Origin of the sequence: Cuniculiplasma divulgatum (assembly GCA_031200235.1) — an archaeon.
GTDB lineage: Archaea > Thermoplasmatota > Thermoplasmata > Thermoplasmatales > Thermoplasmataceae > UBA509.
Genome location: CP133595.1, coordinates 862,543 through 976,652, shown reverse-complemented (window position 1 = coordinate 976,652; position 114,110 = coordinate 862,543). Strand labels below are relative to the sequence as shown.

General features: G+C 46.2%; 131 protein-coding genes and 2 tRNA genes (2 of these 133 only partly in view). 49 read left to right on the top strand and 84 right to left on the bottom strand.

Translation table 11 applies throughout. From position 1 onward, the window contains the following. Both RE469_05265 and RE469_05260 read left to right on the top strand, forming a co-directional pair. Window positions 1–298, top strand: the 3' portion of a protein-coding gene (locus tag RE469_05265) for an SCP2 sterol-binding domain-containing protein (protein WMT45607.1). 38 nt of this gene lie to the left of the window's left edge; the window shows 298 of its 336 coding nt (coding positions 39–336); its start codon lies beyond the left edge, outside the window; the stop codon is at window positions 296–298. A gap of 4 nt (window positions 299–302) precedes the next feature. Then, window positions 303–2,297 (top strand): 3-hydroxyacyl-CoA dehydrogenase/enoyl-CoA hydratase family protein, encoded by a 1,995-nt coding sequence (locus RE469_05260; protein ID WMT45606.1) that lies wholly within the window; start codon window positions 303–305, stop codon window positions 2,295–2,297. Here RE469_05260 and RE469_05255 read toward each other — a convergent pair whose 3' ends face one another. The 3 genes from RE469_05255 to RE469_05245 are packed head-to-tail and all read right to left on the bottom strand — an operon-like array spanning window position 2,298 to window position 5,192. Next, window positions 2,298–3,533: a (Fe-S)-binding protein gene (locus tag RE469_05255; GenBank protein ID WMT45605.1), complete on the bottom strand. Its 1,236-nt coding sequence runs from the start codon at window positions 3,531–3,533 to the stop codon at window positions 2,298–2,300. It lies immediately after the preceding gene. Continuing rightward, entirely contained in the window at window positions 3,526–4,917 is a 1,392-nt protein-coding gene (locus RE469_05250; protein ID WMT45604.1) for an FAD-binding oxidoreductase, read from the bottom strand. Before RE469_05250 ends, RE469_05255 begins: the two co-directional genes overlap by 8 nt. Beyond that, window positions 4,896–5,192: a helix-turn-helix domain-containing protein gene (locus RE469_05245; protein ID WMT45603.1), complete on the bottom strand. Its 297-nt coding sequence runs from the start codon at window positions 5,190–5,192 to the stop codon at window positions 4,896–4,898. Before RE469_05245 ends, RE469_05250 begins: the two co-directional genes overlap by 22 nt. A 125-nt stretch (window positions 5,193–5,317) precedes the next feature. Between RE469_05245 and RE469_05240 the strand changes: the two genes are divergently transcribed. Beyond that, window positions 5,318–5,390, top strand: a tRNA-Thr gene (locus RE469_05240). A 415-nt stretch (window positions 5,391–5,805) separates the two neighbouring features. Here the strand turns inward: RE469_05240 and RE469_05235 are convergent. From RE469_05235 to RE469_05225, 3 genes are read right to left on the bottom strand one after another with little or no spacing between them, the layout of a single operon-like run. Continuing rightward, a complete protein-coding gene (locus RE469_05235; protein WMT45602.1) occupies window positions 5,806–7,056 on the bottom strand; it encodes an MFS transporter in 1,251 nt (416 codons plus the stop codon). 6 nt (window positions 7,057–7,062) lie between these two features. Then, complete coding sequence (locus tag RE469_05230; GenBank protein ID WMT45601.1) at window positions 7,063–7,833, bottom strand: helix-turn-helix domain-containing protein; 771 nt, start codon at window positions 7,831–7,833, stop codon at window positions 7,063–7,065. A gap of 1 nt (window position 7,834) precedes the next feature. Further along, a complete protein-coding gene (locus tag RE469_05225; protein WMT45600.1) occupies window positions 7,835–8,566 on the bottom strand; it encodes an MBL fold metallo-hydrolase in 732 nt (243 codons plus the stop codon). Between the two features lie 426 nt (window positions 8,567–8,992). Here RE469_05225 and RE469_05220 point away from each other — a divergent pair, with 426 nt between their 5' ends. The 3 genes from RE469_05220 (at window position 8,993) to RE469_05210 (ending at window position 9,814) form a co-directional block, all read left to right on the top strand. Continuing rightward, window positions 8,993–9,193 carry a hypothetical protein gene (locus RE469_05220; GenBank protein ID WMT45599.1) on the top strand — a complete coding sequence of 67 codons (201 nt, stop codon included), beginning with the start codon at window positions 8,993–8,995 and terminating at the stop codon, window positions 9,191–9,193. Window positions 9,194–9,259: 66 nt separating this feature from the next. Continuing rightward, entirely contained in the window at window positions 9,260–9,457 is a 198-nt protein-coding gene (locus tag RE469_05215; protein ID WMT45598.1) for a hypothetical protein, read from the top strand. Beyond that, a complete protein-coding gene (locus RE469_05210; protein WMT45597.1) occupies window positions 9,458–9,814 on the top strand; it encodes a PadR family transcriptional regulator in 357 nt (118 codons plus the stop codon). A gap of 480 nt (window positions 9,815–10,294) precedes the next feature. Here the strand turns inward: RE469_05210 and RE469_05205 are convergent, their stop codons facing one another. Then, entirely contained in the window at window positions 10,295–11,224 is a 930-nt protein-coding gene (locus RE469_05205; protein WMT45596.1) for an IS5 family transposase, read from the bottom strand. A 117-nt stretch (window positions 11,225–11,341) separates the two neighbouring features. Between RE469_05205 and dcm the strand changes: the two genes are divergently transcribed. The 4 genes from dcm to RE469_05185 all read left to right on the top strand — a co-directional run bounded on the left by dcm (window position 11,342) and on the right by RE469_05185 (window position 13,393). Continuing rightward, window positions 11,342–12,178 carry a DNA (cytosine-5-)-methyltransferase gene (gene dcm, locus RE469_05200; GenBank protein WMT45595.1) on the top strand — a complete coding sequence of 279 codons (837 nt, stop codon included), beginning with the start codon at window positions 11,342–11,344 and terminating at the stop codon, window positions 12,176–12,178. Further along, entirely contained in the window at window positions 12,172–12,537 is a 366-nt protein-coding gene (locus RE469_05195) for a hypothetical protein (GenBank protein WMT45594.1), read from the top strand. The genes dcm and RE469_05195 overlap by 7 nt, the downstream gene beginning before the upstream one ends. 65 nt (window positions 12,538–12,602) lie before the next feature. Then, a complete protein-coding gene (locus RE469_05190; GenBank protein WMT45593.1) occupies window positions 12,603–13,007 on the top strand; it encodes a hypothetical protein in 405 nt (134 codons plus the stop codon). Between the two features lie 83 nt (window positions 13,008–13,090). Beyond that, entirely contained in the window at window positions 13,091–13,393 is a 303-nt protein-coding gene (locus RE469_05185; GenBank protein ID WMT45592.1) for a hypothetical protein, read from the top strand. Between the two features lie 303 nt (window positions 13,394–13,696). Here RE469_05185 and istB (RE469_05180) read toward each other — a convergent pair whose 3' ends face one another. The 8 genes from istB (RE469_05180) to RE469_05145 form a co-directional block, all read right to left on the bottom strand. Next, window positions 13,697–14,446, bottom strand: a complete 750-nt coding sequence (gene istB, locus RE469_05180; protein WMT45591.1) for an IS21-like element helper ATPase IstB — start codon at window positions 14,444–14,446, stop codon at window positions 13,697–13,699. Further along, a complete protein-coding gene (locus tag RE469_05175) occupies window positions 14,443–15,018 on the bottom strand; it encodes an integrase core domain-containing protein (GenBank protein WMT45590.1) in 576 nt (191 codons plus the stop codon). The genes istB (RE469_05180) and RE469_05175 overlap by 4 nt, the downstream gene beginning before the upstream one ends. 22 nt (window positions 15,019–15,040) lie before the next feature. Next, window positions 15,041–15,574 (bottom strand): IS21 family transposase, encoded by a 534-nt coding sequence (gene istA / locus RE469_05170; GenBank protein WMT45589.1) that lies wholly within the window; start codon window positions 15,572–15,574, stop codon window positions 15,041–15,043. A 418-nt stretch (window positions 15,575–15,992) separates the two neighbouring features. Then, window positions 15,993–16,211, bottom strand: coding sequence for a hypothetical protein (locus RE469_05165; protein ID WMT45588.1), 219 nt, complete (start codon window positions 16,209–16,211; stop codon window positions 15,993–15,995). A gap of 57 nt (window positions 16,212–16,268) precedes the next feature. Further along, window positions 16,269–16,556 (bottom strand): hypothetical protein, encoded by a 288-nt coding sequence (locus RE469_05160; protein WMT45587.1) that lies wholly within the window; start codon window positions 16,554–16,556, stop codon window positions 16,269–16,271. Window positions 16,557–16,631: 75 nt separating this feature from the next. Beyond that, window positions 16,632–17,147 (bottom strand): DUF4382 domain-containing protein, encoded by a 516-nt coding sequence (locus RE469_05155; GenBank protein ID WMT45586.1) that lies wholly within the window; start codon window positions 17,145–17,147, stop codon window positions 16,632–16,634. A gap of 575 nt (window positions 17,148–17,722) precedes the next feature. Beyond that, on the bottom strand, window positions 17,723–18,985 hold the full coding sequence (locus RE469_05150) for an alkaline phosphatase family protein (protein WMT45585.1): 1,263 nt from the start codon (window positions 18,983–18,985) through the stop codon (window positions 17,723–17,725). A 101-nt stretch (window positions 18,986–19,086) separates the two neighbouring features. Next, window positions 19,087–20,526, bottom strand: a complete 1,440-nt coding sequence (locus RE469_05145; GenBank protein WMT45584.1) for an MFS transporter — start codon at window positions 20,524–20,526, stop codon at window positions 19,087–19,089. Window positions 20,527–20,706: 180 nt separating this feature from the next. Here RE469_05145 and aroF point away from each other — a divergent pair, with 180 nt between their 5' ends. Next, window positions 20,707–21,690, top strand: a complete 984-nt coding sequence (gene aroF / locus RE469_05140) for a 3-deoxy-7-phosphoheptulonate synthase (GenBank protein WMT45583.1) — start codon at window positions 20,707–20,709, stop codon at window positions 21,688–21,690. Window positions 21,691–21,694: 4 nt separating this feature from the next. Here aroF and RE469_05135 read toward each other — a convergent pair whose 3' ends face one another. Next, window positions 21,695–22,954: an MFS transporter gene (locus RE469_05135; protein ID WMT45582.1), complete on the bottom strand. Its 1,260-nt coding sequence runs from the start codon at window positions 22,952–22,954 to the stop codon at window positions 21,695–21,697. A 161-nt stretch (window positions 22,955–23,115) separates the two neighbouring features. Between RE469_05135 and RE469_05130 the strand changes: the two genes are divergently transcribed. Then, window positions 23,116–24,381 carry an MFS transporter gene (locus tag RE469_05130; GenBank protein ID WMT45581.1) on the top strand — a complete coding sequence of 422 codons (1,266 nt, stop codon included), beginning with the start codon at window positions 23,116–23,118 and terminating at the stop codon, window positions 24,379–24,381. A 2-nt stretch (window positions 24,382–24,383) separates the two neighbouring features. Here RE469_05130 and RE469_05125 read toward each other — a convergent pair whose 3' ends face one another. After that, on the bottom strand, window positions 24,384–24,815 hold the full coding sequence (locus tag RE469_05125) for a Tfx family DNA-binding protein (GenBank protein WMT45580.1): 432 nt from the start codon (window positions 24,813–24,815) through the stop codon (window positions 24,384–24,386). A 79-nt stretch (window positions 24,816–24,894) separates the two neighbouring features. Here RE469_05125 and RE469_05120 point away from each other — a divergent pair, with 79 nt between their 5' ends. Genes RE469_05120 through RE469_05110 form a run of 3 tightly spaced genes read left to right on the top strand, consistent with a single transcriptional unit; the run spans window position 24,895 to window position 27,347 of the window. Next, complete coding sequence (locus RE469_05120) at window positions 24,895–25,923, top strand: substrate-binding domain-containing protein (GenBank protein WMT45579.1); 1,029 nt, start codon at window positions 24,895–24,897, stop codon at window positions 25,921–25,923. A 30-nt stretch (window positions 25,924–25,953) separates the two neighbouring features. Next, window positions 25,954–26,751, top strand: a complete 798-nt coding sequence (locus RE469_05115) for an ABC transporter permease (GenBank protein WMT45578.1) — start codon at window positions 25,954–25,956, stop codon at window positions 26,749–26,751. Beyond that, window positions 26,748–27,347: an ATP-binding cassette domain-containing protein gene (locus RE469_05110; GenBank protein ID WMT45577.1), complete on the top strand. Its 600-nt coding sequence runs from the start codon at window positions 26,748–26,750 to the stop codon at window positions 27,345–27,347. Before RE469_05115 ends, RE469_05110 begins: the two co-directional genes overlap by 4 nt. On the opposite strand, the gene RE469_05105 is transcribed toward RE469_05110, so the two are convergent. Continuing rightward, window positions 27,333–27,773: an NUDIX domain-containing protein gene (locus RE469_05105; GenBank protein ID WMT45576.1), complete on the bottom strand. Its 441-nt coding sequence runs from the start codon at window positions 27,771–27,773 to the stop codon at window positions 27,333–27,335. The genes RE469_05110 and RE469_05105 overlap by 15 nt on opposite strands. A gap of 113 nt (window positions 27,774–27,886) precedes the next feature. Here RE469_05105 and RE469_05100 point away from each other — a divergent pair, with 113 nt between their 5' ends. The 3 genes from RE469_05100 to RE469_05090 are packed head-to-tail and all read left to right on the top strand — an operon-like array spanning window position 27,887 to window position 29,978. Further along, entirely contained in the window at window positions 27,887–28,471 is a 585-nt protein-coding gene (locus RE469_05100; GenBank protein WMT45575.1) for a chorismate mutase, read from the top strand. Continuing rightward, window positions 28,468–29,169, top strand: a complete 702-nt coding sequence (locus tag RE469_05095; GenBank protein ID WMT45574.1) for a hypothetical protein — start codon at window positions 28,468–28,470, stop codon at window positions 29,167–29,169. Before RE469_05100 ends, RE469_05095 begins: the two co-directional genes overlap by 4 nt. A gap of 32 nt (window positions 29,170–29,201) precedes the next feature. Continuing rightward, window positions 29,202–29,978, top strand: coding sequence for a winged helix-turn-helix transcriptional regulator (locus RE469_05090; GenBank protein WMT45573.1), 777 nt, complete (start codon window positions 29,202–29,204; stop codon window positions 29,976–29,978). Here the strand turns inward: RE469_05090 and RE469_05085 are convergent. Next, a complete protein-coding gene (locus RE469_05085) occupies window positions 29,969–30,463 on the bottom strand; it encodes a hypothetical protein (GenBank protein WMT45572.1) in 495 nt (164 codons plus the stop codon). The genes RE469_05090 and RE469_05085 overlap by 10 nt on opposite strands. After that, complete coding sequence (locus RE469_05080) at window positions 30,463–31,635, bottom strand: FAD/NAD(P)-binding oxidoreductase (GenBank protein ID WMT45571.1); 1,173 nt, start codon at window positions 31,633–31,635, stop codon at window positions 30,463–30,465. Before RE469_05080 ends, RE469_05085 begins: the two co-directional genes overlap by 1 nt. A gap of 229 nt (window positions 31,636–31,864) precedes the next feature. On the opposite strand from RE469_05080, the gene RE469_05075 reads away from it, so the two are divergent. The 3 genes from RE469_05075 (at window position 31,865) to RE469_05065 (ending at window position 35,085) form a co-directional block, all read left to right on the top strand. Beyond that, the gene (locus RE469_05075; protein WMT45570.1) at window positions 31,865–33,013 is read left to right on the top strand and encodes an MFS transporter; all 1,149 of its coding nucleotides are present in this window, start codon (window positions 31,865–31,867) and stop codon (window positions 33,011–33,013) included. A 69-nt stretch (window positions 33,014–33,082) separates the two neighbouring features. Continuing rightward, window positions 33,083–34,021, top strand: coding sequence for an NAD-dependent epimerase/dehydratase family protein (locus RE469_05070; GenBank protein ID WMT45569.1), 939 nt, complete (start codon window positions 33,083–33,085; stop codon window positions 34,019–34,021). Window positions 34,022–34,026: 5 nt separating this feature from the next. Beyond that, complete coding sequence (locus RE469_05065; GenBank protein WMT45568.1) at window positions 34,027–35,085, top strand: pyridoxal phosphate-dependent aminotransferase; 1,059 nt, start codon at window positions 34,027–34,029, stop codon at window positions 35,083–35,085. Here RE469_05065 and RE469_05060 read toward each other — a convergent pair. After that, a complete protein-coding gene (locus RE469_05060; GenBank protein ID WMT45567.1) occupies window positions 35,056–36,921 on the bottom strand; it encodes a S9 family peptidase in 1,866 nt (621 codons plus the stop codon). The two genes, RE469_05065 and RE469_05060, sit on opposite strands and share 30 nt — an antisense overlap. 121 nt (window positions 36,922–37,042) lie before the next feature. On the opposite strand from RE469_05060, the gene RE469_05055 reads away from it, so the two are divergent. Both RE469_05055 and RE469_05050 read left to right on the top strand, forming a co-directional pair. Then, on the top strand, window positions 37,043–37,678 hold the full coding sequence (locus RE469_05055; GenBank protein ID WMT45566.1) for a hypothetical protein: 636 nt from the start codon (window positions 37,043–37,045) through the stop codon (window positions 37,676–37,678). Between the two features lie 181 nt (window positions 37,679–37,859). Then, window positions 37,860–38,096: a hypothetical protein gene (locus RE469_05050; GenBank protein ID WMT45565.1), complete on the top strand. Its 237-nt coding sequence runs from the start codon at window positions 37,860–37,862 to the stop codon at window positions 38,094–38,096. On the opposite strand, the gene RE469_05045 is transcribed toward RE469_05050, so the two are convergent. From RE469_05045 to RE469_04985, 13 genes are all read right to left on the bottom strand, one after another. Next, a complete protein-coding gene (locus tag RE469_05045) occupies window positions 38,097–40,118 on the bottom strand; it encodes a V-type ATP synthase subunit I (protein WMT45564.1) in 2,022 nt (673 codons plus the stop codon). Between the two features lies 1 nt (window position 40,119). Beyond that, entirely contained in the window at window positions 40,120–40,443 is a 324-nt protein-coding gene (locus RE469_05040) for a hypothetical protein (protein ID WMT45563.1), read from the bottom strand. Then, a complete protein-coding gene (locus RE469_05035) occupies window positions 40,440–40,589 on the bottom strand; it encodes a hypothetical protein (GenBank protein WMT45562.1) in 150 nt (49 codons plus the stop codon). The genes RE469_05040 and RE469_05035 overlap by 4 nt, the downstream gene beginning before the upstream one ends. A 24-nt stretch (window positions 40,590–40,613) precedes the next feature. Next, window positions 40,614–41,252, bottom strand: coding sequence for a V-type ATP synthase subunit D (locus tag RE469_05030; protein WMT45561.1), 639 nt, complete (start codon window positions 41,250–41,252; stop codon window positions 40,614–40,616). Then, window positions 41,252–42,637 (bottom strand): V-type ATP synthase subunit B, encoded by a 1,386-nt coding sequence (locus tag RE469_05025; GenBank protein ID WMT45560.1) that lies wholly within the window; start codon window positions 42,635–42,637, stop codon window positions 41,252–41,254. The genes RE469_05030 and RE469_05025 overlap by 1 nt, the downstream gene beginning before the upstream one ends. Window positions 42,638–42,639: 2 nt before the next feature. After that, window positions 42,640–44,391, bottom strand: coding sequence for a V-type ATP synthase subunit A (locus RE469_05020; protein WMT45559.1), 1,752 nt, complete (start codon window positions 44,389–44,391; stop codon window positions 42,640–42,642). Window positions 44,392–44,394: 3 nt separating this feature from the next. After that, window positions 44,395–44,721, bottom strand: a complete 327-nt coding sequence (locus RE469_05015) for a V-type ATP synthase subunit F (protein WMT45558.1) — start codon at window positions 44,719–44,721, stop codon at window positions 44,395–44,397. Between the two features lie 9 nt (window positions 44,722–44,730). Further along, window positions 44,731–45,789, bottom strand: coding sequence for a V-type ATPase subunit (locus RE469_05010; GenBank protein WMT45557.1), 1,059 nt, complete (start codon window positions 45,787–45,789; stop codon window positions 44,731–44,733). Window positions 45,790–45,793: 4 nt separating this feature from the next. Further along, complete coding sequence (locus RE469_05005; GenBank protein WMT45556.1) at window positions 45,794–46,360, bottom strand: V-type ATP synthase subunit E family protein; 567 nt, start codon at window positions 46,358–46,360, stop codon at window positions 45,794–45,796. Window positions 46,361–46,369: 9 nt separating this feature from the next. Beyond that, window positions 46,370–46,600, bottom strand: a complete 231-nt coding sequence (locus tag RE469_05000; protein ID WMT45555.1) for an ATPase — start codon at window positions 46,598–46,600, stop codon at window positions 46,370–46,372. Between the two features lie 70 nt (window positions 46,601–46,670). Continuing rightward, the gene (locus RE469_04995) at window positions 46,671–47,216 is read right to left on the bottom strand and encodes a ZPR1 zinc finger domain-containing protein (GenBank protein WMT45554.1); all 546 of its coding nucleotides are present in this window, start codon (window positions 47,214–47,216) and stop codon (window positions 46,671–46,673) included. Continuing rightward, entirely contained in the window at window positions 47,206–48,258 is a 1,053-nt protein-coding gene (fni, locus tag RE469_04990) for a type 2 isopentenyl-diphosphate Delta-isomerase (protein ID WMT45553.1), read from the bottom strand. Before fni ends, RE469_04995 begins: the two co-directional genes overlap by 11 nt. Then, complete coding sequence (locus RE469_04985; protein WMT45552.1) at window positions 48,255–48,989, bottom strand: isopentenyl phosphate kinase; 735 nt, start codon at window positions 48,987–48,989, stop codon at window positions 48,255–48,257. The genes fni and RE469_04985 overlap by 4 nt, the downstream gene beginning before the upstream one ends. A gap of 272 nt (window positions 48,990–49,261) precedes the next feature. On the opposite strand from RE469_04985, the gene RE469_04980 reads away from it, so the two are divergent. The 11 genes from RE469_04980 to RE469_04930 all read left to right on the top strand — a co-directional run bounded on the left by RE469_04980 (window position 49,262) and on the right by RE469_04930 (window position 56,018). Further along, the gene (locus tag RE469_04980; GenBank protein WMT45551.1) at window positions 49,262–50,656 is read left to right on the top strand and encodes a CoA-binding protein; all 1,395 of its coding nucleotides are present in this window, start codon (window positions 49,262–49,264) and stop codon (window positions 50,654–50,656) included. Continuing rightward, entirely contained in the window at window positions 50,643–51,293 is a 651-nt protein-coding gene (locus RE469_04975) for an acetate--CoA ligase family protein (protein ID WMT45550.1), read from the top strand. Before RE469_04980 ends, RE469_04975 begins: the two co-directional genes overlap by 14 nt. A 117-nt stretch (window positions 51,294–51,410) precedes the next feature. Then, window positions 51,411–51,482 (top strand) — tRNA-Ala (locus tag RE469_04970). A gap of 80 nt (window positions 51,483–51,562) precedes the next feature. Further along, window positions 51,563–51,811: a hypothetical protein gene (locus RE469_04965; GenBank protein ID WMT45549.1), complete on the top strand. Its 249-nt coding sequence runs from the start codon at window positions 51,563–51,565 to the stop codon at window positions 51,809–51,811. After that, the gene (locus RE469_04960) at window positions 51,812–52,471 is read left to right on the top strand and encodes an arginase family protein (GenBank protein ID WMT45639.1); all 660 of its coding nucleotides are present in this window, start codon (window positions 51,812–51,814) and stop codon (window positions 52,469–52,471) included. A gap of 262 nt (window positions 52,472–52,733) precedes the next feature. Next, window positions 52,734–53,018: a hypothetical protein gene (locus tag RE469_04955; GenBank protein ID WMT45548.1), complete on the top strand. Its 285-nt coding sequence runs from the start codon at window positions 52,734–52,736 to the stop codon at window positions 53,016–53,018. Further along, the gene (locus tag RE469_04950) at window positions 52,993–53,433 is read left to right on the top strand and encodes a type II toxin-antitoxin system VapC family toxin (protein ID WMT45547.1); all 441 of its coding nucleotides are present in this window, start codon (window positions 52,993–52,995) and stop codon (window positions 53,431–53,433) included. The genes RE469_04955 and RE469_04950 overlap by 26 nt, the downstream gene beginning before the upstream one ends. Before the next feature lie 298 nt (window positions 53,434–53,731). Then, window positions 53,732–54,421 (top strand): hypothetical protein, encoded by a 690-nt coding sequence (locus tag RE469_04945; protein WMT45546.1) that lies wholly within the window; start codon window positions 53,732–53,734, stop codon window positions 54,419–54,421. Between the two features lie 20 nt (window positions 54,422–54,441). Continuing rightward, window positions 54,442–55,002: a hypothetical protein gene (locus tag RE469_04940; protein WMT45545.1), complete on the top strand. Its 561-nt coding sequence runs from the start codon at window positions 54,442–54,444 to the stop codon at window positions 55,000–55,002. A 57-nt stretch (window positions 55,003–55,059) separates the two neighbouring features. Beyond that, window positions 55,060–55,419: an SHOCT domain-containing protein gene (locus RE469_04935; GenBank protein WMT45544.1), complete on the top strand. Its 360-nt coding sequence runs from the start codon at window positions 55,060–55,062 to the stop codon at window positions 55,417–55,419. Window positions 55,420–55,427: 8 nt separating this feature from the next. Next, a complete protein-coding gene (locus tag RE469_04930) occupies window positions 55,428–56,018 on the top strand; it encodes a rusticyanin (protein ID WMT45543.1) in 591 nt (196 codons plus the stop codon). 313 nt (window positions 56,019–56,331) lie between these two features. Here the strand turns inward: RE469_04930 and RE469_04925 are convergent, their stop codons facing one another. The 4 genes from RE469_04925 to RE469_04910 all read right to left on the bottom strand — a co-directional run bounded on the left by RE469_04925 (window position 56,332) and on the right by RE469_04910 (window position 58,147). Further along, entirely contained in the window at window positions 56,332–56,724 is a 393-nt protein-coding gene (locus tag RE469_04925) for a DUF302 domain-containing protein (GenBank protein WMT45542.1), read from the bottom strand. Between the two features lie 4 nt (window positions 56,725–56,728). After that, window positions 56,729–56,905, bottom strand: a complete 177-nt coding sequence (locus tag RE469_04920) for an SHOCT domain-containing protein (protein ID WMT45541.1) — start codon at window positions 56,903–56,905, stop codon at window positions 56,729–56,731. A 154-nt stretch (window positions 56,906–57,059) separates the two neighbouring features. After that, complete coding sequence (locus RE469_04915; GenBank protein WMT45540.1) at window positions 57,060–57,473, bottom strand: hypothetical protein; 414 nt, start codon at window positions 57,471–57,473, stop codon at window positions 57,060–57,062. A gap of 137 nt (window positions 57,474–57,610) precedes the next feature. Continuing rightward, window positions 57,611–58,147 (bottom strand): TRASH domain-containing protein, encoded by a 537-nt coding sequence (locus RE469_04910; protein ID WMT45539.1) that lies wholly within the window; start codon window positions 58,145–58,147, stop codon window positions 57,611–57,613. Between the two features lie 75 nt (window positions 58,148–58,222). Here RE469_04910 and RE469_04905 point away from each other — a divergent pair, with 75 nt between their 5' ends. Together RE469_04905 and RE469_04900 are read left to right on the top strand one after the other, a co-directional pair. Beyond that, complete coding sequence (locus RE469_04905) at window positions 58,223–58,363, top strand: YHS domain-containing protein (protein WMT45538.1); 141 nt, start codon at window positions 58,223–58,225, stop codon at window positions 58,361–58,363. Window positions 58,364–58,374: 11 nt separating this feature from the next. Beyond that, the gene (locus tag RE469_04900) at window positions 58,375–60,483 is read left to right on the top strand and encodes a heavy metal translocating P-type ATPase (protein WMT45537.1); all 2,109 of its coding nucleotides are present in this window, start codon (window positions 58,375–58,377) and stop codon (window positions 60,481–60,483) included. Window positions 60,484–60,537: 54 nt separating this feature from the next. Here RE469_04900 and RE469_04895 read toward each other — a convergent pair whose 3' ends face one another. From RE469_04895 to RE469_04865, 7 genes are all read right to left on the bottom strand, one after another. Next, the gene (locus RE469_04895) at window positions 60,538–61,356 is read right to left on the bottom strand and encodes a DUF4396 domain-containing protein (GenBank protein ID WMT45536.1); all 819 of its coding nucleotides are present in this window, start codon (window positions 61,354–61,356) and stop codon (window positions 60,538–60,540) included. 278 nt (window positions 61,357–61,634) lie between these two features. Next, entirely contained in the window at window positions 61,635–62,042 is a 408-nt protein-coding gene (locus tag RE469_04890; protein ID WMT45535.1) for a PIN domain-containing protein, read from the bottom strand. Next, on the bottom strand, window positions 62,039–62,275 hold the full coding sequence (locus RE469_04885) for a hypothetical protein (GenBank protein ID WMT45534.1): 237 nt from the start codon (window positions 62,273–62,275) through the stop codon (window positions 62,039–62,041). The genes RE469_04890 and RE469_04885 overlap by 4 nt, the downstream gene beginning before the upstream one ends. Window positions 62,276–62,516: 241 nt before the next feature. Then, complete coding sequence (locus RE469_04880) at window positions 62,517–62,972, bottom strand: hypothetical protein (GenBank protein ID WMT45533.1); 456 nt, start codon at window positions 62,970–62,972, stop codon at window positions 62,517–62,519. Between the two features lie 78 nt (window positions 62,973–63,050). Beyond that, window positions 63,051–63,407, bottom strand: coding sequence for a hypothetical protein (locus RE469_04875; GenBank protein ID WMT45532.1), 357 nt, complete (start codon window positions 63,405–63,407; stop codon window positions 63,051–63,053). Window positions 63,408–63,495: 88 nt separating this feature from the next. Continuing rightward, a complete protein-coding gene (locus tag RE469_04870) occupies window positions 63,496–63,750 on the bottom strand; it encodes a type II toxin-antitoxin system RelE/ParE family toxin (protein ID WMT45531.1) in 255 nt (84 codons plus the stop codon). Then, window positions 63,747–63,917 (bottom strand): hypothetical protein, encoded by a 171-nt coding sequence (locus RE469_04865; GenBank protein WMT45530.1) that lies wholly within the window; start codon window positions 63,915–63,917, stop codon window positions 63,747–63,749. The genes RE469_04870 and RE469_04865 overlap by 4 nt, the downstream gene beginning before the upstream one ends. Window positions 63,918–64,778: 861 nt before the next feature. Here RE469_04865 and RE469_04860 point away from each other — a divergent pair. Then, entirely contained in the window at window positions 64,779–65,000 is a 222-nt protein-coding gene (locus tag RE469_04860; protein WMT45529.1) for a hypothetical protein, read from the top strand. Continuing rightward, the gene (locus RE469_04855) at window positions 65,000–65,254 is read left to right on the top strand and encodes a type II toxin-antitoxin system RelE/ParE family toxin (protein WMT45528.1); all 255 of its coding nucleotides are present in this window, start codon (window positions 65,000–65,002) and stop codon (window positions 65,252–65,254) included. Before RE469_04860 ends, RE469_04855 begins: the two co-directional genes overlap by 1 nt. A 177-nt stretch (window positions 65,255–65,431) precedes the next feature. On the opposite strand, the gene RE469_04850 is transcribed toward RE469_04855, so the two are convergent. Together RE469_04850 and RE469_04845 are read right to left on the bottom strand one after the other, a co-directional pair. Next, the gene (locus RE469_04850) at window positions 65,432–66,061 is read right to left on the bottom strand and encodes a transposase (GenBank protein WMT45527.1); all 630 of its coding nucleotides are present in this window, start codon (window positions 66,059–66,061) and stop codon (window positions 65,432–65,434) included. Between the two features lie 88 nt (window positions 66,062–66,149). Next, window positions 66,150–66,317 (bottom strand): hypothetical protein, encoded by a 168-nt coding sequence (locus RE469_04845; protein WMT45526.1) that lies wholly within the window; start codon window positions 66,315–66,317, stop codon window positions 66,150–66,152. A gap of 233 nt (window positions 66,318–66,550) precedes the next feature. Between RE469_04845 and RE469_04840 the strand changes: the two genes are divergently transcribed. Continuing rightward, on the top strand, window positions 66,551–68,425 hold the full coding sequence (locus tag RE469_04840) for a DUF2075 domain-containing protein (GenBank protein WMT45525.1): 1,875 nt from the start codon (window positions 66,551–66,553) through the stop codon (window positions 68,423–68,425). 103 nt (window positions 68,426–68,528) lie between these two features. On the opposite strand, the gene RE469_04835 is transcribed toward RE469_04840, so the two are convergent. Together RE469_04835 and RE469_04830 are read right to left on the bottom strand one after the other, a co-directional pair. Continuing rightward, window positions 68,529–68,936, bottom strand: coding sequence for a PIN domain-containing protein (locus RE469_04835; protein ID WMT45524.1), 408 nt, complete (start codon window positions 68,934–68,936; stop codon window positions 68,529–68,531). Beyond that, complete coding sequence (locus RE469_04830; protein ID WMT45523.1) at window positions 68,933–69,169, bottom strand: hypothetical protein; 237 nt, start codon at window positions 69,167–69,169, stop codon at window positions 68,933–68,935. Before RE469_04830 ends, RE469_04835 begins: the two co-directional genes overlap by 4 nt. 262 nt (window positions 69,170–69,431) lie before the next feature. On the opposite strand from RE469_04830, the gene RE469_04825 reads away from it, so the two are divergent. Next, entirely contained in the window at window positions 69,432–70,463 is a 1,032-nt protein-coding gene (locus RE469_04825) for a hypothetical protein (protein WMT45522.1), read from the top strand. A gap of 337 nt (window positions 70,464–70,800) precedes the next feature. Continuing rightward, complete coding sequence (locus tag RE469_04820; GenBank protein WMT45521.1) at window positions 70,801–71,199, top strand: hypothetical protein; 399 nt, start codon at window positions 70,801–70,803, stop codon at window positions 71,197–71,199. Window positions 71,200–71,555: 356 nt separating this feature from the next. Here RE469_04820 and RE469_04815 read toward each other — a convergent pair whose 3' ends face one another. The 6 genes from RE469_04815 to RE469_04790 all read right to left on the bottom strand — a co-directional run bounded on the left by RE469_04815 (window position 71,556) and on the right by RE469_04790 (window position 74,012). Further along, window positions 71,556–71,816, bottom strand: a complete 261-nt coding sequence (locus RE469_04815; protein WMT45520.1) for an antitoxin VapB family protein — start codon at window positions 71,814–71,816, stop codon at window positions 71,556–71,558. A 458-nt stretch (window positions 71,817–72,274) separates the two neighbouring features. Beyond that, on the bottom strand, window positions 72,275–72,646 hold the full coding sequence (locus tag RE469_04810) for a nuclear transport factor 2 family protein (protein ID WMT45519.1): 372 nt from the start codon (window positions 72,644–72,646) through the stop codon (window positions 72,275–72,277). Window positions 72,647–72,836: 190 nt separating this feature from the next. Beyond that, a complete protein-coding gene (locus RE469_04805; protein ID WMT45518.1) occupies window positions 72,837–73,091 on the bottom strand; it encodes a type II toxin-antitoxin system RelE/ParE family toxin in 255 nt (84 codons plus the stop codon). Then, the gene (locus tag RE469_04800; GenBank protein WMT45517.1) at window positions 73,088–73,306 is read right to left on the bottom strand and encodes a hypothetical protein; all 219 of its coding nucleotides are present in this window, start codon (window positions 73,304–73,306) and stop codon (window positions 73,088–73,090) included. Before RE469_04800 ends, RE469_04805 begins: the two co-directional genes overlap by 4 nt. Window positions 73,307–73,398: 92 nt before the next feature. Next, window positions 73,399–73,803, bottom strand: a complete 405-nt coding sequence (locus RE469_04795) for a type II toxin-antitoxin system VapC family toxin (GenBank protein WMT45516.1) — start codon at window positions 73,801–73,803, stop codon at window positions 73,399–73,401. Then, entirely contained in the window at window positions 73,800–74,012 is a 213-nt protein-coding gene (locus tag RE469_04790) for an antitoxin VapB family protein (protein WMT45515.1), read from the bottom strand. Before RE469_04790 ends, RE469_04795 begins: the two co-directional genes overlap by 4 nt. A gap of 422 nt (window positions 74,013–74,434) precedes the next feature. On the opposite strand from RE469_04790, the gene RE469_04785 reads away from it, so the two are divergent. Then, window positions 74,435–74,659, top strand: coding sequence for a hypothetical protein (locus tag RE469_04785; GenBank protein ID WMT45514.1), 225 nt, complete (start codon window positions 74,435–74,437; stop codon window positions 74,657–74,659). A gap of 539 nt (window positions 74,660–75,198) precedes the next feature. Here the strand turns inward: RE469_04785 and RE469_04780 are convergent. The 7 genes from RE469_04780 to istA (RE469_04750) all read right to left on the bottom strand — a co-directional run bounded on the left by RE469_04780 (window position 75,199) and on the right by istA (RE469_04750) (window position 80,217). Then, window positions 75,199–76,404 (bottom strand): IS110 family transposase, encoded by a 1,206-nt coding sequence (locus tag RE469_04780; protein WMT45513.1) that lies wholly within the window; start codon window positions 76,402–76,404, stop codon window positions 75,199–75,201. Window positions 76,405–76,581: 177 nt separating this feature from the next. Next, the gene (locus RE469_04775) at window positions 76,582–77,028 is read right to left on the bottom strand and encodes a hypothetical protein (GenBank protein ID WMT45512.1); all 447 of its coding nucleotides are present in this window, start codon (window positions 77,026–77,028) and stop codon (window positions 76,582–76,584) included. Between the two features lie 157 nt (window positions 77,029–77,185). Further along, the gene (locus tag RE469_04770) at window positions 77,186–77,569 is read right to left on the bottom strand and encodes a type II toxin-antitoxin system VapC family toxin (protein ID WMT45511.1); all 384 of its coding nucleotides are present in this window, start codon (window positions 77,567–77,569) and stop codon (window positions 77,186–77,188) included. Then, window positions 77,566–77,793 carry a CopG family transcriptional regulator gene (locus RE469_04765; protein ID WMT45510.1) on the bottom strand — a complete coding sequence of 76 codons (228 nt, stop codon included), beginning with the start codon at window positions 77,791–77,793 and terminating at the stop codon, window positions 77,566–77,568. The genes RE469_04770 and RE469_04765 overlap by 4 nt, the downstream gene beginning before the upstream one ends. A gap of 212 nt (window positions 77,794–78,005) precedes the next feature. After that, window positions 78,006–78,458, bottom strand: coding sequence for a hypothetical protein (locus RE469_04760; protein WMT45509.1), 453 nt, complete (start codon window positions 78,456–78,458; stop codon window positions 78,006–78,008). Next, entirely contained in the window at window positions 78,451–78,966 is a 516-nt protein-coding gene (gene istB / locus RE469_04755) for an IS21-like element helper ATPase IstB (protein WMT45638.1), read from the bottom strand. The genes RE469_04760 and istB (RE469_04755) overlap by 8 nt, the downstream gene beginning before the upstream one ends. A 78-nt stretch (window positions 78,967–79,044) precedes the next feature. After that, a complete protein-coding gene (gene istA, locus RE469_04750; GenBank protein ID WMT45508.1) occupies window positions 79,045–80,217 on the bottom strand; it encodes an IS21 family transposase in 1,173 nt (390 codons plus the stop codon). A gap of 727 nt (window positions 80,218–80,944) precedes the next feature. Here istA (RE469_04750) and RE469_04745 point away from each other — a divergent pair. Continuing rightward, on the top strand, window positions 80,945–83,974 hold the full coding sequence (locus RE469_04745) for a DUF3427 domain-containing protein (GenBank protein ID WMT45507.1): 3,030 nt from the start codon (window positions 80,945–80,947) through the stop codon (window positions 83,972–83,974). Window positions 83,975–84,040: 66 nt separating this feature from the next. Here the strand turns inward: RE469_04745 and RE469_04740 are convergent, their stop codons facing one another. The 5 genes from RE469_04740 to RE469_04720 form a co-directional block, all read right to left on the bottom strand. Continuing rightward, window positions 84,041–85,588, bottom strand: a complete 1,548-nt coding sequence (locus RE469_04740) for a hypothetical protein (GenBank protein ID WMT45506.1) — start codon at window positions 85,586–85,588, stop codon at window positions 84,041–84,043. Further along, on the bottom strand, window positions 85,585–87,135 hold the full coding sequence (locus RE469_04735) for a hypothetical protein (GenBank protein WMT45505.1): 1,551 nt from the start codon (window positions 87,133–87,135) through the stop codon (window positions 85,585–85,587). Before RE469_04735 ends, RE469_04740 begins: the two co-directional genes overlap by 4 nt. 135 nt (window positions 87,136–87,270) lie before the next feature. Then, window positions 87,271–88,278 carry a 4-hydroxythreonine-4-phosphate dehydrogenase PdxA gene (pdxA, locus tag RE469_04730; GenBank protein WMT45504.1) on the bottom strand — a complete coding sequence of 336 codons (1,008 nt, stop codon included), beginning with the start codon at window positions 88,276–88,278 and terminating at the stop codon, window positions 87,271–87,273. A gap of 75 nt (window positions 88,279–88,353) precedes the next feature. Next, complete coding sequence (locus tag RE469_04725; GenBank protein ID WMT45503.1) at window positions 88,354–89,547, bottom strand: MFS transporter; 1,194 nt, start codon at window positions 89,545–89,547, stop codon at window positions 88,354–88,356. Window positions 89,548–89,554: 7 nt separating this feature from the next. Then, window positions 89,555–90,217 carry a DUF3834 domain-containing protein gene (locus RE469_04720; GenBank protein ID WMT45502.1) on the bottom strand — a complete coding sequence of 221 codons (663 nt, stop codon included), beginning with the start codon at window positions 90,215–90,217 and terminating at the stop codon, window positions 89,555–89,557. 281 nt (window positions 90,218–90,498) lie between these two features. Here RE469_04720 and RE469_04715 point away from each other — a divergent pair, with 281 nt between their 5' ends. Both RE469_04715 and RE469_04710 read left to right on the top strand, forming a co-directional pair. Continuing rightward, window positions 90,499–91,395, top strand: coding sequence for a C2H2 type zinc finger domain-containing protein (locus RE469_04715; protein ID WMT45501.1), 897 nt, complete (start codon window positions 90,499–90,501; stop codon window positions 91,393–91,395). Beyond that, entirely contained in the window at window positions 91,376–91,669 is a 294-nt protein-coding gene (locus RE469_04710; protein WMT45500.1) for a TA0938 family protein, read from the top strand. The genes RE469_04715 and RE469_04710 overlap by 20 nt, the downstream gene beginning before the upstream one ends. A 19-nt stretch (window positions 91,670–91,688) precedes the next feature. On the opposite strand, the gene gcvT is transcribed toward RE469_04710, so the two are convergent. Genes gcvT through glyA form a run of 3 tightly spaced genes read right to left on the bottom strand, consistent with a single transcriptional unit; the run spans window position 91,689 to window position 94,692 of the window. After that, window positions 91,689–92,786, bottom strand: coding sequence for a glycine cleavage system aminomethyltransferase GcvT (gene gcvT / locus RE469_04705; protein ID WMT45499.1), 1,098 nt, complete (start codon window positions 92,784–92,786; stop codon window positions 91,689–91,691). An 8-nt stretch (window positions 92,787–92,794) separates the two neighbouring features. After that, entirely contained in the window at window positions 92,795–93,403 is a 609-nt protein-coding gene (gene pdxT, locus RE469_04700) for a pyridoxal 5'-phosphate synthase glutaminase subunit PdxT (protein WMT45498.1), read from the bottom strand. Window positions 93,404–93,408: 5 nt separating this feature from the next. After that, window positions 93,409–94,692, bottom strand: a complete 1,284-nt coding sequence (gene glyA / locus RE469_04695; GenBank protein WMT45497.1) for a serine hydroxymethyltransferase — start codon at window positions 94,690–94,692, stop codon at window positions 93,409–93,411. Window positions 94,693–94,811: 119 nt separating this feature from the next. On the opposite strand from glyA, the gene RE469_04690 reads away from it, so the two are divergent. After that, complete coding sequence (locus RE469_04690) at window positions 94,812–95,660, top strand: SDR family oxidoreductase (GenBank protein ID WMT45496.1); 849 nt, start codon at window positions 94,812–94,814, stop codon at window positions 95,658–95,660. Window positions 95,661–95,808: 148 nt separating this feature from the next. Here the strand turns inward: RE469_04690 and RE469_04685 are convergent, their stop codons facing one another. Then, window positions 95,809–97,101: an MFS transporter gene (locus RE469_04685; GenBank protein ID WMT45495.1), complete on the bottom strand. Its 1,293-nt coding sequence runs from the start codon at window positions 97,099–97,101 to the stop codon at window positions 95,809–95,811. A 182-nt stretch (window positions 97,102–97,283) separates the two neighbouring features. Between RE469_04685 and RE469_04680 the strand changes: the two genes are divergently transcribed. After that, complete coding sequence (locus RE469_04680) at window positions 97,284–98,504, top strand: CaiB/BaiF CoA-transferase family protein (protein ID WMT45494.1); 1,221 nt, start codon at window positions 97,284–97,286, stop codon at window positions 98,502–98,504. Window positions 98,505–98,521: 17 nt separating this feature from the next. On the opposite strand, the gene RE469_04675 is transcribed toward RE469_04680, so the two are convergent. From RE469_04675 to RE469_04665, 3 genes are read right to left on the bottom strand one after another with little or no spacing between them, the layout of a single operon-like run. Beyond that, window positions 98,522–98,809, bottom strand: a complete 288-nt coding sequence (locus RE469_04675) for a zinc ribbon domain-containing protein (GenBank protein ID WMT45493.1) — start codon at window positions 98,807–98,809, stop codon at window positions 98,522–98,524. Continuing rightward, window positions 98,806–99,951, bottom strand: coding sequence for a thiolase family protein (locus tag RE469_04670; protein WMT45492.1), 1,146 nt, complete (start codon window positions 99,949–99,951; stop codon window positions 98,806–98,808). The genes RE469_04675 and RE469_04670 overlap by 4 nt, the downstream gene beginning before the upstream one ends. A 38-nt stretch (window positions 99,952–99,989) precedes the next feature. Then, window positions 99,990–100,688, bottom strand: coding sequence for an SDR family oxidoreductase (locus RE469_04665; protein ID WMT45491.1), 699 nt, complete (start codon window positions 100,686–100,688; stop codon window positions 99,990–99,992). An 87-nt stretch (window positions 100,689–100,775) separates the two neighbouring features. Between RE469_04665 and RE469_04660 the strand changes: the two genes are divergently transcribed. Both RE469_04660 and RE469_04655 read left to right on the top strand, forming a co-directional pair. Beyond that, window positions 100,776–102,437, top strand: coding sequence for an NAD(P)-binding protein (locus tag RE469_04660; protein WMT45490.1), 1,662 nt, complete (start codon window positions 100,776–100,778; stop codon window positions 102,435–102,437). Between the two features lie 72 nt (window positions 102,438–102,509). Next, on the top strand, window positions 102,510–103,292 hold the full coding sequence (locus tag RE469_04655; GenBank protein WMT45489.1) for a hypothetical protein: 783 nt from the start codon (window positions 102,510–102,512) through the stop codon (window positions 103,290–103,292). Window positions 103,293–103,347: 55 nt separating this feature from the next. On the opposite strand, the gene RE469_04650 is transcribed toward RE469_04655, so the two are convergent. From RE469_04650 to pyrG, 10 genes are all read right to left on the bottom strand, one after another. After that, a complete protein-coding gene (locus RE469_04650) occupies window positions 103,348–104,085 on the bottom strand; it encodes an RNA 2'-phosphotransferase (GenBank protein WMT45488.1) in 738 nt (245 codons plus the stop codon). A 3-nt stretch (window positions 104,086–104,088) separates the two neighbouring features. Continuing rightward, window positions 104,089–104,940 (bottom strand): ribose-phosphate diphosphokinase, encoded by an 852-nt coding sequence (locus RE469_04645; GenBank protein WMT45487.1) that lies wholly within the window; start codon window positions 104,938–104,940, stop codon window positions 104,089–104,091. 64 nt (window positions 104,941–105,004) lie between these two features. Further along, window positions 105,005–106,390, bottom strand: coding sequence for an NAD(P)H-hydrate dehydratase (locus RE469_04640; protein ID WMT45486.1), 1,386 nt, complete (start codon window positions 106,388–106,390; stop codon window positions 105,005–105,007). Window positions 106,391–106,432: 42 nt separating this feature from the next. Beyond that, the gene (locus RE469_04635) at window positions 106,433–107,101 is read right to left on the bottom strand and encodes an N-glycosylase/DNA lyase (protein WMT45485.1); all 669 of its coding nucleotides are present in this window, start codon (window positions 107,099–107,101) and stop codon (window positions 106,433–106,435) included. A gap of 63 nt (window positions 107,102–107,164) precedes the next feature. Then, complete coding sequence (locus RE469_04630) at window positions 107,165–107,779, bottom strand: Fe-Mn family superoxide dismutase (GenBank protein WMT45484.1); 615 nt, start codon at window positions 107,777–107,779, stop codon at window positions 107,165–107,167. Between the two features lie 85 nt (window positions 107,780–107,864). Then, complete coding sequence (locus RE469_04625; GenBank protein ID WMT45483.1) at window positions 107,865–108,074, bottom strand: nucleotide-binding protein; 210 nt, start codon at window positions 108,072–108,074, stop codon at window positions 107,865–107,867. A 145-nt stretch (window positions 108,075–108,219) separates the two neighbouring features. Next, a complete protein-coding gene (locus RE469_04620; protein WMT45482.1) occupies window positions 108,220–108,999 on the bottom strand; it encodes an ATP/GTP-binding protein in 780 nt (259 codons plus the stop codon). Next, complete coding sequence (locus RE469_04615; GenBank protein WMT45481.1) at window positions 108,996–112,343, bottom strand: DNA polymerase II large subunit; 3,348 nt, start codon at window positions 112,341–112,343, stop codon at window positions 108,996–108,998. The genes RE469_04620 and RE469_04615 overlap by 4 nt, the downstream gene beginning before the upstream one ends. Continuing rightward, window positions 112,340–112,663 (bottom strand): SCP2 sterol-binding domain-containing protein, encoded by a 324-nt coding sequence (locus RE469_04610; GenBank protein ID WMT45480.1) that lies wholly within the window; start codon window positions 112,661–112,663, stop codon window positions 112,340–112,342. The genes RE469_04615 and RE469_04610 overlap by 4 nt, the downstream gene beginning before the upstream one ends. Next, window positions 112,660–114,110, bottom strand: the 3' portion of a protein-coding gene (gene pyrG, locus RE469_04605; GenBank protein WMT45479.1) for a CTP synthase (glutamine hydrolyzing). 160 nt of this gene lie beyond the right edge of the window; the window shows 1,451 of its 1,611 coding nt (coding positions 161–1,611); the start codon falls outside the window, past its right edge; it ends in the stop codon at window positions 112,660–112,662. The genes RE469_04610 and pyrG overlap by 4 nt, the downstream gene beginning before the upstream one ends.

Here is a 114,110-nt window from a genome sequence, read left to right as displayed (position 1 = left end):
GGCAGCCACTGAGGAGAGTTTCCGGAAGGATATTTCTGGGTTCAACAAATCATTCCAGTTCAAGCCGTCAGATGCAAAGCCGTACTATGTTGAGATATCAAACGGATCGGTATCACTGAAGGAAGGCGAACTGCAGGGGGCAAGTGCCACAATTTCCGCTTCAGACCAGGCACTCACGGATATTTTTACAGGAAAGCTTGACGCCATAAAGGCTTTCATGCAGGGCCAGCTCAAGGTCAGCGGTGATATTTTCAGCGCACAGAAACTCACAGGCATAGTGTCAAAGATAAGGAAGTGATGGAATGCAGATAAAGAGGGTCACCGTAATTGGAGCTGGCATAATGGGCCACGGAATTGCAGAAGTGGTTTCCATGGCCGGATTTCCAGTCATTCTGGAGGATGCATTCCCGGAAGCTCTCAAGAAGGCCGAGGCATCCCTGAAGGCCAGCCTGGAGAGGATGAAGAAATCAGGCAAGATAAGCGATGCGGCCTACTCTGAGATAATTGGACGCATAAGCTTTTCAGGCAAAATGGCTGAAGCTGTCAGGGATGCTGATCTCATCATTGAGGCAGTGCCGGAAATACCCGACCTGAAGGTTTCAGTCATAAAGGACATAACTGCAAACTGCAGGGCAGATGCCATAGTGGCATCCAATACGTCTAACATCAGGATATCCACACTTGCTGATCATGCAAAATCGCCGGAACGCGTCCTGGGTCTCCATTTCTTCAATCCGCCCGTGATCATGAAGCTGGTTGAGGTCATAAAATCTGACAGGACGGCACAGGATGTATTTGATGCAACCTACGAGTTCTCAAAGAAGATAGGGAAAACTCCCATAAAAGTCCTGAAGGACAGCCCCGGCTTTGTTGTTAACAGGATCAACGCACCGGAAAGCCTGCTCTTCTGCCTCCTCCTGGACAGGAACATGGCCAGGCCCGAAGAGGTAGACGCATTTGCAAGGTCCCAGGGGCTCCCCATGGGGCCATATGAACTTATGGACTATGTTGGCATTGACACAGTTGTCCACTCGCTGGAATACTATGCGGACACCCTTGACAGGGAATACGGGAAATGCACCTATTTCAACAGGTTCATGAAATCAGGGAAACTTGGGCTGAAATCCGGAAGCGGCTTCTACGTATGGGAAAACGGGCATGCAAAGATTCCTGAGGCAAAACCGGCAACTGTCCTTGACCTTATGGATATACTCTCCGTTGAGATCAACGAGGCCGTGAAGATAATCGAGGAGGGTGTTGCACAGCCGGCTGACATAGAAACAGGCGTGAAGCTTGGAATGAACAGGCCATTCGGGCCCATTTCTGTTGCAGAAGGACTCACCAATGCAGAGATAAAGAAGAAGCTCACCACCTTGAGCCAGAAATTTGACACAAAGATTTTCTATCCCGCAAAGTCCATTGAATCTGGAAAGCTCAGGGAGGTCATATCCGGAAAAACCAGGGGGGCCGAAGCTCCCAGGGCTGCAGAAACCCATGCTGCTGAACACGCCGAACAGTCCGGAGAACCCGTCAGACTGGAACGCAATGAAAAGACCAGGGTGGCCCACCTTATCCTGAACAACACAAAGAACAACCTCATCAACTCCGAAGTTCTTGCATCCCTTGAAAAACACCTCAAGAACCTGTGGAATGACCATGAGATAAACGTAATAATTGTCAGGGGAGAGGGCAACAACCTATCTGCCGGTGCTCAACTGACACAGTTCTTCAGCGGGCCTATGGATTTCTCTGAAAATTCAAGGGTAGGAGAGAGGGTGTTCAGGCTTCTGTCGGAAATCCCCAAGATCACCATAGCAGAGATGAAGGGATTCACTCTTGGCGGGGGATTTGAACTTTCAATATGGTGCGACATAAGGGTTGCAACGCCTGAGACCACAATAGGTTTCCCTGAAACAACTCTGGGCCTTGTTCCTGGATGGGGCGGAAGCCAGAGGCTAAGCAAACTGCTGGGAATGTCCAGGGCAGCGTACCTGATCCTGACCGGTGAGCGCTTTGACGGGAAGTACGCCCATGAGATCGGGCTTGTCTCCCGGGTCTTCGACAAGGATAAGCTTGCAGAAGAAACCGACCGCCTTGGTGAGGAACTGGCCTGGAAGATTGCGCCTGTTTCGGCCGCAATGGCCAAGAAACTAATCTACAAGGGAAGTGAGATGGGCGCAGATGACGGCCTTGAGATGGAATCCGTTGCCATGGGCCTTCTCTATGGCACAGATGATCTCAAGGAGGGCATTTCAGCTTTCCTGCAGAAGAGAAAGCCGGAATACAAGGGAAGGTAATTACCTGAAGCAGGCCTCTGAAAGGAGGTCTGCCATATCCCTTGTTTTTTTCCCCTTGGAAAGGTTTGCCAGGCATATGGGGCAGGCAGTTATGATTTCCGAAGCTCCTGTGGAAACCAGTTCCGAATACCTCTCATTTGATACTTTTTCCGACAGATCTGGGAATATGAGCTCATCCGGACCCCCACAGCAATTATTCCTCCTGCCGTTTCTGGGCGCCATGACTGTTTCGGCTGCCCTGCTTATGAGTGTTAGCGGAACCGTGTAGGAATCGGCCCTCAGGACAAAATGGCATGGTTCATGATACACAACCTTTCTGTCAATTTTTGATATGTCCAGTCCAGAAAGGAGATCCGCATAGAATATCACATCCAGATCGAAGCCTCCCACATATTCTGGATAGGTGTGCTTCAGCAGATCATATGTGTGCGGATCAACCGTTATGATCCTTCTGGCGCCTGATTCCTTGAGCATTCTGTATACCCTGTTTGCATATTCCCTGAATTCCTCAAGATACCCCAGATCATAGATGAATGTACCTGGATATGGCTCCCCGGGACCGAGATATGAAAAATGATTTCCTGCAGCCTGAAGCAGCCTGACAATGTTCCGCAGAGAATTATTCAGCTGTTTCTGAAATGATCTATCCCTCTGTGAGGTTGACACTCTTATGGCCGAAGGATGACCTGCAATGATTCCGGCCATCATCTTTGACAGGCGATGGCCGGCCATCTGCCTCACCCGGTTGAGTCCTCCTGTATAGGCCATTAACTGGTACATGTTGCCAGTGTACAGCAGATCAGGGGAATCCTGATCAAACTTCAGTCCCTCTGCCCAGTTGTCGGAAGATGCTGGCACTCCCAGGGGGTTCATATATTTCATTGTGGCTGCCACAATCATCCTTGCATAGGGATTCTGGTTCTCCTTGATCTGCCTCTCAACTATGAGGCTTCTTGCCAGGTGGCTCACAACTCCGGCATTCACGCCGGCAGGACATACCTGAAGGCATGCAAAGCAGTCCAGGCAGGAGTAGAAACTGTCAGAAATGTCCAGCTGCCCCGCCTTTCCCTCCCTCACAGCGTTCACAAGCTCATGGCCCATAATGACCCGTCCCCTTGCACCCTTCCACAGGTCATATCCTGATGCTGGCAAAGTTGGGCAGACACTTTCACAGAAGCCGCAGCTTATGCACTTACCAACCTCATCCTGAAGCTTGTCCAGAACGGATTCAGTCAAACATCTTCCCCCTGTTCATTATTCCCATGGGATCAAAGCTCCTTCGTATGGTTTTCATGATCTCCATCACGTATGGGTTGCCGCTGGAATCCAGTTCCATCCTGAGAAGTTCCTTTTTCTCCATCCCGATGCCGTGTTCAGCGGAAACACTTCCGCCGTATTTCAGGGCGATTTTTCCCAGATCCATCTGGAACCTGTCCACCTTCTTCATCTGCTCTACATTTCCGGTATCTGCGAATATATTCGCATGTATGTTGCCATCAGCAATGTGGCCGAATAAGGCTGCCCTGACTCCATCCTCCTTCAGCTTCTCCTCGCTCTCTTTCAGTGCCATTGGAAGACTTGATGCGGGCACAACTATATCCCCAATTACCACCCTTTCTGTGGGGGAAGACCTTTCACTGAGCAGGGATGCGTAGGCACCCTTTCTTGCCTCGTATATGCGAGCCATTTCTGCCGGATCTGTTGTAACAGTGATGTCTGTTGGAGAGAACTGCCTGAGCACGGCAACGGCTTCATCAAGCTGCCGCTGCAGGCTTTCCCGTGTTGATGATATATCAACTATGAGCATGTAGCGTGCAGATTCCGGGAAGTGCATTCCTCTGGCCTTTTCCAGGGAATTCATCGTGATCCTGTCCATGAATTCCGCTATTTCGGGAGTTATGCCTTTTTCCTTCATGGTGGAAATGGCCATCCCGACTTTCTCTATATCCTGATAATATGCCAGGATCCGGCCTTTCGTTTCAGGTATTGGCCAGATTTTCAGTATGGCCTTTGTTATGATCCCAAGGGTTCCCTCCGCGCCAACAAACATTGCAGTCAGATCATAGCCGGCGGTTCTTTTCAGCACCTTTCCTCCAAGGTTCACTACCTCTCCGTTTGGAAGCACAGCCTCCAGGCCAAGCACCCAGTTTCGGGTTGTACCGTATGTTGCGGCCCTCAGCCCTCCTGCATTGGTGGAAATGGAGCCGCCGACAGTGGCCGCCATGGAGCTGGCCGGATCCGGCGGGTAGAAGTGCCCTGTGTGAGACAGGTTTTCATTAAGTGTGTCCAGCCTTACTCCGGGCTCCACTATGGCATACCTGTCCTGAGGCTTCACCTCAATTATCCTGTCGAAACGGGACATGCTGATTACCACGAATCCATCCAGTGGCACGGACGAGCCTGTGAGTGAAGTACCGCCGCCCCTTACAACAACTGGAACTGAATATTTCTGGCACAGCTTCATTATCCTGCTTACCTGGTCGACCGTTTCCGGAACCACCACTGCCAGCGGTTCGCTGCCCTGAAAATACGATGCATCTGTTTCGTATGGAATTTTCTGCTCATGCTTCTGGATAAGCACGCTGCCCACGGATGATTTCAGCTCTTCCAGGAATGCCATAACTGTTCAGTGGATTGTTGTTCATTAATTGATTGGTTACTCCCGATACCACCAAGTTTGACACAATAAAATCTCCTTCTTGCATCATTCATGCAAATCTGCGTCTCAACAATGCCTGCATCCCTGAGAATCCTTATTGAGTAAAGTAGAGTGCGCTTGGGTAGGCCTGTTCTCTCCTTGAGGTCCTCAAACCTTGCAATTTTCATTGAAAGCAAGACGTTCAGCACCTTCTGTGCCGATCCCGATAAATGAAGGTCCAAAGCAGTGCAGTCCATTGGAATCAGATAATGACCTGATGAATAAAGTGTTTGTATTCAAGAATGATTCTCTATCATACAAATGAAACATTAACTTATTTCCATTGAAAGGTTTATCTTATACCAAATATTAGCCCTCTGGTGCCACTGTAGCTCAGTTGGTAGAGCAGCTGACTTGTAATCAGCAGGTCGGGGGATCGATACCCTCCAGTGGCTCTTGTCCTACTTTCCGAAGCCACATTAATTGAGAACGATCCAATTTGCAATGAAATTTATTGTATATTTTACTTAAAATTCAGCAAACCCTTAAAACGTTGCTGAAGCAGATAGTTGTGAACCCGGATCTGAGGGAGAGGGTCCAGAGGTAACTGACGAAGATTAAAAATTGCTGTGTTATTGCTTATTTTAGGTCACTAAAAATACTTCTTTAATTATTTTTTATGTTCATCCAAAAAACTTTGGCAGCGGTTCTAGAATTTCTTAAGCATTTGAGTACATTACCGGATCATAATCCTTTGAATACCGGCAAACGGCCTATCGTTGCTGATTTTCATTCTCTGAGATCTCCGTATCCAACGTGGGAAGAATTTTTCCTACCCGTTTCCACTTTAACTGCAATTTTGTTACTTAGCTATGGTACCGAGGACTTACGGTGATTAATCCTGCAGGCAATCATAACGATTCCACCTGAAACAGACATCAGTAGTGCGACACCGATAAACACAGATCTAATATTCAACGCGCTTGCCAATATTCCCACAAAGATAGCGCCGAATCCATAGCCGGAATCTCGCCAGAGCCTGTAAACACCAAGTCTTGCACCCCTTTCGGATGGTTTGACCTTATCATTCACGGCGGCGATGAGAACAGGATACAGAAACGCCATTCCGAGACCTGCAAGAAAACTCAGCAAGCCAATAATTACAATTCCATGAAAGAAGACGAAACCTACCATGGCAGTGGAATCAATCCAGAAGCCCGTAATTATAAGCACATTGCGGCCAATATGGTCCGAAAGCCTTCCAGTTATAATCTGGAGCAAACCCCATGTCATCTGATAAATTCCAACCAAAACAGCTGCAGTAAACAGGCTGAAATGAAGTGAAAGAAGGTATAATGGCATGAGCCCCCAGAATACAACATCCACAAATTTCTCAATGAGACCGGCCTGTGAATAAGAAAAGAGGAGCCTGTTTGACCATGATGTATCTGTAAACATCTTCATGAATGAAACCGAACTACCCGTTTGGTTTATCCCGAAATCTTCTGATCTGGCAAAGCCGACAGTTTCCCTTATTGTAAGTGCAGTGATTCCTATTGCCACAATTACAACCACTATTCCGAAGAGGAATGACGCTCCCCTTAACCCATATGACGCAGCCATATAGCCAGTAATGACTCCCGCAGTAGCCTGACCTATGTAACCAGCTGCCTCGTTCAGTCCAACAGTAAGGCCTCGGGATGTACTTCTGCTCAGATCCAGTCCGGCGGTTACTGTCATAGTCCATGCGAATGCCTGATTAACACCTACCCCGATATTGGCAAGTACAATCATATTCCAGCTTGTTGAGAAGTAGAATATGAAAGGGACTGGGATAGCCACCAGCCATCCTATAAGCAGCAGTTTCTTTCTTCCAATGTCATCTGATATTTTTCCTGATACGAGATTAAGTACACTCTTTGTGAAGCCAAAAGCCACCAGAAATGAGAGTATGTATAAATATGATGAGATATGATATATGTCCTTAGCCATTGCAGGGACGAGAACACGCTCTATCCCCAGAAACCACCCAATGAAAAGGGTCAGTAATAGGAGGATAATGTACTGTGTACCGTCATGTGTTAATCCTTCTGATTGAGCACCGTTTTTTGTGAGTGCCAAGATGAATCATCCTTTTGGGCATGCAGGCCTGGATCTGTCCCACATCATTTCGAAATGTTCTCTGGACTGCAAAACGCAATTACTGCATGGTTCCACTATTCCATAGATCTCATGGTCTTTCTCCATGGAAATCATAAACGAGGTCTCGTTGTCAAAAACATAGTACCTTGAGTTCAACCTGTCAGATATTCTTGAGAATGGTATGAGATCTTCTGGAATTTCTTTCAGGTCACCGGTGGAAAATATCATTTTCAACTGAACATCCGTCTTAGATTTGAAAATTTCATGCAATTTGCTGTCGACTGTTCTGATCCCCGGATCCATCACATAGATTGAACGCCGTGCTTTTTTTACCATGGTTTGGAGGTAATACCGTACCTTACTGGAACCAACTATGTTCCATGACATGTTGAGATCATCCGATTTGTTTACGTTCCTCCTGACAGATGCCAGGTAATTGGTTATATGACCCTCAATCTCATCGATCCTGGATCTGACCTCATCACACAGGACGCCAATAACAATGTCCGGTTCAGGGATTGAAAACAAGGATGGACTGCTTGATACCCTCTGTACCAGATTAAGTTGGTTCAATTTCTCTAAAACAGCGTATACTTTTGTGTAAGGAATCTCAGTTGTTTGGGCAAGCTCCCTTGCCGTCATCCCCCTGAGTGATAGAGTGAGAAATAACTCAGCCTCATAGTGTGTAAGCCCAAGATATTCGAGCTCAACCAATATTTTGGACCGTGCATCAGCATTATCTTCCTTGTCTGACACCTTAATTTCCCCTGATATTTATCTCCCTTATCTTTTCCTTTTCAGGTACGGGTTGCAGCTGTATTTCACCGAGTTTTTTTCTGAAATCACTATATGACTCCGTCTGAAGGAGAGGATTGCATAGCCGTTCATACCCAAGGGTTGAAGAGGCTTTTGGGCTCATTTCAGCACCGCAGGTGGAGCCCGAATAGTGTGCAGGCATTAATTCTACAAAGTCCGGCAGACGCAATATTTTTTCCGTTATGCTTTCGTATAATTCATACGAGGTGTCCATTCCAGAAATATCTGATCGTCCAACATCGCCAACAAATAGCGTGTCTCCTGTGAAGATTGTTGATGGAGTTTCAGGATTTCTCTTATCATCGTAATACACCAAGGATATGCTCTCCGGTGTGTGCCCTGGTGTGTGTAATACCATTATCCGTGCGTTTCCTATTTTCATGGTATTCCCTTCCTTCAGTGGGAGGAAACCAAATTTCACCTTTGCATCTTCAAACATATAGATGGGGGCACCTGTAGCTGTATGTAATTTCTTAGCACCCGATATATGGTCGGCGTGAATGTGGGTTTCTATTATACTGTCTATCTTCAGTGCCAGCGAACTAGCCATCTGAATGTATGTATCCACCTCGTATTTAGGATCGATTACAAACGCTTTTCCAGAACTGGGGCATCCAATAATGTACGAGGCACACGAGCGTTCCTCATTCAGGATCTGTCTTACAAGTGGCATAAAACATTATTATCCAAAGGATAATAAATTCTTCGACTAGCTTCAACTTTTTGAATGTAACTTTAATTCACAAAAGACCAGACTCATCAACGCATTTTATCCTTGATGTGCTATGGGCTCTTTTCACAGCATGGTATTTTTCATTCAGCCTGTTAAAAACTAGATTGAATGAATATAACTGGGGGAAAATTCTAAGACCGTTTTAAAGCAATATTCTCAGCAAGGTCAAGTGGAGGATTTGTGGAAGATCGATTTATATCTTACAATGACAAGGACTGCTATGGATTGCATTGAGTAGCGGATTTGTTTAAATCTATGTGTTATCTATTATCATTCCATGTAGGTTTATTGAAATTGTCAACGATATATCGACAGCAGTATATAGGAAACAATAATACTCTAATGAGGTAAAAACAAATGTATGGAATGAATAAAAACAGGTGTGGATGCGACAACGAATACATGGAATCCAGAATGGCCAGATGCGGCCAGATGTTTCGGAACCGTTCTGAAAAGGATGTGGCTGAAGATCTTGAGGACTACAAGGAACAGCTGGAGAATGAGATATCTTTGTTGGAGAGGAAACTGGCAAGGATCAAGTCGCACAAAAACGAGAATGTGGAGTAAACTTAACTCCACAAAAATTGAGAGTTAGTAGGGATGTTGAAATGTGCCGACTGTGGCGAACCTGTAATGCCAGGTAAGGAGTTTCCGTTTGAAATAGACGGAGTGGTAAGACTATACGGTTGTGAACTCTGTGCACTGCATCATGCAAAAGTTCTTGAGATAGAAAAAATAGAGAGACTGTATTCAACAATTGCTGCAAAGAGGGTAGAATTGGAGGAAATTGAAATCCAGAAAGAACTACTAAGAAAGGAGGTTGGAAAGTAAGTGGATAAAAATTGCGCCTGTCAATGTGGCCCATTCAGAGTAAGTCTTATCCCACCAGGAATACTCAAGCCTTTGATACTTAAAATTCTTGAAAATAAGCCAATGCATGGATATGAAATAATGAGTGAAATTTCCCTGCGCACACAAGGTTATTGGAGGCCCACCGCTGGTTCCATATATCCCGCCCTTGGCTCACTGGAAAAGGATGGATATGTGGAAAGGCGCGAAATAATGCAGGGAGAGCGGGCAAGACAGATGTATACTATTACGGATCTTGGAAGAGAGGCCATAAAAGATATGGCTCAGTTTTCCGAGAGCTGGAAGAACGGACTTAATAAGCTTATAGGATTATTATAATAGATACTAGTGAAGAGAAAATCACACGCAACGATATGCCTGTGTTTTATGAGAGTCCTTCTTTTTCATCCCTATTAATCGGCAGACGGGCGGTTTCAAATCCTTCCAGTGGCTCTTTTCCTACTTTCCGAAGCCACAGCCAGAAGAATAGCCATATATTTACTGATCATCTATTCGTATTTCTCAATGAATTATCTCAGACTATTTTAGTATGTCTGGCAATCAAGATTTCCCACACTTTCTTTTTATTGTCATCAATATTTTTGTCTATCATTGATTATGAAAAAAAATAGAATGTTGAAATATATATTTCTCAGAGATGAAGAGAAACCTAGGAAATGAACAAAGCCGTCAAGCCCGATTACATTGCACATGAAATTGCCGTAGATGTAAAACATCATAACATATTCGGGGAAAAGCGAGATGCCTCTTGGATTGTGCAACATATTTCTTCAGCGTGAACCAAGTGTGTTGCACAATTCAATAGGCATATGTCATCTCTCTTAGAACGTTGTAATACTGCACCTTCAGTGCAATCTCCTGAACTATGTAATCAGGCCTGTTGGCCTTGATTACCTCACCCATTGTCCTCTTGAGTCCTGAGAAATATATCTCCACATGCCATCTTTTTCCATAACCAACGGATTCCTTCCATTCCTTTTCTGAGGTCCTCCGGATCTGTCTGACTATTCTTGCCCTGGCAGGTGATCCCCTGCTCCTTGTGGATGCATTCTTCCTTGGGGGTATTATTGTATTCTCCCCGAATGTATTGTATATTGACTTTGAATCATAACCCTTGTCTGCAAATATCCTTCTGATCCTTTCTTTTACAGATTTCAGCAGTTCCTTTCCAGCCTTTGCATCATGCACATGTTCATCTGTGATGGCAAATGACATCACTGAAACTTCATTTATGGATATGACAGCATGAAGCTTTGACCATCCTCTCCTTGCTTTCTTCCATTTTGATCCAAGATAATCACCCCTGATGGTGATCTTGAAGCCTGTGGAATCTATTGCACAGTCCACAGGCTTTCCCTGAGAATTGGGAATTGAAGGCACAATCTTTCTTATTCTTCGGAATATGCTTGTGTAGGAGACAGCTGTTATTCCGGTGATCCTTGCAAATATCCTGGCAATTCCCTCCAGTGACCTGAAGGGAATGCTGTACATTGCCCTGAGTTTTGCAAGGAATGTTATGAATGCATTTGGTGTCCTGTAGGGATGGCCTCTCTTTCCTCTGTTGTTATCTGCAAGGAGATTCCTCCAGTTCATGAGAAATGATGGGTCCATTAGATCCTCAATTCTATTCACAAGAGATCTGTTGTACCTGTCATACCTTCTGTCCGAACCGATCCAATATCTTCTTTTGCTTCTATTGCCTTTAGCCGTGATTGGCTTTGGTGTCATACAAACCAATCACCCCCCTGTATTTCATTATACAGGGGAATTATGCAACACACTTGCGTGAACCAAAAAAAATTAATCAAACAATTTAAGCTAACTCTGTAAAATTAGGGAATGTGGATGGATGAGAAGGTATTCATAGATCTTTTTGCAGGATCCGGTGGATTGTCTGAAGGATTTTTGATGAACGGATTTACACCAGTTGCGCACATTGAGAAAAATAATGACTCTTCAAACACGCGGAAAACCAGAGCAGCGTTCCATTACCTTAAGGAAACTGGGGAAATTGAGTCGTATAATGAGTATTTAAGAGGGAAAATAAATTTTGATAAACTATTAAGCAAGGTCCCAAAGGAAATTCTTGATACCATTATTAATGCAGAAATTACAGAAGAATCATTGCCCTCCCTGTTTAAAAAAGTGGATGAAAATTTGGCTCTAGCTGGGCATAAGGAAGTTGATCTGATTGTTGGTGGGCCACCATGTCAGGCTTATTCACTGATTGGCAGAGCTAGGGATAAATATAGAATGAAAGATGATCCACGTAATTACTTGTACCGGCTCTATGCCAACTTTTTAATAAAATATAAACCAAAAGTGTTCATTTTCGAGAATGTAATGGGGTTGTTGTCCGCTGGGGAAGGAAAACTTTTTTTGGATGTACAAAATTATTTCAGGAAAGCTGGTTATGATTTGGATTACAAAGTCCTCAATGCCAGAGATTATGGGGTGCTACAAAACAGGAAAAGAGTTATACTGATTGGGTGGTCTATTGGTTCTCACCTTAAGTACCCTGCAATCAAGACAACAACCAGAGAATACGTGGTTAACGATCTTCTCATCGATTTGCCCCCGTTGAGTGCTGGAGAAAGTCCAGAAAATGTGGAGTATGCAACGGCACCAACTGAATCTCAACGTGGCCTTATAATACAGAATAATGATACAATTATGTGGTAAGAGAAGAGAATTACCCGTATCTGGTTGGAAAATACATAAAATGTGTAAGTGAAATCTCCACTTATAAGTCAAAAGGTAAGCTAGACTTAGAGCATAGGGATTGGCTTACACCATCAGAGATACTCTTGCTAAGGGATACCATAACTGAAGCAAAACAAAACAAGAGTTATATCCCTCCAAGGAATGGAGAAGTAAGAGGATATCTCGATTACATAACATCCGAGACAGCTAATGGAGTTTCAGAAGAATCCAGCTATATACCATTTTCAAGGATTGATAACTCCAACGCAGATTCTATCGCATCAAAGATTACCAGAATGATAGGGAAGAATCTGAATGATAAGTCTCTTCAGCCCTGAAATACAGCATTGATGAATTACTGGCAAATGTAACAGAGCATTCTCAGTACAAAAACTCGTTCATTATGCTCCAGAATTATCCCTCCAAGAAAAGTCTTGAATTTTCATTGATGGACGATGGTATATCTATTCCAGGAAATTTCAGGGCTCACGGAATCAGTTTTGATAAGGACTCTGACAGTCTCATAAAAGCCATTAATGGAGTATCTACAAAAGACAAAAATGGAGAAAGAGGATTCGGACTTCACTCGGTATTTCGGCTTCTGACAGAGGGCATGCATGGCGAAGGCATTCTAATCTCTGGAAGAGGTATCCTGAGCAAAAGATTTAATGAGAAGTCAGGAAACGATACGAAATTATTCGATTACGCCAGTGATAGTAATGAGGTTGCAGTATTCAAAGGGTGCTATGTTGCTTTTAATGTGAAAACCAACCTGTCTCCAGATTTGTACAGTTACCTTGAATATTGAGGAAATCGAGCAAATTTGTTGAAGAAAAAAGGCTAAACACTCAATAATAAAACATATATATGGTTAATGGCAATAGGTGTAATGTGAATCTAAAGGTTTGTCAGATTGTTGGGTCAGATCTTGCTACAAGAAATGGTTGCGACAATATGTTTAAATTAATAGAGCAAAGCCAAGACGCAAATATAACTTTAGACTTCAGTATGGTGTCTTCTATTAGCCGTTCGTTTGCCCATGAATATATTACGAAAAAGAAACTTTCATCAAAGACAGTCTCAGAGGTCAATGTTCCCGTCTTAGTTGAGAAGATGTTGAAATTTGTTGATAGCAAACAATATCAGAAAAAGCCTGTTGAGAACAACAACATTAAAACAGTAACAATATTATGAATCAGAATAGACAATCTCGATTCTAGCTTTTCTTTAATCGCATGATAAAAATAATTTCTTGGTTGAGGCAAGAAGACTTGGAACTGCTTGTCTTTTTCTTGCTTCAATGTTTCTGAAGACTTTCTCTGGAATGGATGTATTCCCATCCCCATTCACATTTTTCATAAATGCATTTAATCCTTAACTCAAGCTTTTTTACGTAATATGTCAAGATCAATCTTCAGATCCGACACCAGGTCCTTCGCCTTTTTGTAATCGCCAGTTTGAAATTGACCCCCCTTATATATAGCTTTCAATTCCTTTTCACTCCTTCCTCATTGTTGGCAGTGAGTTCTTCTTCCTGTCCTTCAGCCTGTATGATTCACCCTTTATGTTTATGACAGTGCAGTGGTGCAGTATCCTGTCCAGGACTGCAGAAGCCATCACTGAATCTCCAAGTATTTCGCCCCATTCGCTGAAAGATTTGTTGCTTGTGTAGATCGTGGATCTCTTCTCATACCTGGATGAAACAAACTGGAAGAACAGGTTGGATTCCTCCCCTGTCAGTGGCAGGTATCCGATCTCGTCCACTATCATGAGCCTGAACCTGGAATATGTCTTTATCCTGTATTCCAGTCTCTTCAGATCATAGTCTCTCTTAAGTGTCTGCACCAGTTTCATGGCTGACACATAGTATACCGGGATATCGGACATTATTGCCCTCATGCTCAAAGCTATTGAGAGGTGCGTTTTTCCCACGCCTGGTGGTCCCAGGAATACAACATTCTCTGTGTTGTGTATATACCGCATAGTCATGAGATCATCAATCACAGACCGGTCTATGGAAGGCTGGAATGAGAAATCGAAGTCATCCATGGTCTTCCTGAAGGGGAATCCTGACCAGTTGAGCATGTTCTCCGTCTTCTTTGAAAGCTTGTGCTTCAGCTCTTCAGATAAGAGGTGGTCCAGTATCTCCGCGACCGGTCTGTCATGGGATGTTTCAAGGTATGAATCAATGGTGGTCAGGCCAAGCCTTGAAAGGTATTCATGCACTCTTTCGTATGAATCCATCATGACACCTCCTCATATCTCTTCGGATCTCTTGTCTCGACGACCTGGGAATACACAGCTGAATTCTCCTCCCTTATTGCTTTTAGAAGGCCTTGGAAATGTTCCCTCTTTCTGGATATCCTCCCTGTTCCTGCCAGAATAGGATGATCAGCAACAACAGTGGAATCGATCTCTATTTTCACCAGTGCTGATTCCTCAATGATCCTGCACTCCCTTCCGGCATATCTCCAGGGGACGGAATACCTGTTCCCCCTGTATGAAACATAGCAGTCCCTTGAGACCTTCCTGATCTCCTCCTTCCTTGTCATATAGGGAGGCACACTCGATATTGGATTGAGTTCCTCATCCTTCAGCCTCTCTAAAGGTATCTCATGTGTTGTTCCATGTACCTGGGCATTGACCTTGTTCAGCCATTCCTGGCACTGGACATTTATGTCTGAGAGAGCATCAAAGGATCTGCCTGTCCAGAAGTTGTACCTGAGATACTTTATTGTGCTCTCGATCTTCCCCTTTGTCTCCGGTCTGTATGGATAGCATAAGCGGATTACGATGCCATAATATTCAGCGAAGTCCATGAACTTCTGATTGAATCTCGATTCAGAGGGCCTTTATCTTCCTGTCTGTGAACCCGCCAAAGAAGGAGAATGCGTTCAGATGCATTTTGATCACGTTTTCAGTGGATATGTCTGTTGTGAATTCCACATAACGCATTCTTGAATATCCCAGTATCATGGAGAAGGCGTAGAGTTTCCTCCTTTTCCCGTCAATCTCTATGTAACCTAACTCGCCGAAGTCAACCTGTGACTGTTTTCCCGGTTTAGTCTCATAGCGGTATACTGCCTGTATCCTGCGATCCTTTCTGAGGTCATGGCAGTATTCCTTCAGTATTGTGTATCCGCCATGGTATCCCATCTTTCTGATTTCCTCAAGTATCCGGACAGCTGAAAGGTTGTGTTCATCTATGAGTGCCCTGATTCTATCCCTGTATGGATCAAACTTTGATCCTCTTTTCCTGTTCTGCTTTCCCTTCGGCTCAGATCTGAGATGCTTTCTCATGCTGTTCCTTGATATGCCAAGTTCCCTTGATATTGCCTTTATGCTCATTCCCTTCTCCCTCATGTTGCGTATCATTCTCCACACCTCCAGACCGTACAATTGAGACCACTGTCCTGGCATGGACAGGGGTCAAAATTAAACCGGCGAGGGGGGTCAATTTTATTCCGGCGAAAATGCACAAAAATCAACCGGCGTTTACATCTGGCATTTAAGCGATGAAACCCTAGATTCCATTTCAAATGCCTCGCCTGGCTTCAGAATATCTGGCAATTTAGATGCTTTATCCCTATTAATATAAGAACCTGCGACTTTTGAGCCGTTTTCTTTACAATTTGCCATAACGAAAAAAAGTCCTCTTCACTAGGATTTTCGCCATAATCCTTCGGTTCTATTTCCATGCACACTATCGTAGTCTCATCCGTTTCGGATACTTCCACGAATGTATCTGCTACCTGTTCAAGCTTCCTCAGGTATTCTATCCTGAAACAGGAAATCAACTTGGAGAATGATACCAGAGCTTCAGATATACGTGGAGTTCCTGGGAGTTGAAAATGAAATGGAGAAAATACCTGCCTTTCTCTATGAATGAGTAGTTCAGGACAACACTTTGGAATCCAGATACCGCAAGATTTAGAACATTCTCATGCACAGTGCTCAGTTCTGACACATTCCCTCGGACCTGCCAGAGACCATCCTGGAATTTTGCTTCCACGCCGTTAAAGAAAAGTGATATATTTTTGTCTTTTCAGATTTAGCCGGAAGAAATAGGTTAAATGACACTTTTCCGTCCTGGAGGCTTATCCCAACAGGCGCCCTTAAGTTGAATCCCAACGTGAACCCAAGTCTGGCTTATGTTGTTGTTTATCAGTTCTGTTTCTAATCTGTTGTCATTAATTTTGATAAGATCCACAAGCTTACTCTGAAAGAAGTGATACAGATTTAAGCCCATTTTTTCTGTGCTTCCCGGATTATCTTCTGCAGGCGAGACCCTACCTGTTCCTCCTCTGTTATTTTTTTGAACCTCATTAACAGAGTCACCAATGCCCTGAGAGATCATCAGCATCGAGAAAATGGAATTTACAAATCAGTACTGCTTTGAGGTACGGCAAAAAAGAGAGATGAAAAATAAAAATCAGGCAGACTGAACCGTAAACCCCACATTGGGGGTGAAGATCTTCGCGTTTAAGTTCATATCCTGGTTCAGGTTGAAATCTATCATGATGTTTTGCGTGGAATGGGCACTGACTTTGAATGGGTGGTTGATGAACGCGAATGGTGCATTAAGCGTGAAATTCACTTCGATTCCAAGCATATCCACTGTGACGTTTGTTATGTAAAGCCTTATCATTGTATACGTGGCAGGATGCAATGATATATTTGCCAGAAGTGATGCATTAGTGGCTGCAAGATTGAGTATGTCAATGGTATGCGTTGAGACAGAGTAATTAACCCATCCACTGGTGTTGCTATGTATGCTTACGGCACTGAAAGTAATATACACACCACTTACTCCTGGCATTGGTGCGTCGGCAACTGATATTGCCACATGCCCGGTGTTCTGGGAGTTTTCGTAATATGTATACCCGAAATAGGCGCCGCCGGCTATGAGTATTATCAGTACAATAATTACTGCTCCAATTGTTTTCATTTAGTGAGTTTATAAATTTTCTTATTAATCGTTTATGGTACAGTTTGAATGGTCAAAATTCCAGAGGCAAGAGATTCCGGGCATAATGCAAAATGGGAGACATTCTTAGGTAATATGTTCATTTCTAACCCTGTAGGATGGCTACTCGACGACGTATTCTCAGTGTTGCAGCCAGGTCCCTGACCCTGATATTTGACTTATAGAAGACAAGAATGGATTATTCCCCCGCTGAACTTTTCTAGGGGCAACTTAACACCTTTTTTCAGTTCTCTTATCTTCCGAACGACTTACGTCCTCAATGGTACCTTTCATATCCTCCTTCTCCTGAAACCTGGCAGACCTTTTCCTGAGACTTTCCATTATATATTCAAATTTCTTAGGGCACATGTTTAAACCTACCAGCATAACAGCTTATGGCTATCAACTCTGTAAACCTATGGAATATTATTCCTGAACCAAATGCAGCATCCCTTATTTTCTTACCCAATCACCTGGAACGTCTCGCCATTCATTATTCTATTCTCCGTGGTCATTTTCCAATTGAAGTGGAAATACCATCGATCTGGGATCTAAGTTCAGAATTTCCTTGTAATGACCGGGACTATCATCTCCTCAAGGCTGAACCCTCCGTGCATTCCAATCATGTCAATGTTGGACCACTCAGGATCAAGAGTTGAGAGCCATGTGTCAATTATGCCGCTGTTCTGAGCAGGGATTATGGTGTAGTCAGAGAACATGTCCATATCAAGGCCCGTGGAAGATGTCCTCCCAAAGAAACCTTCCCGCATAAGTTGCCTGGAACTGACTGCGGTGTGGCCAGGATATTGCTTCTCAATATGTGCAAGAAAATCGCCATCCTTTGTTTCCCTCACCCTTATGAATGGCGCCCTTTCATCTCCCGTGGCTGGAGATATCATCATTCGCCTCAGCTTTCTATCTCTTGAAATGTCATGAACTCTGTCCTGATTCACAACAGTGTGCCCGTGATCGGCCGAAATGACCACCGTTGTGCCGGAACCTGCCACGTTCTCACCAAGAACATGCCTTATGAAGTAGAATATTGAATCAATATCTTCAGCTGTCTCCTGTGTGTACGGCCCAATCTTGTGCGATATGGTATCAACGGAGGAGATGTAACAGAAATGAAAACTTCTCCTGACTGTGGAGAGAATGTCATTCTTCAGGTCAGTAAACATATGGGAAAGCGAATGGTAAGGCCTGAGAACCGAGCCTCTTCCCGTTATGCGTGTCAATCCGCTATTTCTTATATTGTACGGCATGTACAGGAAAGAATCCATTCCTTCCCCTGATATCTTTTCGTGTATGGTTCCGTGCCTGCTAATGTGCGAGAAAATCTTTGAATTTTCCACCAGGGATCTGTTTCTCAGGCCAAGCGGGCTCAGGGAGATCATGTTGCATACAGAACCCACGTCCTTCAGGTACTGTATATATCCTATTATACCGTGTTCCTCAGGATCCATGCCCGTGTGAAGCGTTACTGTAGCAGTTGATGTGGTGGAGGGAAAGATACTGGTGGCCGGTACATACACTGATTCCTTCCTGAATGCTTTCAGGTTGCCGAGCCGGCAGTTGTTAAGAGCATACTGGAATGTGCTATGGCCAAGACCGTCAATCAGTATGAATACCGTGTGATCAGCTGGCTCAGAGATGTGGCGGAGCGATTCCGGCACCCCTTTGCCGCCATTTATGCCCAGTGACTCAAGGAGTGCCCCCGGTATATCTGCTATGGAACCTCTGCCGAATGCTGGCCGGTAAAGCCCATCCATGCCCTTCCATCCGTAGCTTGCAATAACACCTTCCACGTCGTCATCCTTCATTTTAACATCTGCTCCCGCCAGTGTTGATTGCGTATCATGCCTTAAACCATTTCAGGCCACTTCATGTTCACAATTCTGTTCCTGCTTCCACTGCATAATTATCATTTATCAGCTGCCTTCCCTGAAGGAAACTGTGCTGCCACTCCCCTGTTCTCCTTGCCCCTCACAAGGGAGAAGATTGCAGCTACCGTGAGTATTCCAAGTGAAACGTAGAGGGCAGCATGTATCCCACCCATGAAGGCTGTGGAAACATTGCCAAGAAGCTTGCCAAGGCCTGCAAAGACCTGGAATGCCACGTATCTTGGAACTGATATGCTGGCTATGGATATGGCCACAACAAAGCTCCCCAGCATCCCTATATTCGCCATTGTCCTGAGAAAACCTGATGATAATCCATAGAGTTCCTTTGGAGAGTTGGCCATGACGGCGCTGTTGTTGGCTGGAAAGAACATGGATGAACCAAGGCCTGTGAGGAACGAAGCAACCAGAACAATGTATAGGGATGATGTAGCGGTAAGTGTTGAATAGACAAGAACGGAGATACCCATCATTGCAAGGCCGGATGTGGCCGGAATCCTGGAACCAATCCTGTCAGTGAGCTTTCCAAATTCAGGACCCATGATGCTACCAACAACATATCCTGGGAGAAGCAGAAGCGAACTGTAGAAGGGTGACAGCCCCCTTATTCCCTGCAGATACATTATAATTATGAAAACAACCGCAAGGAAGCCAAGGCTCTGAAAGAATGAGGCCATTATTGAAAACGTCAGGATCCTTATTCTGAATATTCTCATTGGAAGAAGAGGCTTTGCAACCATTCTTTCTATGAATATGAATGCTATAAGAACAACTATGCCTCCAAGGATGAGGAAAATATTGAGTGATCTCACACCGTACGAAGCAATGTCAACTGCAGCATATGAAATAAGTATAAGGGCAAGGGCCAGTGTTATGGTGCCGGGAATGTCCAGCTTATTCTCCACCCTGTGTCCCTTCCTGATGTACCTGGTACCGAAATAGATGGCGAACGCCCCAATTGGCACGTTTATGTAAAAGATGTACCTCCACCCGATGAAAGTTGTTATTATGCCCCCAAGAACAATGCCCAGCATAGCCCCTGCATTATAGCCCACGGCCGTGTAACCAAAGACGCGCCCCCTCTTGTTTGGAGGAAAATTATCAGCCACTATGGCACCGCTGTTAGACTGAATCATTGAGGCACCGCATGCCTGTACAGCCCTGAATGCTATGAGTTCAGTTATTCCGCTTGAAGCTCCACAGAGAGCAGAACCAACTGTGAACAGGCCAAGACCTGTATTGAAGATCACCTTTCTTGTCATGATGTCGCCGAGACGGCCAAACTGTGTAGTGCCAACGGCTATGACAAGCAGATAGATCATTATTATCCAGATGGAATAGGACAGCTGCGTATTCAGGTCCACAGTGATGGTTGGAAGAGCCAGAAGCACTATTGTGGAATCAACCGCTCCCATGAGCACTCCAATGAGCAATGCTATTATGAGCCGGCTGTCGCTGTCCACATGCCATTATGATGACCAACTAAAATACGGTTTCTAAATGCTTGACCCAACATAAATTATACATGGGCAATGAAATTCAGCCTGTCCCATACTGATATCTGCAAATGGACCATGTGCTTTCAATCCATGCAATCATGGTAAATCTTTAATAGTGTTAGATAATGACTATCACGATATAAATTGTTAATCATACCAAAGGACAGTGAAAGCAGTGAGGTACTGGGTGATTTGCTTCAATCATCATCTGCATCTTTCAGGAAAATACGTCTCTATGATCGTGATGTGATCCTTGCAGATCACCATGCAGGCATAGATACAGGGTCACTGGGCATAGCTCTGACAGATGGTCTCACTTCCAGGAAATTCAAGCCAACACCGACCACTGTACAGGTCGGTGACCTGAGAATAGGCCCTGACAGGCTTGTCATTGCAGCAGGACCCTGTGCCGTGGAATCCAGGGATCAGATATCTGCCATTGCAGAAGATGTGAAAAGATTCGGTGCTGACATCCTGAGGGGTGGGGCATTCAAGCCGCGTACCAGTCCATATTCTTTCCAGGGTCTTGGAATACAGGGCCTGAAACTGCTGAAGGAAGCTTCCGATGAAACCGGTCTTCCGGTGGTATCTGAGATCCTTGATCCGTCACAGTTTCCATACTTTCAGGACAGTGTTGACATACTGCAGATTGGAAGCAGGAATTCCCAGAATTTCTCCCTGCTCAAGTTTGCAGGCACAGTGCATAAGCCTGTGTTACTGAAAAATGGAATGGGCAATTCCATAAACGAGTGGCTTGGATCTGCAGAATATGTCCTTTCCGGAGGGAATCCCGATGTCATAATGTGCTACAGGGGAATCAGGAGCTTCGAGGGAATCACCAGGTTCACCATGGATTCCGGCGCAATTGTGGCCCTTAAGGAAATGACCCATCTGCCCGTATGCGCTGACCCCAGCCATCCTGCAGGCAGGCGTGAACTGGTGGAACCGCTGGCCCTTGCAGCGGTTGCGGCCGGTGCCACCATGCTTGAGATTGAAGTTCATAATGATCCTGACCGGGCCCTCTCCGATGCCGAACAGCAGATCACCCCTGACCGGTTCCGATCCCTGAGCAGGAATGCCAGAGACCTGTTCCAGCTCCTGCATTCCACCTCCGCAGCTCCTTTCTGAAGGATCATTTCCCATACCATGAGGTGTCATCTGCGATCTTCCGGGACCCAGTTGCCATTGGGCCGGTCTCCCTCATTGCAAAACTCACCAGAAGCCCCATGATGGCAAAAATACCGAAATACATTATGCCCGCCCATGGGCCATATAGGGCGGACAGGATGCCGTAGCCGAGAACGCCTGCAAGGCCTCCTGCACGCCCTATGGATTCTGCTATTCCCTGCCCTGTTGCCCTGATCCCGGTGCCGAACTGCTCAGCTGGTGATATTACAATGGTCTTGTCCGGGCCCAGTGCTCCGAAGAAGTAGGCAGCCAGGAGGAGACCTATCTCAAGGAAGCCGTATTTTCCGCCGAAATATAACATTATCATGGCCAGTGCCATGAGTGGCACGGCCCTTCCAAGGAATCCTGAGATCTGAAGAGGTTTCCTCCCAATTCTGTCTATGAGGATGATGGTCACAACTGCCGCAGGGATGGTAACGGATTTCACAAGAAGGCTCCCGTATGATGATATTGAATTGTCCGTACCAAGCGTGGTTAAAAGCAGCAGTGGAAGGAACACGGATAGCCCCTGGTCGCTCACCTGATACGAGAACCAGGCTGCAGACGCCACAGCAATATTCCTTAAGTCCTTCCTGTTGAAGCCTGCAAGTATGTCCCTTACGTGTGGAAGCCTGGATCTTTTCCATGCCACCGATTCACTGATCCTGCTCCTCATGAATATGACCGGGACTGCCATCAGGCCTCCTGCAAGAAGAACAATTCTCCATCCCTGTCCTCCTGCGCCAAGGAACAGCCCTCCCAGTCCATAGGCTATGATCATTCCGAAGTTTGCCGCCATCATAACTGTAGCCATATTCCGGCCCCTGGTTCCGGCAGATCTTATCTCGGAAATGTACGGGAACACCACGGCAAAATCCGCCCCTATGCCGGCACCCACAATGAAGCGGAAAAAGAAGAGCCACGAAAAATCAGGGGAAAATGCGCTCCCGATGGATGCTGCCACATATGCAATGAAATCTCCCACCAGCATGGCACGCCTGCCGAACCTGTCGGCAAATATTCCGGCAGTGGCCGATCCAGCTATTGCACCGAAAAGTGCTGCGGATCCCAGAAGCGAGAGGTCAAATCCGTTCAGTTTCCATGCTTTTCCCAGAACAAGCAGTGCAACAGATATGGCTGCCAGATCATATGTTGCTATGAAGATCCCGGAACCGGCAAGAATCGTTTCCATGACCCCGCCTTCCTTTTCCTTAATCCGATTCAATCAAAGCCACCTCATATTTGTAAGGATATCCTTACATTTTATCTCTTTATTTAAGGGTTCACTGATCCCGGATGTAACATTGCGGAAAATCCAAATCTTTCTGCACTGATAACATTATAATATGGCTGGATATTGCTGGAAATCGTCCTCCAGGTCATGTTATGTTCAATAAGACGCTGATTGCCATACGGTCATTTGTTGTGGCTGTGGGGGCAACCGCTGCAAGTTCCTTCGTTGGAGTTTTCGGTGTGTATATAGGCGCCACTGCCGTGGACATGGGCTGGCTCCAGTCCACTGCAAATGCACTATCAAATGGGGGACAGCTTCTCTGGGGCAGGCTCAGTGACCGTGTTGGCAGGAGGAGGCCATTCCTCATTGCAGGAAGCGCCATTCTTGCCGTCCTGTGGTACATGATGGGGAGCATACGGACCCCGGTGCAGCTCGTTGTTGTATATGCGGCAATCTCCCTGTTTGCATCACTGATTACTGTGAACTGGTTCTCCCTCATTGCCGATCAGACTGATACCACAACCCGGGGCAGGTTCCTCTCCATAATCAATATCCTGAGCTCCCTGGGCACCATTGGATCCCTGGTGGTGATGACATTCCTGTTCCAGGGGCAGGTTACCAGGGACATCTTCATTCCATTTTCTGCTTCAGCCGGTTCATACGTGATTTCCGGAATCCTAATGGCGATGCTGAAGGAACCTGAGAAGCAGAAGGAACTCACCGGAAACATCCGGAAAACTCTGAAGGAACTCAAGAAGAATCCACTGTTTTACAAGTACTTCATGGCCATGAATGTGCAGGGGCTGTTCTGGTCAATGGCCTGGCCCATGTTTCCCATAACAATCGTGCTTGTGATGCACTTTAACCTGTCTGATGTTGCCATACTGACCGTGGCATCCCTTTCCATGTCTGTAGTGGTCCAGTACCTCCTGGGAAAGGTTACTGACAACATAAACCGTGCCCCGTTAATACTTGCAAACCGCATGATGCTCAGCGCAATACCTCTTCTCTATGCTTTCTTCACCAACTTCTGGGAATTCATCATAATGGAGCTGTACAGCGGGGTGCTTGGATCCATACAGAATGTGGTGATGAATTCCTACCTGCTGGATATTGTTCCCAACGGTCACAGGGCAGAGTACATATCAATAATAAACGGGTTCAATGGCATTGTATATCTTGTGGGAGCCCTGGCTGGTGGATACCTGCTCCAGATCATGATTGACCACTTCCCGCTGCACCTTGCGCTTATATTTTCATATTCAGTAGTTTTTTCCGGAAGGTTCCTGTCATCCCTGCTCTTCATGGGCCTGAAGGAGCCTGAGCAGAAGGGCAGAACCCCACTTCACCTCTATTCCATGCTGTTCAGGTATAAGCAGCCGGGCAGCCCTTCTGGTGGAACCATGAGATTCCGGTGACTTCACTGAGCTGGAAGCTTCAGGTATCTTCCATCCGAAAGAATCATAACCCTCACCCCAGTATCTATTTTACCGGAAATTATGTTCCCTTCCATGTTTGACTTTAACCAGGAGACAAGGTCAACCATATTTCCTTTCAGCCTGATTCCGTTTCTGTCAGCCTCGTCTATGATCGCCCTGGCGGCATCCAGTATGTGTATTCCAGCCGGTATCCCCGTTACGCATACGGTGCCCTGGACCTCAAGCATCTGCAGTGTCATGGCGGCCTCCTCTATCTTCTTCACTGCCCTGCTTTCAAGTATGGCTATATTCTGCCTGGTTGTTCCAAGGCGAGAAGCTATCTCGCCCTGTTTCATTCCATCTTTCCTCAACCTGAGAATCTGCATCTGCCTCTCCGTGAGGAAGCCATAACGGCTACTGTCTTTCCTGTTCACCAGGACCATAGTAAAACAATATTGTTTAATTTTTGCCAATTTTCAAACTATTTATATTTACAGGACAGATCAGCCACAGGTGCGGAAGACAGTAATTGCAGTCATACTTGTTGTCCTGATCCTGGTAAGCGTGGGCATAGGACTTGAAATTGACCGGCCCTCAACAGGCCTGGTCGTTTATACTGCAGATGCATATGTTGCGGAGTCCGATGCCCTCATGGCAAACTTCCACAATGCCACAGGCATTGCTGTTGAACCGGCAAAGGGCGGAGGATCCTATACCCTGGCAGAAGAGATATCACAGGGTGTTCCCGCCAGTGTCTTCATATCGGTGGCACTGAGCACATATGCAAGATCATCTCTTGGACAAAGGTACAGCGGATGGGCAATAGCGTTTGCCGCAGACCAGCTTGTCCTGGCGTATGCCAACAGCGCAAATTCCACGGTTGAAAAAATAGTGAAACTCTTCTCTGAGGCAAACAGCACAGAGAATGCGTCCCAGAAAGATGCAGCATACAGGGACGCATTCATGAACCTGACCGCTGGTAGCGTAAGCATAGGAATATCCAATGCAAGCAGCGATCCAGCAGGGCTCAGGGCATACCTGTCCCTTGAGATTGCAGGATCGCTTTATGAAAACAATCAGTCATTCTTCATCAATAGGATTGCAGACAACAGAGGAGTCAGAACGGATTCCAACGCTGCAGAGCTTGTTTCACCGCTCATAAGCGGTGATCTGGGATTTCTTTACATTTACAGATCTGCTGCAATATCCAAGGGCCTGAAGTACATTGAGCTTCCAGGCCAGCTCAGCTTTGGAAATTCAAGCATGTCTCAATTCTACTCCGAATTTCACTATAATACAACGGCCGGCCAGCAGTCCGGCGCGCCCATATACCTGTATGCCTCAGCCCTTGCCAACGGGACAGATCCTGCAGCTTCCATTGAGTTTGTCAGCTATATCCCGGGAAATGATTCATTCCTGTCCAGCTATGGAATGAGACCCCTGAAAGAGCCTCTCCTGTTCAACAACACACAGCCGCCCGCCGGGATCATGGCACTGATTTCAGCAGGGAGAATTGTATATGGGGGACCAATCCCTGCATGATATCAGCGTAAAGCGGAGCACTGAATTTCAATGAGGAAGAGGAAAGACCTCCTGTGGGTATTTTCGGCCGTTTCAGTGGCAATCATTTCCATCCCAATAGTTCTCATCCTGATCTATGGACTGGCAATTTATCATGACCGGCAGGGCTACGGAATAACAGTCATGAAGGCCATAGCCCTGACCCTGTTCACATCCATTCTGGCAGCGGTTCTTGTTTTCATAGTATTCACCCCTCTTGCCTACGAACTTTCTTCAAGGGTGCACAGAGGAATGGAAACCATAGCTGATATACCTGCCTCCATACCGCATCCCATAGTGGGCATAGCCATACTCATCCTGGGAAGTCCCTTCACGCCCACGGGGAAGTTCCTGGAATCCATTGGCATAGACTTCTTTGACACCATACAGGGAATGGTAATAGCCCTGGCATTTGTTTCTGCGCCCATCTACATCAGGTCCATGCAGTCTGCCCTTTCCTCCAGGAACATATTTCCGGATTTGCTTTCACAGTCCTTCGGTGCCTCCAGAATCAGGACACTTTATGGCGCTGTGCTTCCCGGAATGCTCAGGCAGGTCATTTCCTCGATGCTCACATCCATGAGCCGGGCCATGAGTGAGTTCGGGTCCATAGCAATTGTGGCATATTATGTGACCCAGTATCCATTCAATGGTGTCAGTGCGGCTTCAGTCCTCATATACCAGTACTATGGATACTTCGGGCCCGGTGTCGCAATAACAGCATCTGCCATAATGATAATTGTCTCCCTTGCGGTCCTTGCCGTGGCCAGGATTGCGGGCGCTGGCCGACATGCAGGAGTTGAGGCATGACCATTGAGGCCAGCATAGGCATGTCAAGAGGCACATTCAGGATCAATGCCCGGCTTTCAGATTCAGGAATCATATTCATGGAGGGGGAGAACGGATCTGGCAAAACCACATTCCTCAGGGCAGTTGCCGGGCATTTCAGCCAATTCACAGGGCACGTCATTGTGAACGGCAGGGATGTCACCAACGTTGAACTGCAGCGTCGGGGCATCATATATCTCAACAGCGAAACTGTTCTCCTGAACCTTGACGTGGATTCCCACATCACCTGGCCACAGAACCCCAAGAGGTACAGCAGCGACATAAGAATACTCAAGGATACTATGGGAATAGATTTTGCAGGAAAGGCATGGGAACTTAGCTACGGCCAGAAAATGCGCCTTGCGGCTGCAGGTGCCATATTTCACAGGCCGGATCTCATAATTATGGATGAGGTGACATCCGGAATCAGTGACAGCCCCGGTTTCATAAAATCCGTATCCTCACTGGCCAGAGAGAAGGGCATTGACATCATATTTGTGAGCCACAACCCCGGTGATGGGGCACTGGCAGACCATGTTTACAGAATGGAAAATGGTTCCCTTTCAAGGATTTCCTAGGTTATCCAGGAACCTGTCCACTTCCTCAAGCATTTTCCTCTGGTTCTCGTATGTTAATGATTTCAGGGCGTCCTCATACTTCATCCATACAAAGCCAACATGTTCGTGTGATATGGTTGGCGATTCATGGTCCATTGCCCTGCCTGCAAACATGACCACCGTCTTCTTCACCTTCTGGTCCCTGTGGCTGAAAAGGTACTCCATCTCGTGCCTGAAACCAGGTATTATGTTCACATTCATGCCTGTTTCCTCAAGGGTTTCTCGCCTGGCCGCGTCCATTTCAGTCTCACCCTCCTCTATGTGTCCCTTTGGGAAATCCAGGAATCCCTCCTTCCTCACCAGAAAAAGGTACTCCCTCTTTCCGTCCTGGCCGATCCTGTAGACCATTATGCCGCTGCTCATCTCATTACTAAGTTCGTTTTTCATATGGCTTTCAAATGCCGATGTCTCTAATAAAGAATCATCTGATTCGGTGCAAGAATTTTTATTGAATGATATGCTATATCATGTCATGTGTTACGTGGAGAGTGATTCAATCAATGGAAACAGCCCATAATGAGGAACTTTCAGGATTGCGTGCTAAAATTCTGAACAATTCCATTGCAATACTGCGCCTGTTCTCTGAACGCATGGATCTGTCCTCCCGTATAGCCATGATCAAGACTTCCAGCGGTCTGGATCTCAGGCTGAGGGATCGTGAGCTTGATGTCATAAGGAATTCTGGCATCAATGACGAAGTTCTCCGATCCATTCTTGTAACCCTCTTTGAATTTTCCATACGGACTCAGGAAACCGCAATCTCAGCAGTGAATGCTCACAGAGGAAGCGAAGTCACTTTCAGGGGAAAAACCGACGATCTGCTCTCAATGCTGGGAACAGTGATGGCAGCTCCGGGCGTGGAGTTTGTGACACAGATGGATTTGCCGGAATCCCTGAAGACGGCCATACAGATGAAGGGAGGGCACATTGTCATGGGAAAGCCACCGGAAAGCATTCCAGAGATATCCATAGGCCATGAATGCCCTCGGGACATTGCCAGCATGCCTGAGGATGGTCTTCTGAGATTCAGCACATTTCCTCCTGATCCATCCAGCCTTAACATGATAGCAGTGGTGAAACATTGAGGATTGCTGTGGTTGGTTATTCAGGCAGGTTTGGCTCCGCTGCAGTGAGGATTCTGAAGGATGCGGGGCATGCCGTTATTCCTGTACATGGCCCTGATTTCACCGGCGAAATGCTTGATTCTGTGGATTATGCGATCCTTGCTGTGCCCATCCGGGTTGCGCTGAACATGGTCAGCAGCTGCAGTGATCCGGGCAAGCTTGTTGAGATATGCTCCGTAAAATCTCCATTCCGTCCTTTTGCCGGGAAGATTATGAGCATCCATCCCCTCTTTGGGCCATCATCCATGAATTCACAGAATCCCCGGAACATCATCTACATAGATGATCTCTCCGTTCCAGGTTCCATTGATATTATAAAGCAGATATTCCCGGGAAGCTCCATAAGAGCCATGTCTTCGTCACAGCATGACAGGGCCATGGTTGATCTGCTGGTAAGGCCCTACATTCTATCCCTGCTGGCAGATTCCTCAGGAAAAACTCAAACTGACCTCACAACCAGAAGTTCGCGAATGCTGTCCGAATTGGAAAGCATCAGCAGTGACGAAAACAGGGAGGTAATGATGGATACAATTGCAATGAATCCATACAGCATGAATATCCTGGCTAAAATCCGTGATGAACTTGACAGAATCATTGAAAATGCTGAAACCAGCCATGCTGCGGATCATTCTGTTCCTGCGGGAAACAGAAATGGATAAACTTAATGAACTGCATTGGATAAGTGCCATGAATGGATGTAACTGACAAGAGGATTCTCTTCAGTATCCTGAAGGACGGGAGGATCTCACAGAGAAAGATTGCCATGGACGTTGGAATATCAGCCCAGGCTCTGAACTACAGGTTGAGCCGGCTGATTGAGGACGGCATCATCAGGGGCTTCACCCTCCATGTCAGCCCCAGAATCAATGGCTATCTTGAGGCCTTTGCAGCTTTCAGGACTGAAAAGGATTATGACGGAGATGTTATCTCCAGAATAAAATGCCTGGAGGAAATAAGCCTGTACGGTTTTTCCGGAAAGGATCAGGCGGATATAGACAGGAAGCTTGGCAATGCCGTGTCAAAGCTGGGTAGCCCCGTTATGCAGTATGTACCAGCCATGGCTCCACTGGGAATGAACATAAACAGCACCGATCTGGAGATTATAAACATACTGAAGACCGATCCGCGAATGTCTGTGACAGATATATCCAGCCAGCTTGACATTCCATACATGACAGTCAAGAGGCGGCTGAATCTCCTCATGAAGAACCATATAATAGGCGTCATCACGGAACTTGACCTGTCGGGCGGCGATATTGTTCTGTATTCCATTTTTTCCACTTCCGTGGACAGGGCCAGGGAAATACTTGCACCCCAGACCATATTCTCCATCTCTGACAGCAGGGCCGGCGTCTATACTTGCTTCTCAGAGAGCCTGTCAAATGCCAGGGGGAGCATATCAAGAATCAGGGAGGTTGATTCCTCCGCCAATGTTATGATTCTCTACGACTACAAATTCTACTCCTGAGGCTTTATTCCGCCCTCCCTCTTCTTAGTTTCCTGATCCATGATGCCTCTGGCAATCTCCCTAACAAGCCTTATGAGAAATGCCATCTCTGGGCTCCTTGCTTCCGACAGAAGAGCCAGTGTTCCTGGCCTGGATGACGGTATCTCCACCTTCTCCATTCCTTTTCCCACTGATTCCATAACCGCCAGCAGGAGTGAAAAAATGGAGTTCCACGAAACTTCCTTTATGCCGGTTTCAAACTTCTCTGGATCCAGGTCCCCCACTGCACTGCTGACCAGTGGAATGAACCTGACCAGGGCGGAGGCAGTTCCCAGGAGATCCATGGTGCTTGCATAATTGAATAGAACGTCGGACTCTTCTGCCAGCGCATCCAGTATGGATATAAGCCCGGATTCCTGCAGTTTTTTCACCGTCTTAAGCGTGGGCTCAAGATCCTCAATCATCCCCAGGATCCTATCTATCCTTTCATCATCAGGGCCTGCCATCAGTACCAGCCTCCATATATGCTTGCCAGGAAATATTTCTCGTAGATTGCATGGGCAACCTTCAGTAATCTGCTCCTCCCCATGGACCTGCAGTCCGGAAATGGAGTTCTGGAATCGGCAATCTTGCTCTTGAAGTCGCAGTAAGCGATCCATCCTGCGTCGCCAGTGTCAGATGCGCATAGCCCTATTGTGTTGTATGGTATGGGATCATATGATCCAATTATGTCCCCAGCAACGTACGATGCAGCAGTATCGGCCTGGAAGTGCGCAAACACTCCGGCCATGCCGATTCCTATGGATGGTGCTATGGCGTCACCTATGGCATACACGTCATCATAGCTCCTGTTCCTGAAGTTCTTTGTATTTGAATCCAGCCAGCCGTTTCTGGATGTTAGGTCAGGGTTACCGGAAATGAAGTCGGGTGCCCTGTGTGGCGGCGCCACTATTGCCAGATCATAATCCACGCTTTCACCGGATTCCCCCACCAGTTTCTGGCCTTCCCCGTCAATGCTGGCAAGCTTGAATCCGTTTATGCTGTTGATCCCCTTCTCCTCCAGCCATCCGGCCACAGGGTCTGATATGACCGGGCCAAACATGGCCATTGGTTTCTTTGTCCAGTGGGCAACTGTGATTTCAACCTTGTCCCTCAAGCCCTTTGCCCGAAAATACTCATCCAGCATCATGGCCATCTCCCATGGGACAGGCGGGCATTTGTACATCTGAGTTGTAACCCCAATCACAATCTTTCCCCCACGGAACGCTGAAAGCTTCTTCCTGAGCGCCATGGAATTCTCCATGTCCCAGAAGTGATAGGCGCTATCATAACCGGGGAAGGACTGTCCATCGAACTTCACTCCGGGCGAGAGGATGAGAGTATCGTATGATATCTTCTCAGTTCCAACGGACACTGTGCGATTCCTGACGTCCACTCCTGTTACTTCTCCCTTTATTGATCTGATGCCAATTTTTGCAAACCTGTCCATGCTTACGCTTATCTGGGACGGGTCCCTGTTCCCCAGTGCCACCAGCGTGTAGGATGGCTGGAAATCTGTTCTTCCTGTTTTATCGATTACGGTAATCTCAGCTTCACCTTCCGGCACCATCTTCCTCACCCTGCTGGCTGCCAGTCCTCCTCCGGCACCTGCCCCAACAACCACGACTTTTTTCGGCATGCAATATCGAATTCAGGCATGGGTAAAAATTTTCCCATGCGCTTTCTCACATAAAAGCAGGAAAACAGGCTGTTTTCCAGAGAAATGAACGAAGGACAGAATCTGAAGCCGGATCGGGCCCCATCAGCCAGTGAACATCAGCACTCAGCTGTCCTTTCATAGGTGATTCCGGGCGCCCCAGTGCTCATGGACGCCAAATGTTAAAACCCCATGGAGGCTCACATGCTGCATGCACAGGGGCAGTATTCTCCTATCGGTGACGAAATCCACAAGATCCTTCATATTTGCATCACTTGCAATCAGTGTGCCCTTCTTTCTGTCCGCTCACGGATATTCGCCCCTGGACACATCCCTTGTCATATTTGCCAGCATTGGGATTTCCACTGTATTTCTTTACACATATACTGCCCTGACATGGCGCACAAAGACCAGGCTTCTCTTTCTTTCCTCCATCCTTCTTGCGGCAATGATAATTCTATTCCTGGGCCGCAGCCCTCTTGCCCTTATTGCTGCCATAGTTGTGGGAGGGGTGTCCCTGGGGGGCCGGGATTTCTCGGTTAACCAGTCCCTGGAGCAGTTCACCATCAGCTCGTATTCCGAGAACCAGAAGGAGAAGAATGCCATGTTCACCCTCTACAATTTTGCTTCCTATGGGAGCGGTGCAATTGCCTCATATTTCCTCTTCACCCTTGGGGCCAATGACTTTACCCTCATATTCCTGGTTGATCTCATCCTTGCTGCATTGCAGATAATTCTCTACATCCCGCTTAAATTTCCTGATGTTGTTCGGCATGAAAAAGGAAAATCCATTCCCGATCCTGCTGTCAGGTCTGATGTTCGAAGGCTGATGATTCTCTTTTCTGCCGATTCCCTGGGGGGTGGCCTGGTGAATACAGCAGTAATTTCCCTGTGGTTTCAGGAAGTATACCATATTACGCTCTCCCAGGCAGGCCTCATATTCATAGCTGTGAACATAATCACTGCCCTGTCAGTTGTAGCCTCTGGATATCTTTCAGGAAGGATCGGGCTTGTGCGGACAATGGTATACACGCACCTCGTAAGCAACGTGATGCTTTTCATGGTGCCGGTTTTCCACATGCTGGCAATAAGCGAGATGTTTCTTTTCCTCAGGCAGAGCACAAGCCAGATGGACGTTCCTGCCAGGGACAGCTTCGTGAACACCAGAATCCCCATGGATTCCAGGGTTTCCGCAAATTCCAGCTTCCTGGCGGTAAGGAACGGATTCCAGATTCCGGGACCTGGAATAGCCGGCGTATTCATGGAATTGTTCCCGCAGGGAGTGTTCTTTTCAGCTGCCCTTGTGAAGATTGCTTATGATCTGGCGTTTTATCTGGGATACCGGGACTACAGAATCTGAAAGACCGAATCCTATTTGAGAGCCAAGAGAATAACAGCATGAGTGAAACTGTTGAACGGGAAACATATTTTGATAACTGGCGGAGCTGGCTTCATAGGTTCCAACATGGTGGAAAAGCTGGCTGAAAGCAACCGTATAACTGTTGTGGACAATCTTTCCAATGTGGATGAGAGATATATCAGCAAGTACCTGAATAAGAAGGATTTCAGGTTTCTCAGGGCGGACATCTCATCCCTTCATGAACGCAACGATCTCACGGACGTTGATGTGGTTGTGCATCTGGCTGCAAACTCGGACGTGAGAAACGGCTCCAACGGTCCCGAGGTGGATTTCCAGAACAATGTTGTGGGAACATTCAACCTGCTGGAATACATGAGGAAAAACGATGTTGGAGAGATCCTTTTTGCCTCCAGCTCCACAGTATACGGAGAGGCGGCTGTTCTACCCACCCCTGAGAATTATGGGCCGTATATGCCCATATCAAGTTACGGTGCCTCCAAGATGGCCGGGGAAGGCTTCATAACTTCATACTCACACTATTACGGCATAAGAGGAACCATATTCAGGTTTGCCAACATAGTTGGAAAGAACTCCACGCATGGCGTTATTTTTGATTTCATCAGGAAGCTCCAGAAGAACCCTGAGGAACTTGAGATACTTGGAGACGGGACTCAGAGAAAATCGTACATGCATGTCCAGGACTGTGTGGGCTCCATGATACACGTGCACGAGAAATCTGCAAAAACCGACATAATAAACCTTGGAAACAGGGAGACAACGTCTGTGACAAAGATTGCGCATACTGTTGCCGAAAGGATGGGCCTGCCGAAGGTTAAGTTCAGGTACACCGGCGGCATCGATGGAAGAGGATGGGCAGGGGATGTGAAGGTTGCGCAGCTGGACGTGAACAAGCTCTTTTCCACAGGGTGGACCAATAAGTATGACAGCGACGGATCAGTGGACGTTGCTGTTGCCGAGACCCTGGAACAGATGGGCTGGAGGAAGTGATTTCCATGTTTCCTGAGGACATCAGGCTTCTGAGATGGATTGAGGAGAAAATGCACCTTGCCAGGTACAACCTTTCCCTCAGCGGGCTCCCCGAGCCTGATTTCAAGAGCATGGGAGTTGATACATCACTTGAGGACATGAAGCGCGATGCGGACAATCCTGAGGAATACTTCAGAAACATCCTTTCGGATCTTTACGGCTATGATCCAAGGGAGATCTTCCTGACAACAGGCGGATCCGAGGCCATTTTCCTCATCAGCCTTCTGGCAAAGTCCATGGATGCAGATGTATTCACGGGGGTTCCTGAATATGAGCCCATATTCAATGTTCCGGCAAACATGGGAGTCAGGACAAGAACTGCGCCCTTCCACAGGCTTCCTGGAATGATATCTGCCGCCCATGAAAGAAAGGCCGTTTTCATGTCGAATCCAAACAACCCACTGGGAAGCCTTCATGACAGGAAATACCTGGAACAGATCAGGGGATCAGTTTCCACTGGAGATTTCGTTTACGTGGACGAAGCATTTCTTGAGTTCACTCTTGAAGACCGCCCCACAAGCGTGTATGATGGCCAGCAGGACCTGATGGTCAACGGCAGCATGACGAAGTTCTACGGCTTTTCCGGAATGCGTGTTGGATGGATTGTGACAACACCGGAGAGGATCAGGATACTTGAAAGGTTAAGGGACATAACAGGGACAAGAAACCCGTCCTATCCACTCTGGATAGCCGGCCAGTGCCTCCTTAACAGGAAGAGATTCCAGGAAAGGGCAAGATCAGTTGTGGAGCCCAACCTCAGGGCGCTTTCTGCAGTTGTTGAAAGCAGCCCTGCACTCTCATGGGTTCCGCCAAGGCACGCGCCCTTCGCGCTCATAAGATATTCCGGAAACATTGATTCTGTTGGCCTGTGCACCACTGCACTTGAAAGATACGGCCTGTTCCTGGATCCAGGCGACTATTTCGGCCAGCCTAACGCCTTCAGGCTGTGCTTCACAGGGGCACCGGATGAGTTCAAAAAAGCCATGGAGGTGTTCTCAGGGTTCGTCAGCAAAACCCTGGGGTGAATATTTCCTGAACCATTTGACGGTTTCCTCCATATTCATGATTATATGTTTCTTTTCAGTAAATCCATGCCCCTCACGGGGAAAGAGAAGAAGCCTTACCTCTTTTCCAAGATCCTTTAATCCCCTGTAGAACTGCAGGTACTGCCCTACTGGCACACATGGATCATCAACTCCATGCATCAGCAGAACAGGAGTCCGTACCCTGCCCAGATGATCCATTGCTGAAAACTTCCTGTATGTATCTCCGCTGTACGGGGATGCATCGTAATGTATGCTGTCCCAGTCCGGTATGTTTGTTGTTCCATGGAAACTGAACCAGTCCGATATGCCAAAGAGTCCCACTGCAGCGGAGAAACGGTCGGTCTGTGTTATGGCCCAGGATGTCATGAAACCCCCATATGACCCACCTGTTATGAACCACCTGGCGGTTGATGTGCGGCCGCTGCTGACAAGGAAATCCATGCCTGCAAGGATGTCCTGCAGGTCCATGCCGCCCATGTCCCCGCGGTTGGCCTCGGCATATTTCCTCCCCTTCCCTATGCTTCCCCTGTAGTTGGGCAGAAATACCGAGAAACCTTTGGAAATCAAATAGGTGCTTCTATCAATGAATGCAACGGGTGAATAGGATGTGGGGCCGCCATGGACATATACCACAACAGGCCTGTCCTTTCCAGCTGACCTGAATATGCCATAAATGCCTGTGCCGTCTGAGGATTCCCACCTTATGACCTCGCTGGGATACGCCACGCATTCGCGCAGTTTCTGGTTCTCGGATGATACTCTCCTGATTTTCCCTTCTGCTATCCGGTAAAGTTCCTGTGGTGATCTGGCATCCTGAATCACCATTGCGTAACCCTTCCCCAGAGGCTGGAATTCCGGTGCGAAGACCGGCATTACAGTTCCTTCCTCCATCATCACATCAGTGAAGCTGGTTCCACTGTATATGGATATGCCGTAGCTGCATTCCTTCGTCCACAGGGTGTACAGGCTTCCGTCCTTTTTCCAGAACATATCGCAGAAACTCTTCTCAATCCCATCGGTAATATTCACAGGGGCTGATCCATCCGTGTCGCAAATGAGAATGTCCCCGGCAGTTACACCACGATCGCTCCACAGGGACTCCAGGAATGCTATCCTCTTCCCGTCATGGGATATACGCGGCCTTGCAACAGCCCTCCATTCAGGCTTATACAGATTCCTTATGTGCCAGTCATCCCTGCTCATTACTGAAATTGAAGTGTGGTACCATGAATACTCCTGGGGCTTCTCTGAAGTCACCATGGCAACCAGTTCGCTGCCCGCAGTGAACTCCCATACCTGTACTCCCCTGGTGATCTGCTGAAGCCCGTATCCTGGCCTGTAGAGGAAGATTGATGTGAAACGGTCCTCCTCCTCGAAGTAGAAGCCGTCATCGCCATTCTCTTTCCTTTCATGGATTTCCGCTGGTTCGGGTTCCGTCATCAGTATGTACAGTGAGGAAGAATCCGCCCACTGTAAGTCCTGGGGATTCCCCTCAAGAACCAGCCTTTCCGCCTGTCCCGTATCCAGATCGGATATGACCAGTTCATTCTTTTCTCCAGTTCTGCTCAGGTATGCAATCCTCTTCCCGTCAGGGCTGAATCTTGAATCATGGTTTCGCGACCCGTCTCCGCCGAATCTTTTGATCTCGCTGCCCGTTTCAGCATCAAATATAACAACATCAGATGCAGTTGGTTTCTTCTTCTCGTGGTATGTGGCAGATGACATTATCGATATCATGCGTCCGTTGCCTGAAACATTCACGCCCGAAATGGATCGCATGTCAAGGTAATCCTGTGGAGTCTGTTCCCTAACCATGGGGACTTATTTACATGTCAGTATTATATTTGTCTGAATCTCCCAGAACATTGGGTGTTTTTTTGGCAATGCCAGCACAGAACCATAAGAATAATCATACTGCTTCCCTTAACCCATCTCCATGGAAAGCGGAAAATGGGAGGAGATCATATTCACACAGGACGATATACGCACAGACAGCCTTCTTTATGGAGAGAAATCCTACCTGCTGCTTCCCCCTGACGGGCAGGAAAACCGCTTTCTCGCAATATCCACCCATACATCAAGAAGGTTTTTCATATACAGCACCTCACAGGGAGGTCTGGAAAGGCTTCACGCATTCTTTTTCCGCCTGTATGGGGCGATGTTTGAGGAAAGTACCCCTCCGGACGTTTTCAGCAGCCATATTGTGCTGACCAATGCCCGTCGTGACAGGCGGATCAGTGACTTCTACCATCCAAGGTTCGTTCGCAATATCATGGATCTCAGTGCTGTGGACATCGATATAACAACCGCATACTCAGTGGCCCTGAGAAAGCGCACAGGCAGGCGTGGCAGGAGAGGCTACAACTTTGTTGCCTCAATATCGTTCCGCAACCCGGAAGAAATGGATGCCTTCAGGGATGTGCTCCGGGAGGAAATATGGGCCCTCAGGCTGGAGACGGGATGGAAGATTGCCACAAAACCACGTGGCAGGGTCAGCAACAGTCTTATGAAAAATACCTTCCAGCTCATCAATTTCATACGCATACCTGCTGAGAGCGATTTCATAATCTGATGCAACTGCAGATATAATCTCTGACTTCATTGCGGGTCTTCCCGACAATCCAGCACCATGATATCCTGAGATTACTCCATGAGCGGATCAGTTCAGGCAACGTTAAGTGTTGCCGGGAACACAACTCATGAGAACTGCACGGCAATGCAAACAAATTATTATGCCCATGAACTCCCCTGCAATGCAGGTTTTGTCCCCTGTGAATATCTATGGTGCAGTTGTTCTGGTCATAATGATGATATTCTACATATATGAGAACAGGAACAGGGTCTTCACCCTCATGTTCGGTGTGATGTGCTTATTTTCCTCGGCATACGGGTTCCTTGCAGGTGTATGGCCCTTCGGGGTAATTGAAATAGCCTGGGCCGGATTCAGCTTCAGAAAATATGTAATGGTGGGAAGGGAAAAGAAGGCCTGATCACTTCTTTTCCGGATCCAGGGTGTATGCCGGGTTTGTATACTTTCTCTGTGTCCTGAAGGGCCGGAAAATCTTCCCGTTACCGTAATAGAATTTTGAGAAGAATTCCACATAGATCAGCCTTGCGCCCTGTATGCCGGGCTCGAATATGGCAATGACCAGGTTGAAAAGCTGCCCCAGGATCAGTATTATTATGCCCACCACGGCAAGTGCTGGAGATTTCATCACACCTTTCATGAATATGAGGTCAATGACCTGCGCCAGAATCACCGAAGCAAGGAGTATCCCCAGTATCCTGGTGTATGAAAGGATGTGGCTGATTATGGATGGGATTTCAACAGCTCCCCGCGTACCCTCGGATACTCCAACCACAATTATTCCTGCCAGAAATACCAGGATGGAGAGGACTGCACTTGGATCCGTATGAATGTTGAATGAAAGGCCACTGTGCTGGTGTATTAGGTCCAGCCCGAATATTGCAATGCCCCACGCCATCATGAGCCACCCAATCTTTCCTGCAACTCCCTTCCTGTGTCCAAGAGATGCCTCATTTACAAGCCCCAGAATGAGGCCGAATGAGACCATTGCCAGACCGATGTATCCGGTGAAGAGCAGGAGTTTTGGTATCATGAAGGAGACATGGAATATGACAGTGGGAGTAGGAGGGAACGCCCCAATATGTGCTCCTGAAAATCCTGTGCTGGTCTCGAAAACTGTCACTGGAAGCAGGGGGAATCCGAAGAAGTTGTTGAAGAGAAGCCCAACAGCAATGGCCACAATTGAAGCGGGAATAAGCGTTTTTCCAAGTATCAGGAGCGGATTGCGGCCGAATATTGTCATGGCGAACCTGGTAAGCGACTTTGGGAGAATCGTACTGCTACCAGGCCTGGATAGTTTCCTCACCATCCATATTGCAAGGGCAAGTATGGCAAGGCCGTATCCCCAATCTCCCACCATTATGCCGAAGAATATTGGGAATATGATGCCGAAAATCATTGTGGGATCAAATTCGAACTCCTGCGGAAGGCTGTAGAATCTCACGAAAAACTCGAATATCCTGAATTTCTTTGGATTTTCAAGCAGCGTTGGCGGTACATCCTTTGTTTCAACCTCGTTGATAAGCACGCTGCCCTCAGCTGCCCTGGTCACCAGTTCCACTGTTGACCGGAGATATCTCTTTGGAACCCAGCCCTCCATCACGAAGGCATCCTGGGTGGAAGCCAGCTTCTCGGAAACCTCAAGCTTCTTGTTCTCGATCTCAAGCTGTTCCCTTATCTGGGCAATTTGCTCATAGTAGTCGGCTGAGATGTGGGCCAGTTCAGCGTGTATCCTGTCCAGGGATTCCTGATCTTCCTTCCTCTTCTGGGTGAGGTAGCTGAGGTAGGCTTCAGGTGTCCCGGTCATCTCCGGGATATGGATTATCCTGAATCCCATGTCGTTGGCAATCCTTGCAAGATCAGAATCCCTTGCAGCCGGAATTGACACGATGTACACCTTCCGGTTTATCTGTATTATTGATGCATCTGGAATTGTTGCCTTTATTGCCGTGACCGGATCCTCGGCATCCCAGTCCTTCAGTATGTACGATATGATTGATGTGCCGTTGAAGATTGAAAGATCATATTTGATCCCCTGGAGGTCCTTCACAACAGAAAGCCTGTTGTCTATCTCCTTAATTCTTGCCAGGAGATCAGTTTCCTGGTCCTTCAGGGTTCTAAGGTGATCCTCCAGATCAATGCTGGAGGCCTCCTTCACAAGCTCGGAAATGGAAGTGAAAGTTTTCTTTGTCCTGACTTCAGACGGAGGAAGGATGTTCTCGTAACCCCTGAACCTCTGGAGCAGTGTGTTTACTGTCCTGTAGTTCTCCCCGGGTTTTGCCTGCCCCAGGAGCTTTGACACATCAGGCGCCACCTGTTCCAGCTGTATTACGCCGGCATCGTGAAGCGCAGTGATTATGGAATCCTTGCGCATGTTTGATCCGATGATCCTTATCCTGATCATCTTCTCCGGCCTGATTCCCATATTAAGCCTCCAGGTATTCCATTATTGCTTCGTGCACGTATTTCTCTATGTCCTCATCCTTAACTGTGAGGGTCAGTCTTGAGGATCTGTCCATTGCATCCCGGATGAGGCTTTCAGCCTTTGCCTTTGCTGAACGGAGGGCCTCGTCCACACTCTTCTGCTTCTGTATCTCCAGCTCTTCCTCCTTCGCCTTCAGGATGGCATCAAAGCCAGCTTCAAGGCTGCTGATTTCCTTTTCCTTCTGTTCCTTGATCTCCTGAATCCTTGAATTTATGGAATCCTCCTTTTCCTTTATGACCTTAAGTGTTTCAAGATCGTCCATCATATAACCCCCAGTGCAATCATTGAAAGAACCACCACTGAAATTACCGGGTTAACCACTGCAAAAAGTATCCTGATCCTCCTGAACAGCCTCAGGTTCCGGTTGTTCCTCACCTCAACAGGCGTAACTATATGCTGTTTGTATTTCATCAGCGGCTGCTCCCAGTATTTCATTTAGGCCGATTCCTCCCTTCTTCCCATCTTCCTCTTTATCATCTTCAGTGTGGTGAACATATCTCTTTCGATCTCGTCCAGCCTCATCCTTATGAACTTGGCGCTGGACGTCAATTGGGGAATGAGTATGTTCTCAATGGCGTTGGATCTTCTCTTGGTCTTATCTATCTCATGCAGAAGTTTTCTCATGGAGTTTTCCTTCTCGGCTATCTCCACAAGCTGCACGTATATTCTCTCGAATGTCTTTATGGCATCATTTATTGGTGTAGGCACAGATATTGCCCTGTACTGGTTTGACAGTATTGTCTGGTTGTAGCTTCGGCTCAGTTCTGGTATCCTGACTCCCATGACATTCTTCATGTTTACTGCCACAGTGGAATCAGCTGACATGTACGCAATTCTCTCCAGTTCCATTGTCCCGGAGATTATCTCTGCCATCCTGACAGTCTCGATGGCCTCCCCTATGTCTCCCCTGAGGTTTTCCCTGAGGCCCTTCACTGACCTGCTGATGGAAAAGAACTCCATGACCAGTGAGGAACGCTTCATTTTCAGGAGATCAAGGCCGCGCTTGGCAAGCTTTATCCTCCTGTTTGTCCGAATGAGTTCTATCCTGGTTGGCTTAATATCAAGCTGCGACATCAGTCCTCCTTATTCCACTTCCCGTATCTGTCTATGAAGTCTTTCTTTACCCTTTTCATGTCGGATTCCGGAAGCTCAGAAAGCAGATCCCAGCCAATGCCCAGGGTATCCTCAATGGATCTGTCGTCGTAGAAACCCTGGTTCACGTACCTCTTTTCGAACTCATCTGCAAACTTCAGGTATTTCCTGTCATTTGGACCCAGAGCCTCCTCTCCAACTATGGCGCTCAGGGACCTCAGATCCTTTCCGTTTGCGTATGCAGCATATATCTGATCTGCCACGCCGCGGTGATCCTCCCTTGTCCTCCCCTTGCCTATGCCCTGGTTCATGAGCCTGGAAAGCGACGGCAGGACATCAACTGGAGGATATATTCCCTTTCTCTGGAGGTCCCTGCTAAGAACGATCTGGCCTTCTGTAATGTATCCCGTAAGGTCTGGAATCGGGTTTGTGATATCATCACCAGGCATGGTCAGTATGGGAATCTGTGTTATTGATCCATTCTTGCCCCTTATCTTTCCGGCCCTCTCATAAATGGTGCTCAAATCTGTGTACATATATCCTGGGAAACCACGTCTTCCCGGAACCTCTTCCCTTGCAGACGATATCTCACGGAGCGCCTCGCAGTAATTTGTCATGTCTGAGAGAATGACCAGTATGTGCATTTCCTTCTCATAGGCCAGATACTCAGCAGTTGTGAGGGCAACCTTTGGCAGTATTATCCTTTCCATGCTTGGATCCGATGAAAGGTTGAGGAATAGCACCGATCTTGAAATTGCTCCTGTCTTGGTGAATTCGCTCACGAAGTAGTTTGCCTCTTCGCTGGTTATTCCCATGGCGCCGAATATTACAGCGAAATCCTCGCTGCTGCCCAGCACCTTTGCCTGGCGTGCGATCTGTGCTGCAAGGCGGTTGTGGGAGAGGCCTGCCGATGAGAATATGGGAAGTTTCTGTCCCCTTACCAGGGTATTCATCCCGTCTATGGTTGAAATGCCGGTTTCAATAAACTCGGAAGGCTCCTCCCTGGAGTATGGATTCATTGCGTTTCCGACCACTTCCACCCTTTCCTTGCTCACTATTGGAGGAAGGCCGTCGATGGGTTCACCAAGCCCGTTGAATATACGGCCGAGCATTTCATCTGAGACGGAGACCCGGGCTGTGCTGCCCAGAAACTTCACCCTGGTGTTGCTTACATCCATTCCTGAGGTTGCACCGAACACCTGAACAACGGCCAGTCCTCTCCCCGTGTCAAGAACCTGCCCTGATCTCTTCTCCCCGTTTCCCAGGGTTATTTCAACAAGCTCGTTGTATGCCGCATTCTCCACCTTTTCAACAAAAACAAGCGGACCTGCAATCTGTGATACTGTTTTATAGCTAACCTGTGGCATTTTCAAGCCTCCATCAAACTTTCAATCTGTCCTGTGATCTCTGACAGCACATTCTCCAGGTATGCAGGGAATTCATCTTCCTTTACCTCCTTCATCCTTGAAATCATGTCACGTGCCCTGACACTCTGCACCTGCACCATGGAAAGCCCCTTCTCAAGAGCCCTGGACTGCTCCTTTCCAAGTGCAAGGATGGCCTTCAGCATTCCGTACTGCTTCTTTATGGAACAGTACTGGTCAACCTCGTCGAAAGCACTCTGCTGCAGGAAATCCTCCCTGAGCATTCTTGCTATGTCCAGGATGTTTTTCTCCCGCTCCGGAAGAGCGTCAAAACCAACCAGCTGAACAACTTCCTGCAGTTCTGCCTCCTTCTGGAGTATGCCCATGGCCTCGTCATACATGTCACCCCAGTCCTTTGCCACGTTTTCATCAAACCATTTCCTCAGGTCAGGCTCATACAGGGAATAACTGTTGAGCCAGTTTATTGACGGGAAATGACGTCTGGATGCCAGTGATGAATCAAGTGCCCAGAAAACCCTTGTGACCCTGAGGGTATTCTGAGAGACCGGCTCTGATATGTCTCCGCCTGGTGGTGAAACTGCACCCACAATTGTTATTGATCCTATCCTGTCATCGTCCGATGTGACCACGGCGTTTCCGGACCTTTCATAGAACTCAGAAAGCCTTCTTCCAAGATACGCAGGGTATCCCTCTTCACCGGGCATTTCCTCAAGCCTGCCAGAAATTTCACGGAGGGCTTCTGCCCATCTGGAGGTACTGTCTGCCATGAGTGCAACTCCGTACCCCATATCCCTGTAATATTCAGCAATTGTTATACCTGTATATATGCTGGCCTCCCTGGCCGCCACAGGCATGTTTGAGGTGTTGGCTATGAGCACTGTCCTTTCCATAAGAGGCTTTCCAGACTTCGGATCAGTAAGCTCAGGGAATGTGGTGAGGATTTCTGTCATCTCGTTTCCCCTCTCGCCGCATCCCACGTATACCACTATATCGCTGTCTGCCCACTTTGAAAGTTGATGCTGCACAACTGTCTTTCCGCTTCCGAAGGGGCCAGGGACGGCAACGGTGCCGCCCTTTGCAACCGGGAAAAAGGTGTCAATAACTCTCTGCCCTGTGATGAGCGGGATTTCCGGAGCAAGCTTCCTGATGACCTTTCTTGCAACCCTCACCGGCCATTCCTGCTTGAGCCTTATGATTTCCTCGCCACTTTCCGTCTCCACCACTGCAATCTTGTCTGAAACCTTGAATTTGCCCGCCTTCAGGCCCTTTATGATCCCAGAGACTCCAAATGGAACCATAATCTTGTGGCTTATAATGCCTGTTTCCTGCACAGTGCCGACGATCTGGCCCTGGACAACCTTTGATCCGTCCTTTATGACCGGAGTGAACTCCCACAGCTTTTCTTCATCAAGTGGAGCAGCAGTGAATCCCCTCCTGATGAAATCCCCGGTCTTTGCACGGATCACGTCCAGTGGCCTCTGTATTCCGTCGTATATTGACTTGAGCAATCCGGGGCCCAGATCCACGGAAAGCGGCTTATGGGTGCTCTCCACCTTTTCACCGGGCCTTATGCCGCTGGTATCCTCATAAACCTGCACTGTTGACCTGTTTCCTGTTATTCGTATTATCTCGCCAACCAGGCCAAGCTCGCCGACCCTTACCACATCGAACATCCTTGCATCTTCAACATCTTCAGCAACCACAACTGGCCCTGAAATTCTTACTATCTTTCCCATAACTCACCTACCAATCTCCACTCCAAGTACCCTTCTGGCAAGATCGTTGACCGATTCCAGGTCCTGGCCTCCTGGAAGCGGTATGAAAACAACCACCGGATCAGTTGAAGTTTCAACAGCCCTGAGTGTTTTCTGATCCATGAATGACTTGATGCTTTCAGATATCATAACCAGAGAGAACTTCTTTTCCCTGATCATTTCCTGAAGCATTTCAACGCCCTTCTCCTTCTCTGCAATGAATGAGTTTTCAACCCCGACCAGGCGGAAACCCAGAACCAGTTCCCTCTCGCCGATAACTGCAATATTTCCTACTTTTTCTCCCTTTATCATGAAACCACCCTAAAATATCAGAGACTTTATCCGGTCCTCGCTGACAGAATAATACTTGCCAAGAGAAACTGACCTGATTCTCTCACGCTCAAGCTCAGACCTCAGTATGAATGCGAATACAGACCCCACAGAAAGAGCCTGCGAATTGAAAATATCAATGTATCTTTTCAGGATATCAGACCTTATTGAGCTCTCCAGGGATTCAAGCCGCCTTGTCTGCTCATAAGCCTGCGCAGCCTGTTTCATGTTTCCGTATGAACCCAGCTTATCTATGGCCTGCGTGACTGAGCCCGCCGAGAATATCTCCTGAAGCCGTCCCATATCCATTGTGCCGGCCGGTATCAGGCCTTCCCTGATCCTTTCAAATTCTATTCCCAGATCAAGACTCTTGAGAACTATCATGAGGTTGCGCAGATCGATCTCCTCTGAAATGAAGGCTCTCAACGGGCCCTCATCTCCATTGTAGAATTTTACTGATTCAACAAGCTGCGAGTAATAGTAAGTATCAAGAGCTGAGAGGAGGAGGCTGATATCGCCTGATTTCCTGAACCGGTCCATGTTGAGCAGTATCTGCTGTCCGTATCCGAAGTTGGAAAGATAATTCACTACTGAATCCACGGAACTCTGTGACATCATGGCATTATAGTCATCTCTTGTGAGGTTCCCGCCGAATATACCGATGGGAACATCCCTGAAACTAACAAGGAAGCTTTCTGTTTCCTTTATGCCATAACCCAGGTACTTGGATGATAGAACGGATTTTATGTTTGAAATATCCCACTTGGAAAGGTATGCCCTTATTACATCCCTGCCGGGTACCGGAGCTGCAAAAAGTGCTATCTTGTTCCTCAGTATCAGCCTGTGGTTCAACGAGATGCTGATGAGGTCAATTCCCTTGTAGACTGCCGTAAACAGCTCCATATCCTGCCTGTAGAACGTGCCGAAGAGCTCAGAGACCATTTCATCAATGGTCTTCGTGGCCATTAGCCTTCTGATGAAATCCTCCGGCAGAAAATCGTTGCCGTAGACCCGAACTCTTCCAAAGGCACCGGTGTAGGTGGGGTCCATATGATCATTCCCCCAGGTGTTCTGAAATTCTGGAAATCAGTTTCTCCTTTATGTCCTGCATTATGGATGTGAGTGTCAGGTCAATCTGCATGGAGCCATCGCTGGATTCGGCAATTATTCCTCCATACGGATCAACTTCCTCCTCCCTGATAACCAGATCCTTGGATTGCGGTATAAGACTGGAATCCCTGGCTGATACCCGTATGGTAAATTTCTTTCCCAGGCTGCGGCGGGCTGCATCTACCATTTTCGCCATTATTTCCTTATAATCTTTTGAGTTCCTCAGTTCCTTCAGATATATGGTAGCTTTCCCCATGGCCTCCTCAATCAGGCTGCTTTCCCGGGATCTAACAATCTTCAGGGCTTCCATTTCACCCGAGCTTATTGTTGTTCTCTCAACGGATCGCACTTCTTCCTCGGTGAGTTTTTCATACTTCTCCTGAAGATTCCTTAGAGCAATATCCTGCTTCTTCCTGATTTCTGATATCTTCTGTTCATAGTAGTCACTAAGCGTTTTTAATTCGCCATCTCCCCGGGATTCTATGTCTTTCAGGATATCTTCCAGCGTCATATCTTACCATCACAGGATATGAAGCAGCAGAATTATTCCAAGGACAAACCCGATTATCCACAGTGTCTCCGGGATAACGAAAAATATCAGTACCTGCCCAAACTTTTCCGGCTTTTCAGCAATAATCCCCATCCCGGCAGCTCCGATACCCTGCTGTGCCATACCTGTGCCTATAAGTCCGCCAGCTATTGATATGGATGCCGCAATGGCTAACAATGCTGATGTATAGTCAATTGTCATGCGCTATGCACCGCAGGATCATTGTTGGAGTATATATAAATCTGACACGTTACGCATTCGCCTTGATGGCTCATCCTTCATGCTTGAGTGTTATGACTCTCCCACTGTTTATGCGGCTTTTTCCCATGGGATCATCAATAACGAAGGTGAATAGCTCCCCACTTCCCTGGATGATTCCTTCAATCCTTTCCCTGATTACCCTGAGATCTTCGGGAGAGGCATCCTCTTCGTCAAGGAGCTGCAGCTTGTCCAGAATCTGGCTCAGTATACCCTCAACTGTTGTTATCTCTCCGGTGGATATTTCACCGGGCTCTATGTCAGCTTCCAGTTCCGGTATGCTGATTCTTGCTTCTGGAGACCTGTATAGAACCGTTCGCAGATCGTCACGGTTCCTGACCTGGAATACAAGAGTTTTTGGTTCCTGACGATCTATCTGCCTTATCTGTGTACTCTCATACAGGCATTTCTTGCAGAAGAAGGTCTCTATCTCCACGGCCTCCTCGTACGTTATCTTTGTCCTGTAGAATATGAAGAAAAGAGGTTCCCCGCAGGAGGGGCATGGAGTTTCGGTCACGAATTCCTTTGGAATGTCATCATCATACTGTTCATCTGCCATAAGCATCAACCCATGATCGTAATGGCTCCCTTATGAAGTGCCTGGCTTTCTTTAACTTTGCAATTGATGAGGACCCTGTAAGGAACATTGCAATCTTCAGGTCCCTGATTATCTGAAGAACCGTTGCCTCAATGTCCTGGGCAGAGGAATCGGCGCTCTTCAGAAGCATCCTGGCGAAACCCCCAGCATCTGCCCCCATGATGATTGCCTTTGCAAGGTCCAGGCCGTTTCTCAGACCGCCACTCCCAATTACAGGGATTCCAACATGAGAGTATTTTATGGACGCAGGCGATGGTATTCCCCAGTTCCAGAATGATTTTCCGGAAGTCATCTTTTCCAGATCTCCGGACTTACGTGCCCTGTAATATTCTATTGCAGCAAATGATGTGCCGCCCAGTCCGCCCACATCTATGGCCCTTACGCCAGCATCCTTCAGGGCAAGTGCCGCCTCATGTGATATTCCGTTGCCTGTCTCCTTGGCAATAACAGGATAGCTGCCGGCGATTTCCTTCAATCTCCGGAGGATGCCCACCGCATTCCTGTCGCCTTCCGGCTGTACCATTTCCTGAAGGAAGTTGAAATGTACTATGAGATAGTCGGCTTCTATCAGACCCATTACATATTCTATATCTCTGTCTGTAAATGCGGGTTTTCCCTGTTTTACAAGCTGAGGAGCGCCAATATTTGCTATCCTCACCGGAACCTTGCTCTGCAGGATTACGGAGAATGTATCGGCAAGTTCCTTCTTCTCAACCGCTGCCCTCATGCTTCCAACCCCCATGGGTATGCTGAACTTTTCGGCAACGGTTGACAGGTTGAAGTTTATCTTCTTTGCCAGATCCGTTCCCCCTGTCATTGATGAAATGATCATTGGATGGGCAATTTTGTGATCCAGGAATTTCACGCTGGTATCGATTGCATCAAAGTCCACTTCCGGAACAGCTTGATGAATGATCTCAACGTCATCCCAGTAATTATGGTCGGTGGTTACGTTCTCAGTCTCCGCTATGCGTATATGTTCCTCCTTGCGGTTCTCTATCAATGTATCACCGTACCGATGAAATCCCGCGTCCCCATATTCCAGATCCTCTCCGGATGCCTCCCGTTGAGGAGGTATACAGTTGTTCCAGTTTCTGCTATCTTCTTCATTATTCCCAATTTTTTACCCATTCCGCCTGTCACGTCCTCTCTGTTCAGCTCAAACGCCTCATTTCCCTTCACCTCTTTCCTGAGTTCGGCATCTGGGTGAGTCTTTGGATTTCTGTCGAATATTCCGTCAACATCGCTCAGGAACATCACTCTTGTTGGCTTGAAATGAAGCGCAAGGGCGAGCATCAGGTCGTCACCGGATACAATACCTGAATTCCCATTCCGGATATATACATCACCAAAGGTCACCGGAAACAGCCCTGCCTTCATGTAGGATTCAATCAGCTCGAAGGGGGGAATGAAAGGGTCCGGAAAAGATGAGGGGGCCATTCCAATGCCTGGCATGCTTTCGGATAGCATCACACCAATAATCCTCTGATCAAGTTCCATCATATCCCTGTGCACTATTGAAATTCCACTACGTGATGAGGATGCCGGGCTTCCGCTCAACTGGTATTCGCTGGCCTTTATGTGACCGAATGATCCGCCCCCGTGAACAAGAATTATTTCGTCATCAATTTTTTTAAGTTCGTGCACAATTTTTCTTGTTGTCTGCTGGAGAAAATAACGATATCTTGATTTGACGGTTATGACGCTCCCTCCGAGTTTTACCAGCTGCATCATTGGGCGAATTGTTACATGGATATAAAATATAAGACCCTCAACCAAGACTCTCTTCCTCATGGAGACACCATTCACTTATCACATTAGAATACGGGATTCTGCCTGCCACTGAACCTGTTGCGTATTTTACACCATTGGAAAGTTCATGGACTCATTTTTCGCTGTGGAAAGTCGAAAAAATATGAAGTTACATTAATGTGCAGAAATTTTTAATAAATGTTAAAATTTACTGGTAATAATATAATTATTATTCTCGCTGTGAATCACATTGTGTGCTTCATAAGTTATTTCATCCTGAATCTGTGGCCATCGTTGGAGCCTCTAATGATCCGGGAAAAATTGGAAATGTGATCCTGAAGAACCTGATTTCATCAGGGTATAGAGGCAGTATTTTCCCGGTTAACCCCTCACAGGATGAGATAATGGGGCTGAAATGCTATCCTGACCTAAAGTCCATAGGCCATAGTATTGATTTATGCGTAATTGCCATTCCTGCCAGATCATCTGTTGCAGTGGTGCAGGACTGTGTTTCCTTGAATGTGCCATTCATTGTGATGATACCGGGAGGTTTCGCAGAAACCGGCAAGGATGGCAAAGCACTGCAAGACAGAATAAGTTCCCTTATTGAGGGCACAGAGACAAGGATAGTGGGCCCCAACACTGTTGGGATATATGTACCCGGCAGCGGGCTCAACACAACCCTGACTCCAACCGACAGAGTCCAGTTTCCGCCTGCGGGAAATATAGCATTCATATCACAGAGCGGTGCACTGGGACTTCTCACCATGGATACAATATCTGAATTCGAAACAGGCATACATTCATTCATAAATGTCGGTAACCGATCTGACCTGGATGAACTGGACATTTTGAAATACCTTGCCTCAAGAAGTGAGGTGAAAGGCATAGCCCTGTATCTTGAGAGCATACCTCGGGGGAATGACTTCTTCAGGATCATGAAGACTGCGGTGCAATCCAAGCCCATCGTGATACTCAAATCCGGCAGAACTGAAACAGCGGCAAAGGCGGCATTGCTGCATACCGCCTCCATGGCCACTGATGATAGGGTTACAGAAGGCATATTCAGGCAGCTGGGCATTGTCAGAGCCCAGAACGAGACCGAACTCATGGACTTTACAAGAACATTATCCTACTCCAGAAATGCCCATGGTAACAGGGTAGCTGTCGTGACCAGTGCTGGTGGAGTTGGCGTTGTGACCACGGACCTGCTGTCGCTTCCTGCCCATCCTGATCTGAAAATGGCTGAATTCTCTGAACGTACAAAGGATGAGATCAGAAAACTGATTGTGGCCTTTGGATCTGTGCAGAATCCTGTGGACATAACGGCTGATGGCAGTGTTAGCCAGGTTAACGATATCCTGGCAATACTGAATGAAGCAGATGAAGTGGACCTGATTATACTTTATGCACTTCCACAGACACCTAAAATGACCATGGATCTGGTTGATGTGGCAGTTAAATGGCAGAGGTCAGGCAAGCCTCTGCTGGTTGGAGTTCTGGGATTCAAGGAAGCCAAAGGAATGCTGCTTTCCCTTGAGCAGCAGCACGTTCCATCATTTCCAAGTATATCAAGAACGGTACGATCGGCTGAGGCGCTTGCCAAGTATTCTTTTTACATGAGGAGGATGAAAGATGCTGCTGTATGAGGATTATCCCGGAGGGGTCATGGACGAATTTCAGGCGAAGGCCCTTCTAAGGAAATACAAAATAAGAACGCCACTGGGTATGCTTATTGAGGGCAATGCCCTGCCGGATGATATATCGCTTCATTATCCTGTGGTTCTCAAAGCCGTAGGGCACGATTTATTGCATAAGTCTGATTCCGGTGCTGTAATCCTGAGAATTAATGATAGAGATCAGCTTGATTCGGCCTTCAGACACCTTTTGACCAAATTCCCAGAACACAATTTCCTTCTTGAAGAGATGGTTCAGGGGAAGGTGGAGACAATACTTGGCGTGAACAAAAATCCCACATTCGGACACGTCATTATGCTTGGAACAGGTGGCATCCTGGCAGAAATTTTTGATGATGTCTCATTCAGGACTGTAAATATATCCACTTCTGATGTCAGTGAAATGATAATGGAAACATCCCTTGGAAGATTTGTAAGGGGATTCAGAGGCATAAGAATAAACGAGAAAAGCATTGTGGATACCGCGATTTCACTTTCGCAGCTGATACAAGACGAAGGCGGAAATATCAGATCACTGGACATCAATCCCCTCATACTAACGGAAAGTGATGCTTTTGCCGCAGATGCCAAAATTGTGCTTTCCAAATAGTGCGTCTACAATGCAAATCATTTTCCTGTATCAAATACAGTTGAAAAGAGTGGAAACAGCAAAAGTATTTTTAGCGTTTTAATACTCTCAGGCTGCTTCATACCCTGGGTAAACCAAGGGCCGGTAGATCAGCGGTAGATCGCCTGCTTTGCAAGCAGGAGGCCTCGGGTTCAAATCCCGACCGGTCCATATTTAAATTTGGTCCAGATGATTAAATATATCAAGTGGCAGCAGATACATACCAAATCGGATAAAGAGGTTCTTTGGCCATGGGGAAGATAGTTTTGTTGTCTACACCGGCCAACTTAGGGTTGCGTCTACCGGAAGTTTCTAGTGTACCCGGATGCTCGAAGGCTCCTGAAGCGCTGAGGGAAGCTGGGCACTACCGATTCTTCATTGAAATGGCAGGAATAGATGGTGGAGCGACAATCCCTGGCCAATACTCTGATAAAATTTCAGCTGGAAGAATACGAAATGAGGACGAAATACTAAAATATTCCAAGAAAATTCAAGAATGAATCACAGGAATATTAGGGAGTGGAAATACTCCTCACGTAATTGGTATTGACTGTAGCCTTCTTCTCGGGATCGGGCTAGCACTCAAGAGGCGAGGTAGCTATGGGCTTGTCCACATCGATGGCCATACTTATTTTCGCCACCCGGGTAATTCTAGCAAATGTGCGAGCTTAGCTGGCGAAGATTTAGCCGCCGTAGTAGGACTCCACTATCCCGAAATATCCAATATAGATGGCACAGGTCCATATTTTGAGCCGAGAAAGGTTGTACACTGTCGTTGCAGAGATAATGACGAGCACCTTTTAGAAGTATCAGAGAAACTTCGACTAGTGATTCCGGCGAGCAACGTCATTGCAGATGGAGTGATAGAAAGTGGCAAACGCATCGTGAGTGCGCTAAAAGAATCTGGAGCACAGCCCTATTGGCTTCATGTTGATCTTGATGTTCTTGATCCCAGCGTGATGCCTGCTGTTGATAGCCCTGATGAAGGAGGCTTTGAAGGTGAGCATCTTGCTGAGTTGATGAACTTCTTGGCACCGGGCACTATTGGTGCTGATGTCACTATCTTTAATCCGGATCCCGACCCGGATGGAAGATATGCTATTTATGTAGTCAAAATTATTTCTGAAGGATTGAGGTACCTCGGCGTGATGCACGTGTGATTTGTTCTGAATGTGTGCACAGGGAGCACTAATATCCCTAAAGAGGCAATGTTCACGACTGGAGCGGCCTCAAGACCTGGTAATTGGTCTCGCAAAACCAACTGGACCGTGAGGGATGAAGACGAAACCGAAGCAAAGCTGAGAACCTCACAATCTTCAGCTGTGGGAGTATGTCAGACCTGTTTATAGCTGTCGAATCTGTTCTCGGTTAAGAACCAAATTGGTAGAAAGACTTAATACGGTTTACCATATATACGGCTAGATGGTTAAAACCAAGATAACCGTATCAGTAGAAAAACCAGTTGTGGACAACGCAAAGCTGGCCCTATTGAAAAAAGGAAGGACCCTAAGCGACTACATCGAAAAATCACTTCGTTCCCTTTCCACAGCGGAGATCCTAAGTGATCTGTGCAAGGAGCTTAATCTCGACTGCGGATACATAAGCGGGGAAGATGTAGAGAGGAACAGGCCTGATCTCACTGGTAGAGTGTACTCAGAAAAAGAAGTCAGGGAAATGCGAAATGAACGTATCTCACGTCTATCTTGATACCAGTATACTGATCAAAAGGTACGTTAAGGAGGAAAACAGCACCCTGGCTGACAGCTACTTTCATCAAGCCCAGCGAGGGGAGACAGTTATTTGCCTGTCTGAGATCAACCTTGGCGAGGCGGCTGTTGTTTTTGACAAATACTCAAGGAAAACGGGTATTGACGCGAGAAACCGTCTCCAAGCAATGCTAAGTGAGTTGGGCTTACTTGAAAGATCCTCCTCGGTTGAAATATATCCTGTTAGTAGCCAGATAATCAGGAAAGCTGTCGAGACAGTTCTTGAACAACACATATATATTGTAGATGCAATTCAGCTAGAAACCTGTATTGAAGCCGGGACGACTGTGTTCTGCTCGGCTGACAGGGGACTTAATGCAGCAGCCAGGAAGCTTGGTATAGAAACGGCCCTGTGAGTACCGTAATATGCTTTTTCTTCTCTATTTGCGAAGCTGCTAATCAGGCATAAGTATCAATCCCAGGTATAATGCGAGAACAGCAACTCCCTTCTTGTCCCAAGAACCTTCAACGGTATTCCCTTAAAACTTTAATCAAATCCCGATCGGTCCATTCCGAGTTTTCCTAATTCTGTCAACTGCCTCTAACTCAGCCGATGATGGGAGTTACAACACGATTAATCTCACGATCATGATCTTTTTTCTGACTTCCACTTACCATACGTTATGAATAATCATGATTCATTTCCTTTACATTATGATAACAGATCCTTTAAATTTTCTCAACCATTATTTCATTATGCAGGAAAAAGTCTTTTACGCCATTGTTTCCGCGATAGTGATTATAGGGGGAGTGGGAATTGGTGTTGCTTATGACCATCAGGTCGCCGTCAGCAGTAGCCAGAGCAGTAATCAGCAAAGTAATGGTGGATATCATCTTGACTTGATAGAAGTCATGGACGCAAACTACAACAGTTCGATTGGAGCTCAACCCAGGTACTATGAGGTTATGAATGGCACACTTCAATCCACGTCGAATATAACCCTGCCTACACACATAAAAATAACCATCACCATCACTTCGTACGATATGGGTAACACATCGGTACCTGCGCAGTATTTGACTGCCAGTGGGGTTCTAAATGATCAGGTCTATGTCATAAACGGCACTACGGCTATGGGAAGCAATACTTCAAAGTCATGGTCTACCAACATAACATCATTCCCAGCATCAAAAGTATTGCATACTTTCACTATCTTACAAGGTTCGAGCACCGTTGTTAACATTCCTGTAATAGCGGGATATACTGAGGTTGCTTCTTTTTACTTAAACAGCAGCGGAAGCTATGTCTGGCAATGTGAGGCTGCTTGTGGTTCAGGACCAACAGGATGGGGAGGCGCAATGTCCACTCCTGGCTGGATGACAGGAACTATTTATGCCCAATAAATTATAGGACATAATGATTTATGAGAAACACCAAAGCCATTACCCTCGCAGAATCTGGGAGACCACAGGTTACAAGACGGGTCATATTCTATGGCATATCCCTCTTGCTCTCTCTCCTTATCGTAGTCATATCCGTTACATTTTTTGTGGTCGTTGTTTATCTTGAGGGGAGAGTTACTGATGACTTTTTCTATCTTTTTACGGGGATAGTAATTGTTAATCTTGTTATTTCGGCACTCTCTGTAAAAGGGCTAATGACGCTATATCCACTGATTCAACCTGAACATACAGAGTACAAAACCATTGTCTTATCGAAACTGGATGGGTCGTACCCATCTGGTAATACTGCCTCACCGATCAGAATTAACCCGGAACACTTTACAGATTTAGAGCTTGAAATCATAGATCTCATAAACAAAAATGGAAATAAAATGCTTCAAAGTGATATAGTGACAACAATTAATGCCTCAAAAGCCTCCATATCCAGGACCCTGACAGCATTGGAGAATAAAGGGGTGGTTGTGAAGATGAGAAAAGGCGTAACAAATGAAATAATCCTTACTGAAACCTATTCAAATTAGTTTCATGAAACATGTTTCAACCAAGAATTAAGTGTCTTTCCACCATATATGAGTACCATGGGTAAACATTTTGAAAACTTGATGTGGTTCATTGTGGCGCTTGTCTCTGTAGTTGCGGCAGTTACAATAATTGTCTCCATTCTGTTTGGAGGCAACTATTACAATGGAACCTATGGCCCATATGGGATGATGGGTGGCTTCTATGGTATGGGAATAATAATGCCGATCATAGGTGTGATATCGGTAATCTTGGTGTTGGTGTTCATTTATTTCATATTTGAAGACGTTCGAACCCCTGAACCGCATCGACCTGTTGATCGGATGGCAAGGGCAGAGGAGATTGCGAAAGAAAGATTCGCAAGGGGAGAAATATCTGAGTCAGAATACCGTCAGATGATTGAAACCATAAGAAGGTGAAATTTTCTATGAACAAATATAAAGCTATAGGAATTGTGGGAGTTGCTTTCCTTACTGTCGTGCTTGTATTTTCGGCTTTCTACTACTACGGTGGATACAACACACCCAGCAGTTCCCAGCACCTGACGCAGTCACAGCTTGAAGGTTTGAATGTAACAGAGCCGGGAGTTTATGCTTCACAGACTAACTCGACTATTTACATAAACAGTTCCAGCAGCTTGCTTGTGATGACTGGACCCATGAACGGACCGAGCATGTACAGTTTTGAGATACTAGGCATGTACAACCCAACGATAGTGATCAAAGAGGGAGTGACTGTTCATTTCACAGTGGTAAATATCGATACCGATTCTGAACATAATTTTGTACTTAGCAATCAGGGTCCACCATATCCCTACATGAGCGGAATGGGTTCCATGGGATCGGGGGGATACAGTTCGATGACATCCATGAGCTTTCTTCCACCAACAAATTCGGGTTATTTCTATTACTACAATATGAGTTACAGTTTTTCGCAATCCGGAACGTACTGGTACCTGTGTACCTATCCCGGTCATGCTGAAAACGGGATGTATGGGAGGATAGTTGTAGAACAATAATTATACGGGCAGCAGCAATGCTGCCTATCTAACTTTTTCAATTAGTTTGAAGTAAACATCATTGCTTTGCGGCGGATTTTTGATGTGCCTGCGAAATAAGCGAGTATTTTGAGCCAAATGACAGGACCAACTAAAAGGATGAAAAACAATAGTTAACGATAAAACCAACCCTGATGGGTCGCTGCCTCTCGTCGAATGAATTCGCACAGGCAAATATCCATTCATGCATTTTATACCATAAGGAAACAATCTCTGCAGCAAAATATTGGTGCGCCAGGCAGGTTTCCCGCCTGTACCTGGGCCCATTTAACGATTATATGAGTGAGTCAACAACGATTTTGAGCTTTGTTTCAACCTCATTTAGAAAGGCCGTCTTCTGTTCCATCTTATCTGTCTGAATGGTATGGAAAATTTCTGCAGGCATTTGAGCAGATATCTCAGCACCGTCTTCCACTGATTTTACTATCAGATGGCATGGAATGAGCGTCTCTACCTTGTGGTCGAAGGAAAGGGCTTCATGTGCATATTCAGGATTGCAGATATCAAAGGTTGTGAAATTAGGATATTTAAACCCCTTTGACCTCAGGATCTCGCCTATCCTGATCTCAGATAGTATAGAGAAACCGTTTAGAGGTACAATCTCTCTAACCTTGTCACACGCTTCATCAAAAGAACGCTCTGTTTTGACTCTGTATTCAGTTGCCATTTCTTCACCTGGACAGAATTTCATTCTTCATGCTTAAATACTCTTCTTTTCCGATTTCTCCTCTTGCATACCTCTCATTCAGTATTTCCAGTGCAGTTTTAGTGTCATCCGCTGAGGAGTTTTCCTCATCGCCATGGCTGTGCATTTGATGCTTTCCCATGTGGTTTCCCGAATTCTTCATACATCCACAAGACATAGTTATGAAATCTTGTTAATGTATAAAACCATACTTTATTCAATCTGTAAAATATGATCACCAGAAACGTACATAACGATAAGAATCACCCTGAGGTGAGATCACACCCCATAAGATGGTGTAAAAGAGCATGGGCGTATCAGTAGGTTAGTGAGAAACCCTTCACGATCAGACTGCCAAATCGTCCTTTCCTGATAGAGATGTTCTGCCTGCCCCTATCTATGGCGCGCCAGACAGCTTTGCTGATGGCTATTGTGAACCTGTCTGTTTTAATCATTTCATATAGGGATGGATCGTTGATGTCATAAAGAATCCTTGCAGTGATTTTAGCTTCCAATTGGCACATATTATCGGGGCAAGGCCCTTTTTCTTCAACCAGTTCCAAGACTAAAAATTTCCCTTTAACAGCCTTTATTACTCCCTTTCCCGATTCAACTTTCCCTTTCCCAACAGCAATTGAATCTGGAATGTTTGAATTCTTGTCCGCCAGTTTATTTTCAGCCACGCCAGATGATGAGTCCACTCCGTTAGTTAAATCTCTCACTGAACTCATGGTAGATTATAATTCATCTCAGTTATTTATAATATCTCTGACCAAACTGTCCAGGCAGCTCCAATATATTAGACGTTATGAGAATGTTTGATTAGAACTGTAGCATCCCTTTTATCAACAGCATCTATCCGTACATGCTAGTGTCTGGAATCTTCTTCAGGAATCATCTCCCCTCTTTTCTTGAGGTCTCTCTCACAGTTCGGACAGCACACGTAATATGTCTTCCCCCTTATTCCTACTGAGATCGGACTGTCCTTGATCTCTTTTCCGCAGTAATCGCAGTGGATATTTTCTACCCTGTTCATGTTTTCATACGATTCTCTTGAGGTTGCTATTTCAACTCTTTTTATGCTAGCCTTCTTTAACTTTATGAGGTCCTCATAGTAGAGGATCACCATATAGGATCCGTCTATGAGAGAGAAGCGCTCCAGGATAATATTTTCCGGTATGTTCTCTAAATTGTCAGTGTATACGAGGACCATATCCTTTTCTTCATCTGCAATGGAGATGGTGAATTTCTTGATCCTTCCGCTTGATATTATGGAGTCCAGGGCTTTCTTGGCCGTAAGCCTGCTGATGCCCAGCTCACTTGCCATGTCCACTATGCTCATCCTGGAATTTCTCTTGAGCAATAATATGAGCCTCTGTTCCAGTTCAGAAAGATTTCTTCTCATAATGTAATGATTTTACTCATCTACTTTAACATTATGGATAGATATAATATATGTATATCAACACAATTCATAACTATGGCCACAGATGTAATATGCGGAATGAAAGTGAAGGAGAGCACTGACCTGAAGAGCGAGTTCCAGGGAAAAACGTTCTACTTCTGCAGTAGCCACTGCAAGTCAGAATTCGACAAGAACCCCCTGAAATACAGTAGGTAAGGAGAACATAAATGCCAACTGATCCCGTATGTGGAATGTTTGTACCTGAGGATACCGATCTGACGTCGGTAGTCGACGGGCAAACGTACTATTTTTGTTCTAAAACCTGCCAGCAGAAGTATAGTTCACCGGAAAAAGAAGCGACTCGCCTAAAAAGGCGACTTGTTCTTGGGTGGGGCCTCGCGATACCGATCATAATCATAAACTACCTGGTTCCAGGAAGCCTTTTTCTTGGACAGGCATACAAGGATATTGCCCTCTTTATGCTGACTCTTCCGGTTCAGTTTTACTCTGGATATGGATTCTACGAAGGAGCATATCATGCTATCAGGAGCAGATCCGGAAACATGGACCTCCTGATCTCAATGGGAACACTTACTGCATTCATATTCTCCAGCTATGTTACCTTTTTCCCAGGTAAGATACCGGCTGCAGACGTCTACTTTGACGCGTCTGCATTCATCATTACACTCATACTCACGGGAAACTTCATTGAGAACCTGACAAAGGTTCGTGCCAACAGGGCTGCCAGTAAGCTTCTGGAGCTTATCCCAAATGTTTCGCACGTGATCACAGAAAATGGAAAGGAAGTTGACACACCAACAGACGAACTCAGGGAAGGCAACATTATACTTATAAGGCCTGGCGAATCCATCCCTGCAGACGGGAAAATCTACGACGGTTCGGCTGAAGTGGATGAATCCATGCTCACCGGAGAACAGGAACCGGTATTGAAAAAGAAAGGCGACACAGTTTCATCCGGCACTTCCAACCTCAATGGCGTCCTTAAGATCAGTGTTACAAGGACTGGAAAGAACAGTACCGTTAGCCAGATATATGAACTGATCCAGAGGGCAATTTCAGGAAGGGCAAAAGTACAGAGAATTGCAGACGTGTTCTCAGCAATATTTGTTCCAGTGGTAATTGCCGCGGCCCTGGCTTCGGGACTATTCTGGTATTTCTACCTCAATAGTACAGGTTTTGCCCTTCCCCTGGAAATTGCAGTCCTGGCATTTGTCTCGGTTGTAGTCATAGCCTGCCCGTGTGCCATCGGACTTGCCGGGCCAATCACATTACTCATATCCTCGAATTACGCCTCCGAGAACGGTATAATAATAAAGAATACCAGCGCTCTGGACAGGCTGTCAAAGGTCAATATGGCTGTATTCGACAAGACTGGCACACTTACGGAGCCGGATCCGGCTGTTACTCACATTCTCCCTGAAAGCGGATGGTCAAGAGATGATATGCTGCGTATGGCAGCTTCCGTTGAGAGATCTTCCAACCATCCCATAGCCAGGGCCATAATAAAGGAGGCTGGAAAAGCCTCCATTTCGATCGATGAGGCGCAGGGGGTCAAAGAGATGCCTGGTATGGGAATATCGGGCACTGTTGATGGCAGGGAGGTAAAAATAACTAGGGCCAGTCGTGCGGGAGGATCTGTGGTATCCGTTTACGTGGACGGTTTGAGTATAGGAGATATAACGCTTGCATACACCGTTCGGGAGAGTGCAGTTGCCACAATAACAGAACTCAGGAAGCTCGGCATAAGAACTGCCATGGTAACGGGGGATTCGAAATCTGAGGCCGAAAGGGTTGCCAACATTCTTGGAATCAATGATATCCACGCGGAGGTTCTTCCGGAAAACAAATCAGAAATTATCAAGGAATACCAGGCGAAAGGAGACTTCGTCATGTTTACAGGAGATGGTATCAATGATACCGTGGCACTTGAAACAGCAGACGTTGGTATTGCAATGGGCTCCGGCACGGATATCGCTAGGGAAAGTGGTGACATTATACTCATTAACAACGACCTGAGACAGCTCATACTGACCAGGATCATAGGAACCAAAACCATCACAAAGATAAAGCAGAACATCGGGTGGGCTGTGGGCTACAACACGCTGCTGATGCCAATTGCTGGCGGGGTGCTGGTTCCCTTTCTCGGATTGTCCGTCTTCTCTGTGCTTCCGATCCTCGCTGCGTTTGCAATGGGCATGAGTTCATCATCTGTGGTGATAAACTCTCTGATGCTCAGAAAGAAGATGAGCAAGGAATGGAAAAGAAGGGACCTTCGCCTTTACTCAAAAACGGCTCAGCCCCATCCTTCGGATTGAAATACAGGCTTAATAAAGCAGATATCACACTTTTTATTTTACTTCGACACACATTTACAGACCGCCAAAAAGCCATGCAATCGTTATTCCTGCGGTTAGCGCCAGAATTGATATGGATGCCATTATCAATATGATCCTCCTACCAGGAAGAGATTCTTTCATGTGGTGCATATCTATATGCTGGCTTGTCATATTTTCTGAATCGTGTGTTTTAGGCCTGACAGTCATCATGCCGTGCTTAAGGTGCCTTGACACCAGCCACCAGTTCATTGGGTAAGCCATTCCTAAGCCTCCCAGGAGAGCCATGGAGAATATAAACCAGAACACCACTCCTAACGGGTTATGACCTTCAGGAAGGTTTGCCAAGGAGATAGTGGAAATGGGAATCATTGCAGTCATCAGCAGATTCATGGAGAGCAGTTCCGGTATAAAAGTCGAAGCTAAAGAACGCCTGTAAGAACCACCTGCCATATCACGCATGAACAGTGACTGGAATATCGCCCATCCAAAAAGAAAACCAAGAAAATATTCAATGGGCACATCAAAAAATGGAGAAACGTGTATTACAGAACTAATTACCGCACCCACTAATATTCCTATGCCGTCTCCTGCGACGCAGTGGATTGTCGACCCGAGTACCTGTCTCCATCTTGCAGAAACGTAGCGTTCATGAAGACCAGGTAGAGGCTCTCTGCACCCTACCACATAAAGGAAAGCCCCTATAACTCCTGTATAAGCTGTTACCAAGACAAATCCCAGTTTAAGGATTGGGTTCTCCGGGGTGGAACGTATGTCCAGGATTACGAATATAAGAAAGGGAAATGCAAGCGCAAACCAAAGCAATATCACCCCTTCAAGAACTGAGGTATACATTTCACACAACTTCTTCTGGGTCTTATGGTCTATTATGTTAGACTATGTGAGTTCTTAACTCTTTTCTGGTACTGTAGGTGGGTATAAAGTATTTCCAATTTCACCAGCAAAAGAACTTAATACAGTGATATCTTAGAAGGTGTAGTACGCCGTATGCCACCATACAGAAAGCAACAAATGCTTTGTTTTCACTACAAAATAGATTCACATTGGGTTTAAAAGAATTTATGGTGTTCCCTTAAAACTTTAATCAAATCCAGACCGGCCCATTCATCAAACTAGATCTCAATAACTTGGATACCAAGCTTTTTGCATTGCTTTTGCAGTATTTTATCAAAAGTGACTAAAGGTACCTTTCTCGAATTTGCATCATACGCTATTATCCAGTCATTGAAATCTCTGAAACTCAGCTTGTTTTCAGCCATGAAAGAGGATACTTTTTCCATCATCTTTCCAGAAAGCCAGGAGACTGTGAAATAATCACTTTGCAATAATTCCTCTATCTTCATTCGAACACTTTCATTATCTATTCCATACCTTGGAAGCACAAAACCAAGTTCAACAATTGACAGCGAATTTATTATGGGATCATTTGACTCATCGATAAGCTCACTAGCACTATCATGATGCGGGGAATTCTCTATGGTATCATACACCAGAACACTGGTGTCAACTAGGACCGTCATTTATTGCTTTCCTCCCATCCCTCCCTTATCTCCTTGTCCGCATCCAGAGATGAAAGATTCTCTTTTGCCTTGAAGGTAATTCGCACTTTACGTTTCCCTGTAGTGTTCATCCTGTTCCTGAGGCGTTGGTTAATGATCTTCGACATATTCTTTGTGCTGCCATATTTTTCTATGGATTCCTTGATGATTTCAGCGTAGATCTCTTCGTCCAGGTTTATGGTGGTTTTGACCATGAATGCTAATCATCACACCATATGAACATTTAACGGTAAACTGTCATGGATACAGTTCAAACACTCCCCTTCAAAAGCGCACTATATTTTTCGTCTGGAAATCATATTTCAGAATGTTCGCTTAGGACTTTAATCAACTCCCATCCGATCCGTTGTAAATTCCAATTCTCTCATATTCTGTGTATAACTTTTCCTCCTGCCTGGTATGCTATTACCTATTCAAAGAACGTATTGATAGCAATCAGATTCCATCCGATTTCCTAAAGGATGCTTTTCTCTTCATGTGAATGGTGCTTCCTCTGGCCTCGGTATAGTTGGTAATCTCAATCCTTGCACCACATTCACAGTTTTTTAGTTTATTCATGGCGACATACCTTACTATCTTCCTTCCACAGAATGGGCAGGTCACTTTATTCCTTGCCTCTAATTCCAGTTCTTTCAGCAAGGTTTCTTTTAATTCTTCAAGAGTGCCTTCAAACGAGTCGAGGATTCTACGGTCTCCAATGTAAACCTTGAACCAAAAAAAATTCTTATTTATGCACTCAAAATCAGCGACAGTGTAGTCAATCCCGTATTCCAGTCCAGCATCGCTAAGATATTTTTCGAGTTCCTCCCCTAATTTGTAGTAGGCGTCCTTCTTGGAGATTCTCGCATTAACATTTTGAAGAAGACTTTCTTTTTCCGTGAATGTTTTCATGGTATTCACTATATTCTCATTGTCTATGGTAAGTCCCGAACCCAGATCCTTGTGCGCAATCTTTGGAAAAAACTGAATCTAGTCGACCAATCCGTCATATGTTTTTGACGTGTAGCTATAATCGGATAGATAATCAGAAAGAGCGCTTTTAAGATCGTTCTCATTTTTGCTGTCAGTTAAACGCTTTCTGATTTTGTATAGCAAAATCCTACGTTTTACTTCTTCAGTGTCCAGTCCCTCCTTTAAAATCAACTTCGCAACATCGTCTCCTGAGGTCCAGCCATAAGGAGTTGCAATCGAATCCGTGTTCCCATTCAGAATGCTGATAAACTCCCTTATCTCTTGTGTTGGATCCACGTTTGGATCTATGTAAAACAGCATTTGAGCTGTGGCGATTGCAACAGCCTTTTTGCATTTAACTTGCGACTTACTCATGTGAAGCATATTGTAGGTACGCGGTTTATATTCATTTAGTAATTGACTCTCATGATTACAATAACACACATATTAAAAACGAGGCTGGTCACTTGTAGACGTTCTTTCTATGACCCAGTGATCTGACAACTATCACTCTTCTATTTTCTTCAATATCCGCAATCACTCTATAGTCACCAACTCGCAACTTGTATTCTGTTCTTCCGACTAACCTCACAAAGAACCTGTGTGGATCGCTTCTTGTGCTTTCAATTTTCCGGATAATCCGTTTGGCTACAGGAACTTCCAGACCCCGAAGCTGGAAAAGGGATTCCTCCGAATATTCAACCTCAAAGTCTGTCACTGGATTCCCAACTGTTTCTTGACTTCTTCCGTGGTGTGGATCTTCTTCTCTTTCACATCCAGGAGCCCTCTAAGTAGAGAAGCCCTGAAATCCTCAGTGTAAAATCCCTCCTCATCGCCCTCAGGAATCAGTGACATGAGTGCATTCAGCAACTCATCGTACGTCATTCTTTTGTGCGCTCTTAGTCCATTCAATTTCTCTCTTGTAGATCGGCTAATCTGTATGGTTGTGTAATCCATGTATATCCATCATATAATTAATGTATAACCACAATATAATAGTTTTCTTTCAGCCCATTTAGACATGGGTGTCGAGTAATATTTACTCATTGTGAGATAATGAAGTGTTTCCTATTTTTCAAGTACTGCAAAATTATTCGCTTAATGTTTTGAGCGAATCCCGACCGGTCCGTTCCACATTAATGTTTAGAAACCTTGTGATTTATAGAGTCAACTTAGAGGCTTAGATTGTTCATTCTCCTCGTAAGTTCTATTCCGTCTGGCATTTTTATCGGAATTGTGTATCTCCTTGGTCCACAGATAGACGAGTACAAGCGCAGTTATCGAAGGTACAAAGATGCCAATCACCCATAAATGAAATGCCGTATTACCAGCTTACCACGTAGGGAGTTGTTTTCCATCATCAGACATGTGGTAATGGGAACGAAAAGCGGTGGGTGCCATCTTTCCACGTTATTCCTGCATTAGTATCTGAGAAGCTATTTAGTTGATCATAGTTAAGGTCGAAATCGTTACCACGTTTATGGCATTTCAAATTATACTCTTGAGCCATGCTGCTCTACCATATTGATTATTTTTTACGAATATATATGCAGAAATACGCAATTCGCTTTACAAGTTGAAGATAATGCCATGTTTTATTGTGTATGAGCTCGTTTAGAACTTCTATGGATCCACAAGGACGAATGAATATAAGGTAGTTTGAGGTTTTAAGTATCCCAGAGGTCAGGGTTGAACAACAGAACTCTATACGACAAAACTTTATACTATCGAACACTATAGACAACTGTGACTATTTCAACGATCCAGATAAAGGAAGAGACCAAGAAGACATTACAGTCAATGAAGCTGCATCCAAGAGAAACTTATGAAGAAGTGATCGAAAGGATGCTGGAGGATCTTCGTGAACTTAGTGAAGAGACAATAGCAGATATAGAGGAAGCTAGAAAGGAAATTGAATCTGGCAAGTTCGTCACACATGAGAAACTGAAAAAGGATCTTGGCCTCTGATGGAATACGAAATCATATGGTCAATCAAGGCTGCAGATCAGATGAGAAGTTTAGACCGATCCATTGCCAAAAGAATTCACGAGAAAGTGGGTCAGCTTTATCAAAACCCTGAAAGGTTTGTCGAGAAACTAGTCAGATATCCATATTACAGGCTTAGGGTTGGAGATTATGGCGTGATTCTTGACATCAAGCACGAATCTGTTAGAATACTGATCTTAAAGGTGGGACACAGGAGCAGAATATACGAACGATAGGTTTGTATAGTGTTCCCTTAAAACATTAGCCAAATCCCGACCGGTCCATTTTTGACTAATACGGACCGTTGAATATTAAGGAATTTGCATAAAGATTCTCCTCTATATTATCACCCTCCTTACGTTTCCACTGTTGGTATGGATATTTTTTCATAATATTGTAGGGTGTCTCGCAATTTAACAACTGACGATTTTCATTATCTCCCTTGGCCTATTTCCCATTTTGATGTTTGATACAATCATGAGATTGTATGCAATTGTCTTAAGACCAATTGCAGTATCGAATGATCTGTTCCTGACATACCAGATATCCTCTGTTTCCATTATCTCTTCAAGGATGGAGAGTGTTCGCTCAATCTCCCACCTGAGGGAATACAGAGAAGAGTATTCCCTCCTGAGATCAATGCCTATTTCCCTGTTCATGGACAATCGTTCAGGAATAATTCCTCTCCTTCTGTTTGTGTCAATCACAGGAATGGAATGTGTATTCTCAAACACATAATCGTATATGTCAGATGTATCATATGCTGAGTCTGCAAGAATATAGGAGAAGTTTCTGACAGAATCCACCATGTCATGGGATACACGTGAATCATGCATGTTTCCTTTAGTAACAAGCCAGTCCATGATCAGGAGGGAATCTATATTCAGTGACATATGGCACTTCCTGCCATAAGACCATCCCTTGGTGGTCTTGGACCATCCTGATTCAGGATCTTTGTAATTTCCCCAGTGTTTCCTCCTCATTGCAGTGGAATACTTGCATGTGTGGATCATGAAGGAATCCACTGCTGCGCATTCCTTCATGGAATAGAGGAATGTGATCTCCCTGTTTATTGCATGGAGATCAAATTTCCTCGCCCTCCTTGACAGGGTCTGGAAGCTTGGTATTTCCTTAAGGCCCCATCATGGTCAGATATTCCTCATGATTGATGAGGAATACCCCGGCAGATCGATACGATATTCCGAATATCTGCAGCAGCACAAGAATCTTCAGAATCTGCCGATCTGTATATTTTCTTCTCCTTTGATCGGGCGAAACTATATTGTCTATCAGTTTCATAATCAACGGGATATGCTGTGTGGGCATATCCCAATATTCTCATTCTGTTAATAATGTTCGACATCTGTCTGACTCTTCATGAAATACGAGACACTCTACATAATATTGACTAATTCTCCTCCACCTCTCAGATGGGTAGCTATCAAGATATACTGTGTTACCGAATGAATTTGCAGTCCAAAATAATTCAGCTATAAAAAAATTAAAGTAGGGTATAGTGTAAGTGTCTTAACATGCGACTATATTCCGGATCCAGTGAACAATTTATTGACGATGTTTACAATAACAAAATTGCTGACAAACTAAAAATCAGTTTCTTCGAACAGTTTCATTATAATCCAAGCCAGTCTGAGGTAAATTCCTGGCAGAACTCACTGAGATCTGTTTCCATGATATTTGATCGAGCTAAATTGAACGACCATGGAGTTATTCTAGAATATAGGCTCCCTCAAACTTCCAAACGTTTGGATTGCCTTGTGTGTGGTAAAGACGGTCAAAACAAGGATCAGGCAGTAATAATGGAATTAAAACAATGGCAGACAACCAAACCATCAGATGGGGAGCGTGAGTTAAAGACTATCTTAAATGGTGGGTTTAGGGACGTGCTTCACCCATCTGTGCAGGTAGGACAATACAAAGAATATCTACAGAACTACCACACTGCCTTCTACGAAGGGAGATCGCCCATATTGCTCAATGCATGCTCATATCTGCATAATTATCCATACAACCCAGAAGATGAGATTTACTCGGTAAAATTTGAACCTTTCATTTCCAACTTTCCTATCTTCACGAAGGATGAGGTCAAGGAGCTTGGTGATTACCTGGTTGAGAAACTGTCAGGCGGTGATGGAATGAGAGTGCTCAGCCGCGTTGAAGGAGGGAAAATTAGGCCCAGCAAAAAGTTGCTTGACCACATTGCAGCGATTATAAATGGTTCAGATGAATATACATTGCTGGATGAACAACTAGTTGCCTTTGACATGGTAATTAACGCTGTGGAAAAGAGTTTTAAGAATGGAAAGAAAACAACCATTATAATTGAGGGTGGACCGGGAACTGGAAAATCAGTTATAGCTATGAATCTGATGGGCAAACTATCTGGACGACACTATAATACACATTATGTAACCGGTTCACGTGCATTTACTGGTACTTTGAATAAAATCTTGGGAAACAAAAGTTCCTTGCAGTTAATGCATTTCAATAAATATGGAAAAACTGAAAGAGATGCAGTTGATGTTGTGATAGCTGATGAAGCCCATAGAATGTGGCCTAAAAATCTCGATAGATTTACAAGAAAAGAGGACAGAGTTGACACTCCGATCGTCGATCAGATAATAAATGCCGCAAAGGTACCTGTATTTTTTGTAGATAATCTTCAGATCATACGCCCCAATGAGGTGGGGACCGTTCAGTATATTGAGGAACATGCCAACCAAATGGGGTCTAATGTCCTCAAATTCAAGCTGCAGGCACAATTCAGATGCCAGGGGTCGGATGCATTTGTAAGCTGGATTAACAATACACTTGGAATTGAAAAAACCGCAGACGTTATCTGGTCTGGTAATGACAGTTTTGACTTTAGGATTTTTCAGTCTCCGGAATCCCTTGAACGCGCAATTATGGAAAAATCTGAAAGCGGTAAAAAAGCCAGAATTGTAGCTGGCTTCTGTTGGGAATGGTCTGATCCAATGGAGAATGGACAGCTCGTTCCAGATGTTTCTATAGGTGACTTTAAAAGACCATGGAATGCAAAGTCAGGAGTCAGTTCACGAAGATTGGGAGAGGGAATTCCGAAGGAGACCTTATGGGCCCACGACCCAAATGGAATCCATCAAATTGGATGTGTGTATACAGCACAAGGATTTGAGTTTGATTATGTAGGGGTAATTTTTGGTCTTGATCTGAAGTACAACCTAGACGGACAAAAATGGGAAGCCCATCCTGAGAATTCAAAGGACCCCGCAGCGGCCCGATCAAAAGAAAGATTCATCACCTATGTGAAAAACATATACCGAATACTCCTTTCGCGAGGTATGGAAGGATGCTATGTCTATTTTGTCGACAAAGACACCGAGAGGTTCTTTAAGACACGAATGGAGTGATTTTTACAGAAACATATGAGAACCAATAAAACCTGGATTTCCAATTAGCAGCTTCAAAAGCAGGAGACCTCGGGTTCAAATCCAGACCGGCCCATTCATCAAACTAGATCTCAATAACTTGGATACCAAGCTTTTTGCATTGCTTTTGCAGTATTTTATCAAAAGTGACTAAAGGTACCTTTCTCGAATTTGCATCATACGCTATTATCCAGTCATTGAAATCTCTGAAACTCAGCTTGTTTTCAGCCATGAAAGAGGATACTTTTTCCATCATCTTTCCAGAAAGCCAGGAGACTGTGAAATAATCACTTTGCAATAATTCCTCTATCTTCATTCGAACACTTTCATTATCTATTCCATACCTTGGAAGCACAAAACCAAGTTCAACAATTGACAGCGAATTTATTATGGGATCATTTGACTCATCGATAAGCTCACTAGCACTATCATGATGCGGGGAATTCTCTATGGTATCATACACCAGAACACTGGTGTCAACTAGGACCGTCATTTATTGCTTTCCTCCCATCCCTCCCTTATCTCCTTGTCCGCATCCAGAGATGAAAGATTCTCTTTTGCCTTGAAGGTAATTCGCACTTTACGTTTCCCTGTAGTGTTCATCCTGTTCCTGAGGCGTTGGTTAATGATCTTCGACATATTCTTTGTGCTGCCATATTTTTCTATGGATTCCTTGATGATTTCAGCGTAGATCTCTTCGTCCAGGTTTATGGTGGTTTTGACCATGAATGCTAATCATCACACCATATGAACATTTAACGGTAAACTGTCATGGATACAGTTCAAACACTCCCCTTCAAAAGCGCACTATATTTTTCGTCTGGAAATCATATTTCAGAATGTTCGCTTAGGACTTTAAGCAAATACCGACCGATCCACTAGTTTTTATTCATTGAATTTTTATCACTGATAGATATTTAAGATATCCCCATTAAGTGATAGTTATCAGTGATATATTAATAAAGTATCACTGAATACAGATACAGGGATGAATGAAAATCTAGAACCAATCTATCAGTTTATACTTGAGAAACTCAAGATCTCACCTTATGCAAAAGTAGACCGGTCGTATCCGATATCTGTAGGAGAAAGGGAATTGCTTATAGATTTGGCAATTGAATCGAAAGATACTATGACTCTTGTAGAAATTAAGTCTAGAATAAATGAAGACACCATATACAGAATATATGCCCTTTCACACTTAATAAATAAACAAGCGGTGGGTGCGAAGGAGGTAAGACTGGTTTGTGCCGGAAAGACAATAAAATACAGCATTCAAGAGCTTGCTAACAAGCTTGGTGTAGAAATATTACTTGTCCCTCCAAAATTGTATCAGTATTTGTCAGAGATGGCAACTGGGTCTGGGTTGAACGCTTCTTCCCAACACGTAAAAACGGGTCCGTTAAGGCTTACTTCCGAAAAGGCGTGGAAAATTGTCTGCTCATTACTGGCTGACAAGCCATCCAATATCCTTTCTATTTCTAGAAAAACCAGTGTTTCATATGGGTGGGCAAATTACGTAATTCATAGGTTAGAAAATGCCGGAATAATAACTGTAGATTACGGTTTGAGAGTAAAAGATCTGGACAGACTTTTCAATGTGGTCTCGTGGGAAAGAGCCCTTGATGGCCTGCTCGTGGAGACTATAATCACGAATTTCAGTACAGCAACCCAGTGTATAAATGAAGTCGCGCTTAATCTCAACAGGCTTGGAATTGATTATGCTTTCACTGCCCATTCGTCTGCCGTTTCATATGGTTCATCAATAATGAGAGAGGATACTGCATATATCTACCTAATAAATCCATCCGACAGGGGGGTCATTAGATCCTTTTCCGATGGGAAAGCTGGCGGATGTCGCTTGAAGGTGTATGTACCGGAGAGAGATATCATGAAATCCACCACCATGTTTAATGGCATACGGGTTGTTGATATGTGCCAGAACATACTGGATCTTGCAGGATTAGGAGCAGATGGGCGTATTGCCGCAAGGGATCTGGTGAATAAGCTTGGGCAATGAAGGAGCCGAAGATATTACTCTGGCCAGAGGCTCCTTCGAATAGCTCAGGTACATTTCCGACTAGAGCATTGCTAACAGAAATTACAGGCAAGGCGACGTCGTCCTCATAGGTGGTTGGGCAGTCCATTCGTTTAATCCCTGGAAATATTCACTCGATATCGATTTCATTGCAACTGGTCGTTTCAAAGACACATTAAAGAGACATCTGTACTCTGCCCGTCATTACAGCAGAGAAAGGGATTCTGCAGGAAACATACTATATTTAAAGAATTTTGGTTCTGGAAAGATTTATCTTGACTTTCTGCCAAAGAAAGATCAATTCCACGGAACGAGTAAATTGCTCAATTTTCTGGAAATAGAATACGAGACTGCTCCAAGGAATATTTCATACTCATTTGAGCCTGAGTTCAAAGTCATAGTACCAGAGATCTCAATGCTCCTCCTGCTAAAGTTAAAGGAGGCATGGGATAGACATTATGACTTATCGCTTGAAAATATCCCGGACAAGGATCACTTAAGTGAGAAATTCACCAAGGATTGTGGTGATATCATTGCGTTACTTCAGAGTGATGCATTTCAGTTTGCCAGATTTGATTTGTTGTCTTCAGTCATATCCGGATTTGATTTCTTGCGGGACTTCTTGGAGTGTGGGATTATAGAGGATAATTCAACTTTTGACCGCATTCCTCATAGGGAAGGAAAAGCATTGGTCAAAAAATTATTGTCTCTTATTTGATGAAACAATAAATTGAATGGCCATAAGGTTATTAGAGAATATCTGAAAGTATTCGCTTAAAACTCTAACCAAATCCAGGTCGGTCTATCAGACATAAATTATCAATACACATTCTTTCTGTGGCCAATCTTAATTACAAGAATTATTAACTCGTTGTTTTTGATCTGATAGATCGCCCCGTAGTCCCCAATCCTAAAGACTCCACAAGCCTGTCAAAATTGAGGTCAGCGGTTTCCCTTTCTAAGGTTCATCTTCGAGCTTTTGAAGCGATTTGATAATCCTGTCTCTGGCAGCTTTGTCAGTTTTCCTGATAAATTCCTCTGATTGTGCTGAGAGGACGACTTCAAAAGGCAATATCAGTATAGCTCCTTGCTGATTTGATCGAGAGTCTTTACCCTCCCTGCCTTTATATCTTCTAGCCCTTGAGCAATTCCCCTCATCATTTCCGGATCAGAAAGAATCTCGAGAGTCTCGATCAGTGATTCTCTACTTGCTACTTCGGGAGAGTAAGAGTCTACCAGTCTGGAAATCAAATCATTGTAAGATTCTCTTGGATGTATTTTCAGGCGGTTAAGTCTTTCTTTAAGCTCGTTGTCAATCTGAACTGTTGTTACCATAGGCAACAATGGGTAGCAATAGTTATTAAACTTTAAGTTGATTAAAAGTTTTAAGAGCTAAATTGGAATCCGTTTTCTCCATTCTCTCATTTCCACAAATGTGTTCTCGGAATAACGGCGCCTTAGCTTTCTAAAGCTTCTCAAATGTGGTATGCTCACACAGCATATATTTGTCCAGTCATTTTTATTGTGTGATATAAGTTTATGTCAATGGCATGAGTGAACTCCACTTCGAAGACCTTACCGCACCTAAGAAAAAGTAAGTTAAGGAGGTTGCCTTAAATGATCTTGTGGGGGATTCCAGTCAGTATCCCACTTATTTATTGGGCGGACAAAAGAAATAATTTTACCTGTAAATCCTGGAGGTTCAGTATTCGCTTAAAGCTATAATCAAATACCTACCGGTCCATTCTGTTAACTTAGTTTATACCAAGTTTGCCCCGGATTCCAGAATTTTTTTAAGGTTTATCCTCGGGTTCCAACCAGAGGGTATCGTCATAGTACTCACGTTCTCTCTTTATCAGACCATTTTCAAACTCAAATATATCAACTGATCTTCTTGAGCGTAGTTCAAGCTCTGCAATCACGACTCCACTTTCTATGTCTGAAACCATGTTCAAAACACTGAATCTTTCTGGTATGTTCCGATAGGCTCTGATCATCGTCTTGATATAATCCTTTTTTCCGGACACAACCTTTCGTTTGGGGGGACCGTATGAAATCCACTGGACATCTTCCGAGAGAAACGATTCATATAGTTTCCAGTCCCGATCATTTTCTGCATTGAAGAAATTTGTGAGTTTCTCTTCAAGTTCATTTTTCTGAGTCATCTTTACACCCTTGGCCTAGCACTAGTGCTTGCGTCAGAGTTCCTCAAGAAAATCTCTGACATTTCTCACCTTCCCATCCTCGATGTCCAGCTCGCTTTCATTGATTTGATTCATGACATGTTTATTCAGAAGTGTTTTCGTGGTGACAATCTGACTCTGAATAAAAGAATCAAGATAACAGTGAACTAGCTTACAAATCATAAACGTTCCTCCTATGACCTATCCTTAACACCAGAATAATCAATTTCTCTTTGTCCAAGTCCAAGATCACCCTGTAATTTCCCACTCTAAGCCTGTATCCCTCGTCACCAACGAGTTTCTTGACATAAGCGTCGGGTCTTACCCTGATCCGTTCGATCGTTGCAATTATTCTCTGCCTGGCTTCCTGGTCTAGTTTTCTAAGTTGCTTTAAGGCCAGATCTGAAAAAAGCACTTCATAGGTCAAAGTCCCAGATCCTTCTTGACCTCTTCTATGGTGTGATATTTACCTTCCTTGATCTCCTGTCGAGCCTGAGCTATCTCTTTCTTAGTTTCTTCATCAAGCTCCAGTGCATCTTCCATGAGGTCCCAGATTACTTCTTCGTAAGTTTCCTTGTCATACATTTTACGCTTGGCAAGTTCTTTTTGCAACTTCTCACTGACCTGTATTGTTGTAGGCATTTGGAACCACTATATCACTCTATAATGCACCACAGTATTTATGATTTTTCATCAATATCTTCAGAAATTTCAGGTATTCCCTTAAAACTTTATCAAACCCTGACCGGTTCATTCGAACCCCCTGTGAACAGCTTGAGACCATCCGCTGTAAAAACTTCAAAATGTTCATCCAGAGTATAAAGTGAGCAGCCGTTGTTAATTGCTATGGAAGCAATAATGGAATCCATTCTTGGAACTGCTTTTCCTTTTCTTTCCGCGCTCAACTCCAAAACAGCTGATAGTTCGCTATCTTTTTTAGTGAAGTCCAGAGTTGGTATTTGCAGAACCGGACTGGAATTTTTGGAGTATTTTTCCATACCGTAAAGAACCTCATGCATGTTCACTGAACTCGTGCAGTATTCTTCCCCGCTTTCGATGATTTTAAGCATTAGTTCATCGCCTTTGTCTGATTCCCTATCCAGAATTTCTATGATGACGTCAGTGTCTAGAAGAATCAATTTCCTTTCTCCCACCTTTTCTTTTTTAAATCCGTAAGTAGATCATTCTTATCTTCAAACTCAATGCTTCCCCTTAATGACCTGATTAGATCTTTCTTACTCTGTGATTTAACAAGCCGGTCGAGAAGATCACTAAAACTTTCATTCTCTTTCTTGAACCTTTTCAATTCATCATACACTGACTTTTTGATAGTTATAGTTTTAGGCATGGCATGTGTTTATGTTTAAACACATTATTATTTTTTCCAATATTATAGATGAGATTGTTTCATTGTACCCTATTTATCTTGTTTGTCAGAAATATTAATCAATCCTGAAAGAGATGTAATACCTACCGATTATCCAGCACAATACAGATATTTAGTAACCATTTAGTATTAACTTAAAATTTTAATCAAATCCGAACAGGTCCACTCTGGCTATAACTGAATTTGCTTATAGGTAAAAGCATAGACTGAACGCAGGCTTTTCCTTTGAACGTGTTAGTGATTCAAAATAGAATTTATAAAGCGTGATTTAAGGAAATCAGGTTACTTGAGGTCGATTTATATTCCATATAATTCAATGACGAGTCTTAATGTACTATATTAGAGGGTATAAATCATTATACACAAAATATAGATAGCACATAGTGTCAAGATCAGGCATAACAACAATTCAACTGGATAGGTCGGTTGTAGATGAGCTTAAAAAGTTTAAAAGATATCAGCGGGAGACCTATAGTGAGATAATTCTCAATCTTATAGAAAGTGTGAGAGAGAATGGTGAGTTTGAAACATTTGTGCAGAAGGCTCAGGAAGAGAGGATGAAAGAGCTATGGGGAGAAGGCGGCTACTCAGGGTGGGAACATGCCTGAGCCTGGAGATGTCATATTAACAAGAGTAAAATTCACTGATTCAGATGACTTTAAAATTCGGCCTGCACCTCATATTATTCGAGGAACTTGGCAACATTGTCATTGCCGGGATAACAACCAACACCAGGATGAGTGGCATAAGTATATTGAAAAGTGAAGGAGCTGCCCAGGATAGTGTGATTAAATTACACTTTTACCATTACAAAGGAGGCCATAATCAAAACGGTATTTCGATTGAGCACTGAAAAAAGGAATTTGGTTTTTGATGAACTCACCAAGAAGCTTTCCCTCCTTAAGCCGCTATAATAGATTCCCACTCTACTATAATGACTCTTATCATCTAACTTCACCTATCCTACTTATATCAGACTATTTGTACAATTTACACGTATATCTGCAAATAATTGCATTATCGCCATCGATCGAGAAATCGGCGTGAGGTATGAAAGGTAGTGTTCACCTAAAACATTAAACAGTACGTTTCGGATTCACAGTATGAAGGATATGTTTTGACTTCTATGAAAAAAGTTCTATGACATTCATGTCATGGCATTGGCCTTATTTATCTTTCCTTCATTGCCATTTCTCTTCAGCCTCTCCTTCTGAACATTCCTGAGCACATTCATGCGATCTTCCAGGGTGATGGTCTGGGAGGGCTTTACTGCCCTTGATCTCATGGATGCTATCTTCCTCTCTGTCAATGTATCTATCTGGTCAACGAAATGCTCTCCCTTCTTCAGCATTGTGTAAATGGTCTCAAGCAGTATCCTTGCAATTGCAACAATTGCACGGTTCTTCCCCAATCTCCGTACAAGGCTGAGATACTTCTTCCTCATCCGTTCGCTGTACTTGATGACAATATGTGCTGCATTCACCATTATGAATCGGAGCATGGAGGGTCCATGCTTGGATATGTGACCCTTTATGTCACGATTCCCGGATTGGTCCTGCCTTGGAACAAGGCCGGCATATGATGCAAGCTTCTCCTTTGAATCGAATCTGGATATGTCATCTATCTCTGACATGATTGCAGCTGATGAATATATGCCCATACCGGGAATTGTCATGAGGAGATTCACGTTCCTGTCATTCATGACAGATCTGGATATCTCATCCTCCACCATGGTCTCTTTCCCCATCAGGTATGCTATCTGATCCAGCAGATCAGCGAGGACGAATCTCTGGGCAGTGGAAATGCTATCCACTGATCCCAGAATGCATTTCATCCCCTTCTTTCCGAATATGTCAGTTGCATCAATGCTTATGCCTGCAGATGCCAGGATGGCATGAACCCTGTTCTTGATCATGGTTATGGCCTCTCCAAGTGACCTTCTGTACCTGACGAGTGATCTCAGATCATCAGAGTACCTGGAGGGGAGATGCACCTCAGGGAGTTCCCCTAACCTCAGGAGCTTTGCTAATTTGTAGGAATCCTCCCTGTCGTTCTTCTTCGCAGTCCTGAATATGAGTGCCAGTGTGGACGGATCTGCCATATGTGTGTGGAATCCCATGTCCCTGAGCTTCCGGGCAACATACTTCCCAGTTGTGGATACCTCCAGGGCAATCTCAGTATCCGCAACAGCATATCTTGCCCTGAACCCCTCCCATGATGATGCGCTGTTGCCCATATCATACTGTTCATTCACATTCCCCTCATTATCCATTTCCGTAACAGATACGGTACGTTTATGTATATCAAGTCCTATGTATATCCAGACCACCTCCAGTGGTTTGTGTGGGAGCATGAGTCGGAGTAATCTCGACAGCCTTCTATTCACCCTTGTTTCAGGGTATTATGTCGAGGCGAAGGGCAGCAAATCTAAGTTGCGACCTCGCAGGTCAAGTCTAAACTCTGCTGCCTCTCCGGCTCTCACGCTAACATCGTCATGAAAGCGTGGCCAAAAGAACTTTTTTCATGACATCTAAGAAATTGCTATTGTAATTAACTCCTTTAACCTCTTACAAACTTCATAGTTCCACTCAACTACCGCGAATGCGTTAGGCCATATGGTCCCGTTATCAAGGTTCGCTTTACCACTAAAACCAACGGTGGCATATCTCGTTTTAAACTTACGTCTTTCCTGAAAAAACAAAAGAACTGAACCATTTTTCTCGTAGGCTGGCATACCGTACCATGTTCGCGGAGTAAGTCTTGCATCTATCTCCTTAATTAAAGCATGCAAGTTTGTTGCAATTGTTCGATCGGGTTCACCCATTTCTGAAAACTTTAATAGTACCTCTTTTTCAGAATCCTCAAGATTCGGTTTAGATACCTTCTTTCTGATTGAAGCCAGCTCCTTTGCTCTCTCTGCCATAGCCAATTTTTCTTCATCCGTGAAGCCAGCGTTGACCTTGTCCTTTTTTGCCATAGAATCTTCTATTTATAAATTGCACAAATATACAAGATCATTCCGTTCTTATGTCTTAAATTACGGTATTCGCTTAAATCGCTAAGCAAATAATGACTGGCCCATAGTTGCGATCATGCACAATTATCTCGTTAAAAAATCAGTAATAATGGACTAGTTACAGATCCAGGCTTTTTCGCGTTGTAACTTTCAAGCTTGCAATCTTATGCAGTTTCAAGTCGTCAGTTACAAAATCGTATCCCGATTCGATAGCAGATACGAGATATGATGAATCGTAGAATGTCAGACCCTCCTCTAATGACAAACTCAACACAGAAGCTGGTGGTGACACGATCTGCTCCATTGAATCAATCAATTCAAATAGAACAGTGCCAGATTCCATTGCTTCTTCCTTTGAAATTCTATTTCTTATTTTATGACTCTTCCAAAGAATGTTCCCTATCTCGTACTTGGCAAGAGGATTCGTGGCCCCGTTTGTGAGTGCACTGTACTTACCACTTTGAAAGAGGTTGAAAATTGCGGAAGCGTCCAGCAGGTTCATCTTTCCCTGTCTTCCCTGAGGTCTGAAACTACTTCATCTAACTTTAATTTAGAGATTATAGGTGCTACCCTTTTCATTTTCTCAATTAGATCTTTACTTCTGGCTTTCCTGATTTCCTCCTGAACTGCCTTTCTAATAATTGCTGTTGGATTCAGTCCAAGTTTCTTTAACTCCTCTCTCTCTTCTTCTGATATCTTTGCAGAAACTGTGGTATACGTTTTCATACTATATAATAGACTACGCTTATTTTAAAATTATGTATTGCAATTTGTAATCCAAAGTGAAAAAAAATGGAATTCCTAGAGGCGAGAGACCTTTACATCTGCTAGAACTGCTATACACATCACCTTCGTATTCGTTCAATTCTCCTAATCAGATCTGCATAGACCCTATTCTGGGCATGGCAACACGTTATAAGATGTGTCTGTTTTGAATCTTAAGTCCGCCCAATCTGGATATTGCATCCTATGAAATATAAACTGATTGCGGAAACTATCAGAACGCTGACAGCACTCATAGCCATTCCTATGGACCAACCGAAGAATTGTCCGGACATCAAGAAGAGTATTCCATTTGTTATTGCTCCTACGACTCCAGCAAAAATGACGATTGCACATATTCTCAAGGACAAGAACTGAGTTTTATAAGAAAGGAAAAGAATTGCAAATGAAGTAACAAGAATGGCGAATCCAGTGACAATATGAGCAAGTATGAAACCAAAGTGATTTTCAAAATACGCTAGGGACTGAACTGCCCCAAGATATTTTACCGGAATGTTTACCTCAAGATTGATCGTCATACCCAGCCATAACTGTGTGTAAACGCCGGTCAAGATTTGTGCAAAATCGCCAGGATAAAATTGATCCACCCCATATAACTTTTCACTCATTCTTTTCACGTCTTCTTTCTGTCTGTAAAGAATTCTTTCTCCTGTCCTTCAGCCTGTATGATTCACCCTTGATGTTTATGACAGTGCAGTGGTGCAGTATCCTGTCAAGGACTGCAGAAGCCATCACTGAATCTCCAAGTATTTCGCCCCATTCGCTGAAAGATTTGTTGCTTGTGTATATCGTGGATCTCTTCTCATACCTGGATGAAACAAACTGGAAGAACAGATTGGATTCCTCCCCTGTCAGTGGCAGGTATCCGATCTCGTCCACTATCATGAGCCTGAACCTGGAATATGTCTTTATCCTGTATTCCAGTCTCTTCAGATCATAGTCTCTCTTAAGTGTCTGCACCAGTTTCATGGCTGATATGTAATATACCGGAATATCTGACATGATTGCACGCATTCCAAGTGCCACCGATAGGTGTGTCTTCCCCACGCCTGGTGGTCCCAGGAATACAACATTCTCTGTGTTGTGCATGAACCTCATGGTCATGGGATGTTTCAAGGTACGAATCAATGGTGTTCTCAATGGTGGTCAGGCCAAGCTTTGAAAGATACTCATGCACTCTCTGGTATGAATCCATCAAGCCACCTCCTCGTATCTCTTCAGGTCGCGTGTTTCCACCATCTGCCCGTATATTGCAGAATTCTCCTCCTTCACTGCTTTCAGAAGGCCTTCAAAATGTTCCTTATTCCTTGATATCCTTCCTGTTCCCGTGAGAATGGCATGATCAGCAACAATGGTGGAATCGATCTCTATTTTCACAAGTGCCGATTCCTCAATGATCCTGCATTCCCTTCCGGCATGTTTCCAGGGAACGGAATACCTGTTTCCCCTGTATGAAACATAGCAGTCCCTTGAGACCTTCCTGATCTCCTCCTTCCTTGTCATGTATGCCGGTACTGTCGACAGGGGGTTGAGCTTCTCATCCTTCAGCCTCTCTAAAGGTATTTCATGTGTTGTTCCATGTACCTGGGCATTGACCTTCCTCAGCCATTCCCGGCACTGAACATTTATGTCTGATAGGTATTCAAATGATCTGCCTGCCCAGAAGTTGTTTCTCACATACTTTATTGTGCTCTCTATCTTGCCTTTTGTCTCCGGCGTGTATGGATAGCAGAGCCTTACAACAATACCATAGTACTCTGCGAAATCCATGAATTTCGGGTTGAACCTGGATTCTGAGGCTTTCAGTTTTCTGTCGATGACAACCTGCTTCATGTTGTCATACAGTATCGTGTCTGTGAATCCTCCATAGAATGAGAATGCATTCAGGTGCATCCTTATGATATTCTCAGTGGATATGTCAGTGGTGAATTCCACATACCGCATACGGGAATATCCCAGTATCCTGGAGAAGGCATACAGCTTCCTTCTCTTTCCGTCCATGTCAATATGGCCGAACTCACCGAAATCAACCTGTGACTGTTTCCCCGGATCTGTCTCATAGCGGTATACTGCCTGTATCCTGCGATCCTTTCTGAGGTCATGGCAGTACTCCTTCAGTATTGTGTATCCGCCATGGTATCCCATCTTCCTGATCTCCTCAAGTATCCTGACAGCTGAAAGGTTGTGTTCATCTATGAGTGCACGTATCCTGTCTCTGTACGGATCAAGCTTTGATCCCCTCTTCCTTTGCCTGTGGTTCGCCAGTCTGGTTGTCCTCAGCAGTTTACTGACTTTGTTCCTTGATATGCCGAGGTCCCTTGCGATCTCCCTGTTGCTCATTCCCCTATCCTTCATATTCCTGATCATTCTCCACACCTCCAAACGGTACAATTCAGACCCTCTTCCAAATGAGGAAATGGATCAGAATTAAACCGGCGATCTGGATCACTTTTATTCCGGCGAAAATGCACAAAAATCAACCGGCGATTACAAAGGACAGCCCTTCTTGCTCTGTGATTTGATCAATCTGTCCAGAAGCTCGGAAACTCTCGTTATCCTTTATGAATGCTTTTAATTCATCGTACACTGACTTTTTGATGATGATGGTTTTTGGCAAACATATGTTTTTGTTTAAACATCATATAACTTTTCACAAAACCAACAGCAAGATTGCTTCGTTATTCTGCCTATTCAATGCGTTCATTTAAAACCTCAGTCAAATCCCGACAGGCCCATTTGTGTAAATGGCAGGTGAATTCTGTCCAGTTACGTTTTCTCATCTTTTGGCGCAGAAACTTACAGGTGAAGAGACATAATACATCTGACCTTTAAAACAGGAAGTTTCAATAAACTTCTTAGAGATTGCTTTTGCTCTTAGCTGTTCATCAACTTTTACTGGTGATACGGCTACCTCTGTCCTCAATTTACTCCCACTCGTTTACACTATATTAATATGGAGTTATTCTATTGAAATGAAGTGCTTAAACCCGGAATCTATGAACAAGTAATCAACCATCTAATACATGATGAAATCGAATCACAGAGTGCAAAAATCATAAATAAAGCAAAAATAGAAGGAGAAGAGGCCTCGAGAATGCTGGCCTCCTATGTGGCTGAAACCATTGAAAAATATCTTGAGGTCCTGAGAGAAAAAGGCGCGGGCATCAGCGACCTTGTTTCTGTGCTGAACAGATCACTCGAATCCATGAATCTCCAGAAGAATGGGCTTAAAATGGATGAGTTCCTGATTCATGAGCTAGGAGAGAAATTACTGTCCGTTACAGAAAGGATCTCTGAGGCCGACGGAACACCAGAGAATCATGCAATTGTAAGGCCAGAATCGTCCATCTCCAGGAGTTCCATTTTCACGGGATCTCTTGGTGAGCCCAGCCTTTATTCAGAGCTGAAAAGGGAGATACGGTCCTGCGATTCCGTGGATATGCTTGTTTCCTTTATAAGGTGGAGCGGTCTGCGGCTTATTATTGATGACCTCAGAGATTTCACAACCCGGGGAGGAAAGTTGAGGGTAATAACAACCTCATACATGGGTGCAACAGACATAAAGGCCGTGGAAGAGATCAGCAGACTCCCAAATACAGAGATTAGAATTTCCTATGACACCCAGAGAACAAGGCTGCATGCCAAAACTTATATATTTAAAAGAGAAAATGGCTTTTCAACAGCCTACGTGGGATCATCAAATCTTTCCAATGCCGCGGTGTCCAGTGGGCTGGAGTGGAACGTTAAGGTTACTGAGAAGGACATGGCCAGCACCATGCAGAAGGTCAATGCGACATTTGAAACCTATTGGAACTCAAAGGATTTTGAACCGTACGGCCCTGAAGACCGATCAAGATTCATCAGGGCAATAGACGCGGAAAAGGGCAGAGAATCAGGAACTGCTGCTCCATTCCTTTTTGAAATACATCCATACACATATCAGATGGAGATCCTGGAGAAACTGGAAGCTGAGAGGCTGGTGCACAACAATTACAGGAATCTCGTGGTTGCTGCAACCGGCACAGGAAAAACGGTCATATCCGCATTTGATTATAGAAAATTCCGCAGTGAAGTGAAAAATGGGAGGCACCGGCTCCTTTTTGTGGCACACCGTGAGGAGATTCTCAGACAGAGCATTGATTGTTTCCGTGGAATTCTCAGGGATTATAATTTCGGAGAACTGATGGTGGGGAATTTCAAACCATCCAGCCTGGAACATCTTTTCGTAAGTATCCAGTCATTCAATTCACAGGAGCTGTTCCGCCAGGCAGACCCATATTATTATGATTATATAGTGATAGACGAATTTCACCATGCGGCTTCAGCAAGCTACCAGAAGCTTCTAGAATATTATCATCCGAAGGTCCTCATGGGACTTACAGCAACACCGGAACGTATGGATGGCAGAAATATACTTGGCTATTTCGGGAACCGCATCTCTGCGGAAATCAGATTGCCGGAAGCCATTGACAGAAAGCTGCTGAGCCCTTTCCAGTATTTTGTCATAACTGATCCTGTGAGCCTCCAGGAACTGCACTGGACAAGGGGAGGCTATGACAGCTCTGAGATTGAAAAACTCTACACTGATGAAAATGGGTGGGGGATTACACGTGCAACACTCATAATTGATTCTGTGATGAAATACATCTCAGATATAAGGACCGTCAGGGGTCTTGGGTTCTGTGTCTCCAAAGTTCATGCTGCCTTCATGGCCAGGCAGTTCAATGAAGCAGGAATTGCCTCAATGACACTGACTTCAGATTCATCTGATGATGAGAGGTTCACCGCCAGAAAGGCTCTAACATCAGGGAAAATCAGGTTTATTTTTGTTGTGGACATTTACAATGAGGGAGTGGACATTCCTGAGATAAACACAATTCTTTTCCTCAGGCCCACGGAAAGTCTGACCGTTTTCTTGCAGCAGCTTGGGCGTGGCCTCAGGATCACCGAAGACAAAGAATGCCTGACTGTTCTGGATTTTGTTGGGCAGGCAAACCACAGGTATGATTTTGAATCCAAGTTCAAGGCCCTCTTAGGCAAGAGTAGCAGGGGTATTGTAAATGAGATAAAGAACGGATTTCCTGGAGTCCCAACAGGCTGCTATATTCAACTTGAGCGAAGGGCCACAGAATTTATACTGAAGAATATAAAGGAATCCATCGGCACACTTTCCGGTATGATATCAAGGATTTCATCATTCCATGATAGCACGTCACTGGATCTTTCGCTGGAAAATTTTCTCAGTTACTATCACATGGATATCCGTGAAATTTATGGAAGGTACAGTTTCTACAGACTTAAGGAAAGGGCTGGCATAATTGAAGATTTTAATGAGCCACTGGAAAAGGTCATGACCAAGGCTTTCTCGCGCATATGTTCAATAAATTCAAGGAAGTGGCTTGAGTTTCTCATCAGCGCTCTTGATGATCTGGATTCTCTCGACGTAGAGAAGCTTGAACCTGAGAAATACAGGATGCTCATGATGTTTCACTTCACAGTATGGCAGAAAAGCCCCGGGATGTGTGGATTCACTGACGTAATGGACGGGCTCATTAAGATAAGGGACAACAGCAACATGTTTGCTGAGTTACTGGAAATCCTCCGGTACAACCTCAACAGCATTGACTTTGTGGATGAGCCTGTCGACCTTGGATTTGAATCGCCACTGTATCTCCACTGCAACTATACCAGAGACCAGATTCTTGTGGCCTTTGATTATCTGACGCCTGGAAATGTCAGGGAAGGAGTGAAATACATTCCAGACAAGAAAATTGACCTGCTGTTCATCACCCTGAACAAATCGGAAGAGCACTACTCTCCGTCCACCATGTACAGGGATTATTCCATAAGCGATTCGCTATTTCACTGGCAGAGCCAGAGCACAACTTCAGAAGATTCAGCTACGGGGCAGAGGTATGTGAACCACAGCAGGAACGGTGGAAAGATTGTTCTCTTTGTGCGGGAAAACCGGGAAGATATGGCAGGTGCCTCTCCATATACGTTTCTTGGAACTGCCAGTTACCTGAGCCACACCGGAAGCAGGCCAATGAATGTTGTGTGGAAGCTTGACAGACCAATTCCAGCAAGATTTCTTGCATACACCAACGTCATGGTGCCGGCCTGACACAGGCCAGAACTGGTCAAGAGATGTTGTGTAAGCTAACACTGTAAAGATTAATGGCTGCTTACCCTAGGACGTATGCTCATCTACGAGGTTTTCTGAGGGCGTGACTGCTTGAATCTGACCACCTTCTCCGAAAATTTTCTGGAAAATGTCATACCCAAAGCTTGTTGGAATTGGATCGGCCTGAATGACCCTGAATGTGCGTGTTCCATCCTCGAGCCTCTCTGCTCTGAGAAAGGTTGGTCTGTGCACATTTCCAATGTATGCTTCTGCAAGTTCGTTGAAATGTGTTACAAATACGATCTTCATTCCTCTGTCCAGCATAGCGTTTATAATCTGCATGGCAAGTTCAGAACCTTCTCTCACGTTTGTAGACGAGAATGATTCGTTGAAAAGCAGTCTGCTTCCGGGATGTATGTTGTCAATTATTTTGCTCATCCTCTTGAGTTCCTCGTCAAATTTTCCCATAGCCATACTGGAATCCTCCTCTCTCTTGAAATGCGTAATGATGGCACTTGCTATGTATGTGCTAAATGATTCTGCGGTAACAAACATCCCGCACTGCATCATTAGTTGTGCCTGCCCAATGGCCCTGAGGAGTGTTGATTTCCCACCTCTATTGGCGCCGGTTATGAATATTATGCTGTCGTTCTCTGCAATAAGCGAGTTTCCCACAGCAGCCTGATCAGTCCTGAGGGTCAGCGCCACATCATATAGGCCCCGGTACACGGTTCCCTTCCTGTGATCGTCTTCAGGCTCGGGAAATGAGGCTTTTGCACCCAGGAACTTCAGTTCATTCCACAGATTGATGCATCCCAGATAGAATGCCATTTCCTCTTTCAGCCTGTCAATGAAAGACAGGACATTTTCTGCGGATTCGCTAACTATGTGGGATGTTTCCATTATGCTTCTTGTGCGCATCTCGGCAAGTGCCTGGGCTCCACTTTCGTCACGGTCAGGAAGGGTATAGGTATAATGGGGTTCCCTTATGTGGACGATCTTTTCCATAAGTTTGTCTGGCCTGATATCCGGCACCACCAATGTATATCCAGTAAGCGAGCTTCCCATCCCAATTTCGCCACGAACGTATATTCCCCTGGGAAAACGAAGGTTTTCCAGGTGTTTGGAAACCATATCTATGTATTCTTCGTCGAATTCATTGATTATCATGGTGAAGAGCTGCCTGAAACCTTCTGAATGAAGCGATGGCAGCGCTGATCTTCCAATTTCCCGGATCTTTGTCAAAGCAGAAAGATAAATCTTCAGCACAGAAATGGATTCGTGGAGAACAAATTCCGGATTTGATCGACTTATCCAGAAATGCTGTTTTCTGGCTTCAGCAACAGCATTGACAATTGTTGCATATATATCTCTCACCAGTGCTTGGTTTTCTATGGCATCCTTTGCTACCTCCTGGCGGTACATTATGGTTTCACGATCTTTGAGGCTCCCCAGGACTGTTTTCTGGCATACATCAAATACATAGCTGTCATTATGGGCCATTGCGTTGAATATGGTTTCAAGGTCCAGATCCTTTTCCAGGTCCTTGTTGTTCCATGGAATGCTTTCTAAGTTCGAATGATCACTATTCCTGAAAAGCAGGTTCACCCTCATTCTCTGATCCTCCCCACAATCTTCTCATATGTGAGCCCGTACTTCTCTGCTATGGCTCTAGCATAGGCAAGGCCATTTGGTTCACTTCTCAAGACTCGGAATGTTCTTAATTCAGGCATAGATGGATCAACATGGCTCACCATGCTGACCACACCATTTAAGCGGGCAAATTCATCAAGAAATGTCACATAAACACATACGGAATTCTTCTTCCTGATGAGGTCAATAATTTTTCTTCCTATCTGAATTGCATCCTTTGAAGTTGTTGAACTCAGCATTTCATTTATGATAATTATGCTCCTCTCAGTGGCGGATTCCAGGATCCTACGCATTCTCATAAGATCATCTTCCAGCTTTCCCCTTAGGTTCTCTGGATCCTCAGATTTCTCGAAATGAGTGTATATATTATCCACAAGAAAGAGTCTTGCTTCCCTTCCAGGGATTGGGAGGCCAAGTGCAGCCAAAAAGTGCGCCTGTCCAAATGATCTGGCGAAGGTTGTTTTTCCGCCGTTGTTGGGACCGGTCACAACAATAGTGTTTTCATTTTCGGATAATCTGAAATCGTTTGCCACCACGGGCAAGCCTGATGATGAAAGTTTGTGCGCAAGAGCAAGATCGAATGACATTATGCAATAAATGTCCCTGTCTTTTCCAATTTCGGGTATGCAAAATTCCAGTCCTGCATTTTTGACAGGCTTTATGTATTCCAGATAAGAGATGTAGAATTGTGACTCCCTGTATATGCGTGCCATAACAGGTTCAATGAAACCTGTGTGGTTTTCATAGAAGCTCATGAGCGCCCTGAACTCTTCCGAGAACAGACGTGCAATCAGTGCCAGAACTGAGATTTCGACATGGTTCATGGAAGGATCGTTCAAGTGCTGCCGGTTCCCTGCTGATTCTTTGACTTCCCTGAATTTGCTGAAGGCGTCATGCACAATTTCATTGTAGTTCTCCCTGCCTCTGTCTTTCCTTACCGTAACCCTTGACGATCCTATGGCCATCTCATAACGGATTGAGGATAAACCTGCTTTGACACGCCCTGCCTCCTCTGAAGTTTCCCTGAAGCTTTGGGAATCCACATACTCTTTTACATAGTCCCTCAGTGATCTCAGGCCCTGGGAATCAAGGTCTGCGCTTTCCAGTCTTGCTGCAAAATCCCGCACTGCATCAAAGTACATCAGGGCGGCGTCCAGATGCCAGCCCTGCTTCTGATATTCAGCGAGCTTTTCTATTCCGGAAAGTCTCCTGTTGACGCTCTTCATTCTTGTGGAATAATCTCTCAATGCTGCTAATGTCTCCATGTTCTGGAGGTCTCTGAAAATCTCCTGCCTGTATCTCACAGTTTCAATGCTTTCAGGTATTGTATCAAATAATGGTCGCAGGTCGTAATCTCCATATGCCGCCGTTATCCCGTTTATGATCTGATCAATATTGAGATCAACGAAGAAATCAGGATCTTCCTCTGCAAGATGACCTGTTTGGCCCTTTGTCCACAGAATACTGTTGAAAACCATCACCTTCACTCCTGCCGCAACCCTCTGCAATCATCAGTTGCTCCTCAGGAGTTATCAGTCTCATGGAGACAATCATGGGGAACTCCATCCCTCTGGACCACATACTATCTGACTGACACTCAATCTGTGTATTTTATTTAAATATTACCGAGAATTTTCAGGTTTCTACCTGACACGTTCACTGCCCGTATCGGGAATACTACCACCCTGAACATTCCTGGACAGATATTCATAATTTCTCCGGTAGACTTCTGCTTTTTCCAGAGCCAGCCTGATGGCGGAGACCATGCTGTCCTCCCTTGCGATTCCCCTTCCCGCAATATCGAAGGCCGTGCCGTGATCCACTGATGTCCTGAGGAAGGGTAATCCAGGGTTCATGCTCACAGTGCCATGGAAATCCAGCATCTTTGCTGCAATGTGGCCCTGATCATGATAGAGTGAGACAACCGCATCAAATTCACCCAGAGAAGCACGGTAAAAAACGGAATCAGCGGCATAAGGCCCCGATACATCAAAATCTGCTGATGCAGACTTAACCGCAGGACCAATCATCTGAATCTCTTCAATCCCAAGAAGTCCGCCGTCTCCGGCATGAGGATTCAGGGCTGCGACTGCTATTTTCCGCCTCTTGATTCCAAGAAGCTTCAGCGACATGTCCGCAAGTGAGATATATTTCGTGATGAGATCGCTGTTGATCTCCTTTATGGCCTGGGCTAGGGGAAGGTGCTTGGTTGCGAATACTATCCTGAGTTTTCCTGTCTGAAACATGGTGACCACATTTTTTGTTGATGTCATATGTCCCAGCATCTCAGTATGATCTATGTAGGGCGATCCGGCCATCTTTATGGCCTCCTTGCTTATGGGTGCAGTGCATATTCCCTGTACAGTTCCATTCAGGCACATCCCGACGGCCTTTTCAATGGATTCAATGGCAACCTTGCCTGAAATCTCCGACGGCTTGCCAATTTCAATATCCCTGGATTGGATATCAACAGTATGAAGATTCCTGAGCACATTGGTGTCTAAACCCAGTTTTTCCATGGTTTCCGCGAAGACTTTCCTGTTTCCAACTATAACGAGATCATCTGCACTGGATTTCAGCTTCACAACGGCCTTTGCAACAATTTCCGGCCCTATGCCTGCAGGGTCCCCCATTGTGACTGCGATCTTCATGGCAAATGTATGCTGTTGTTGGATTAGACATTATCTGATGGCAGTCAACAGCACAGAGTGTTAAAAATTGGCTGATTATGCGGCCCTGTTGGCGTTCCCGTCCTCCATTGCACTTTTAATGGCCTTTTCCCTGCCAAGCTCCACCCTGAGCAGAACATACAGGACCACAACAACCGGTATGATTGACATGAAGGCGTATCTCAATCCCAGGGTGTCAACCAGGATGCCGGACACAAACGGCATTACTGCGCCAACAAGCATCATGAGGGAAAAGAAGTAGCTGTTTGCAATGTTCCTCTTCTCAGGGCTTATGCTCCTCGATATGGATATTATGGACAGTGGGTAGGTGAAGCCATGAGGAAAACCCAGAATGAGGAAGCTTATGGAAAATATCAGGATGTCCCTTGACATGCTGAGAACAACAAGACCGGCACCTGTGATTATGACCGATATGGTCATGAGTACCCTGAGGTTATTTGGGGGCCTGAGAGTGAGCGCAAGCCTGGATGCAAAGGAGGTCAGGAAGAACAGGCTGAATAGCAGTGTTATCAGCGAATAGGATGCGTTCAGATATTCCTTTGCGAATATTCCACCGAATGTCAGTATGAGTGCGAATGGAATGTTGTATGTCATTATGTTGTATATGGCCGCCCTGAATCCATGATTTTCCATGACCTCCGCCCCACCGGTGATCCTTTTACCTTTCTCATCCGGGAACTTTATACCGAATGCTGAAACGAACACAACAGCGGGAAGGATCGAGAAGAAGAGGAAGGACTGTTCAAGAGTGAAGAATCTCAGTATTTCAGATTCTATGGCCGGACCAGCAACCAGGGATATGCTCAGGGTTAATGTGTACAGTGAAAGTATCCTTTCACGCACCTTCCTGTCACTGAAAAGGCTGGCAGAAGTGATTATGTTTGGCATTATGGCTCCAAGAACGAACCCTGCAATGAGGACAAGGGGCCAGATGACAATGGCCGATGATATATAGAACAGGGGAAATACAACCATGTAGGCGAATGATGAAAGAATGAACACCCATCTGCGCCTGGTTGATGTCAGCCTTGCGTTGATCATGGCGCTCATGATGAATGTTCCCGTTGCTCCTGCCGTGGATATGAGGCCAACAAGGAACTCTGAAAAATGAAAATTATACCTTGCAAGGAGAGGGAGCGTTGTCATGAACATGTTGTTGCTGGCTCTCACCGCAAAGGTAGCAGATATTATCACAATTACGGTGAAAAGGAATGACTGCCTGCTGTTCATTTAACCATCAGCTGAATCTTCTCACAAGGTCAGCGAATTCCCTGTGTTCCTGGGTATCTTTCACAGAGGTGTCAGTCTCAAGTATGGCCTTTTTGATGAAGTTCGGGTCCGTTTTGCTGGGAAGTACTGACGCAACATATTTTGCTGTTCCCTCCGGATCTTTCCTCATTTTTTCTATTCCGTTGCTGTAAGCCTCCACAAATGGTTTCCTGACTGAATCGTCAACCTTTGCTACGCAGCTTCCCGGTGTGCTGATTCCATGGGATTCCAGGATTGCTTCAAGGGATATGCCCTTTCCAAAAGGTGCTGGGACAATGGCAGAATCAATGGTACCTTCCTTCATCATGCTTTCAATTGATGCCGCGTCCTCTACTGTAACAACATCAACCTGCTCCTGTTTCAGGTGCATTATGGCTCTGACAAGAATCTCATTGGAGCTTCCCCTCCTCATTATCCCAATCCTCTTTCCAATTCCTGGTGAGGCCACAGCGAGTCCCCTTATGAGTGAAACATTTGGTGTCAGGCCTCTCTTCGCCATGGATACTGAAGAATCCAGAATCACAGGTGCATCTCCTTCCTTCTGGAACGTTATGTTGAATCTCTCATCCTGCGCTGCAATCAATGGATAGCATACAGGACCTGGTGCTGCAATTACATTTATTTTTTCCATTATACAGTATTTTACTTATATATAAGTAGTTTACCTATGAGTTTACGTCAGATAGAATTATATATTGCATAATTAGAATCAAATGATGGACAAACATTGATTGCCGGCCAAGGATCATTAAAGCAGCGTGCTTCTTTTCTGGAAGCTACCTACAATTGTGAGTTTTACATCTGCAATGGATATGCTAGGATTCATTTCCATTGGATCAGTGAATCCCAGAAAGCATTCCGGGTACGGGTATTGAGTGCAAAGTATATCCGTACTGATACCATTGGGAAAGAATGACGCGATGCCCCGTATGCATGGTGCAGCTTAACGATACCATAGCAAGGCTTTCTGACCACTTCTATGCCCTCCAGCTGAAAAACGATGCTGACCATATAATGTGGCTCAACCGGTATATTGGAAAGCAGCGGTTTGGGCAGGATGAACTGGAGCTGAAGTTTGAAAAATTCTTCAGGACAGCTTCCCTTAAAAAGTGGATTATTTCTAACTTTGTGAGAAAATTTTACGGGGATCCGCCTCACATGTTCATTCTGGAGATGCAGCACCCAAAGGAATATGTGCTGAAGGGATACGCCATGGAACATCATCACTTCCTCAAGCAGTGGGTGAGAAGCTGCGCTTCAATAATATCCAATACAGACATGGAGGATGTTCAGGCATTCGAGATTGAGAATATTGTGTCAGAATGGTACGGTGCAGGCGAAAATAAACCATCTCATCACGAGCTCCTGCTCAGGATGGGTGAATCTCTTGGTGTTTCCAGGGATGAAATATACAGCAGTGAGCCACTTCCTGCCACAAAAAGGGCCATTGAAGCATGGAGCATGATGAGCAGGGATTTCACATTCGTTGAAGGGATGGCAGCCATGCATTCCCTTGAGCTTGTAGCAAGCAGGAATATCAGGGAGTATGGAGCAAGCATGGGATATTTCGATCCGGTGATCCTGAAGGACGGCAGCATAACAGAGGAGGCTGCAAACTTTCTGGGAGAAGGTTACAATGCAGATGTTTCACATTCTGAAACCGCTCTTGACCTCATAGAAAAATATTCTAAGGAGATGAGGAACACTCAGGACTGCCAGGCAGTATTCCTTAAATCAATTGAAGTCTTTGATGACTATCTCAATGCGAGACTTGAGAGGGGGATGATGCTTGAAGACAAACAACAGTGAGGGGTGTGCCCTCTGCAATGCCACATGGGGAGAGTACTGGCGTGAAATAGACGGTGAAAACATGCTGTTCTGCTGCAACATATGCGCAGATATTTTCCAGGAGATGGTAAGGAAGGTTAAAGAAAACACCGGATGGGAGAAGATTGACTATGTCAATCTTCAAGGCAATTACTCAAAGGGCAGGAATTGCACTGCAACAAATGGCGACAGAAAGTACAGCTATTATTTCAGGACCTATTCAGACGGAAAATTCATCACGTTCCAGGAAAGATAGGGGGAGAGGGGTGTATTTCCTATGGAACCATTTTCGGCCTGGATACCATGGCATTGAGGTCCCTGTCCCTGACCTTTATAATAACCGAGCTGCCAGGTTTGGCAAATTTTCTGTCAATAAATCCAAGGGCTATTGCCCTGTCCAGAACAGGTGAAAGGGTTCCGCTGGTGATATTTCCAACATGGTTTTCCCCACTCATTACTGCATTGCCTGCACGTGGGATGATCTTTGAATCCGTGATGAATCCCCTGAAAACCTCCCTGACAGGATTTGATAAACCCTCCTTTCCTATGAATTCACCATCATTTGTAAGAATGAATGTGATGGCACATTCATGAGGATTCCTGTCTCCATGAAAATCAGTTCCGGAGAGAAGCATCCCCTTTTCCATCCTCAGTGTATCCCTGGCTCCAAGCCCGCAAGGAAGTCCTCCAACTGCTTTCACTTCTTTCAGGACGGTTTCCCATACTGAAGCTGCATCTTTTGAGTTGCAGAGTATCTCTATGCCATGTTCACCTGTGTATCCAGTTCCTGATATTATGGCAGATTTCCTTCCTGTTATTTTATTTTCCGAAAACTTCAGCTTCCCGGAATCCATTTCCTCAAACCTGAATGATCCAGGATCCTTTATTCCAAGTGAAGCCATAACCTTAATACTGTCTGGACCCTGAAGGGCTATACAGGCAATATCACTGGAATAGTCTGATATATTGACTGAGTAGCCGCTGGAATTCTTCTTCACCCATGATACTATTGTATCAATCATGGAAGCGTTTGGCACGAAGAAGAATTTGTCATTTGAAATTCTGTAGACTATTGTGTCATCTATTATGTTTCCCTTCTCATTGAGAAATGCTGTATAAACAGCATGGCCATTTTCAAGATCTGATATTTTTGTAGGGAACATGTGGTCCAGGAATTTCTCTGCATCTTTTCCCTGAACAACAACATCACCCATGTGTGACACGTCGAATATTCCAGCGTGCTTTCTCACTGCCATGTGCTCGTCCATTATTTTTGTGTACTGGAGCGGCATGTCCCATCCATGAAAATCAATTATTTTCGCATTCAGCTTAACATGCTCTTCATACAGCGGTGTTCTCTTATTTTCTGACATACTCATTTTCACCTTCCAGAGGAAATATACCCCTCCCTCTCCATGAGGCCAAGGAAATATTCATGTATTCTGGTATCTCTTGTGAGCTCAGGGTGGAACGTCATACCGATTATATTTTCCTGCCTTACCATCACTATCTCATCGCCTCTCCTGGCCATTACCCTGCTTCTTCCCGGTGATGATATTACAGGAGCGCGAATGAATACGGCCTGAAACTCTCCTATTTCATCAATATTGATATTCTCAATGAATGAATTTATCTGCCTGCCGTAGGCATTCCTTTTTATTTCTGTGTCAAGGATTCCCATTCCAGGCACTCTCTCATCATTTGTTTCCCTGGAAATGAGAATGAGGCCGGCGCATGTCCCCATCACAGGCACACCGTCATTTGCCATGGCCTTTATCCTGCCATAGATGCCGTAGTTCTGAGTGAGCTTGTATATTGTAGTGCTCTCTCCACCCGGTATTATTATGCCTGAAACACCGTCCAGCTTCTCCGGTTTCCTGACCTCAACAGCCTCAACATCGATTCCACCTCTTTTCCTGATTGAGTTGAGGACGTCAATATGTTCTGAAACATCTCCCTGGAATCCCACCACTCCTATTTTTTCAGGCAATAACATCACCTGTAGAGTTCAATGTATTCATACGGTTTCAGGTTCCCGAAGCAGTATTTAACCTGAGTGAAACTTTCCTTCAGTTCCTTCATCTCAGATTTCACCCTGTCCGACTGCCCCTTTTTAATTACCTCAGCCATGCTTCTTGCAACCGTCCTGGCATCTGATTCCCTGAAGCCAATCCTGGTTATTTCCTGTGCCCCGACACGTATACCACTTGGATTCTGCGAATTCCTGTTATTGTCTTCAGGCAGCAGGTTCTTGTTTGCAACTATGCCGGATTTCTCAAGGTTCTCTGCCACAAGCTTGCCTCCCCCAAATTTACTGACATTCATTATGAAGGTGTGTGATTCCGTGAAACCTCTTGCTTCCCCAAGCACATTAATGCCGTTCTCACTGAGTTCAGAGGCCATAGCCCTGGCATTCTTAATGATCTGTCTGGCATAATCTTCACCAAACTCAAGGGTTTCCGCCAGGGTTACACCCAGTGCAGCCATGGCATTGAGATGGTGGTTGCTCAATGTTCCAGGAAAAACACCCCTCTGGATGCCCTTCCACTTGTCGTCCTCTGTGTTTCCAAGAATTATCCCATGCTGAGGCCCAGGCAGGGTCTTATGTGTGCTTCCCGTAATTACATGTGCACCCTCTCGGATGGGGTCCTGGAACCGCCTGCCAGCAATCAGTCCAAGCACATGGGCACCATCATACCACACTGTGCAGCCTGCTTCCTGGAAAGCATCAGCCATCTCCCTCAGGGGAGCCGGAAACAGGAACACAGACTGGCCAAAGAGGCAAACCTTTGGTTTTTCCCTTATTATGAGCTTTGAAGCCTCGTCCGGGAGAACACTCATTGTTTCCGGATCATAGGGATAATTGACAGTGTTGAGTCCGCGAAGCCCAACGGCCCCGAATTTTGCGGCACTTATGTGCCCCCCTCCGGAAAGATCAGGGGTGGCGATCTTGTCGCCGGGCTTCAGAAGCCCATAAATGACCGACATATTGGCATTGGTTCCCGATACAGGGCGAGGGTCGCTCTGCTTTACATTGAAAACCCTGTTGGATAGGTCAATAACCTTATCCTCTATCTGATCCACATAGAAGTTTCCCTGGTAGTACCTGTGATGAGGCAGCCCTTCAGCGTACCTGAAACCAAGATCTGTTGTGAGCATTTCCATGGCCAGCGGGCTCATTATGTTCTCTGAAGCAATCAGGGGAATGCTCTCCCTGAAAAACTTCTGATGTTCCATCGCCAGTTTCCTGAGTTCCAAGGCATCTTCAAGCGCACTCATGATTACACTTCGCAGTTGAGTAGTCCTTTTCACAATAAGAAATTATGCTGTGACACATAATTTATGTTCAGCAGCAGGGAAATGGAGAAATTCAATTAGTGTTTAGCATTGATGATAACATGTTTGAGAAGGATCTGCTGAAGGGCAAGGTTGCTCTTGTCACCGGAGGAGGAACAGGAATAGGCTTAGAGATGTCCAAAAGATTTGGAAGCCTGGGGGCATCCATATGCATCATCGGACGCAGAGAGAACGTTCTGGAAAAGGCCGTAGAGGAACTCAGGAAATCAGGAACAAGTGCCGAATACCACAGATGTGACGTGCGGAACCCAGCCGAAATAAAGGAGTCTGTGGACTATTTCATGCAGAAATTCTCGCACATAGATATCCTTGTCAACAATGCTGCAGGAAATTTTGTATCCCCAACGGAAAACCTCTCCCCGCATGCTGTTGATGCTGTACTGGGCATCGTTCTGCACGGTACACTCTACATGACCCTTGACCTTGGAAAGCGCTGGATCAGTTCAGGCAGCCACGGGGTTGTTCTGGACATAGTCACATCGTATGCATGGACCGGATCCGGCTTCGTCGTCCCGTCAGCTGCTGCCAAGGCAGGTGTACTTGCAACAGTCAGGTCACTGGCCGTTGAATGGGCGAAATATGGAATAAGGCACGTTGCAATAGCTCCAGGCCCTTTCCCCACCGAGGCCACCAGGAAGAATCTGTTTCCGCTTCCCGAAGTTGAGAAACTTCTGACCGAGCGTGTTCCCATGGGAAGAGTGGGAAATATGGAGGAAATCGCGAACCTGGCCTCATTCCTGGTTTCCGATGAGGCAGGTTTCATCAATGGCGAGGTAGTTACAATTGATGGCGGAGAATGGCTGAAGGGAGCAGGTGAATTCAACAACCTTCTTGACCTGACTGGTGAACAGTGGAAACTAATCAGGGAAATATCATCGAAAAAGTCTTAGCTGGAAAACGGAAGGGCAAAGGATTTCAGTTAAAGCCATAAAAAATGAACCATATCACCGGGAAAGTCAGCATTCCATAGAGTTCGCTGCCATACTCTGGATGTTATAAAAAATGGCATGGACAACCCACGCACAGGCTGTTCCCGGATCACTTTTCTATGTTTATATCTTCCTTGAGACCCTTTCCCCTGGTTTCCTTCATGAGGAATACAAGCGGTATAACCACTATGAAACCAATAGCTGTATATGCCACGGCATGCCCGAATCCTACAACTAGGGCAAGAGCTCCAATGCCGAATATTACAGCTGCAGCAAAGAATCTGCCCATTGATGTGACAAATGCAAACCCTGATCCCCTGAATTCTGTTGGGTAAAGTTCCGGAAGCCAGAGAGTGAATACTGCAAAATCAGCCCCACCCAGCCCAAGCAATGGGACAGCAAGGAACATTTCAAGAAGCGATCCAGTGTAGTATACAACATCATAGATCAGAAAAACGCTTATGGCCATGAGCACCAGGAACGTTATCTCCGTTGTGCGCCTGCCAAGTTTTTCGGCAAGGAATGGCATTATGAGGCAGCCTATGACTGTGAACAAAGATACTTCGGCACCTGCAGCGGCAACAAGGTCTATTGTGGGATAAGCCAGATGAGGAATCCTCGAAATTATGTTTGTTGTCACGTCAGGCACGTACACAGTTCCTCCGTAGAGACCCACAATTACCGCAATGAGAACTATGGATCCCGCTATGGTTGTTCTCCTGTACTCCTTGCCGAAAGCTGACAGAAAGGACTTTTTGGCTGAAATATCGGCTGTTTTTTGTACCTTTTCCCATCTCTCAGGTTCCCTGGTCCTGAATCCTAGGTAGGCTACAAATACCACCGGAAGGGCACCCAGCATCAGGAGCCCCCTGAATCCGATGTATGGGAATAGTACAAGATATGCTATGGCAGCGAAGAAGAATCCAAAGTAGTATCCGGTATGGAACATACCAGCACCCATCACTCTCCTGTTTTCAGGAAAGGCCTCGGCCACGGCGTTCCCGCCGGTGAACCATACTGAACCTATTCCAAGCCCCACTATGAACCTGAACACCATGAACTCGTAGGCATTTGTGGCTATGCCGCTCAATATTGAACCAACAGCGAACAGTATCACGCTGATTGCCAGTGTCTTCACTCTGCCGTATTTATCTGACAACGGACCAAAAATTACAGATGCACCCCATCCAAGAAGGAAGACCGCGAAGAACGCCTCAAGGAAAAAATCCTTGTAGGAGAGGCTGATTCCCGTCGCCTTGAGCAGATACTCCGTGGTAACCACGTTCACGAATGCGTAAATGAACGCCGTGAAACCGTCAAGGGTCCACCCTCCCCATGATGTATAGAATATTTTCCAGTTTACTCCTTTCCATGAACTTTTTGCTGGAATTGTTTCAGCCATTCTAAAAGCTAAACGCTTAATGTATAAAATTATTGTCATCATGTTATGATGGTCAATATAAGATTATCCTATCAGTCAGGATAGTTGGCCTTTGATTCCCTGGAAAATCCTGGAGCAGCGAACCTTTGAATATTGAGGTTGTAAACCGGATCACTTTTTAAACCATGCCCGGTTTTCCATCCATGGAAGGATCAGGCCCTTTAAACGGTTTGAGAGTTCTGGATCTGACACAGGCAATGGCAGGTCCCATGGCAACAATGACCCTGGGGGACCTTGGGGCAGAGGTCATCAAGGTGGAACCGCTTTCAGGGGATCAGACAAGATCCTGGGCTCCGCCATACATGGACGGGATGTCCTCATACTATCTCAGCGCAAACAGGAACAAGAAGAGCATTGCAATTGACCTGAAGAATCCCGTTGGGCAGGAACTTCTCAGAAAACTGGCCATGGATTCTGATGTGATCATTGAGAACTTCAGGCCCGGCACAATGGAGAAGTTCGGACTGTCCTATGAGGAAGCAAGGAAACTGAACAGAAAGATCATATACTGCAGCCTTTCGGGATACGGCCAGACCGGCCCTTCCAGGGAATGGCCAGGCTACGATCTCACAGTACTGGCCTACAGCGGGCTTCTGAGCCTGAATGCAGAAGAGGGCAGGCCTCCAATCAAGTTTGGCGTGCCCATAGCAGACATAACAGCAGGCCTTTTCTCCGTAATTGCGGTGCTTGCGGCCCTGCACCACAGGGATGCAACCGGAGAGGGGCAGTTCATAGACATGTCAATGCTTGACGCCAATTTCTCAATACTGACGCACCAGGCACTGGGATATTTCTCCACTGGAAAAAATCCAAGGCATCTTGGGTCCGCGCATTCCAACATAGCCCCATACCAGGTCTTCAGCACCGCAGATGGTTACATAGCCGTTGCAGTTGGAACAGAAAAGCTCTGGAAAACCTTCTGCAGCATAATAGAAAGGGATGATCTGACCCGCAATCCAATGTTTCTCACCAATGTTGACAGGGTTCAGAACAGGGAAAAACTTGCGGATGAAATAAACAGGGCGTTCTCAGCATTCAGAACGCAGGAACTCTTCCAGAAATTCCTGGATTCCGGGATTCCCGCGGCCCCATTAAACAATGTTGATCAGGTTGTGAATGCGCCGCAGATAATGGAGAGGAATATGCTTGTTGATATGGATGCACCCTATGGGAAAATAAGGATACTTGGCACGCCATTCAAGATGTCAGAAACGCCGGCATCAGTCCGTTTGCACCCGCCAATGCTGGGGGAAAACACGGCAGAGATTCTCCGAAACATTGGATACAGCCATGAGGAAATATCAAACCTGGTTGAAAAAAGGATAGTCAATGGAAATACCGGCACTGACAGGAAAAAGGAATGAGGTCTGCCTTTCCGGAATCAGGCTTTCCTGCATATGGGGCCAAGTTCATCATCCTGAATGTCGGCCTGGGATCCTTCCCTGAGTTTTTCCTGTGAGCGACAGAATACCTTCACGTCATCAACATCAAGGAGCACAAGGTAGTACCCGTCCGGATACGGGTCAGGAGTTGCGATGAGCTCCACGGATTCCAGGACTATGCCGCTCCGTGCCGGAACCTTCTCAAAGTCCTCCTTCCCGCATTTGGGGCATACGGACCTTGCAACCAGAAATTTCGTACCGCAGTTCCTGCATCTGTTTATGTTCATGATGCACCTCCGTAAACTATTGCAGTGGCATTGTTGCCGAAACCTGCCATGCTCAGGGAGAAGCCCAGGTGGGCATCCTTTATCTGCCTCTTCTCGGCCTTTCCAGTGATCTGGAGGTATATTTCACCTGCCTGTGCCACACCGCTGGCCCCGATGGGGTGGCCCTTTGAATTGAGTCCGCCGCTGGTATTGATGGGTCTCGGGCCGCCTATTTCGGTCTCCCCGTTCATGACAGCTTCCCAGCCATGTCCCTTCCTGAAGAAACCTGCGTCCTCGCTCTCTATGATCTCCAGTACTGCAGCCATATCATGCAGTTCAACAACATCCATGTAATTGGGAGTAAGCTTCGACCGGCGGAATGCCATTTCTGAAGATCTCCTGACACTTCCTATGGTGGTCAGGGAATCCCTGTATGACAGCGATGATGTCCCGGATGAATAACCCACCCCCAGGATTTCAACATGATGGCTGCCGAAGGAATCCCGGTTCTCGTCTGATGTCATCAGTAACGAGACAGCGCCGTCACTCACAGGGCAGAACTCGAAAATTCGCAGAGGATCGGCTATGACACGTGAAGCCATGACTTCCTCAAGGGTCACCTCAGACTGGAAATGCGCATACGGATTCAGGGACCCATTGTGGTGGTTCTTCACAGCTACACGGGCAATGCTCTCACGTGGTGCGTCAAACTCCTTCAGGTAGGATCTGGTCATGAAGGCAGCCAGCGACGGAAGTGATATTCCTGCAGAACGCTCCTCTGGATGAAGAAGGGAGGCTATGATCCTGGTTGATTTCTTGGTTGGATAGCCGGTCATTTTCTCAGCGCCTATGACAAGCACATTGCTGGCATTTCCAGACCTTATGAGAGAATCAGCAACCATGACGGCACTTCCGCCGCTTCCGCTGGTGTTGTCCACCCTCATTGACGGCACATCGTCCATGGAAAGCCTGGTTGAAATGAGGTTATTGACGCCGGACATATCGTTGAATTCCCCCGAGTATGAATTTGAGAAAACAATGAAATCAATATCCCTGCCGTATCTCCTCACAATGGGAAGGGCCGATTCCGCAACCAGATCCAGCAGGCCTTCCGGCCTTTTGCCAAAACGTGTGAAACTCACATCCGATATTACTGACATCATTTTCTGTACGGCATTTTGATTTATTAAACTGTCACTTTTCAGAGGCCATCTGGAATCTGCGTTCCGAACCCGGAATCCACCTCAACGATCTGCCCTGTAATCTCTTCGCTGCTCATGATCCACATTACTGCAGATGCAATGGGATCGGCACTGTGCCGGCCTGTTTCCAGCAGATTCTTTACGTCTGATCCCCCACAGTTCTCCTTGGATATGAAACCGGGAGCCACGGCATTAATCCTGATTCCCCTGGGGGCAAGCTCTCCTGCAAGCTCATGAACCATGAAGGTCACAGCTCCCTTTCCCGCTGCATAGCCGGCATGGCTGTTCATGTACACGTGCCTGGCTGCAGTAACTGCAGTTATGGAACCATGTGACTGTGAGAGATAAGCCAGGCTTTCCCTTGCAACGTTGTAAAATGTCTGGGCATTGTTCATCAGCGCGGAGGCAAAGAGATCATTATCAACATCACCCAGTCCCGATTTCCTGAAAAACCCCCCCGCGGTATGGACCACATGATGGATGCTGCCCGCGTCATGCAGGATGCTGGAAAACACTTCATGAACTGAATGAGGATCCCTGAGGTCTCCAGAATAGTGCCTTATTCCAATGTCTGCAGCAATTTTCTCGCCAGCTTTGCTTCTGGAAATTGCATAAACTCCACATCCACCTCTGGCCAGAGCCCTTGAGACGGCACACCCCATTCCGGGCCCAATGCCGCTTACCACAACGTTCTGCATGATCACTCCATCCGGGATAATTTTTAACCTTTTCGCCTGCAAGCCCTAAATGGCTACTCTTAAGAATGAAGTCCTATTCTCTGCGGGATGAATATAGGAGAACCAGGTTCGATTGGAAATGTCCCCATAAGGAACAGGATAGTCATGGCGCCCATGATATCCAACCTCGCAGATCCGGACGGCAATACCAATGAAAACCACATTGCGTATCTTGAGGAAAGAGCCAGAGGCGGCACAGGCCTCATAATAACAGAATACACATATGTGGACAGCGAAAATTCCCGTGGTTCAAGGAATGAAGCCGGTGTGTACAGCTATGACTTCATACCTAAATTCAGGAGGCTCACGGAGCGCATCCACATGCATGGAAGCAGGGTGTTCATGCAGCTTGTCCATGCCGGCGGAAAGGCTTTTCTGGACACAAACAGGGAATCCCCCATGGCTCCATCCGCAGTGGATTATGTGGGATACACTCCAAGGGAAATGACAGTAAATGACATAGATTCGGTAGTGTCATCCTTCATCAGGGCTGCCGGATTTGCCAGGAGGGCTAACTTTGACGGAATTGAGCTGCACGGGGCACATGGTTACCTGCTGCAGGAGTTCCTGTCGCCGGCGCTGAACCTCAGGTCAGACCGGTATGGCGGATCATTCGAGAACCGCCTCAGGATCGTCCAGGACATAATTGACGGCATCAGGCAGCAGGAAGATATTGCACTTGGCATCAGGCTGAGCCTCTATGAGGATGATTCGGACGGATACGGGCCTGATTATGGCCTGAAAATTGCTGAATCCCTCAAAGGGATTGACTACGTGCATTTCTCCGCGGGCCGTTTTGCCCCACCCGGATCTTCGTCATCATTCTACAGCCCCAGAACACACATTCTGGAAAGGTTACCCAGGAAGGCAAACCTGACCACCATGGTGGTTGGGTCCGTCACCAGCCTGCAGGACGCGCAGAAGGTCCTGGAGAAGGCGGACTTTGTCTCCGTGGGTAGAGCTGAACTGGCTGATCCGTACTTTGCTGAGAAGCTGCTGAATGCCCCCCATACACTGAGGCCATGCATAAGGTGCAACCAGGCGTGCAGGGACCTGGGTTTTGGCGAAGTCAGGTGCACAGTGAATCCCGATACTGGCCTGGAATCTGTCAGGAAGCCCGCAATCAGGCTATCAGGTGATATTGCAATAGCCGGAGCCGGTGTCAGCGGCCTTGAGGCGGCCCTTACTGCTGCAAAATCCGGCATGAAGGTTACGCTGTATGAAGCCAGTGACAGGATCGGGGGGCAGCTTCTGCAGATCTGGGACAGATGGAAAAAGTTCGAGACCGGAAGGCTTGTGGATTATTACAGCACGGTTCTGCAGAGGATGGGCGTGGAAATAATAACCGGGGAAAAATTCAGCGGGGACGGCCTCTACTGCCTGCCAGCCACGGTTTACCCTGATTTACCGGATCAGGAGGAGATAGTCATAGATTCAAACATATACCGGTACCATGACGACGCCCTGAGGATCAGTGCCAATCATGAGGTCATAATGACTGAAAGGAGCCTGTCAAGCCTGGATCGCGTCAGGCAGGCAGCATACAGGGACATAGCAGAGAAAGCGGGAATAAGCATAGTCCGAAAGGCAGACAGGGACCCTGATGTATCAATAATGCAGAGGCACCAGTATGACATACTGCAGGCCATGATGTGGGGCAGGGAATCATTCCGGAAATATGTGGAAGGGAGGTCAAGCGATTATCTCTAGCATTGTTCCGGATCAGTGTATGCCTTAAATGTTAGAACCGCCTGTTATAAGGAGCAGACAATTCCAGCCCATGTGAAGATCCTTCCCAGAGAGCACGGGCTCATTGTAACATGGTCTGCAACGGTAATCCTTGGAGTTCTGTATGCATCCCGGTACCATGTGTACGGCCTGATCCTTCTGGCATCAATGCTGCCCGGCATAAGCATTTACGATGCAATCCTTTCATCCCTCAGGGAAGCGCGGTCCTCCCAGCAGGGATTCATGGCCAGTCTGGAATCCCGCATGGAGCCTGCCCAGTGGGGCATACTTGCCCTTGAAGCTGCAGTTCTGGCCTTCGGCATCATTGCGGGATACCTCCCTTTCATGCCGGTGCTCATATTTGCGGCTACACTGGCGATGTTTTCATGCACGGAAAGGTTCACGGCTGAAAGGGGCAGCCTTAACAGGGGATCATCAATGGTGGCCATCACATCCCAGTTTCCATTGATAAGCAGTGCCCTCACAGGAAGGTTTACCCTGACTGAGGTTGAATATTTCAGCCTGTTCTCCGCCCTGAACATCATCCTTGCCATAGGGGCTACAGCCATCATGTCGGCAAGGGCACATCGGGGGGATTTCTTCCGCACATGGTATGCTGTGGAAGTCCCGGTTCTGGCATCCGCAATAATCATTGCTGCAGTTCCAGGCATACTTGATCCTCTGCCGGTGATCATCATGGGGACGGTACTGTCAGGCGCGACAGCCGGGCTCCTGCTGATGCGGAAAAGCGGCATAAAAACACTGGGAGCCTATTCATCATCATGGATACTGGTGACACTGGTGCTCATCACGCTGCTCAGTAAAATCATTCCATGACTGGATGGAAACAGCCAGCACAGACCATCCCAATCTTTGTGAAAATGCAGGGAGATTACTGGGAAGAATCCCTGTTCATCCTTCTTTCCATTCGTTCCCTCACCTGGGCGATTTCCTCCTTCTCCTCCGGAGTGAGCTCAAAGGTTTCAGATATCTTGCCTCCAACGAATTGTGGCGGAATCTCGCCAACCAGGAAAACATCCTCTGTTGCCCTGTAGACAGGGTACCCTGCCTCTTCCAGCGCAGCAGCATCTATATCAACAACTGCAGGCGAATCGATATGGAACAGACCGGACACGAAGGCCTGGCGGGCGGTGAGTGACAGGTGTATCCAGCTCTTGTCGGAGGGGCTTATTCCTGTTTCCCTTATGAACTCAAGCTCCTCGTCAGTGGTCTGGTAATAAAGCTTTGCCGGCACGTCTGTTGGCATATCGTCCACATTGATGGGGATGGTGTGGCCGTATGCGGCCCTGATCTCTCCGCGGTCGTTTATCTGGTACCTGCCCTTTGGATCGGTCATCACCAGCGCCTCCACATGGAAAGGCGTGAGCCACCAGAAGTTCCTTTTCTGAGCCCTTATAACTGGAATAATGGTGTATATCTTCACCCAGCCGTGGTCATTGAGGCGTATGCCGTAGTTCTCAGGGAAATGCCTGAGCATTCCTGCAAGTATCCTTCCCACTCCCTCAACCTCGTTCTCATGCATCAGCACCTTTCCCCTTGCACCACAGACAGGGCACTGGCTTCCCCTGAAGGGGCCATCCCTCTGGCATACCCTGAGTTCCTCGCCCATTTTTCATCTCTCCAGCGATCCGGCAATGGTGCCTGCAATTGAAATGGTGCTGTAGGGGCCGTCGATGGTATCGCACACTGCAAGTTCGTCAACTTCAGAGGATATGATCCTGTCGGAATCCCTGGCAAACACACCATGGACAGCAGCTACGCTGATTCTTGAGGCACCAGCCTGTCTTAATAGCTTGATGGCCTTAATAATTGTTCCCCCCGTTGAGATGATGTCGTCCACCAGAAGTATGGTCCTGCCTGAAAAGTCTATGTCAGGGAGCTTCATCTCAACAGTCTTTGGATCTATGCGCTTCTTGAAAATATATGCTGCCCTCGTACCTATGCTTTCTGCAAGCTTCTTTGCCCTGTCGTATCCTCCGTCATCCGGGGAAAGAACATAATCAGGGACATGGTTCATGAAATGATCAGTCATTGACCGTTCAGCGCTGAGGTTCCGGAACGGCTTGCTGGAGAAGCTCAGGGTCTGCTCGTCGTGTATCTCCACGCATATTATCTCATCACTGGAGTTATCCAGAGCCTGGGTAATGACCCTGGATGATACGGGCTCCCCGTCCTTGTAGCGCATATGCTGCCTGGCATATCCGAAGTAGGGTATGACTGCAATGACCCGCTTTGCTCCGCCCTCCCTTGCCGCATTCAGCAGGAGGAGCATCTCCAGGATATCAGAATCCGTGCGTGTATTCCCCAGAACAGCAACATCCATGTTCAGGGTTTCTGAAAGAATCCTGACATACATCTCGCCGTCAGGGAACCTCTTTCTTTCAACATCCGACAGGGTTGATCCGGATATTTCTGCCACGGACTTTGCAAGTTTCAGAGACGACGAGGATGGCACTATTAACATGATAATAAAGGCTATTGCAACGGTGTTAAAATTTTTACCATGAAATGCCTGAATCCATCAGGATCTATCCCACGTACTGTATCATGAGATCCGGGATGGCGTGAATCATGTCAGTGACGCTGTACCAGAGTGATTTCTGCCTCTGGCAGAAGTCGCCAGCACTCTTGTTGAGGAATGAGGCCATGCACGAGGCCCTGAAGGGGTCGGCAGTCCTGGCAGCCAGACCAGTCACGAGTCCCGCAAGCAGATCGCCGGTTCCGCCCATGGTCATCCTGGGGTTGCCCCCCTCAGTGAATCTTGTGGCCTTTCCATCGGTGACGGTGTCCACAACGCCCTTCAGGATCACGCAGGATCCTGTGGATCTGGCAAACGCAGCTGCATTTTCAGCGGTGGGCTCCAGACCTGAGATGCGCCGGAATTCCCCGGTATGCGGTGTCATGATGATGCGGCTGCCTGGAGCGGCTTCCCTGATCTGCCTGTGGAAGTCCAGCCCTTCGGCGTCAAGGACTATTGTGCCCGTGAATCCCTTCACCAGGCCTGTTATGAAGTGAACATCCTGCCCCTTCCCCAGGCCGGATCCTACCAGTATGGAATCATTGTTCATGACCTCTTCATGGGGTACTTCAAGATCCAGGTTCCTCACAATGATGCCCGGATCGTATGAGGAAATGATTGGATAATTGAGGCCAGTGGTGTAGATCTTCACCAGATCGGAACCTACGGCCATTGCTCCTCCGGATGCAATAACGGCAGAACCATGGTAGGTCCATCCGCCTATTATTGCGGCCCTGCCGTTCATGCCCTTGTGGGAGGATTTCTCTGATTTTCTGAAATAGACAAATTCACCGGGGCCGTTATGGGTGAAGACCTTTTCTGGAATGCCTATGTCGGCGACAACTATTTTTCCGGAGTTCTCGGGTGTCATTCCTGTCTTGGAATCGGAAAAGGTCACTGTGGCATCCGGCTTCACAGGGAGTGATGATCCAAGTGCAGATGGAACGTCAACGGACACAATGTATACGCCGGATTCATTGATCTTCCTGATTATGGTGTCATACGGGGGCCGGGGTTCGCCTGAAAAACCGGACCCGAAGATGGCATCGATGATCACATGGTAGCTGGATGCTTCCTCCATGAAAGACTGCATGTCCATGAACCTGCCCCTGTAATCCCTCATGGCATGGCGGGAATCCCTGGTCTTCATTCCATATGGCCCGGAGATGGGGAAGAGGCTCACGGTGTTTTTCCCTGAAAGCAGCGTTCCCGCCACAATGCCGTCCCCGCCATTGTTGCCGTTCCCGGCAACCACCAGAACTTTCTTTCCGTCTCCCTGGGACGCTGAAACATATTCCGCCACCCTGGCTCCGGCATTCTGCATGAGGGTCCACAGGTCCCCAACAAAGTATTCATAATTCCTGTCCGCCCTGGCAACATCATCGTAGGACATCATAGAATTGCATGCACTATCTGGTACAAACAGTTTGCCGGTACTTTACTTTATCAGCTTTCCAGTGGCAATCTTCCACATGTAGAGGTCCAGGATTCCCGGCTCGAGATTCAGCGATTCCGCCAGGGCCAGGAAGTACTTCTCCATTTCCAGATACCTTGAAGGCGAGGTGATCTTTGCTCCCCCGCCATCCGGGAAGGCAGAGGATAGCATCCTGATGATATGCTTGTCCAGGATGGCAAAACGGAAAACCCCAACATTCCTCAGGAAATGTGATGCCTCCTTGTACCCTATGCCCTTGACGTTCTCCACCAGGAATTCCCTGGCCTCCCATGGGTCCATGCTCCTTGCAATGTCCGGAAGCATGTACATTACTGGTCTGGCTTTAACTATGAAAGAGCTCCTGAGGTTGTAGAACCTGTACTTCACCTTCTTCAGTTCATCCCTGAGTTTTTCCTCCGGGTAGTTTATGAACCCGTGGTTCCCTATATACAGCTGGGTCCGGAGGCCCATCTCGGCAGAGGTGTTTGCAGCAAGGATGCAGAAACAGAGTTCCCCAAAGAGATCTTCCGCTGACTTCTGCCCCATGCTCCTGAATTCAGCGGCCTTAGCCTGGACTTCCAGCGAGAACGGGGAATTCATCAGATCGGCTATGCCCTCAACAGAGGGCCCGAAATCTGATTCACGGAAAGGCAGGACAGGGGTTTTCTCCATTCTGCCTTTGTATCATGAACCGGTTAAAATATTATTGTCTGCGACTGAACAAAAAAAAGGGGATTATTTGAAAATTTCATACATTTTCTTGGCCTTTTCAAGCCTCTGTTCCACATCTGACCACTTCACGTTCTTCAGGAAGGCGTCCAGGTATGGAGCTCTCTTTGGTCCGTAGTCCGTGTAGTATGCATGCTCATAGACGTCCAGGGCAAGCACAAGTATGGCATTCCATATGCCATTGGTGTTGTGGACATCGGCGCCGACATTCCTCAGCTTTCCCGTGTTAAGGTCGAAGACGCAAAGGCTCCAGCCCCTGAAAGCAACTCCAGTTGCCTTGAAATCCTCAACCCACTTCTCATAACTTCCGAAGTCCTTCTCAACCTGCTTCTTGAAGGATTCAGACACGGGAGCGTGTTCCTTTGCGAGGTTTGCAAAGTAGGTTTCGTGCAGGAGTGATCCATCAAAGTTGAAGGTCTCCTCCAGCTTGAGTTCCCTGAATTCACTGTAATTCTGGTTCGCCTTGCTCCTGTCTGCGTTTGGGAGCTTCTCCCAGATCTCGTTCAGCTTGTTCACATAGCCCTTGTAGTGGGTTTCAAAATGGTAATCTATCTGCTTGTCAGAAATTCCATCCAGCCCGCTTGGCTTCAGTTTGTCTTTTATTTGCCAGTTTTCAGCCATTTTTTCACCTGTTTCTTCATTGAGTCTTAATATAAAACCTTAATGACGGCTGTACAGTAATGTTTTTAAGAGGAAAACAGGCCGGTCAGTGCCAGAAGAACACATCCAGCTGGAGCAGGTTATGGTGTTCCGAATAAAGATACATTGGTTTTGTGTACCTGACACGGTCAATCCACTCCTCCATGGATTCATCGTCCATGGTTCTGGATCTCCCTATTTCACGGGAGCAGGTGGAACAGTACATGCCGCCGTAGATGAGGTCTCCGCATATAAGGCAGTGATGTTTTGCTCCCATTGTGGCTACTATTGCCATGGGATTAAAACATTTTTGCAGGGGCAGGAGGATGGCTTAAAGGATTGGCATAATTCCGGCAGCCCCCTTTAATAAGGATCGTGATTCGGTTTTTTTTAAAATGCATAAAATAATAGAAGAACAGCTTTCAGTCGTCCCTGTACATGGTATCGGTGTCTGATCCCCCGGTGAAGAAAAGCGACATCTCGCTGTAGATGTCCTCGAAGCCGTACATGTCCTTTGCAGAAACGGGGAAGATCTTGCTGACCATCTGGCTCTCCTTGAATGCGTTGAGCACAGCGGAGAAGTAGTCCTTCACCATCTCCTGCTTCTCGTCCATGAGGGCATCCCGGAGAAGATCAGGAGAATCCTCCCATCTCATGACCGCCTCCAGATCATCATCGGTGATGAGATCGAGCTTGTTCAGCACGAACAGCATGGGCTTGTAGAATCTGGAAAGGACCGATCCGAAGAGCATCTTCTGGGATATGAATCCTGATGGGGAGGCAGACAGCACAGCATCAGCTATGAATGCAATCATTGCCTTCCCGTTGCTCAGGCGATCCACCAGCATTGGGCTCCCCGGCCTGAAGCTGAACAGCTCGATCTGGCCAGGCGTGTCGAAAATCACGTAATAATCCTCAAGTTCCCTCAGCACCTTTGTAACAGGCTCCGTATTTTCCAGAAGCAGATCCGCGGCAACAATCTGTGCGCCGTTTGGCCCAAGATTGTATTCCGACATGATCTGGCTCAGGGAAATGGTCTCCCTGATGTCAATCTCCGCCTCATAGGGGATGTATTCCGAACCGGGATCAAGGTTCACGATAGCTGCGTCGTAGCCGTTTGAGATGAGCCAGTCCTTGTATGCTGCGCAGAATGTGGATTTTCCGGTTCCTGCAGGTCCGGTCACAAAGAGTGATCCTATCATTCCTCATCATCCTCCTGGTAACTGTCCAGGTCGCGATCGGCCTGAACTGTGGCAACCTGCGGCCTGTCGTCATCAAAGCTGCTCAGGTCATGCTGAGGTTCCGGCTGGGCCTCCTCATCAAAATTGAATGTTCCCTTGATTGTGCGGACCAGATTGTCTATGCGCACGTTCAGGTACCATGGCAGGTTGAATTCCCTGGATATCTTCACTGTCTCATTCATGTATTTTATGACACTCCCCTTGTGTATTGTCAGGATCAGGTTATGGTTTCCGCACTTCAGGCATTTCCCGGACAGGGGGACCCTGCGGTACTTGGTATTGCACTTGGTGCACCTGAACTCCTGGGAGAAGAATTTCCTGAAGTTGCCGTACATGTCAGGCAGGAAATGGGAGTTCAGTACCCTGGCAGCAACATCGTCCTCGTCCACTCCCCTGAGCCTTCTGGCCAGCGAAAGCTGCCTCTCTATCTTCTCCTCCATTGTGTCAATGGTCTTGTATGAGCACACCAGCACTCCTCCGTTTATGTCTGAGGTGCCTGTTGTGAATCCTGATCCCATGAAACTGCCTGTCTTCTTGATGCGAACGCTCATGGTCATCATCAGTTCCTCTATCTCCGATGGAGCACGCCTCTCCTCCATTGCCCTGTAAAATTCCAGCGGATATTCCCAGAGGGTATCCACGTTCATGGCCTCCTTGTCAACTTCATCCGGGTTCAGCTGGACAGTGAGCACCAGCGGTGCATCCATCAGGCCGCCCCTTGTGGACGGGAGATATTCCCTTGAAAAATTCAGGAGCCCGTCCATTAGAAGGAGGATGCTGTCCTCATCACCGTCGCAGTTCCTCCTCTTTGCCGCATGGAAGAACGGATGGGCATAACAGCCGCTTGCCTCCGAGAAGCCGATGATCCTGCCCAGTATTCCTCCTGAGGTGTGTGGAGCAAGGCCTATGACCAGTTTCCCTATGAGATCCTCCGGCCTGGAGCAGAGATAATGTGGGGCCATCCCGTAATACCGGACCAGGAGATCGTCGATGAAATTTGCCACATTGATAAGGTATTCCGCTGACTTTGACGGTATTATGACGTCCTGCGGGAATATCTCATTATACTCCTTCTCCGGATCGTATCCAAGTTCCCGCAGCCTTTCCCTTGGAAGGCCTATTTCTTCTGCCCTGAAGTGTGTTATTGGTATATCGGACATATCGTACCTGCAGGTGCCGTCCTTGTTGGTGGACACATCATGCATGGCCCTCAGGAATCCCTTCTCAATGGGTTCGCTGACCTTGTCCTTTGACATGAGCTTCTTCACGCCCTTTATCTCCAGCTTTTCTGGAAGGTCTATTCCAAGCCGCTCCATGGACCTCTCCATGAGCTGGTCAAGATCAACTGTAATCTTCCGGGTCCTGCCCGTATCAACGGTGACGGCGCCGCACAGGTAGCATATGGGCTGTGCAGATTCCTCCCCGCATCCGGTGCACTTCCTGACCCTTACTTCCACCCGGTATCCGTCATGTGCGTTCTTCCTGGCGTTTTTCAGGGACCTGCGGGCATCACCGTAATTCTCCACCGGGAAAAGCACGTGGACCTTTGGCTTCATCTTCCTGTCCCCTGCTTTCTCCGGCCTTCCAAGCCTTGATCCCACCCTTGTGGGAGATCTCGGGAATAGGCTGTAGCCGGCAAGGGAATTGATCAGCTTCAGTGGATCTTCCGGGGTGTCATCCCTCTGCATCTGTACTATGGCACCATTCTGAACCTCAAGGCCCAGGCTGGTGATCAGGGGGTAGTACTCATCAAGGGCAAGCCCATCCGCCGTGGCGGAGAATGGGATTCCAAGCCTGATCAGCGAATCACGCATCCTGTTGTCCAGGATCAGGTGTGTTCCGGAGAGCCTGCTGCTGGACACGCTCCTCCTGAGATCAAGGATTTCCGGCGTTCCCAGATCATGCCAGAAGTAGTCGTAAACCGGATGTAGCGGAATATTTTTCTCACGTGCAAGTGCCACTGCCTCAAACTGGTCCGGCACGGAAGAAGCATATTTCTCTCTTAGTTCAGAATCAGGAAGATACAGCTTCCACCAGTCATGGTTGAAGGAACCCGGCACCAGCCTGTAGTTGTTCTCAAGAAAGTCCCCATAGGCAATGAGTATCTCCCCAAGATCAGTTATCTGATCTATATCTGGAAGGAGCTTTGCAGCCTCATCCTGGCTTCCCACCCTCACATGGCTGCCGTTCTTCAGGAGCACCATGGGGCCGTCAATGCCATCGCTAGGAGTCACGGCCGCTGCCTTCCCTGGCAGTTCCACCTTGATCTGGGAGCCGATAGCTATGAACCTGTCCACTATGAACATGCTTGCAGGGTTTATGGAAGCGGCAGCAAGTCCGTTGACCCTTGACCTGCCGTAGCGCAGCCTGAATCCCCCAGGTCTTCCGGGATGGGAAAACACGGGCCTGCCGGCCACAAGGTCCTTGAGGAATTTCTCAGAATTTTTTGGTGCAGGTGCACTCTCGCCCTGTGCCGGCTGCTGCTTCTTTCCAAGGAAGTTCCACTCTGTCAGGCCAAGTTTCTCGGTATGTTTCAGGACCTTCTTGGATTTCTGTATGAGGCCCTCGCAGAGCACCAGGCACATTCCTCCCCTTATCCTGTTTGTGCGGATCCTTTCCATGTCCCTGTGCCCGGAAACCTCTTCCTCCTCGCTTCCCTCTCCGTCAATGCACACAGGAGAATTCAGTATCACCTGCTTTATTTCGTCAGGCGTCGGAAGATACTGGAGATGCTTGATTCTGTTGTATGCCTGTATCTCCTCAATGTAACGTTCTATTTCATCATCCGTTGCATGGAACGCCCCGATTCCAAGGTCCCTTCTCACAACATCCGCAATCAGTACGCTGAGGGCCTGGGCAGTTCCGCCGGCTCCCCTGATGGGACCTGAATACACAACGGAAACATAGTCCGTGCCGTCGTGGTTCCTGTCTATGGTCACATCGGCTATGCCTTCAAGGGGGGCCACAAGTATGCCCTCAGTGAGTATTGCAAGGCCAACTCTTACAGCTTTGTCAACAGCCATAACCTTTCCCTGGGGCTCGTACATCTTTGCCACCCGCCTTGCAATATCGATGGATATTTCCTCCCTGGTCCTTGTCTTTGACAGTTCCCTTATCTCGCCAGCTATTCCCCTTATGTCAATGAGTTCCTCTATCCTGTCAGCCATATCGGAAGCCAGGGGTATCTCCACGCGGTCTGTCACATCCTTTCCCAGCTTTCGTGCCCCAAGGGCCAGATCGTATTCCTGCCGTACAGCAGTCCATAGAAACTGGCGGTATGATTCAATGTCTCCTGCTTTAATCATTTCAGAAGCTCCGCCATGAGAAGCTTGTCCAGCAGCGAAGCCTTTATCTTCAGCTTTCCCGAAGAGTAAGCCTCCATGGGATCAAGCTTTTTCTGCATTATGCCAAGAACATCATCGGTGGAGGCAGTGATCACAATGTCAGGTTTCAGGTCATTACTGGCTATGGCAACCCTGCCATTCTCAATGAGGAACGTTGTGCCTGTTTCACCTGCATCCCACCTGAGAACTTTCCTGGTTGCCGCCATTCTTTTGCGTGTTTTTTCGGAATTCTGCAGTCTTTCATTCACCTTTTCAAGAAGCATTGACTGGATGGATATCAAGCCGCTGCCTCCATGGCTTCCTGCATGTGCTGCAGTGCCCTGAGAACAAGATGCTGGTGGATCTTTGAGGGGTTCAGGGGGCGGGATTTGAACTCGCTGTGGTACTGGGATGCAATCATGTTCTCGCTGTCCCTGAATTCCGCAATCTCCATCCTTATTCCCTCATCATCAGTTCCGGAGAATATTAAACCGGCTTTGGCGAACTGATCAATGTATGATGGGTTCACCTCGTACCGGTGCCTGTGTCTCTCATAAATTTCTCCCTTCTGGTATATGCTGAATGCCAGGGTATCTGGCTTCACAAGCACCTTCTTGGATCCCAGCCTCATGGTGCCGCCCATGTCCTTCACACCATTCTGTTCCGGAAGAAGATCGATCACTGGATGCTGAGTTTTACTGTCAAATTCCGTGCTGTTTGCGTCCTGGAAGCCAAGCACATTCCTTGCGAACTCTATGACTGCAACCTGAAAGCCCAGGCATATGCCAAGGAATGGTATGTTGTGTTCCCTGGCATATCTGGCGGCTGCTATCTTTCCCTCTATGCCCCTGTAACCGAAACCACCGGGAACAAGTATGCCATGCACATCGTCAAGCCTGTCCGTACTTGCCTTCAGATCATCTGAGTTGATCCACTTTATATCCACAGCTATGCCGGTATTCCCGGTGACATGGAGAAAAGCCTCCTTGTGGCTCATGTATGCGTCCTGAAGCTCCGTATATTTGCCCACCAGGGCAATTTTAACCCTCTCCCTGGGATTCTTAAGGTTCTCCTTGTAGTTTCCCCAGTCGTCATGGTATTCCTTGCATCCCAGCTTGAAGCGGCCAATGATGAAGTCCACAATACCCTGCTTCTCCATGAGGTCTGGAACAAGATAGGCATTTGGGGCGTCACTGATGCTGGCTATGCCGTCAAGGGGCACATCGGTGAAAAGTGCAATTCTCTTGCGTGTTTCAAGGCTCAGGGGATCCTTGGAGCGGCAGAACAGTATATCCGGCTGGATGCCTATTTCTCTGAGGGCTTTTACACTGTGCTGTGTTGGTTTGGTCTTCTGCTCATTCATGGCCCCGATTTCGGGCACAAGAGTCACATGGCCGAATATGACAGAACCTGGCGGCTCCTCACGGTTCAGCTGCCTCAATGCCTCAAGGAACGGCATGGATTCTATGTCGCCAACAGTTCCTCCCACCTCAATCAGCACAACGTCGAAGGCACCCTTTGAGGCAACCATCCTTATGCGCCTCTTTATCTCGTTGGTAATATGCGGGATTATCTGGACTGTGCTTCCCAGATACTCACCTCTTCTCTCCTTCTCAATGACTTCCTTGTAGACCTTACCTGTTGTTATGTTGTTGTCTCCGGCAAGATCAGAACCGATGAATCTCTCATAATTTCCCAGATCGAGATCAACTTCACTGCCGTCATCAAGGACAAAAACCTCCCCATGCT

What these genes read in the sequence shown, in the direction of transcription:
- RE469_04720 (WMT45502.1), bottom strand. Translation starts at nt 90,217, where the DNA reads ATGGAAAAAATAAATGTAATTGCAGCACCAGGTCCTGTATGCTATCCA.
- RE469_04800 (WMT45517.1), bottom strand. Translation starts at nt 73,306, where the DNA reads ATGCCTACAACAATACAGGTCAGTGAGAAGTTGCAAAAAGAACTTGCC.
- RE469_04900 (WMT45537.1), top strand. Translation starts at nt 58,375, where the DNA reads ATGCCAACTGATCCCGTATGTGGAATGTTTGTACCTGAGGATACCGAT.
- RE469_04845 (WMT45526.1), bottom strand. Translation starts at nt 66,317, where the DNA reads ATGAAACTGATAGACAATATAGTTTCGCCCGATCAAAGGAGAAGAAAA.
- RE469_04890 (WMT45535.1), bottom strand. Translation starts at nt 62,042, where the DNA reads ATGACGGTCCTAGTTGACACCAGTGTTCTGGTGTATGATACCATAGAG.
- RE469_04830 (WMT45523.1), bottom strand. Translation starts at nt 69,169, where the DNA reads ATGGTCAAAACCACCATAAACCTGGACGAAGAGATCTACGCTGAAATC.
- RE469_04930 (WMT45543.1), top strand. Translation starts at nt 55,428, where the DNA reads ATGAACAAATATAAAGCTATAGGAATTGTGGGAGTTGCTTTCCTTACT.
- RE469_05220 (WMT45599.1), top strand. Translation starts at nt 8,993, where the DNA reads ATGAATAAAAACAGGTGTGGATGCGACAACGAATACATGGAATCCAGA.
- RE469_04640 (WMT45486.1), bottom strand. Translation starts at nt 106,390, where the DNA reads ATGATGTCCTACGATGATGTTGCCAGGGCGGACAGGAATTATGAATAC.
- RE469_05105 (WMT45576.1), bottom strand. Translation starts at nt 27,773, where the DNA reads ATGAAAAACGAACTTAGTAATGAGATGAGCAGCGGCATAATGGTCTAC.
- RE469_04910 (WMT45539.1), bottom strand. Translation starts at nt 58,147, where the DNA reads ATGAGAAGAAATCTTTCTGAACTGGAACAGAGGCTCATATTATTGCTC.
- RE469_04935 (WMT45544.1), top strand. Translation starts at nt 55,060, where the DNA reads ATGGGTAAACATTTTGAAAACTTGATGTGGTTCATTGTGGCGCTTGTC.
- RE469_04670 (WMT45492.1), bottom strand. Translation starts at nt 99,951, where the DNA reads ATGATGTCAGTAATATCGGATGTGAGTTTCACACGTTTTGGCAAAAGG.
- RE469_05080 (WMT45571.1), bottom strand. Translation starts at nt 31,635, where the DNA reads ATGCCGAAAAAAGTCGTGGTTGTTGGGGCAGGTGCCGGAGGAGGACTG.
- RE469_05055 (WMT45566.1), top strand. Translation starts at nt 37,043, where the DNA reads ATGGAAAGCGGAAAATGGGAGGAGATCATATTCACACAGGACGATATA.
- RE469_05090 (WMT45573.1), top strand. Translation starts at nt 29,202, where the DNA reads ATGGATGTAACTGACAAGAGGATTCTCTTCAGTATCCTGAAGGACGGG.
- RE469_04975 (WMT45550.1), top strand. Translation starts at nt 50,643, where the DNA reads ATGCTGCTGTATGAGGATTATCCCGGAGGGGTCATGGACGAATTTCAG.
- RE469_04815 (WMT45520.1), bottom strand. Translation starts at nt 71,816, where the DNA reads ATGGTAACAACAGTTCAGATTGACAACGAGCTTAAAGAAAGACTTAAC.
- RE469_05110 (WMT45577.1), top strand. Translation starts at nt 26,748, where the DNA reads ATGACCATTGAGGCCAGCATAGGCATGTCAAGAGGCACATTCAGGATC.
- RE469_05075 (WMT45570.1), top strand. Translation starts at nt 31,865, where the DNA reads ATGCACAGGGGCAGTATTCTCCTATCGGTGACGAAATCCACAAGATCC.
- RE469_05160 (WMT45587.1), bottom strand. Translation starts at nt 16,556, where the DNA reads ATGATCTCTCAGGGCATTGGTGACTCTGTTAATGAGGTTCAAAAAAAT.
- RE469_05015 (WMT45558.1), bottom strand. Translation starts at nt 44,721, where the DNA reads ATGATAAAGGGAGAAAAAGTAGGAAATATTGCAGTTATCGGCGAGAGG.
- RE469_04895 (WMT45536.1), bottom strand. Translation starts at nt 61,356, where the DNA reads ATGTATACCTCAGTTCTTGAAGGGGTGATATTGCTTTGGTTTGCGCTT.
- RE469_05155 (WMT45586.1), bottom strand. Translation starts at nt 17,147, where the DNA reads ATGAAAACAATTGGAGCAGTAATTATTGTACTGATAATACTCATAGCC.
- RE469_04725 (WMT45503.1), bottom strand. Translation starts at nt 89,547, where the DNA reads ATGAACAGCAGGCAGTCATTCCTTTTCACCGTAATTGTGATAATATCT.
- RE469_05215 (WMT45598.1), top strand. Translation starts at nt 9,260, where the DNA reads ATGCCAGGTAAGGAGTTTCCGTTTGAAATAGACGGAGTGGTAAGACTA.
- RE469_04880 (WMT45533.1), bottom strand. Translation starts at nt 62,972, where the DNA reads ATGAAAACATTCACGGAAAAAGAAAGTCTTCTTCAAAATGTTAATGCG.
- RE469_05020 (WMT45559.1), bottom strand. Translation starts at nt 44,391, where the DNA reads ATGGGAAAGATAGTAAGAATTTCAGGGCCAGTTGTGGTTGCTGAAGAT.
- RE469_04950 (WMT45547.1), top strand. Translation starts at nt 52,993, where the DNA reads ATGAACGTATCTCACGTCTATCTTGATACCAGTATACTGATCAAAAGG.
- RE469_04685 (WMT45495.1), bottom strand. Translation starts at nt 97,101, where the DNA reads ATGGCTGAAACAATTCCAGCAAAAAGTTCATGGAAAGGAGTAAACTGG.
- RE469_05085 (WMT45572.1), bottom strand. Translation starts at nt 30,463, where the DNA reads ATGGCAGGCCCTGATGATGAAAGGATAGATAGGATCCTGGGGATGATT.
- RE469_05045 (WMT45564.1), bottom strand. Translation starts at nt 40,118, where the DNA reads ATGGGAATCAGGCCGGAGAAGATGATCAGGATAAGGATCATCGGATCA.
- pdxA (WMT45504.1), bottom strand. Translation starts at nt 88,278, where the DNA reads ATGAAGATCGCAGTCACAATGGGGGACCCTGCAGGCATAGGGCCGGAA.
- RE469_04715 (WMT45501.1), top strand. Translation starts at nt 90,499, where the DNA reads ATGACGCGATGCCCCGTATGCATGGTGCAGCTTAACGATACCATAGCA.
- RE469_04835 (WMT45524.1), bottom strand. Translation starts at nt 68,936, where the DNA reads ATGACGGTCCTAGTTGACACCAGTGTTCTGGTGTATGATACCATAGAG.
- RE469_05260 (WMT45606.1), top strand. Translation starts at nt 303, where the DNA reads ATGCAGATAAAGAGGGTCACCGTAATTGGAGCTGGCATAATGGGCCAC.
- RE469_05035 (WMT45562.1), bottom strand. Translation starts at nt 40,589, where the DNA reads ATGAAATACAAACAGCATATAGTTACGCCTGTTGAGGTGAGGAACAAC.
- RE469_04945 (WMT45546.1), top strand. Translation starts at nt 53,732, where the DNA reads ATGATAACAGATCCTTTAAATTTTCTCAACCATTATTTCATTATGCAG.
- RE469_04615 (WMT45481.1), bottom strand. Translation starts at nt 112,343, where the DNA reads ATGATTAAAGCAGGAGACATTGAATCATACCGCCAGTTTCTATGGACT.
- RE469_05050 (WMT45565.1), top strand. Translation starts at nt 37,860, where the DNA reads ATGCAGGTTTTGTCCCCTGTGAATATCTATGGTGCAGTTGTTCTGGTC.
- RE469_04635 (WMT45485.1), bottom strand. Translation starts at nt 107,101, where the DNA reads ATGGAGAAAACCCCTGTCCTGCCTTTCCGTGAATCAGATTTCGGGCCC.
- RE469_05190 (WMT45593.1), top strand. Translation starts at nt 12,603, where the DNA reads ATGCTCCAGAATTATCCCTCCAAGAAAAGTCTTGAATTTTCATTGATG.
- RE469_04955 (WMT45548.1), top strand. Translation starts at nt 52,734, where the DNA reads ATGGTTAAAACCAAGATAACCGTATCAGTAGAAAAACCAGTTGTGGAC.
- RE469_05245 (WMT45603.1), bottom strand. Translation starts at nt 5,192, where the DNA reads ATGGACTGCACTGCTTTGGACCTTCATTTATCGGGATCGGCACAGAAG.
- RE469_05225 (WMT45600.1), bottom strand. Translation starts at nt 8,566, where the DNA reads ATGCCACTTGTAAGACAGATCCTGAATGAGGAACGCTCGTGTGCCTCG.
- RE469_04985 (WMT45552.1), bottom strand. Translation starts at nt 48,989, where the DNA reads ATGATGCAGCTGGTAAAACTCGGAGGGAGCGTCATAACCGTCAAATCA.
- RE469_04925 (WMT45542.1), bottom strand. Translation starts at nt 56,724, where the DNA reads ATGGCAACTGAATACAGAGTCAAAACAGAGCGTTCTTTTGATGAAGCG.
- RE469_05065 (WMT45568.1), top strand. Translation starts at nt 34,027, where the DNA reads ATGTTTCCTGAGGACATCAGGCTTCTGAGATGGATTGAGGAGAAAATG.
- RE469_05205 (WMT45596.1), bottom strand. Translation starts at nt 11,224, where the DNA reads ATGACACCAAAGCCAATCACGGCTAAAGGCAATAGAAGCAAAAGAAGA.
- RE469_04940 (WMT45545.1), top strand. Translation starts at nt 54,442, where the DNA reads ATGAGAAACACCAAAGCCATTACCCTCGCAGAATCTGGGAGACCACAG.
- RE469_05040 (WMT45563.1), bottom strand. Translation starts at nt 40,443, where the DNA reads ATGATGGACGATCTTGAAACACTTAAGGTCATAAAGGAAAAGGAGGAT.
- RE469_04760 (WMT45509.1), bottom strand. Translation starts at nt 78,458, where the DNA reads ATGAGTGAAAAGTTATATGGGGTGGATCAATTTTATCCTGGCGATTTT.
- RE469_04875 (WMT45532.1), bottom strand. Translation starts at nt 63,407, where the DNA reads ATGAGTAAGTCGCAAGTTAAATGCAAAAAGGCTGTTGCAATCGCCACA.
- RE469_05150 (WMT45585.1), bottom strand. Translation starts at nt 18,985, where the DNA reads ATGAAGGATGACGACGTGGAAGGTGTTATTGCAAGCTACGGATGGAAG.
- RE469_04810 (WMT45519.1), bottom strand. Translation starts at nt 72,646, where the DNA reads ATGACTCAGAAAAATGAACTTGAAGAGAAACTCACAAATTTCTTCAAT.
- RE469_04825 (WMT45522.1), top strand. Translation starts at nt 69,432, where the DNA reads ATGAATGAAAATCTAGAACCAATCTATCAGTTTATACTTGAGAAACTC.
- istA (WMT45589.1), bottom strand. Translation starts at nt 15,574, where the DNA reads ATGATACGCAACATGAGGGAGAAGGGAATGAGCATAAAGGCAATATCA.
- RE469_04790 (WMT45515.1), bottom strand. Translation starts at nt 74,012, where the DNA reads ATGCCTAAAACTATAACTATCAAAAAGTCAGTGTATGATGAATTGAAA.
- RE469_04840 (WMT45525.1), top strand. Translation starts at nt 66,551, where the DNA reads ATGCGACTATATTCCGGATCCAGTGAACAATTTATTGACGATGTTTAC.
- RE469_04690 (WMT45496.1), top strand. Translation starts at nt 94,812, where the DNA reads ATGTTTGAGAAGGATCTGCTGAAGGGCAAGGTTGCTCTTGTCACCGGA.
- RE469_04775 (WMT45512.1), bottom strand. Translation starts at nt 77,028, where the DNA reads ATGGCAAAAAAGGACAAGGTCAACGCTGGCTTCACGGATGAAGAAAAA.
- RE469_05025 (WMT45560.1), bottom strand. Translation starts at nt 42,637, where the DNA reads ATGCCACAGGTTAGCTATAAAACAGTATCACAGATTGCAGGTCCGCTT.
- RE469_05115 (WMT45578.1), top strand. Translation starts at nt 25,954, where the DNA reads ATGAGGAAGAGGAAAGACCTCCTGTGGGTATTTTCGGCCGTTTCAGTG.
- RE469_05000 (WMT45555.1), bottom strand. Translation starts at nt 46,600, where the DNA reads ATGACAATTGACTATACATCAGCATTGTTAGCCATTGCGGCATCCATA.
- RE469_04855 (WMT45528.1), top strand. Translation starts at nt 65,000, where the DNA reads ATGGAATACGAAATCATATGGTCAATCAAGGCTGCAGATCAGATGAGA.
- RE469_04865 (WMT45530.1), bottom strand. Translation starts at nt 63,917, where the DNA reads ATGACGTACGATGAGTTGCTGAATGCACTCATGTCACTGATTCCTGAG.
- istA (WMT45508.1), bottom strand. Translation starts at nt 80,217, where the DNA reads ATGATCAGGAATATGAAGGATAGGGGAATGAGCAACAGGGAGATCGCA.
- RE469_04995 (WMT45554.1), bottom strand. Translation starts at nt 47,216, where the DNA reads ATGGCAGATGAACAGTATGATGATGACATTCCAAAGGAATTCGTGACC.
- RE469_04885 (WMT45534.1), bottom strand. Translation starts at nt 62,275, where the DNA reads ATGGTCAAAACCACCATAAACCTGGACGAAGAGATCTACGCTGAAATC.
- RE469_04915 (WMT45540.1), bottom strand. Translation starts at nt 57,473, where the DNA reads ATGAGTTCAGTGAGAGATTTAACTAACGGAGTGGACTCATCATCTGGC.
- RE469_04660 (WMT45490.1), top strand. Translation starts at nt 100,776, where the DNA reads ATGAATATAGGAGAACCAGGTTCGATTGGAAATGTCCCCATAAGGAAC.
- RE469_05060 (WMT45567.1), bottom strand. Translation starts at nt 36,921, where the DNA reads ATGGTTAGGGAACAGACTCCACAGGATTACCTTGACATGCGATCCATT.
- RE469_05005 (WMT45556.1), bottom strand. Translation starts at nt 46,360, where the DNA reads ATGACGCTGGAAGATATCCTGAAAGACATAGAATCCCGGGGAGATGGC.
- gcvT (WMT45499.1), bottom strand. Translation starts at nt 92,786, where the DNA reads ATGTCAGAAAATAAGAGAACACCGCTGTATGAAGAGCATGTTAAGCTG.
- dcm (WMT45595.1), top strand. Translation starts at nt 11,342, where the DNA reads ATGGATGAGAAGGTATTCATAGATCTTTTTGCAGGATCCGGTGGATTG.
- RE469_04675 (WMT45493.1), bottom strand. Translation starts at nt 98,809, where the DNA reads ATGAACATAAACAGATGCAGGAACTGCGGTACGAAATTTCTGGTTGCA.
- RE469_04645 (WMT45487.1), bottom strand. Translation starts at nt 104,940, where the DNA reads ATGTTAATAGTGCCATCCTCGTCGTCTCTGAAACTTGCAAAGTCCGTG.
- RE469_04680 (WMT45494.1), top strand. Translation starts at nt 97,284, where the DNA reads ATGGAAGGATCAGGCCCTTTAAACGGTTTGAGAGTTCTGGATCTGACA.
- RE469_04920 (WMT45541.1), bottom strand. Translation starts at nt 56,905, where the DNA reads ATGAAGAATTCGGGAAACCACATGGGAAAGCATCAAATGCACAGCCAT.
- RE469_05130 (WMT45581.1), top strand. Translation starts at nt 23,116, where the DNA reads ATGTTCAATAAGACGCTGATTGCCATACGGTCATTTGTTGTGGCTGTG.
- RE469_04630 (WMT45484.1), bottom strand. Translation starts at nt 107,779, where the DNA reads ATGGCTGAAAACTGGCAAATAAAAGACAAACTGAAGCCAAGCGGGCTG.
- RE469_05030 (WMT45561.1), bottom strand. Translation starts at nt 41,252, where the DNA reads ATGTCGCAGCTTGATATTAAGCCAACCAGGATAGAACTCATTCGGACA.
- RE469_04780 (WMT45513.1), bottom strand. Translation starts at nt 76,404, where the DNA reads ATGCTCCCACACAAACCACTGGAGGTGGTCTGGATATACATAGGACTT.
- RE469_04745 (WMT45507.1), top strand. Translation starts at nt 80,945, where the DNA reads ATGCTGGCCTCCTATGTGGCTGAAACCATTGAAAAATATCTTGAGGTC.
- RE469_04770 (WMT45511.1), bottom strand. Translation starts at nt 77,569, where the DNA reads ATGAACCTGCTGGACGCTTCCGCAATTTTCAACCTCTTTCAAAGTGGT.
- RE469_04765 (WMT45510.1), bottom strand. Translation starts at nt 77,793, where the DNA reads ATGAAAACGTATACCACAGTTTCTGCAAAGATATCAGAAGAAGAGAGA.
- RE469_04620 (WMT45482.1), bottom strand. Translation starts at nt 108,999, where the DNA reads ATGATAGGATCACTCTTTGTGACCGGACCTGCAGGAACCGGAAAATCC.
- RE469_04650 (WMT45488.1), bottom strand. Translation starts at nt 104,085, where the DNA reads ATGGGCGAGGAACTCAGGGTATGCCAGAGGGATGGCCCCTTCAGGGGA.
- RE469_04965 (WMT45549.1), top strand. Translation starts at nt 51,563, where the DNA reads ATGGGGAAGATAGTTTTGTTGTCTACACCGGCCAACTTAGGGTTGCGT.
- RE469_04665 (WMT45491.1), bottom strand. Translation starts at nt 100,688, where the DNA reads ATGCAGAACGTTGTGGTAAGCGGCATTGGGCCCGGAATGGGGTGTGCC.
- RE469_04850 (WMT45527.1), bottom strand. Translation starts at nt 66,061, where the DNA reads ATGAAGGAATGCGCAGCAGTGGATTCCTTCATGATCCACACATGCAAG.
- RE469_04905 (WMT45538.1), top strand. Translation starts at nt 58,223, where the DNA reads ATGGCCACAGATGTAATATGCGGAATGAAAGTGAAGGAGAGCACTGAC.
- RE469_05175 (WMT45590.1), bottom strand. Translation starts at nt 15,018, where the DNA reads ATGGACTTCGCTGAATATTATGGCATCGTAATCCGCTTATGCTATCCA.
- istB (WMT45591.1), bottom strand. Translation starts at nt 14,446, where the DNA reads ATGATGGATTCATACGAAAGAGTGCATGAATACCTTTCAAGGCTTGGC.
- RE469_04740 (WMT45506.1), bottom strand. Translation starts at nt 85,588, where the DNA reads ATGAGGGTGAACCTGCTTTTCAGGAATAGTGATCATTCGAACTTAGAA.
- RE469_05100 (WMT45575.1), top strand. Translation starts at nt 27,887, where the DNA reads ATGGAAACAGCCCATAATGAGGAACTTTCAGGATTGCGTGCTAAAATT.
- RE469_05250 (WMT45604.1), bottom strand. Translation starts at nt 4,917, where the DNA reads ATGGCATTCCTGGAAGAGCTGAAATCATCCGTGGGCAGCGTGCTTATC.
- RE469_05010 (WMT45557.1), bottom strand. Translation starts at nt 45,789, where the DNA reads ATGGACCCCACCTACACCGGTGCCTTTGGAAGAGTTCGGGTCTACGGC.
- glyA (WMT45497.1), bottom strand. Translation starts at nt 94,692, where the DNA reads ATGAGTGCGCTTGAAGATGCCTTGGAACTCAGGAAACTGGCGATGGAA.
- RE469_04625 (WMT45483.1), bottom strand. Translation starts at nt 108,074, where the DNA reads ATGGGAGCAAAACATCACTGCCTTATATGCGGAGACCTCATCTACGGC.